The organism is Mycobacterium sp. IS-1590, assembly GCF_001500025.1.
Classification (GTDB): Bacteria; Actinomycetota; Actinomycetes; order Mycobacteriales; family Mycobacteriaceae; genus Mycobacterium.
Genome location: NZ_LQIW01000023.1, coordinates 1 through 114,563 on the forward strand (window position 1 = coordinate 1; position 114,563 = coordinate 114,563).

At 67.7% G+C, this 114,563-nt stretch carries 107 protein-coding genes, 5 tRNA genes and 1 other RNA gene (1 of these 113 running past the window's edge); 61 read left to right on the forward strand and 52 right to left on the reverse strand.

Going from position 1 to position 114,563, the window contains the following annotated elements:
• Positions 1–183: 183 nt before the first annotated feature.
• Positions 184–951: a CPBP family intramembrane glutamic endopeptidase gene (locus AU197_RS14705; RefSeq protein ID WP_064403448.1), complete on the reverse strand. Its 768-nt coding sequence runs from the start codon at positions 949–951 to the stop codon at positions 184–186.
• A gap of 19 nt (positions 952–970) precedes the next feature.
• On the reverse strand, positions 971–1,765 hold the full coding sequence (locus AU197_RS14710) for a DUF2470 domain-containing protein (protein ID WP_064403449.1): 795 nt from the start codon (positions 1,763–1,765) through the stop codon (positions 971–973).
• A 111-nt stretch (positions 1,766–1,876) separates the two neighbouring features.
• Between AU197_RS14710 and pheA the strand changes: the two genes are divergently transcribed.
• Entirely contained in the window at positions 1,877–2,803 is a 927-nt protein-coding gene (gene pheA / locus AU197_RS14715; RefSeq protein WP_064403450.1) for a prephenate dehydratase, read from the forward strand.
• Positions 2,800–3,486 (forward strand): histidine phosphatase family protein, encoded by a 687-nt coding sequence (locus AU197_RS14720; protein WP_064403451.1) that lies wholly within the window; start codon positions 2,800–2,802, stop codon positions 3,484–3,486. The genes pheA and AU197_RS14720 overlap by 4 nt, the downstream gene beginning before the upstream one ends.
• Here AU197_RS14720 and AU197_RS14725 read toward each other — a convergent pair.
• Genes AU197_RS14725 through AU197_RS14735 form a run of 3 tightly spaced genes read right to left on the reverse strand, consistent with a single transcriptional unit; the run spans position 3,466 to position 5,508 of the window.
• Positions 3,466–3,657 carry a hypothetical protein gene (locus tag AU197_RS14725; protein WP_064403452.1) on the reverse strand — a complete coding sequence of 64 codons (192 nt, stop codon included), beginning with the start codon at positions 3,655–3,657 and terminating at the stop codon, positions 3,466–3,468. The genes AU197_RS14720 and AU197_RS14725 overlap by 21 nt on opposite strands.
• A 59-nt stretch (positions 3,658–3,716) precedes the next feature.
• Positions 3,717–4,055 carry a metallopeptidase family protein gene (locus AU197_RS14730; protein ID WP_156434429.1) on the reverse strand — a complete coding sequence of 113 codons (339 nt, stop codon included), beginning with the start codon at positions 4,053–4,055 and terminating at the stop codon, positions 3,717–3,719.
• Between the two features lie 16 nt (positions 4,056–4,071).
• Positions 4,072–5,508 (reverse strand): septum formation family protein, encoded by a 1,437-nt coding sequence (locus AU197_RS14735; protein WP_064403454.1) that lies wholly within the window; start codon positions 5,506–5,508, stop codon positions 4,072–4,074.
• A 93-nt stretch (positions 5,509–5,601) separates the two neighbouring features.
• On the opposite strand from AU197_RS14735, the gene serS reads away from it, so the two are divergent.
• Positions 5,602–6,861: a serine--tRNA ligase gene (gene serS / locus AU197_RS14740; protein ID WP_064403455.1), complete on the forward strand. Its 1,260-nt coding sequence runs from the start codon at positions 5,602–5,604 to the stop codon at positions 6,859–6,861.
• 22 nt (positions 6,862–6,883) lie between these two features.
• Here the strand turns inward: serS and AU197_RS14745 are convergent, their stop codons facing one another.
• Together AU197_RS14745 and AU197_RS14750 are read right to left on the reverse strand one after the other, a co-directional pair.
• Positions 6,884–7,216, reverse strand: coding sequence for a hypothetical protein (locus AU197_RS14745; RefSeq protein ID WP_064403456.1), 333 nt, complete (start codon positions 7,214–7,216; stop codon positions 6,884–6,886).
• Positions 7,213–8,763 carry an MBL fold metallo-hydrolase gene (locus AU197_RS14750; protein WP_064403457.1) on the reverse strand — a complete coding sequence of 517 codons (1,551 nt, stop codon included), beginning with the start codon at positions 8,761–8,763 and terminating at the stop codon, positions 7,213–7,215. Before AU197_RS14750 ends, AU197_RS14745 begins: the two co-directional genes overlap by 4 nt.
• 127 nt (positions 8,764–8,890) lie before the next feature.
• Here AU197_RS14750 and AU197_RS14755 point away from each other — a divergent pair, with 127 nt between their 5' ends.
• The 3 genes from AU197_RS14755 to AU197_RS14765 are packed head-to-tail and all read left to right on the forward strand — an operon-like array spanning position 8,891 to position 11,240.
• The gene (locus AU197_RS14755) at positions 8,891–9,667 is read left to right on the forward strand and encodes a lysophospholipid acyltransferase family protein (protein WP_064403458.1); all 777 of its coding nucleotides are present in this window, start codon (positions 8,891–8,893) and stop codon (positions 9,665–9,667) included.
• A 5-nt stretch (positions 9,668–9,672) separates the two neighbouring features.
• A complete protein-coding gene (locus AU197_RS14760; RefSeq protein ID WP_064403459.1) occupies positions 9,673–10,428 on the forward strand; it encodes a lysophospholipid acyltransferase family protein in 756 nt (251 codons plus the stop codon).
• Entirely contained in the window at positions 10,425–11,240 is an 816-nt protein-coding gene (locus AU197_RS14765) for a Cof-type HAD-IIB family hydrolase (RefSeq protein WP_064403460.1), read from the forward strand. The genes AU197_RS14760 and AU197_RS14765 overlap by 4 nt, the downstream gene beginning before the upstream one ends.
• A 3-nt stretch (positions 11,241–11,243) precedes the next feature.
• Here AU197_RS14765 and AU197_RS14770 read toward each other — a convergent pair whose 3' ends face one another.
• Entirely contained in the window at positions 11,244–12,803 is a 1,560-nt protein-coding gene (locus AU197_RS14770; RefSeq protein ID WP_502687886.1) for an N-acetylmuramoyl-L-alanine amidase, read from the reverse strand.
• Positions 12,804–12,995: 192 nt separating this feature from the next.
• Positions 12,996–13,895: a hypothetical protein gene (locus tag AU197_RS14775; RefSeq protein WP_064403462.1), complete on the reverse strand. Its 900-nt coding sequence runs from the start codon at positions 13,893–13,895 to the stop codon at positions 12,996–12,998.
• Between the two features lie 220 nt (positions 13,896–14,115).
• On the opposite strand from AU197_RS14775, the gene glf reads away from it, so the two are divergent.
• From glf to AU197_RS14840, 13 genes are all read left to right on the forward strand, one after another.
• Complete coding sequence (gene glf, locus AU197_RS14780; RefSeq protein ID WP_064403463.1) at positions 14,116–15,360, forward strand: UDP-galactopyranose mutase; 1,245 nt, start codon at positions 14,116–14,118, stop codon at positions 15,358–15,360.
• Positions 15,357–17,294 carry a glycosyltransferase gene (locus tag AU197_RS14785; RefSeq protein ID WP_064403464.1) on the forward strand — a complete coding sequence of 646 codons (1,938 nt, stop codon included), beginning with the start codon at positions 15,357–15,359 and terminating at the stop codon, positions 17,292–17,294. The genes glf and AU197_RS14785 overlap by 4 nt, the downstream gene beginning before the upstream one ends.
• Positions 17,287–17,859, forward strand: a complete 573-nt coding sequence (locus AU197_RS14790) for a phosphatase PAP2 family protein (protein WP_082696686.1) — start codon at positions 17,287–17,289, stop codon at positions 17,857–17,859. The genes AU197_RS14785 and AU197_RS14790 overlap by 8 nt, the downstream gene beginning before the upstream one ends.
• A 38-nt stretch (positions 17,860–17,897) precedes the next feature.
• Positions 17,898–18,830: a decaprenyl-phosphate phosphoribosyltransferase gene (locus AU197_RS14795; RefSeq protein ID WP_064403465.1), complete on the forward strand. Its 933-nt coding sequence runs from the start codon at positions 17,898–17,900 to the stop codon at positions 18,828–18,830.
• Positions 18,808–20,883 carry a terminal beta-(1->2)-arabinofuranosyltransferase gene (gene aftB, locus AU197_RS14800; protein WP_064403466.1) on the forward strand — a complete coding sequence of 692 codons (2,076 nt, stop codon included), beginning with the start codon at positions 18,808–18,810 and terminating at the stop codon, positions 20,881–20,883. Before AU197_RS14795 ends, aftB begins: the two co-directional genes overlap by 23 nt.
• A gap of 69 nt (positions 20,884–20,952) precedes the next feature.
• Positions 20,953–21,951, forward strand: coding sequence for an alpha/beta hydrolase (locus tag AU197_RS14805; RefSeq protein WP_064403467.1), 999 nt, complete (start codon positions 20,953–20,955; stop codon positions 21,949–21,951).
• Between the two features lie 120 nt (positions 21,952–22,071).
• Complete coding sequence (locus AU197_RS14810; RefSeq protein WP_064403468.1) at positions 22,072–23,121, forward strand: esterase family protein; 1,050 nt, start codon at positions 22,072–22,074, stop codon at positions 23,119–23,121.
• Positions 23,122–23,344: 223 nt separating this feature from the next.
• Positions 23,345–24,232, forward strand: coding sequence for an alpha/beta hydrolase-fold protein (locus AU197_RS14815; protein WP_064403791.1), 888 nt, complete (start codon positions 23,345–23,347; stop codon positions 24,230–24,232).
• 69 nt (positions 24,233–24,301) lie between these two features.
• The gene (locus AU197_RS14820; RefSeq protein ID WP_231744934.1) at positions 24,302–24,745 is read left to right on the forward strand and encodes a DUF732 domain-containing protein; all 444 of its coding nucleotides are present in this window, start codon (positions 24,302–24,304) and stop codon (positions 24,743–24,745) included.
• Between the two features lie 18 nt (positions 24,746–24,763).
• Positions 24,764–25,768, forward strand: a complete 1,005-nt coding sequence (gene culp6 / locus AU197_RS14825; RefSeq protein ID WP_064403470.1) for a carboxylesterase Culp6 — start codon at positions 24,764–24,766, stop codon at positions 25,766–25,768.
• Between the two features lie 169 nt (positions 25,769–25,937).
• Positions 25,938–27,827: a long-chain-fatty-acid--AMP ligase FadD32 gene (gene fadD32 / locus AU197_RS14830; RefSeq protein ID WP_064403471.1), complete on the forward strand. Its 1,890-nt coding sequence runs from the start codon at positions 25,938–25,940 to the stop codon at positions 27,825–27,827.
• 49 nt (positions 27,828–27,876) lie between these two features.
• A complete protein-coding gene (gene pks13 / locus AU197_RS14835) occupies positions 27,877–33,306 on the forward strand; it encodes a polyketide synthase Pks13 (RefSeq protein ID WP_197415565.1) in 5,430 nt (1,809 codons plus the stop codon).
• A gap of 17 nt (positions 33,307–33,323) precedes the next feature.
• The gene (locus AU197_RS14840; RefSeq protein WP_156434446.1) at positions 33,324–34,874 is read left to right on the forward strand and encodes an acyl-CoA carboxylase subunit beta; all 1,551 of its coding nucleotides are present in this window, start codon (positions 33,324–33,326) and stop codon (positions 34,872–34,874) included.
• 92 nt (positions 34,875–34,966) lie between these two features.
• Here AU197_RS14840 and AU197_RS14845 read toward each other — a convergent pair whose 3' ends face one another.
• From AU197_RS14845 to AU197_RS14870, 6 genes are all read right to left on the reverse strand, one after another.
• A complete protein-coding gene (locus tag AU197_RS14845) occupies positions 34,967–35,719 on the reverse strand; it encodes a dihydrofolate reductase family protein (RefSeq protein WP_064403474.1) in 753 nt (250 codons plus the stop codon).
• A complete protein-coding gene (locus AU197_RS14850; protein ID WP_197415548.1) occupies positions 35,716–37,182 on the reverse strand; it encodes a DHA2 family efflux MFS transporter permease subunit in 1,467 nt (488 codons plus the stop codon). The genes AU197_RS14845 and AU197_RS14850 overlap by 4 nt, the downstream gene beginning before the upstream one ends.
• A 5-nt stretch (positions 37,183–37,187) precedes the next feature.
• Positions 37,188–37,811 (reverse strand): GTP cyclohydrolase I FolE, encoded by a 624-nt coding sequence (gene folE / locus AU197_RS14855; RefSeq protein ID WP_064403793.1) that lies wholly within the window; start codon positions 37,809–37,811, stop codon positions 37,188–37,190.
• 119 nt (positions 37,812–37,930) lie between these two features.
• On the reverse strand, positions 37,931–38,839 hold the full coding sequence (locus AU197_RS14860) for an MBL fold metallo-hydrolase (protein WP_064403475.1): 909 nt from the start codon (positions 38,837–38,839) through the stop codon (positions 37,931–37,933).
• Between the two features lie 113 nt (positions 38,840–38,952).
• Positions 38,953–42,162 carry an arabinosyltransferase domain-containing protein gene (locus AU197_RS14865; protein ID WP_064403476.1) on the reverse strand — a complete coding sequence of 1,070 codons (3,210 nt, stop codon included), beginning with the start codon at positions 42,160–42,162 and terminating at the stop codon, positions 38,953–38,955.
• A complete protein-coding gene (locus AU197_RS14870; RefSeq protein WP_064403477.1) occupies positions 42,159–45,419 on the reverse strand; it encodes an arabinosyltransferase domain-containing protein in 3,261 nt (1,086 codons plus the stop codon). The genes AU197_RS14865 and AU197_RS14870 overlap by 4 nt, the downstream gene beginning before the upstream one ends.
• A 107-nt stretch (positions 45,420–45,526) precedes the next feature.
• Between AU197_RS14870 and AU197_RS14875 the strand changes: the two genes are divergently transcribed.
• The 3 genes from AU197_RS14875 to AU197_RS14885 all read left to right on the forward strand — a co-directional run bounded on the left by AU197_RS14875 (position 45,527) and on the right by AU197_RS14885 (position 48,310).
• Positions 45,527–45,883: a PadR family transcriptional regulator gene (locus AU197_RS14875; RefSeq protein WP_064403478.1), complete on the forward strand. Its 357-nt coding sequence runs from the start codon at positions 45,527–45,529 to the stop codon at positions 45,881–45,883.
• Positions 45,883–47,238: a permease prefix domain 1-containing protein gene (locus tag AU197_RS14880; RefSeq protein WP_064403794.1), complete on the forward strand. Its 1,356-nt coding sequence runs from the start codon at positions 45,883–45,885 to the stop codon at positions 47,236–47,238. Before AU197_RS14875 ends, AU197_RS14880 begins: the two co-directional genes overlap by 1 nt.
• 109 nt (positions 47,239–47,347) lie before the next feature.
• On the forward strand, positions 47,348–48,310 hold the full coding sequence (locus AU197_RS14885; protein ID WP_082696687.1) for a type IV toxin-antitoxin system AbiEi family antitoxin domain-containing protein: 963 nt from the start codon (positions 47,348–47,350) through the stop codon (positions 48,308–48,310).
• A 52-nt stretch (positions 48,311–48,362) separates the two neighbouring features.
• Here the strand turns inward: AU197_RS14885 and AU197_RS14890 are convergent, their stop codons facing one another.
• The 9 genes from AU197_RS14890 to AU197_RS14930 form a co-directional block, all read right to left on the reverse strand.
• Entirely contained in the window at positions 48,363–51,584 is a 3,222-nt protein-coding gene (locus tag AU197_RS14890; protein ID WP_064403479.1) for an arabinosyltransferase domain-containing protein, read from the reverse strand.
• A gap of 11 nt (positions 51,585–51,595) precedes the next feature.
• On the reverse strand, positions 51,596–53,467 hold the full coding sequence (locus tag AU197_RS14895; protein WP_082696688.1) for a galactan 5-O-arabinofuranosyltransferase: 1,872 nt from the start codon (positions 53,465–53,467) through the stop codon (positions 51,596–51,598).
• Positions 53,467–54,249 carry a decaprenylphospho-beta-D-erythro-pentofuranosid-2-ulose 2-reductase gene (gene dprE2, locus AU197_RS14900; RefSeq protein WP_064403480.1) on the reverse strand — a complete coding sequence of 261 codons (783 nt, stop codon included), beginning with the start codon at positions 54,247–54,249 and terminating at the stop codon, positions 53,467–53,469. The genes AU197_RS14895 and dprE2 overlap by 1 nt, the downstream gene beginning before the upstream one ends.
• A complete protein-coding gene (dprE1, locus tag AU197_RS14905) occupies positions 54,250–55,650 on the reverse strand; it encodes a decaprenylphosphoryl-beta-D-ribose oxidase (RefSeq protein ID WP_064403481.1) in 1,401 nt (466 codons plus the stop codon).
• Positions 55,651–55,785: 135 nt separating this feature from the next.
• Positions 55,786–56,181: a GtrA family protein gene (locus AU197_RS14910; protein WP_064347557.1), complete on the reverse strand. Its 396-nt coding sequence runs from the start codon at positions 56,179–56,181 to the stop codon at positions 55,786–55,788.
• 275 nt (positions 56,182–56,456) lie between these two features.
• A complete protein-coding gene (gene wzm, locus AU197_RS14915) occupies positions 56,457–57,287 on the reverse strand; it encodes a galactan export ABC transporter permease subunit Wzm/RfbD (RefSeq protein WP_064403482.1) in 831 nt (276 codons plus the stop codon).
• Positions 57,284–58,243 carry a galactofuranosyltransferase GlfT1 gene (glfT1, locus tag AU197_RS14920; RefSeq protein ID WP_064403483.1) on the reverse strand — a complete coding sequence of 320 codons (960 nt, stop codon included), beginning with the start codon at positions 58,241–58,243 and terminating at the stop codon, positions 57,284–57,286. The genes wzm and glfT1 overlap by 4 nt, the downstream gene beginning before the upstream one ends.
• Entirely contained in the window at positions 58,240–59,031 is a 792-nt protein-coding gene (wzt, locus tag AU197_RS14925) for a galactan export ABC transporter ATP-binding subunit Wzt/RfbE (protein ID WP_064403484.1), read from the reverse strand. The genes glfT1 and wzt overlap by 4 nt, the downstream gene beginning before the upstream one ends.
• A 9-nt stretch (positions 59,032–59,040) precedes the next feature.
• Positions 59,041–59,544: a bacterial proteasome activator family protein gene (locus AU197_RS14930; RefSeq protein WP_064403485.1), complete on the reverse strand. Its 504-nt coding sequence runs from the start codon at positions 59,542–59,544 to the stop codon at positions 59,041–59,043.
• A gap of 415 nt (positions 59,545–59,959) precedes the next feature.
• Here AU197_RS14930 and AU197_RS14935 point away from each other — a divergent pair, with 415 nt between their 5' ends.
• On the forward strand, positions 59,960–61,156 hold the full coding sequence (locus AU197_RS14935) for a cysteine desulfurase-like protein (RefSeq protein ID WP_064403486.1): 1,197 nt from the start codon (positions 59,960–59,962) through the stop codon (positions 61,154–61,156).
• Between the two features lie 8 nt (positions 61,157–61,164).
• On the opposite strand, the gene AU197_RS14940 is transcribed toward AU197_RS14935, so the two are convergent.
• Positions 61,165–62,139: an NAD(P)H-quinone oxidoreductase gene (locus AU197_RS14940; protein ID WP_064403487.1), complete on the reverse strand. Its 975-nt coding sequence runs from the start codon at positions 62,137–62,139 to the stop codon at positions 61,165–61,167.
• 78 nt (positions 62,140–62,217) lie between these two features.
• Here AU197_RS14940 and AU197_RS14945 point away from each other — a divergent pair, with 78 nt between their 5' ends.
• A complete protein-coding gene (locus tag AU197_RS14945) occupies positions 62,218–62,730 on the forward strand; it encodes a MarR family winged helix-turn-helix transcriptional regulator (RefSeq protein WP_064403488.1) in 513 nt (170 codons plus the stop codon).
• A 48-nt stretch (positions 62,731–62,778) separates the two neighbouring features.
• Positions 62,779–62,865, forward strand: a tRNA-Ser gene (locus AU197_RS14950).
• Between the two features lies 1 nt (position 62,866).
• Here the strand turns inward: AU197_RS14950 and pdxR are convergent.
• Complete coding sequence (gene pdxR / locus AU197_RS14955; protein ID WP_064403489.1) at positions 62,867–64,258, reverse strand: MocR-like pyridoxine biosynthesis transcription factor PdxR; 1,392 nt, start codon at positions 64,256–64,258, stop codon at positions 62,867–62,869.
• A 49-nt stretch (positions 64,259–64,307) separates the two neighbouring features.
• Here pdxR and AU197_RS14960 point away from each other — a divergent pair, with 49 nt between their 5' ends.
• On the forward strand, positions 64,308–64,718 hold the full coding sequence (locus AU197_RS14960; protein ID WP_064403490.1) for a hypothetical protein: 411 nt from the start codon (positions 64,308–64,310) through the stop codon (positions 64,716–64,718).
• Positions 64,718–65,629 (forward strand): NAD-dependent epimerase/dehydratase family protein, encoded by a 912-nt coding sequence (locus AU197_RS14965; RefSeq protein ID WP_064403491.1) that lies wholly within the window; start codon positions 64,718–64,720, stop codon positions 65,627–65,629. Before AU197_RS14960 ends, AU197_RS14965 begins: the two co-directional genes overlap by 1 nt.
• Positions 65,630–65,641: 12 nt before the next feature.
• Here the strand turns inward: AU197_RS14965 and AU197_RS14970 are convergent, their stop codons facing one another.
• The 4 genes from AU197_RS14970 to AU197_RS14985 all read right to left on the reverse strand — a co-directional run bounded on the left by AU197_RS14970 (position 65,642) and on the right by AU197_RS14985 (position 68,693).
• On the reverse strand, positions 65,642–66,145 hold the full coding sequence (locus AU197_RS14970; RefSeq protein WP_064403492.1) for an isoprenylcysteine carboxyl methyltransferase family protein: 504 nt from the start codon (positions 66,143–66,145) through the stop codon (positions 65,642–65,644).
• 10 nt (positions 66,146–66,155) lie between these two features.
• A complete protein-coding gene (locus tag AU197_RS14975) occupies positions 66,156–67,256 on the reverse strand; it encodes a type III polyketide synthase (RefSeq protein ID WP_197415549.1) in 1,101 nt (366 codons plus the stop codon).
• 152 nt (positions 67,257–67,408) lie between these two features.
• Complete coding sequence (locus AU197_RS14980; protein ID WP_064403493.1) at positions 67,409–68,224, reverse strand: crotonase/enoyl-CoA hydratase family protein; 816 nt, start codon at positions 68,222–68,224, stop codon at positions 67,409–67,411.
• A gap of 31 nt (positions 68,225–68,255) precedes the next feature.
• Entirely contained in the window at positions 68,256–68,693 is a 438-nt protein-coding gene (locus AU197_RS14985; protein ID WP_064403494.1) for a hypothetical protein, read from the reverse strand.
• Positions 68,694–68,734: 41 nt separating this feature from the next.
• On the opposite strand from AU197_RS14985, the gene AU197_RS14990 reads away from it, so the two are divergent.
• Positions 68,735–69,313 carry a TIGR03086 family metal-binding protein gene (locus AU197_RS14990; protein ID WP_064403495.1) on the forward strand — a complete coding sequence of 193 codons (579 nt, stop codon included), beginning with the start codon at positions 68,735–68,737 and terminating at the stop codon, positions 69,311–69,313.
• 170 nt (positions 69,314–69,483) lie between these two features.
• On the opposite strand, the gene AU197_RS14995 is transcribed toward AU197_RS14990, so the two are convergent.
• Both AU197_RS14995 and hisC read right to left on the reverse strand, forming a co-directional pair.
• Positions 69,484–69,945 carry a DUF4334 domain-containing protein gene (locus AU197_RS14995; protein ID WP_064403496.1) on the reverse strand — a complete coding sequence of 154 codons (462 nt, stop codon included), beginning with the start codon at positions 69,943–69,945 and terminating at the stop codon, positions 69,484–69,486.
• A complete protein-coding gene (gene hisC, locus AU197_RS15000) occupies positions 69,942–70,997 on the reverse strand; it encodes a histidinol-phosphate transaminase (RefSeq protein ID WP_064403497.1) in 1,056 nt (351 codons plus the stop codon). The genes AU197_RS14995 and hisC overlap by 4 nt, the downstream gene beginning before the upstream one ends.
• A gap of 83 nt (positions 70,998–71,080) precedes the next feature.
• On the opposite strand from hisC, the gene AU197_RS15005 reads away from it, so the two are divergent.
• From AU197_RS15005 to AU197_RS15020, 4 genes are all read left to right on the forward strand, one after another.
• Positions 71,081–71,172 (forward strand) — tRNA-Ser (locus AU197_RS15005).
• A 45-nt stretch (positions 71,173–71,217) separates the two neighbouring features.
• Positions 71,218–71,290 (forward strand) — tRNA-Arg (locus AU197_RS15010).
• A 105-nt stretch (positions 71,291–71,395) separates the two neighbouring features.
• Positions 71,396–71,899, forward strand: a complete 504-nt coding sequence (locus AU197_RS15015; RefSeq protein WP_064403498.1) for a metallophosphoesterase family protein — start codon at positions 71,396–71,398, stop codon at positions 71,897–71,899.
• On the forward strand, positions 71,892–72,305 hold the full coding sequence (locus AU197_RS15020; protein ID WP_064403499.1) for an MmcQ/YjbR family DNA-binding protein: 414 nt from the start codon (positions 71,892–71,894) through the stop codon (positions 72,303–72,305). Before AU197_RS15015 ends, AU197_RS15020 begins: the two co-directional genes overlap by 8 nt.
• A gap of 8 nt (positions 72,306–72,313) precedes the next feature.
• Here the strand turns inward: AU197_RS15020 and AU197_RS15025 are convergent, their stop codons facing one another.
• Positions 72,314–72,862 (reverse strand): cupin domain-containing protein, encoded by a 549-nt coding sequence (locus tag AU197_RS15025; protein WP_064403500.1) that lies wholly within the window; start codon positions 72,860–72,862, stop codon positions 72,314–72,316.
• A 51-nt stretch (positions 72,863–72,913) separates the two neighbouring features.
• Here AU197_RS15025 and AU197_RS15030 point away from each other — a divergent pair, with 51 nt between their 5' ends.
• A complete protein-coding gene (locus tag AU197_RS15030; protein WP_064403501.1) occupies positions 72,914–74,791 on the forward strand; it encodes an alkyl/aryl-sulfatase in 1,878 nt (625 codons plus the stop codon).
• A 58-nt stretch (positions 74,792–74,849) separates the two neighbouring features.
• On the opposite strand, the gene AU197_RS15035 is transcribed toward AU197_RS15030, so the two are convergent.
• A complete protein-coding gene (locus AU197_RS15035; protein ID WP_064403798.1) occupies positions 74,850–75,623 on the reverse strand; it encodes an SDR family NAD(P)-dependent oxidoreductase in 774 nt (257 codons plus the stop codon).
• A gap of 17 nt (positions 75,624–75,640) precedes the next feature.
• On the opposite strand from AU197_RS15035, the gene AU197_RS15040 reads away from it, so the two are divergent.
• Both AU197_RS15040 and AU197_RS15045 read left to right on the forward strand, forming a co-directional pair.
• A complete protein-coding gene (locus AU197_RS15040; protein ID WP_064403502.1) occupies positions 75,641–76,243 on the forward strand; it encodes a histidine phosphatase family protein in 603 nt (200 codons plus the stop codon).
• A gap of 10 nt (positions 76,244–76,253) precedes the next feature.
• Positions 76,254–77,279, forward strand: a complete 1,026-nt coding sequence (locus tag AU197_RS15045) for a phosphotransferase family protein (RefSeq protein WP_064403503.1) — start codon at positions 76,254–76,256, stop codon at positions 77,277–77,279.
• Between the two features lie 5 nt (positions 77,280–77,284).
• Here AU197_RS15045 and AU197_RS15050 read toward each other — a convergent pair whose 3' ends face one another.
• A complete protein-coding gene (locus tag AU197_RS15050) occupies positions 77,285–77,674 on the reverse strand; it encodes a LapA family protein (protein ID WP_064403504.1) in 390 nt (129 codons plus the stop codon).
• 178 nt (positions 77,675–77,852) lie between these two features.
• On the opposite strand from AU197_RS15050, the gene AU197_RS15055 reads away from it, so the two are divergent.
• The 5 genes from AU197_RS15055 to AU197_RS15075 are packed head-to-tail and all read left to right on the forward strand — an operon-like array spanning position 77,853 to position 81,943.
• A complete protein-coding gene (locus tag AU197_RS15055) occupies positions 77,853–78,743 on the forward strand; it encodes an ABC transporter substrate-binding protein (protein ID WP_502687887.1) in 891 nt (296 codons plus the stop codon).
• A gap of 10 nt (positions 78,744–78,753) precedes the next feature.
• Entirely contained in the window at positions 78,754–79,863 is a 1,110-nt protein-coding gene (locus AU197_RS15060) for an ABC transporter ATP-binding protein (protein ID WP_064403506.1), read from the forward strand.
• Positions 79,864–79,866: 3 nt separating this feature from the next.
• Entirely contained in the window at positions 79,867–80,541 is a 675-nt protein-coding gene (locus AU197_RS15065; protein WP_064403507.1) for an ABC transporter permease, read from the forward strand.
• A gap of 8 nt (positions 80,542–80,549) precedes the next feature.
• Positions 80,550–81,350, forward strand: a complete 801-nt coding sequence (locus AU197_RS15070; protein ID WP_064403799.1) for an ABC transporter permease — start codon at positions 80,550–80,552, stop codon at positions 81,348–81,350.
• 2 nt (positions 81,351–81,352) lie between these two features.
• Entirely contained in the window at positions 81,353–81,943 is a 591-nt protein-coding gene (locus AU197_RS15075; RefSeq protein ID WP_064403508.1) for a putative glycolipid-binding domain-containing protein, read from the forward strand.
• Here AU197_RS15075 and AU197_RS15080 read toward each other — a convergent pair.
• Positions 81,906–82,865, reverse strand: a complete 960-nt coding sequence (locus AU197_RS15080; RefSeq protein ID WP_082696690.1) for a prephenate dehydrogenase — start codon at positions 82,863–82,865, stop codon at positions 81,906–81,908. The genes AU197_RS15075 and AU197_RS15080 overlap by 38 nt on opposite strands.
• A 149-nt stretch (positions 82,866–83,014) precedes the next feature.
• Here AU197_RS15080 and AU197_RS15085 point away from each other — a divergent pair, with 149 nt between their 5' ends.
• The 6 genes from AU197_RS15085 to AU197_RS15110 all read left to right on the forward strand — a co-directional run bounded on the left by AU197_RS15085 (position 83,015) and on the right by AU197_RS15110 (position 87,517).
• The gene (locus AU197_RS15085) at positions 83,015–83,536 is read left to right on the forward strand and encodes a tRNA adenosine deaminase-associated protein (protein ID WP_064403509.1); all 522 of its coding nucleotides are present in this window, start codon (positions 83,015–83,017) and stop codon (positions 83,534–83,536) included.
• Complete coding sequence (locus AU197_RS15090) at positions 83,533–83,988, forward strand: nucleoside deaminase (RefSeq protein ID WP_064403510.1); 456 nt, start codon at positions 83,533–83,535, stop codon at positions 83,986–83,988. Before AU197_RS15085 ends, AU197_RS15090 begins: the two co-directional genes overlap by 4 nt.
• A gap of 137 nt (positions 83,989–84,125) precedes the next feature.
• Positions 84,126–84,216, forward strand: a tRNA-Ser gene (locus AU197_RS15095).
• 84 nt (positions 84,217–84,300) lie between these two features.
• Positions 84,301–85,512, forward strand: a complete 1,212-nt coding sequence (locus AU197_RS15100; protein ID WP_156434430.1) for a PP2C family protein-serine/threonine phosphatase — start codon at positions 84,301–84,303, stop codon at positions 85,510–85,512.
• A complete protein-coding gene (locus AU197_RS15105; protein ID WP_064403511.1) occupies positions 85,509–87,080 on the forward strand; it encodes a sensor histidine kinase in 1,572 nt (523 codons plus the stop codon). The genes AU197_RS15100 and AU197_RS15105 overlap by 4 nt, the downstream gene beginning before the upstream one ends.
• Entirely contained in the window at positions 87,077–87,517 is a 441-nt protein-coding gene (locus tag AU197_RS15110; RefSeq protein WP_064394836.1) for a response regulator, read from the forward strand. Before AU197_RS15105 ends, AU197_RS15110 begins: the two co-directional genes overlap by 4 nt.
• On the opposite strand, the gene AU197_RS15115 is transcribed toward AU197_RS15110, so the two are convergent.
• Together AU197_RS15115 and AU197_RS15120 are read right to left on the reverse strand one after the other, a co-directional pair.
• The gene (locus tag AU197_RS15115) at positions 87,490–87,939 is read right to left on the reverse strand and encodes an ATP-binding protein (protein WP_064403512.1); all 450 of its coding nucleotides are present in this window, start codon (positions 87,937–87,939) and stop codon (positions 87,490–87,492) included. The two genes, AU197_RS15110 and AU197_RS15115, sit on opposite strands and share 28 nt — an antisense overlap.
• A 193-nt stretch (positions 87,940–88,132) precedes the next feature.
• Positions 88,133–88,504 carry a hypothetical protein gene (locus AU197_RS15120; RefSeq protein ID WP_064403513.1) on the reverse strand — a complete coding sequence of 124 codons (372 nt, stop codon included), beginning with the start codon at positions 88,502–88,504 and terminating at the stop codon, positions 88,133–88,135.
• 57 nt (positions 88,505–88,561) lie between these two features.
• On the opposite strand from AU197_RS15120, the gene AU197_RS15125 reads away from it, so the two are divergent.
• Positions 88,562–88,900, forward strand: coding sequence for a DUF732 domain-containing protein (locus AU197_RS15125; protein WP_064403514.1), 339 nt, complete (start codon positions 88,562–88,564; stop codon positions 88,898–88,900).
• A gap of 54 nt (positions 88,901–88,954) precedes the next feature.
• On the opposite strand, the gene AU197_RS15130 is transcribed toward AU197_RS15125, so the two are convergent.
• The gene (locus tag AU197_RS15130; RefSeq protein WP_064403515.1) at positions 88,955–89,419 is read right to left on the reverse strand and encodes a lipoprotein LpqH; all 465 of its coding nucleotides are present in this window, start codon (positions 89,417–89,419) and stop codon (positions 88,955–88,957) included.
• Between the two features lie 118 nt (positions 89,420–89,537).
• The gene (locus tag AU197_RS15135) at positions 89,538–89,987 is read right to left on the reverse strand and encodes a lipoprotein LpqH (protein WP_064403516.1); all 450 of its coding nucleotides are present in this window, start codon (positions 89,985–89,987) and stop codon (positions 89,538–89,540) included.
• Positions 89,988–90,004: 17 nt separating this feature from the next.
• Here AU197_RS15135 and tgt point away from each other — a divergent pair, with 17 nt between their 5' ends.
• Both tgt and AU197_RS15145 read left to right on the forward strand, forming a co-directional pair.
• Entirely contained in the window at positions 90,005–91,279 is a 1,275-nt protein-coding gene (gene tgt, locus AU197_RS15140; RefSeq protein WP_231744935.1) for a tRNA guanosine(34) transglycosylase Tgt, read from the forward strand.
• A gap of 69 nt (positions 91,280–91,348) precedes the next feature.
• Positions 91,349–92,554: a saccharopine dehydrogenase family protein gene (locus AU197_RS15145; RefSeq protein WP_064403518.1), complete on the forward strand. Its 1,206-nt coding sequence runs from the start codon at positions 91,349–91,351 to the stop codon at positions 92,552–92,554.
• 183 nt (positions 92,555–92,737) lie between these two features.
• Here AU197_RS15145 and gluQRS read toward each other — a convergent pair whose 3' ends face one another.
• A complete protein-coding gene (gene gluQRS / locus AU197_RS15150) occupies positions 92,738–93,607 on the reverse strand; it encodes a tRNA glutamyl-Q(34) synthetase GluQRS (RefSeq protein WP_064403519.1) in 870 nt (289 codons plus the stop codon).
• A gap of 204 nt (positions 93,608–93,811) precedes the next feature.
• Here gluQRS and AU197_RS15155 point away from each other — a divergent pair, with 204 nt between their 5' ends.
• Entirely contained in the window at positions 93,812–95,200 is a 1,389-nt protein-coding gene (locus AU197_RS15155; RefSeq protein ID WP_064403520.1) for an MFS transporter, read from the forward strand.
• Between the two features lies 1 nt (position 95,201).
• On the opposite strand, the gene AU197_RS15160 is transcribed toward AU197_RS15155, so the two are convergent.
• A complete protein-coding gene (locus tag AU197_RS15160) occupies positions 95,202–96,482 on the reverse strand; it encodes an aspartate aminotransferase family protein (protein ID WP_064403521.1) in 1,281 nt (426 codons plus the stop codon).
• Positions 96,483–96,539: 57 nt separating this feature from the next.
• Between AU197_RS15160 and AU197_RS15165 the strand changes: the two genes are divergently transcribed.
• Entirely contained in the window at positions 96,540–98,000 is a 1,461-nt protein-coding gene (locus AU197_RS15165) for an NAD-dependent succinate-semialdehyde dehydrogenase (RefSeq protein WP_231744937.1), read from the forward strand.
• Positions 98,001–98,003: 3 nt separating this feature from the next.
• On the opposite strand, the gene AU197_RS15170 is transcribed toward AU197_RS15165, so the two are convergent.
• Genes AU197_RS15170 through AU197_RS15180 form a run of 3 tightly spaced genes read right to left on the reverse strand, consistent with a single transcriptional unit; the run spans position 98,004 to position 100,190 of the window.
• Positions 98,004–98,663 carry a GntR family transcriptional regulator gene (locus AU197_RS15170; RefSeq protein ID WP_064403523.1) on the reverse strand — a complete coding sequence of 220 codons (660 nt, stop codon included), beginning with the start codon at positions 98,661–98,663 and terminating at the stop codon, positions 98,004–98,006.
• On the reverse strand, positions 98,660–99,397 hold the full coding sequence (locus AU197_RS15175) for a maleate cis-trans isomerase family protein (RefSeq protein WP_197415550.1): 738 nt from the start codon (positions 99,395–99,397) through the stop codon (positions 98,660–98,662). The genes AU197_RS15170 and AU197_RS15175 overlap by 4 nt, the downstream gene beginning before the upstream one ends.
• 55 nt (positions 99,398–99,452) lie before the next feature.
• Positions 99,453–100,190, reverse strand: coding sequence for a maleate cis-trans isomerase family protein (locus tag AU197_RS15180; protein WP_197415551.1), 738 nt, complete (start codon positions 100,188–100,190; stop codon positions 99,453–99,455).
• Between the two features lie 98 nt (positions 100,191–100,288).
• Between AU197_RS15180 and AU197_RS15185 the strand changes: the two genes are divergently transcribed.
• Genes AU197_RS15185 through AU197_RS15195 form a run of 3 tightly spaced genes read left to right on the forward strand, consistent with a single transcriptional unit; the run spans position 100,289 to position 103,208 of the window.
• Positions 100,289–101,305 (forward strand): D-2-hydroxyacid dehydrogenase, encoded by a 1,017-nt coding sequence (locus tag AU197_RS15185; protein WP_064403804.1) that lies wholly within the window; start codon positions 100,289–100,291, stop codon positions 101,303–101,305.
• Entirely contained in the window at positions 101,302–102,705 is a 1,404-nt protein-coding gene (locus tag AU197_RS15190; RefSeq protein WP_064403524.1) for an amidase, read from the forward strand. Before AU197_RS15185 ends, AU197_RS15190 begins: the two co-directional genes overlap by 4 nt.
• Positions 102,702–103,208, forward strand: coding sequence for a DUF3830 family protein (locus tag AU197_RS15195; RefSeq protein ID WP_064403525.1), 507 nt, complete (start codon positions 102,702–102,704; stop codon positions 103,206–103,208). Before AU197_RS15190 ends, AU197_RS15195 begins: the two co-directional genes overlap by 4 nt.
• 12 nt (positions 103,209–103,220) lie before the next feature.
• Here the strand turns inward: AU197_RS15195 and AU197_RS15200 are convergent, their stop codons facing one another.
• Together AU197_RS15200 and AU197_RS15205 are read right to left on the reverse strand one after the other, a co-directional pair.
• A complete protein-coding gene (locus tag AU197_RS15200; protein WP_064403526.1) occupies positions 103,221–103,646 on the reverse strand; it encodes a hypothetical protein in 426 nt (141 codons plus the stop codon).
• 58 nt (positions 103,647–103,704) lie between these two features.
• The gene (locus tag AU197_RS15205; protein WP_064403527.1) at positions 103,705–104,769 is read right to left on the reverse strand and encodes an ATP-dependent DNA ligase; all 1,065 of its coding nucleotides are present in this window, start codon (positions 104,767–104,769) and stop codon (positions 103,705–103,707) included.
• A 105-nt stretch (positions 104,770–104,874) separates the two neighbouring features.
• Between AU197_RS15205 and AU197_RS15210 the strand changes: the two genes are divergently transcribed.
• The 4 genes from AU197_RS15210 (at position 104,875) to AU197_RS15225 (ending at position 108,302) form a co-directional block, all read left to right on the forward strand.
• The gene (locus AU197_RS15210) at positions 104,875–105,927 is read left to right on the forward strand and encodes an ATP-dependent DNA ligase (protein WP_064403528.1); all 1,053 of its coding nucleotides are present in this window, start codon (positions 104,875–104,877) and stop codon (positions 105,925–105,927) included.
• A gap of 1 nt (position 105,928) precedes the next feature.
• Positions 105,929–106,978: a non-homologous end-joining DNA ligase gene (gene ligD / locus AU197_RS15215; RefSeq protein ID WP_064403529.1), complete on the forward strand. Its 1,050-nt coding sequence runs from the start codon at positions 105,929–105,931 to the stop codon at positions 106,976–106,978.
• Positions 106,979–107,019: 41 nt separating this feature from the next.
• A complete protein-coding gene (locus tag AU197_RS15220) occupies positions 107,020–107,784 on the forward strand; it encodes a superoxide dismutase family protein (RefSeq protein WP_197415552.1) in 765 nt (254 codons plus the stop codon).
• 62 nt (positions 107,785–107,846) lie between these two features.
• A complete protein-coding gene (locus AU197_RS15225; RefSeq protein WP_064403530.1) occupies positions 107,847–108,302 on the forward strand; it encodes a hypothetical protein in 456 nt (151 codons plus the stop codon).
• A 4-nt stretch (positions 108,303–108,306) separates the two neighbouring features.
• On the opposite strand, the gene AU197_RS15230 is transcribed toward AU197_RS15225, so the two are convergent.
• Positions 108,307–109,374: an NAD(P)H-dependent amine dehydrogenase family protein gene (locus tag AU197_RS15230; protein ID WP_064403806.1), complete on the reverse strand. Its 1,068-nt coding sequence runs from the start codon at positions 109,372–109,374 to the stop codon at positions 108,307–108,309.
• Positions 109,375–109,462: 88 nt separating this feature from the next.
• Between AU197_RS15230 and AU197_RS15235 the strand changes: the two genes are divergently transcribed.
• Complete coding sequence (locus AU197_RS15235; RefSeq protein WP_064403531.1) at positions 109,463–110,119, forward strand: TetR/AcrR family transcriptional regulator; 657 nt, start codon at positions 109,463–109,465, stop codon at positions 110,117–110,119.
• On the opposite strand, the gene AU197_RS15240 is transcribed toward AU197_RS15235, so the two are convergent.
• The 3 genes from AU197_RS15240 to AU197_RS15250 all read right to left on the reverse strand — a co-directional run bounded on the left by AU197_RS15240 (position 110,116) and on the right by AU197_RS15250 (position 112,148).
• Complete coding sequence (locus AU197_RS15240) at positions 110,116–111,132, reverse strand: S1C family serine protease (RefSeq protein WP_064403532.1); 1,017 nt, start codon at positions 111,130–111,132, stop codon at positions 110,116–110,118. The two genes, AU197_RS15235 and AU197_RS15240, sit on opposite strands and share 4 nt — an antisense overlap.
• Positions 111,133–111,161: 29 nt before the next feature.
• Positions 111,162–111,977, reverse strand: coding sequence for a lipid uptake coordinator LucA (lucA, locus tag AU197_RS15245; RefSeq protein ID WP_064403533.1), 816 nt, complete (start codon positions 111,975–111,977; stop codon positions 111,162–111,164).
• A gap of 85 nt (positions 111,978–112,062) precedes the next feature.
• Positions 112,063–112,148: transfer RNA gene (locus AU197_RS15250), tRNA-Ser, on the reverse strand.
• 135 nt (positions 112,149–112,283) lie between these two features.
• On the opposite strand from AU197_RS15250, the gene ffs reads away from it, so the two are divergent.
• An RNA gene (gene ffs, locus AU197_RS26035) (signal recognition particle sRNA small type) lies at positions 112,284–112,378 on the forward strand.
• A 20-nt stretch (positions 112,379–112,398) separates the two neighbouring features.
• On the forward strand, positions 112,399–113,679 hold the full coding sequence (locus AU197_RS15255; protein ID WP_064403534.1) for an aspartate aminotransferase type Ic: 1,281 nt from the start codon (positions 112,399–112,401) through the stop codon (positions 113,677–113,679).
• A gap of 61 nt (positions 113,680–113,740) precedes the next feature.
• Here the strand turns inward: AU197_RS15255 and AU197_RS15260 are convergent, their stop codons facing one another.
• Positions 113,741–114,563, reverse strand: partial view of a type IV toxin-antitoxin system AbiEi family antitoxin gene (locus tag AU197_RS15260; RefSeq protein WP_064403535.1) — the 3' portion only. The gene runs 47 nt beyond the window's last position; only the last 823 of its 870 coding nucleotides appear in the window; its start codon lies off the right edge, out of view — the gene reads right to left on this strand; its stop codon occupies positions 113,741–113,743.

A 114,563-nucleotide genomic window follows, 5' to 3' on the forward strand; every position in this document is an offset into this window, starting at 1 on the left:
GGGATGCGGGGCGGAGGCGCGTAGGGCCGGCCCATCGGTGGGTTCGGTGGGGGTGGCCGATAGTTGGGATCGCGGCGGATCACCTGTGACGGCTCCCGGCGCGGCCGCGGCGGCGGCTCGAACCCGCGGGGCGGTTGCCGGTTGTCGGTCACCTAGAGAAATCTACGTCGCCGACCCGCATGTTCAGCGCAACCAGCCCAGGTGGCCGGCGGCCAGGGCATAACCGACGAAGGCCACGGCGTCGATCAGCGCGTGCGCGACGATCAGCGGCCACAGCCGGCCGGTCCGCAGGTAGACATAACCGAACACCACGCCCATCGCCAGGTTCCCCAGCCCCGCGCCGAAACCCTGATAGAGGTGGTAGAGCGCGCGCAGAACGCTGGTGACGACCACGGCGGCCGCCGGGCTCACGCGTAGCTGGCGCAGCCTGGTGATCAGGTAGCCGACGACGAGCACCTCCTCGGCCCAGCCGTTCGCCAGCGCCGTCAACAGCAGCACCGGTATCCGCCACCAGGTGTCGTACAGTTCGGCAGGCTCGACGTCGGCGTTCATGCCGAGGAGTCGGGCGACCTGATACAGCGCGAGGCCGGGCAGCCCGATGAGCGCGGCAAGGCCGAGCCCGCCGAGCAGGTCGGTCCGCCAGCGGGGTCGGCCCAACCCGATCGATTTGAGGGCGATTCCGCTGCGCCACAACAGGTATACGCCCAGCGCACCCCATGCGGAGAGCTGGAAGACCCAGACGAGGTTGAGGCCGAGGTCGATGAGGTCGAAAGGGGAGCGGCGCGGATTGAGCGCGACGACCTGACCGGAGAGGCCGAGCAGCACCGACTCGATCAGGTTCAGCAGCGCGCTGTAGGCCGACAGGCCGAACGTCACCGCAAGGACGACGACGATCTCGATGCGAAGAGCCCGGCGCGCGGGATCGGTGAGCTCGTCGGGGGCGCCGGTCACCGGAGCTACGGTAGTGCCGTCACAGCTTCCGTGCGCGCAGCCCGTTGAGGAACGGGCAGCCCATCAGCACCCGGATCGCCTGGCTCAACCCGGTGACGTCGTCGACCGGGCGGGTGAACGGCAGCCGCACATCGTGGTCGCCGTCGTCGGTCTCCACCCGCAGCTGTACGCCGTACCGGTCCAGGCCGAGGGGCCGCACACGGCCCCGGCGCAATGACATCGGAAGCCGGCTGGCCAGCCGCTCGACGACGTCGCGGTGTGCGGACTCCATGTGCTGCAGCCAGCAGGACTCCATGGCGCAGAACGGGTCCGGACGCGCGTCCAGCAGCGTGCTGACGCTGACCGATTCGGCGCCCGTGGAATCGGCGACGACAACGGAGTCGATCTCCAGCCGTAGCAGCGTGTGGCCCTTGCCGCCGTCGCCGACCGAGTTCACCTCGAGCAGCGCGGGATTGGGGTCTTCCGAGGCGATCAGGTCGAGCAGGGCCGACACCTCGGCGGCGGGTACGTCGTGCAGGCGTCCCTGGATCCACACCAGCGAGCGCACCGGCTCGCGTAGCGGCAGGGGCGCGTAATCCGTCATCTCCAGCACGGCCTGAACCCCGCCGGCACCCGCACTGACGGCCTTGGCCGCCACCGCGCTGTCGGCCGGAACGGTGATCGCGAACGAGCCGTCGTCGAGCAGGTGATGGACGGGGGTCTCGGTGGGTGCCCCGTTCTCGCCGCCCTCGACCGCGAGCATCGCGCCGCCCGCCTTGGCGCAAGCGCTGCGGATCCGCTCGGCCGTCGTCGGTGCCGTGGTCGTGGTCGCCATGCCGCCTCCTCTGAGATAAGGTGAGCCTAACTTAACTAAGCGATGGCGGATCCCGCAAGGCTTTCGTGCAGCGGAACGGCATTACCGCACTGACCCGATAGTGTTGAACCCGTGCCGCGCATCGCTTATCTCGGTCCCGAGGGGACCTTCACCGAAGCGGCGTTGCTCAAAATGTCGAGCGCCGGCATGCTGCCCGGCGGGCCGAGCGCCCAGGAGGTGACGCCGGTCGCGTGCGACAGCACCACCGGCGCGCTGAGCGCCGTGCGCGACGCCGATGCCGACTACGCCTGCGTGCCGATCGAGAACTCGATCGAGGGTTCGGTGCTGCCCACCCTCGACGGTCTGGCCGGCGGCACACCGCTGCAGATCTTCGCCGAGCTCACGCTCGACGTCTCGTTCACGATCGCGGTCCGCGAGAACACGGCGGCCGAAGACGTGAGAACCGTCGCCGCTTTTCCCGTCGCCGCCGCGCAGGTGCGGCGCTGGCTGACCGAGCATCTGCCGTCGGCGCGCGTGGTGCCCGCCAACTCCAACGCGGCCGCGGCCGCCGATGTCGCCGCCGGCCGCGCCGACGCGGGCGTGAGCACCGCACTGGCCACCAAGCGCTACGGGCTGGCGGCGCTGGCGTCCGACATCGTCGACGAACCCAACGCCCGCACCCGGTTCGTGCTCGTCGGAGCGCCCGCTCCCCCCCCAGCGCGCACGGGCGCCGACCGGACGTCGGTGGTGCTGCGACTGGACAACGTCCCCGGCGCGCTGGTGTCGGCGCTGACCGAACTCGCCGTCCGCGACATCGACCTGACCCGGATCGAATCACGCCCCACCCGAACGGGTTTGGGCACCTACATCTTCTTCCTCGACTGCGTCGGCCACATCGACGACGATGCGGTGGCCGAGGCACTCAAGGCACTGCACCGTCGTTGTTCGGATATGCGCTTCCTCGGATCCTGGCCGACCGGAGCGGCCGCAGGCGCGGCTCCGCCCGGACTTGACGAGGCCTCCCGCTGGTTGGGGCGACTCAAGGAGGGACAGCGGTGAGCGGGCGTCTGGTGCTGGTGCGCCACGGACAGTCGCTGGCCAACGTCCACCGTCGCCTCGACACCCGCCCGCCCGGTGCGGAACTCACCGACCTCGGCCGCGATCAGGCGCGCTCGTTCGCCAGGGGGCTGCCAGCCGCGCCCGCGATCCTGGCGCATTCGGTGGCCCACCGGGCCCGCCAGACCGCCGAGGAGATCGCCGGTTCGTTGCGGTTGCCGCCGGTGGAACTCGACGGGGTGCACGAGGTTCAGGTGGGCGACCTGGAGGATCGCAACGACGACGAGGCGATCGCGACGTTCGAATCCATCTACCAGAAGTGGCACGACGGCGATCTCGACGTGGCGATGCCCAACGGCGAGACCGGACACGACGTGTTGGACCGCTACGTGCCCACCATCACCCAGCTGCGGATGCGCCATCTCGACGACGACACCTGGCACGGCGACATCGTGGTGGTCAGCCACGGCGCGGCGATCCGGCTGGTGTCCTCGGTGCTGGCCGGTGTCGAGAGGAGTTTCGCGCTCGACCACCATCTGGGCAACACGGAGGCCGTCGTGCTGGCACCGATCACCGACGGCAGGTGGAGTTGCCTGCAGTGGGGATCGATGACGCCGCCGTTCTACCCCGAGCCCGACGTCCGGCCGGTCGAGGACGCCCTGCGCTCAGCCGACCCGATGGGCTGACACCACGACCGCGCACGCGCAGCCGATCGCCTCGCAGTCGATCACGAACGCGTGCGCGACTTCCGGGGTGACGCAATCGGGCTCGGTGCATTCCGCTCGATACGCGGCGTGGTGGATGACGGTGCCGTGGCAGTGCTCGAGGCCCGCCACGCATTCTCGGCACTCGGTCATGGCCCCTTGATAGCACTCACGGGCGACAAAGCGCAGTTGCCGCGCGGTGCTCGGGCCCGCTAACCCCATCCGAGTTGGTGGAGGCGCTCGTCGTCGATGCCGAAATGATGGGCGACCTCGTGGATCACGGTGATCGCCACCTCGTCGACGACGTCCTGTTCGCTGTCACAGTGCTCCAGCAGCGCGTCGCGGTAGATCGTGATGGTGTCGGGTAGCGAACCGGCGTACCACGAATCGCGTTCGGTCAGAGCGACGCCCTGGTACAGGCCGAGCAGGTCGGGTTCCTCGTCGTTGCGCGCCTCCACCAGGACCACGACGTTGTCCAGCGCGTCGGCGAGCTTCGGCGGTATCAGATCGAGCGCCTCGGAGACCAGTTCGTCGAACCGTTGGGGGCTCATCTGTACGACCACGCGGCTACGGTCCCGGCGGCGCGGGCGCGGGTGCCGGCGGTGGGGCCGGCGCGGGAGGCGGCGGAAGCGGCGCGGGCGGTGGCGGCGGCGGAAGCGGCGCACCAGGCGGCGGCGGCAGCGGTTCACCCGGCGGCGGTGGGGCGCCCGGAGCCGGCGGGGGCGCGCCGTTGAGGAAAGTGTTGCCGGGGGCGGGCTCGGTCGGTGGGCCGCCCTGATGGACATCGGGCGACTGCTGACCGTGCGTCGACTGTTGGGCGCTGTCGTCGCTCGAACTGCTGCTGCTGCTGTCACTGCTGTTGGAGGACTGGCCGCTGGTGGACTGAGAGGTGTTGACGGGCTCGTTGTCGGTGATCGGGATCGGCGGGAAGTTCAACCGCTCTTCGGGAATGTCCGGGGGCGGCACCGGCGGCTGACCGTTGATCAGCAGCGGGCCCTTGGCGCTGTTGAGCAGGGTCGACCAGCCTCCGTTGCCCAGCGTGGCGCCGATGCTGCAGGACACCTGACGACTGCCTGCCGCCCAGCTCGGCAGTGAAATGGTGCTGTAGATCAGCGTCAGCGTGGTGCTGCGCAGCTCGATGGGCGCCAGGTAGGCATCCGTCATCCGGGTGCACGCGTCCTTGATGAAGCCGTCCTGCTCCTGCTCGGGCGGCAGCCCGCCGGGGAACCTCTCGGCGAGGTTCACCGCGCCGGTGACCTCCATCGCGTGCGGCGCCGCGCAGTCGACCGGGATGTCGGTGGGCTGGTTGGTCGTGGGGTCGATGCCCAAGCAGGTGCCCGCCGGCCACACCTTGGACTGGTCGACCTCGGCGACCTTCCCGGAGAAGGGCAGTTGCTGGTTGTTCGGCCCGGGCAGCTGCAGCCCGCACAGCATGCGGCGCTCGCCGGATTGGCGCCAGGCCTTGTCCCCGGACCACAGCATGCTCACGGTGAAGCGGCTGTTCGGGTCGAATCGCGGACCCAGGTAGTTCTTCACGGCCGTGGAGCACTGCTCCTGGCTGATCTGCTGAATACGCGCGCTCGACGGCGGCGCGGCGTCCGGACCGTATTCGCTGCCGGGGAAGGTCCGCATGTCCACCGATTCGGCGACCTCGAACCGGTGCTCCTGGCTGCAGTCGACGATCTCGGCGGCGTCGGGTGTGCGGTCGGGCCAGTTGAGGCAGTCGCCGGCCTTGGCGTGTTCGAATGTCGCATTACCCCGCGGGCCGAGGGAGATCGTGCTCGCGGTGAGCCCGCTGGCGCCTTCGGTCTGCGGAAGGGCGGTGACGAGGCCCGCGATCAGCAAACCGCCCAGGGCCGTCAGCACCAGCGCTCGGCGCGTCGGCGTGGCGTGCAGACTGGTCCACCACGCCACCCGCTCCGACGCCTGTGTGTCGTCTTGCTGCGGGTCGGCGGGGTCGTGCGCCTCGAACGGGCGACCGGGTGCCTCCAACATCTGCTCCATTGTGACAGGCGTGTCAGGTGCTGTGACAAGTGATGCAGTTGTAAAGTTACGCGGTTGTGCTGGCCTGGGGGATCGACCAGTAGGGTTGCGCCCGTGATCGACCTCAAGTTGCTGCGCGAAAACCCGGATGCGGTCCGTGCTTCGCAACGCGCCCGCGGCGAAGATCCGAGCCTCGTCGACGCGTTGCTGTCCTCCGACGCCGCCCGCCGGGCCGCGGTATCGGCGGCCGACAATCTGCGTGCCGAGCAGAAGGCCGCGAGCAAGAAGGTGGGCAAGGCCTCACCCGAGGAACGCCCGGCCCTGCTGGAGGCGGCCAAGGCGCTCGCCGAGAAGGTCAAGGCCGCCGAGGCCGCGCAGGCCGACGCCGCGCGGGCGTTCACCGCGGCTCACATGGCGCTGTCGAACGTGATCATCGACGGGGTGCCCGCGGGCGGCGAGGACGACTTCGCCGTGCTCGACACGGTCGGTGAGCCACCGCGCATCGACGAGCCCAAGGACCACGTCGAACTCGGTGAGTCGCTGGGCCTGATCGACCTCGAGCGCGGCGCCAAGGTGTCCGGCGCCCGCTTCTACTTCCTCACCGGGGCCGGCGCGCTGCTGCAGCTGGGCCTGCTGCAGCTGGCCGTCAAACTCGCCACCCAGAACGGGTTCACGCTGATGATCCCGCCGGTGCTGGTGCGTCCGGAGATCATGGCCGGCACCGGCTTCCTCGGCGCGCACAGCGAGGAGGTCTACCGGATCGAGTCCGACGACCTGTACCTGGTCGGCACCTCCGAGGTGCCGCTGGCCGGATACCACGCCGACGAGATCCTCGACCTGTCCGGCGGCCCGCTGCGCTATGCGGGCTGGTCGTCGTGCTTCCGGCGCGAAGCGGGCAGCCACGGCAAGGACACCCGCGGCATCATCCGCGTGCACCAGTTCGACAAGGTCGAGGGCTTCATCTACTGCAAGCCCGAGGACGCCGAATCAGAACACGAACGCCTACTGGGCTGGCAGCGCCAGATGCTCGCCGACATCGAGGTGCCGTACCGCGTGATCGACATCGCCGCGGGCGATCTCGGGTCGTCTGCGGCGCGCAAATTCGATTGTGAGGCTTGGGTTCCCACGCAGCAGACCTACCGGGAGCTGACCTCGACGTCGAACTGCACGACGTTTCAAGCGCGCCGGTTGGCGGTGCGGTACCGCGATGAGAACGGGCGCCCGCAGACCGCGGCGACGCTGAACGGAACCTTCGCGACGACGCGGTGGCTGGTGGCGATCCTGGAGAACCATCAACAGCCCGACGGCAGCGTCCGGATCCCGCAAGCCTTGACGCCGTATGTCGGAACCGATGTCCTGACGCCGGTCAAGTAGGACGGCTGCGCCGCGACCGCAGTTAAGACTGCAGCAGTTCGTCGAGGACCTCGATGAGCTGGTCGGGGTGCGCTGGGGTGAAGGCCGGTCGCCACCGGTTGCCGTCGACGTCGAGGGTGACGAGCGTGTCTTTCAGCGGCCTGCGCACATCCAGCGGCAGCCAGCGGCGCAGATCCGAACTACCCCAGAACCGGTAGCGGTGCACCCAGTCCAGGGGTGATGCGGTATAGCCGCGGATCGACCGCAGCGGAATGATTTTCGACGTGCCCGAGGGGAAGTGGTACCGGCGCAGCGTGACCGCCTCCCGGTCGACCTGGATCATGCCGTCGTCGTAGAGCTGTTGCGGAACAGTCACTTTCGCTCGCTCCGTAACTCGTGGCCCTTGGTGGTCAGGCACCGGCCGTTCTGCAGATTCCACTGCCATCCGTGCAGGTTGCAGGTCAGCGTCGAACCCTCCACGACGCCGAACTTCGACAGGTCGGCCTTCAGGTGCGGACACCGACGCTGGATCTCCCAGCCGTCCAGGGTGATCGATGCCGAATCGTCGTGTGCCTCGGCGAACCAGCCGTCGGCGTAGGCGATCCGCTCGTCGGTGAGGCATTTGAAGAACGTGTACAGGTACTCGTTGTACCCGCCGACCCGCCACGCCCGGAACCGGGTGGACAGGAAGATGGTGTTGACCCAGTCCGGTTCGTTGTCACGCAGCACGGTGCGCACCAACTCCGGTGGAATCGCGAAGCCATAACGGAACTTCTCGGCTGAAACCGGTTCGCGCACAGCGCGCTTCGGGAAGTCGAGGACCACCGTTTCGGGACCGAGCCGCAACTCGACCGGGTAACCGATACCGTCGCAGATCTGATCGCTCTGGATCATGATCGGCTCGAACGCCGTGCGCAGCGGCTCCAACAACGACTCGCCCGCCGCGTCGGCCCAGCTCGCCTTCTCCGCGGCGAGCACCGGCGCCATCCGCTCTGCGTAGTCGGCGATGTAGTCGGCCTTGCCGGTGGTGAAGATCGACTCCACCTCGTCGTCGGGCAGCGGGTGGTTCAGCGAATCCAGTTGTGAGCCGGTGAAAGTGGCCGTCGACCCGGGAATCAGCAACAGCCCGCCGTCGTGGCCGTGCGTGCGCATCTGATCCAGGAACACCATCTGGTCGGGGAAGATGTTGGCCGGGTCGTCGTGGTCGTCGTTGAGGTCGCGCAACTCCGGGTCGAGGAAGCACGGCGGGCCGGCGGACGGGATGACCCAGGTGGCACCGACCTGAGCGATGTACTGGCGGCAGCGGTCCATCTGGCGCTGGCGCTTCTGGATGCCGAACGCCTCCTTGGCGCGTGCGGGCATGTCGTAGACCATCGGGTACCAGATGGCGCCGGAGTACTGCAGCATGTGCACGTCGACATGGCCGAAGTCGGCGTGCACCACATCGAGGTCGACCGGGCGTGCGTCGTTCATGTTGAACGCCACCGTCTCCCCGTCGTCCACGACGAGACCGGAGTCACCGATCGGGCCGTCGGCGGGGGCGCGCAGCGCGATGATCATCACACCGAGATCGCCCTTGGGGCCGGACACCGTCTGGCGGACCGAGTCCGTCGTCTCGAAGAACCGGTGAAAGCCCAGCTTCTCCAGTTCGCGGCGCAGATCAGGGACCGGATAGTCCGGCAGCAGCACGACGGCGTCCTTGTTGACGTGCTCGCGCAGCAGCTTGGGGTCGAAGTGGTCGCGGTGCAGGTGCGAGACGTACAGGTAATCGCAGTCGCCGAGCGCGTCCCAGTCCAGGGCGCTGTTGTCGGGGAACGGGAACCACGAGGCGAAGTACGCGGGATTCAACCACGGGTCACACAGGATGCTCCCGGCCGCTGTTTCGATGCGGAAACCCGCGTGGCCGATGCTGGTGACCTGCACAAATGCCCTTCCTGCGAATGTGGCTGCCTGCCGCGAGTCTAGCCCGCCCCGGCCCGTACCCGTCCTACGCGTGGCGGGCACCCCGGACGGGTTCGGCGGGCACGGCCACGCGACTAGGCTGCCGGGTGTGGAACCGGTATACGGCACCGTCATTGCGCTGGCGCGGCTGATCTGGCGCGTGCAGGGGCTCAAGTTCACCGTCACCGGTGTGGAGAACCTGCCGAAGACCGGCGGCGCGGTCATCGCCATCAATCACACGAGCTATTTCGACTTCACCTTCGCGGGGCTGCCCGCCTATCGGCAGGGCCTCGGGCGCAAGGTGCGGTTCATGGCGAAGAAAGAGGTCTTCGACCACAAGATCGGCGGCCCGCTCATGCGCAGCCTGCGCCACATCGAGGTGGACCGCGACAGCGGCGCCGACTCGTTCGCCCAGGCGTGCCAGAGGCTCAAGGAGGGTGAGCTGGTCGGCGTCTACCCCGAGGCGACGATCAGCCGCAGCTTCGAGATCAAGGAGTTCAAGTCCGGCGCGGCCCGCATGGCCATCGCCGCCGACGTGCCGATCGTCCCGCACATCGTCTGGGGTGCCCAGCGGATCTGGACCAAGGGCCATCCCAAGAAGATGTGGCGGCCCAAGGTGCCGATCACAGTTGCCGTCGGGGAACCGATCCCCCCGACGCTGCCCGCTCCGGAGTTGACCGCGCTGCTGCACTCGCGCATGCAACACCTGCTGGAGCAGGTGCAGGACCAGTACGGCGAGCATCCGGCCGGCGCGTTCTGGGTGCCGCACCGGTTGGGCGGTGGCGCGCCGACGCTCGCCGAGGCCAACCGGATGGATGCGGAGGAGGCGGCCGAGAAGGCCGCCCGACGCGCCCAGCGTCCCGACCCCAGCGGAGCGACCGGGTAGCCGCCATGGAGCCGGTCTTCTACACGCTCGAGGTTCTGGTCAAGTCGGCGGTCAGGATCAATGGCTACAAGATCAGCTACCGGGGCCTGGAGAACATCCCCGCCGACGGCGGTGCGGTGATCGCGATCAACCACACGAGTTACGTCGACTGGCTGCCCGCCGCGCTCGCGGTGCATTACCGCAAGCGGCGCCTGCGGTTCATGATCAAAGAAGAGATGCAGGACGTGAAGGTCGTCAACTTCCTGATCCGTCACACCGGCACGATCCCGGTGGACCGCCGTGCCGGGGCGGGGGCCTACGCCGTCGCGGTGGACCGTCTGCGCGCCGGTGAGCTCGTCGGCGTCTATCCGGAGGCCACCATCAGCCGAAGCTTCGAGCTCAAGGACTTCAAGACCGGTGCGGCCCGCATGGCCCGCGACGCCGACGTGCCGATCGTCCCGCTCATCGTGTGGGGCGCGCAGCGGCTGTGGACCAAGGACCATCCCCGCCGTCTGCGCCGCAACAGGATTCCGATCACGGTGCAGCTGGGTAACCCCGTACCGGCCAACGAGACGATGGAGCAGACGTTGCAGGATCTACGTTCGGCGATGACCGAACTGTTGCACGAGGCGCAGCGCGACTATCCGCACCCGGAAGGGGCGCACTGGGTGCCGCGCCGACTCGGGGGTTCCGCACCCACCCTTGACGAGGCGAAGGCGCTCGACGAGGCCGAACTGGCCGAGCGCGCCCGCAAGCGTGCCCTGCGCGAAGCCAAGAGATGAGCACGCCCCTGCTGATCGCCTCCGACGTCGACGGGACGTTGCTCGACGACGACGAGAAGGTCTCCGCGCGCACCAGGGCCGCCGTCACCGCCGCGGTGGAGTCGGGCACGGAGTTCGTGATCGCCACGGGACGGCCGCCGCGATGGGTGCAACCGGTCGTCGACGCGTTGGGCTTCGCCCCGATGGCGGTGTGCGCCAACGGTGCGGTGCTCTACGACCCCGCGAACGACCGCATCGTGTCCGCGCGCACGCTGAGCACCGACGATCTCGCCGAGCTCGCCGAGATCGCGACGCAGGCAATCCCGGGGGCGGGTCTTGCCGTCGAGCGGGTTGGCAACAGCGCCCACGACGCCGCGACCCCGCAATTCGTCAGCTCGCCCGGCTACGAACACGCGTGGCTCAATCCGGACAACACCGAGGTGTCATTCGAGGACCTGCTCAGCGCGCCGGCGATCAAACTGCTCATTCGTAAGGCGGGCGCGCGCAGCTCTGACATGGCGGCCACGCTCACCGATCACATCGGCCACGTTGCCGACATCACGTACTCGACCAACAACGGCCTGATCGAGGTCATGCCGGTCGGCATCAGCAAGGCCACCGGGGTCGCCGAAGTGGCTGACCCGCTGGGCATCAGCGCCGACGCGATCGTCACCTTCGGCGACATGCCCAACGACGTACCGATGCTGCGCTGGGCCGGCCTGGGGGTCGCCATGGGACACGGCCATCCGGCGGCGCTGGCCGCGGCCGACGAGGTCACCTCGACCAACAACGACGACGGTGTCGCGCGAGTGCTCGAGCGTTGGTGGGCCTAGGCCTCAGGTGCTGATCGGCGGGGTGAAGCGCTCGAGTTGCACGGGTGCGGTGTCGAAGTCGGGCTTCGGCAGTTCCACCGGAACTCCGTCGAAAACGCGTGTTACCGTGCCCTTCTCGCGGTCGAAGTTGAGCGTGCCGTGCTGGAAGTTCTGCACGATCCACAGTGGCTCCTGAATTTCGCCACTCGTGGGCAGGCCGAGTGCGCCGCGTTCGAAACCCAGTGCGCCCCAAGCCTTGTAGATCTCGCCGGTGACTGGCTCGGCGCCGCTCTCCGGAGACCAGTAGATCGCACCACGTTCGAACGTGACGTACCGGGCGCCGTTCTCGCCGGAGGCCTCCAGCGACGTGGGTCTGCCCAGCAGGCTCTTCATCCCGCCCATGGCTTCCCACTTCGCGAATATCGCTCCACCGCGCAGTGATTCGGACAGGTCGTCGGGCCCCGGCGGTTGGTTGAAGCGTGCGGCGATGTCGCGGATGTGGTCCATCAGCGCGTACGCCGCGTTACCGGGGCACTCGGTGGCGCCGACGTCGCGGTGGGTGAAGATCGCGGGCAGCAGCGGTGTCGCTCCGGTCGGGAACTTCGAGAACGACCCGCCGCCCGACGCCATCACCACGGTGCCGCGGGGGTCTACGTGGTCCAGGCCGAGTCGCCATCCCAGCAGCCGGGCTGTGGTGCGCAGTTGAATCGGCGTCGGGGGCACCACCTCGAAGTTGCCCATCATCGCCACACCCCAGGTGTCGCGGTTGAAGCCTCCCGTGTGCGCGCCCTCGACAGGTCGGGTGATACCGCCGGCGCGTCCCTCGAAGACCTGTCCGAACTTGTCGACCAGTGCGTTGTAGGCGATGTCGCACCAGCCCAGCGTGCGGGTGTGGTACTCGTAAATCGAGCGGATGATGCCCGCCGAGTCCTCCGGGGCGTACTCGTTGCTTCCCGCGGTGTGGTGCACCACACCCGCTCGGACTCCGAAGTCGAGCCGGGGCGGCCCGCACCGCATCGATTCGTCTGCGCCCCACTGCGCGCGGTTGATGATGTTGGGCGGAACCCCGGGTGCGCTCACGGCCGACGGGGGAGGCAACGTGTCGACCGGCGGCGCCTGCGGCGGGCTGATCAGCACCGCGTTGAGGTTCTGTCCGAAGGAATGCTCGGTGTTCGCCGGGACGTAACCCAGCTCGGGGGCGGGCTCCTGCCGAACCTCCGGGGTCCTGGGCGCGTCGGGCGGACGGGTCACCGCGATCTGCACCGTCGTGGTGCGGCCCACGAACACGGGCTCGGTGCCGACCGGTCCGGCGACCGGAACGTCCGGGCCGAGACCTTCGAGGGGTTCGGCGTCGTACCAGGGCCCCCAACTGCCGTCGGCCTTCTTGGCGCGTACCCGTGCCGTCGTGCCGGTGAAGTCCTGTGCGGTCAGCGCCACCATCGAGAACGGCGTGTCCTGGTGGATCTCGCGGATCGTCTCCCCGCCGCCGAGCCCGGTCAGCGGTTGCTGCGCCAATTGCGGTGCGTCGTTGACCGCTGCGTCGTCACCGTCGCCGGGCAAGCCGAACAGCGCCATCGGCAACATCACGACGGTCGCCGCGAGCGCGGTGAACAGCAGCGATGGCGTGGGACGGCGAGTCGGCACGGACTGATGTTACGTATGTGTCAGGTGATGCTAGTGGTGCGACACGGTTCGGAGTCGAACTAATCGACGGCCCAACCTGCACCGGCACCGCAGAGCCGAAGCGGCTTCTGCGGTGCCGTCTGGTGACAGGTCTCAGGCGCCGGGCGCGGGAGCCGGCACGGGGGCCGGAACCGGGGGCACCGCCGGTGCGCCGGGCGGCTTGGCCGCCGACATGATCGCCGGCATCACCATGCCTTTGAGCAGGTCGATCGCCTGACCGGCGCCGAGTTGATCGGCCATGCTGGACAGCTCGCCGATGATGCCGCCGCTGCCGGTGGTGCCGGTGGCCGCGGGCATCGTCGCCAGCGAGGGATCGCCGAGGATCGGATAGGTGCCTGCGGCCGGATCCAGCCCGATCGGCGCCGCGATCGGCACCTCGCTCGGGGCGGGCAACCCGGTGGCCGACGAGATCGGCGTGGCGCCGAGCGCGGGATCGGTCAGCGCCGGTGGCGTCGACAGCCCGGGTGTGGTCAGTCCCGGCGTGGTCAGCGCGGCGTCACCGGTCGGACTGGTCAGCCCCGGGCTGGTCAGCGCGGGGTTGGTCAGCGCCGGATCGGTCAGCGAGGGCGCGGTCGCGGTGACACCGGGGACCGTCGCGCTCGGAGCGGTCAGGCTCGGAGCCGTCAGGCCGGGCGTGCTCAGGCCGGGCGCCGTCAAGCTGGGCGACGTCAGCTCGGGCGTGGTCAGCGCAGGCGTGGTCAGCCCCGGAGACGTCAGCGTCGTGGGCGAGCTCGATCCCGTTCCGGTCAGGATGCCCGTGGGCATCGGCGGAAGGTTGATGCCGAACTGCGAGAGGCCCTGGGTCAAGGCGGACATCAGCTCGTTCGGAAGATCCGTGATCGTCGCCGCCTGGACGAATTCGCGGTGCTGGGGGGCCGGCTCGGTGGCCTCCGACAGCTCGGTCACGGCGACTACTGCAGCGGGACTCGCGACTGCCAAGGCCAGGACTGCGCTCGTGGCTGTCGACAGCCTGCGTCGACGTCGGTTCGGCACGGAAGTCTCCTCAATACATGGGCTACGACTATTAGTGGTCGGCTGGGCGGTCAGGTGAACAGCCCAGGTCGTGCACTGTCGGTGGTCGGAACCGACGTGATCGACGGTACTGGTGTGACTATTGAGGCGAAAGTGACGATATGTAATCGTGAGCCGATCGCAATATTCGGCTCCTGTCGGATTCGGGCGCCGCGGTCGCGGTCGGATACCCTTGCTGCCGATGACCACGCCTGTTTCCCCGGTCGCTCCGCTCCTGCCCTCCGGAGCCCGCTTTGACCTCTTTGTCGTCGGCTCCGGATTCTTCGGCCTGACGATTGCCGAGCGCGTGGCAACCCAGCTGGACAAGCGGGTGCTCGTCATCGAGCGCCGCCCGCACATCGGCGGTAACGCCTACTCCGAACCCGAGCCGCAGACCGGGATCGAGGTGCACAAGTACGGCGCGCACCTGTTCCACACCTCCAACAAGCGGGTCTGGGACTACGTACGTCAGTTCACCGAGTTCACCGGATATCAGCACCGGGTGTACGCCATGCACGGCGGGCAGGCCTATCAGTTCCCGATGGGACTGGGCCTGGTGTCGCAGTTCTTCGGCAAGTACTTCACGCCCGACGAGGCGCGACAACTGATCAGGGAGCAAGCCGCCGAGATCAAGACCGAGGACGCGCAGAACCTCGAGGAGAAGGCCATCTCGCTGATCGGGCGCCCGCTCTACGAGGCGTTCGTCAAGGGCTATACGGCCAAACAGTGGCAGACCGACCCCAAAGATCTGCCCGCCGCCAACATCACCCGGCTGCCGGTGCGCTACACGTTCGACAACCGCTACTTCAACGACACCTACGAGGGGTTGCCGGTCGACGGCTACACCAAGTGGTTGCAGAACATGGCCGTCGACGACCGCATCGAGGTCCGGTTGGACACGGACTGGTTCGACGTCCGTGACGAACTGCGCGCCGACAACCCCGATGCGCCGGTCGTCTACACCGGGCCCCTCGACCGGTACTTCGACTATGTCGAAGGACGGTTGGGGTGGCGCACCCTCGACTTCGAGATGGAAGTCCTCGACACCGGGGACTTCCAGGGCACACCGGTGATGAACTACAACGACCTCGACGTGCCCTACACCCGGATCCACGAGTTCCGGCACTTCCACCCCGAGCGCACCTACCCGACCGACAAGACGGTCATCATGCGCGAGTTCTCCCGGTTCGCCGACAACGACGACGAGCCCTACTATCCGATCAACACCGAAGCCGACCGCGCGTTGCTGGCCGCTTACCGGGCCCGGGCCAAGGCCGAAACCGCTTCTGCGAAGGTGTTGTTCGGCGGCAGGCTGGGGACCTACCAGTACCTGGACATGCACATGGCCATCGCCAGCGCGCTGAGCATGTACGACAACACGCTCGCACCGCACCTGCGTGACGGTGCGCCACTGACCGAACCGGGCCCAGAAAGCAGTAGCGCATGAGCGAGATTCCCTCCGGCGCACTGGAATCCGCGGAATCGAAAGCGGTCAGCCTGCTGGCCCGCGTGATTCTGCCGCGTCCAGGCGAACCCCACGACGTCCGCAAGCTCTACATCGAGGAAGCCGAGACCAACGCCAAGCGCGCGCACGCGCCTTCGCGCACCGAACTCGAGATCGGCACCGAATCGCAGGTCTCGTTCGCCACCTATTTCAACGCGTTTCCGGCCAGCTACTGGCGGCGTTGGTCGATCCTGCAGTCGGTCGTACTGCGGGTCGAGCTGACCGGTAGCGCGCGCGTCGACGTCTACCGGTCCAAGGCCACCGGTGCGCGGATCACCGTCGGTGGTGCCCCGATCGTCAGCGAGGGCGACGGTGGACCCGCCCATGTCGAGTTCGAAGTCGATCTGGGCCCATTCGAGGACGGCGGCTGGATCTGGTTCGACATCGCCACCGACGCGGCCTCGACGTTGCACCACGCCGGCTGGTATGCGCCGGTGCCCGCACCGGGCCGGGCCAACATCGCCGTCGGCATACCGACCTTCAACCGCCCTGCCGACTGCGTCAACGCGCTGGCTGCGCTGACATCGGATCCGTTGGTGGACGAGGTGATCGGTGCCGTCATCGTCTCCGATCAGGGCAACAACAAGGCCAAGGACCATCCGAATTTCGAGGAGGCGGCGGCCGCCCTCGGTAACCGGTTGACCATCCACAACCAGCCCAACCTCGGCGGCTCCGGCGGCTACAGCCGGGTGATGTACGAGGCGCTGAAGAACACCGACTGCGAACAGATCCTGTTCATGGACGACGACATCCGCGTCGAGCCCGACTCGATCCTGCGGGCGTTGGCGATGAACCGGTTCGCCAAGACGCCGACACTGGTCGGCGGCCAGATGCTCAACCTGCAGGAGCCCTCGCACCTGCACGTCATGGGCGAGATGGTCGACTCTGAGAACTTCATGTGGACCAACGCCGTCAACACCGAGTACGACCACAACTTCGCCAAAGACGCTCTGGCGGACGAGGATTCATCGCGCAGCAAGCTGCTGCACCGCCGCATCGACGTCGACTACAACGGCTGGTGGATGTGCATGATCCCGCGCCAGGTCGCCGAGGAGCTCGGCCAGCCGCTGCCGCTGTTCATCAAGTGGGACGACGCCGACTACGGCCTGCGCGCCGGTGAGCACGGCTATCCGACCGTCACACTTCCCGGCGCCGCGATCTGGCACATGGCCTGGAGCGACAAAGACGATGCGATCGACTGGCAGGCGTATTTCCACCTGCGCAACCGGCTGGTCGTGGCCGCGCTGCACTGGGACGGCAACGTCAGCGGGCTGATCGCCAGCCATCTGAAGGCAACACTCAAACACCTTCTGTGCCTTGAGTACTCGACCGTCGCGATCCAGAACAAGGCGATGGACGATTTTCTGGCCGGGCCGGAGCACCTGTTCTCGATCCTGGAGTCGGCGCTGCCCGACGTGCGCAAGATGCGCCAGGAGTATCCCGACGCGGTGGTGTTGCCGAGCGCAGCCGAGCTTCCGACGCCGTCGGACAAGCGCTGGCGCAAGAAGGTACGGATCCCCACCAATCCGCTGGCCATCTCGACGCGGTTGTCGCGTGGGGTGATTCACCAGCTGCGGCCGCACGACCCCGAGCATCATCGCCGTCCGCAAATCAACGTCGCCACCCAGGACGCCCGGTGGTTCTCGCTGTGCCGGGTGGACGGCGTGACGGTGACGACCGCCGACGGCCGTGGGGTCGTGTACCGCCAGCGCGACCGCGAGAAGATGTTCGAACTGCTGCGCGAATCGCTCAAGCGCCAGGCCCGTCTCGCGCGCAAGTTCAATCGGATGCGCAAGGTGTATCGCGAGGCGTTGCCGACGCTGACCAGCAAGCAGAAGTGGGAGACGGTCCTTCTGGAGTCGTCTGCACATGGATGAGAGCTCCCTCCTGCGCCCGGCGGGCGAGGACCAGGCGCTTCGCCCGCGAGAGCAGCGGGGCGAGGAGGCCGCGCTGGTCGCGGTGCAGTCCGCGCTCGGTGAGCGCCCCGCGGTCCTGTCGGCCGCCCGCGCGCTGTCCCATTTCGGCGAGCACAGTCTCGGTTGGTTGGCAATCGCGGTGTTGGGGGCGCTCTTTCAGGCCGACCGTCGGCGTGACTGGCTGGCCGTGGGCGCGGGTGCGTTCGCCGCACACGCCGCCGCGGTGCTGATCAAGCGGGTGGTCCGCCGCGAACGGCCGAACCATCCCGCGATCTCGGTCAATGTGGGCACGCCGAGCCGGCTGAGCTTCCCTTCCGCGCACGCGACATCGACCACGGCGGCGTCGGTGCTGATGGCCAGGGTCACCGGGTTGCCGCTGCCGGCGCTTCTGGTGCCGCCGATGGCGTTGTCGCGGTTGGTGCTGGGCGTGCACTACCCCAGCGACGTCCTCACCGGCGTCGCGGTCGGGGCTGTCGTCGCGAAGGCCGTCGGCACGGTGGCCGACCGCGCCGAAGGGAACGCATGAGCATCTCAAGTGACAGCAGCGCAGAGAGCGTACGGCCGATGAGCGAAAAACGAGCACCGGGTGAGCAACCGGCAACCCAGAAGGGTCCGCCGCGCAATGTCGCGACGGGTCTGATCAAGGCGATTCGGCCGCGGCAGTGGGTGAAGAACCTGCTCGTGCTGGCCGCGCCGATCGCCTCCCTCGGCGGGGACGTCGAATACGACTACGGCGGCGTCGCGGTCAACATCCTCATCGCGTTCGTGACGTTCTCGTTGGCGGCCTCGTCGATCTATCTGGTCAACGATGCCCGCGACGTGGAGGCCGACCGCCAGCATCCCACGAAGCGGTTCCGGCCGATCGCGGCTGGTGTGGTCCCGGAATGGTTGGCCTACACCGCATCTGTGGTGTTGGCGGCTGCCGCGCTCGGCATTTCGGTGCTCGCCTCGCTGAACCTGACGGTGGTCATCGCGGTGTACATCGCGATGCAGTTGGCGTACTGCTTCGGCCTCAAGCACCAGGCGGTGCTCGACATCTGCATCGTGTCGTCGGCGTACCTGATCCGGGCCATCGCCGGCGGCGCAGCCGCGGGTATTCCGCTGTCGCAATGGTTCCTGCTCGTGATGACGTTCGGCTCGCTGTTCATGGTGGCCGGCAAGCGGTATGCCGAGCTGCAGCTCGCCGAACGCACCGGCGCCAAGATCCGTAAGTCTCTCGAGAGCTACACGGCGTCGTATCTGCGCTTCGTGTGGACGTTGTCGGCCACGGCGATGGTGCTCTGTTACGGCCTGTGGGCGTTCGAACGCGACGGCTCCACCGCATCGTGGTATGCGGTCACGATCATTCCGATCACCATCGCAATCCTTCGGTACGCGGTCGACGTCGACGGCGGATTGGCCGGGGAGCCCGAGGAGATCGCGCTCAAAGACCGGGTTCTGCAGCTGTTGCTGCTGGCGTGGATCGGGACCATCGGTGCCGCCGTCTTCCTCAGCTGAGACCCTCCGCCCGCCGGTCCCGGGCGGATGGGTCGGTGAGATCGAACGCAGCCTCGCCCGCTGGCCCGCGTTCCGCTACGACAACACGGTCCGGATCAGCCTGTGGCTCAGCGTGCTGGTGGTCGTGGTGCTGTTCGGCTGGGGCGCATGGCAGCGCCGCTGGATCGCCGACGACGGCCTGATCGTGCTGCGCACCGTCCGAAACCTGTTGGCAGGCAACGGTCCGGTGTTCAACGCCGGTGAGCGCGTCGAGGCCAACACCTCCACGGTGTGGACCTACCTGGTGTACCTCGGCGCGCTGGTGGGCGGCTCCGTGCGGCTGGAGTACGTCGTGCTGGTCCTGGCGCTGGCCCTCAGCCTTGCGGGTGTGGCGTTGGTGATGCTGGGCACCGGACGGTTGTACGCACCGAGCCTGCAAGGCAGGCGCGCGCTGATGCTGCCTGCGGGCGTGCTGGTCTACATCGCGCTCCCGCCGGCGCGCGACTTCGCCACCTCCGGTCTCGAAAACGGGTTGGTGCTGGCGTATCTGGGCCTGCTGTGGTGGATGATGGTGTGCTGGTCGCAGCAGCCGCGTGGCCACCGCTCGGCTGCGGCCCCCGCCCTGCGCGCAGGCGCACCGACAATCCGCAGGCAACCGCTCGGAACCCTGGCGTCGCGCCCGGCCAGTCGAACCTTCGACATTGCACTGGCTTTCGTTGCGGGCCTGAGCGTGCTGGTCCGGCCCGAGCTCGCGTTGATCGGCGGGTTCGCCCTGGTGATGATGCTGATCGCGGCACGCGACTGGCGCCGGCGCGCGGTGATCATCGTCGCGGGCGGTCTGCTTCCGGTGGCCTACCAGATCTTCCGGATGGGCTACTACGGCCTGGTGGTTCCGGGTACTGCGGTGGCCAAGGACGCGAGCGGGGCCAAATGGTCGCAGGGCTTCGTCTACCTGGCGAACTTCAATCAGCCCTACCTGCTGTGGGCGCCGGCGATCCTGCTCGCCGGGCTCGCCGCGGTGGTCTGGGTCATCCGCGGCCGTCCCCGACCGAACCGCGGCGCGATCGCTCCGGGCTCCGGACGCCTGGCGCGAATGGTGCAGAGCCCGGCCGCGGTGGTGATCTTCTTTCTCGTCAGCGGCCTGCTGCAGGCCATCTACTGGATCCGCCAGGGCGGGGACTTCATGCACGGCAGGGTGCTTCTCACACCGCTGTTCGTCATGCTGGCGCCGATAGCGGTGATCCCCGTCGTACTTCCCGACGAGACCAGGATGGCGCGTGGTGCGGGCTACCTGTTCGTCGGCGCCACCAGCGTGCTGTGGCTGGCGGTCGCGGGATGGGCGCTGTGGGCGGCTAATTCGCCGGGAATGGGTCGAGACGCCACCCGCGTCACGTACTCCGGCATCGTGGACGAGCGGCGGTTCTATTCCCAGGCCACCGGCCATGCGCACCCGCTGACCGCCGCGGACTACCTCGACTATCCGCGGATGCGCGCGGTGCTCGAGGCGTTGGAGAACACGCCCGACGGTGCGCTGTTGCTGCCGTCGGGCAACTACGACCAGTGGGACGTGGTGCCGGCGCTGCCGCCCCCGCCGGATGCGCCCGAGGACTACCGGGGCCCGCACACGGTCTTCTTCACCAACCTCGGCATGCTGGGCATGAACGTCGGACTCGACGTCCGGGTCATCGACCAGATCGGGCTCGCCAATCCGTTGGCCGCCCACACCGAGCGCCTCGAGGACGGCCGAATCGGCCACGACAAGAACCTGTTCCCCGACTGGGCGATCGCCGAAGGGCCCTTTCTCAAAGAGCCCCCGTTCATCCCGGGTTACATCGACGAGGACTGGATCAGACAGGCCGAGGCGGCGCTGGAGTGTCCGGAGACCGACGCGATGCTGAACTCGGTGCGCGGCCCGATGAGCCTGCGTCGATTCCTGTCGAACTTCGTGCACGCCTACGAGTTCACGCAGTACCGGATCGACCGCGTGCCGCTCTACGAGCTCGCTCGCTGCGGGTTGCCCGTGCCCGAACCGGTATCCGAGCCGTATACGGGGATGCCCGCCACCGGTCCGTAACGCCGCGACCCCTGCGGGCCGATAGACAGACGCGAACTGCTCTTTTCGCGGCGCCCGATACACGAACGGATGGACCGACCTGTGCGAACCTGGCTTCGCCGCGCGCTGGCGACGGCAGCCGCGGCCGTGGCGCTGCCGAGCGGAGCCGCCGCGGTTTTCCCGGCGCCCCCGGCAGGTGCGTTCTCCAGGGAGGGACTTCCCGTCGAGTACCTCGACGTCTACTCCGCGGCGATGGGCCGCATCGTGCGCGTCCAATTCCAGCCTGCCGGAACGGGTTCGGGCGAGCAGAAGGCGGTGTACCTCCTCGACGGAATGCGGGCCCGCGACGACTACAACGGCTGGGACATCGAAACCGCGGCGTTCGAGTGGTTTTTCGAATCCGGGGTGGCCACCGTGATGCCGGTGGGCGGAGAGGCCAGCTTCTACGCCGACTGGTACTCGCCGTCGAGTTTCAACCGCCAGCCCTACACCTATAAGTGGGAAACCTTCCTCACCGACGAACTTCCCGCCTGGCTGGCCGCCAACAAGCACGTCTCCACCACCGGCAACGCGGTCGTAGGGGTGTCGACGTCGGGCAGTGCGGCGCTGATCCTGTCGGCCCACCATCAACATCAGTTCGCTTATGTGGCGTCGCTTTCGGGGTTCCTGAACCCGTCGGAGCCCACGATGCGGCAGGCGATCCGGGTCGCCATGCTCGACGCCGGGGGTTACAACATCGACAGCATGTGGGGTGCGCCGTGGGATGCGGCATGGAAACGCCACGACCCGATCCAGCAGGCCGGCCGGTTGGCTGCCAGCAACACTCGCCTGTGGATTCACTGTGCGCCAGCAAGATCCGCACCCCCGGACGCGGGTACCGACCCGAACAGGGCCTTCGACGCCGACAGCCTGGAATCGATGGCGGCGAAGAGCAACAAAGACTTCCAGACGGCCTACCTGACGGCCGGAGGAAACAACGCCACGTTCGAATTCCCTGCCCAGGGATATCACGCGTGGCAGGACTGGGGTGCGCAACTGCAAGCCCTGAAACCAGACCTGGTCACCACACTCCTCGGCGGAGCGGCGTGACCAGGGTGGACATCTCTCGAATGGGAAGATCACGCCGACGTGTGGTTGACTGCACGGGTTACGCGGCTTGCCCCAGGGGCGGTTCCGCGTGCGGCATACAACAGATGGGATAGATGAAGCATGAAGTTCGTTGGCAAGATCCGGGGTGCCTGGATCCGCCGGCTCGCAGGCGCGGCGATGGCCGCTGCCGTGCTGCCCGGCTTGATCAGCGCCATCGGAGGCTCGGCCACCGCGGGGGCTTTCTCTCGTCCGGGTCTGCCGGTCGAGTACCTCATGGTTCCGTCCGCAGGGATGGGCCGCGACATCAAGGTTCAGTTCCAGAACGGCGGCCCGAACGCGCCGGGCGTGTATCTGCTCGACGGTCTTCGTGCACGCGATGACTTCAACGGCTGGGACATCGAGACCGCGGCGTTCGAGTGGTACCTGGACTCCGGCCTCGCGGTGATCATGCCCGTCGGTGGCCAGTCCAGCTTCTACAGCGACTGGTACGCACCGGCCTGCGGCAAGGCAGGTTGCCAGACCTACAAGTGGGAGACGTTCCTGACGCAGGAACTGCCCGCGTACCTCGCGGCCAACAAGGGCGTGAACCCGAACCGCAATGCCGCAGTCGGGCTGTCCATGGCCGGATCGGCCGCGATGACGCTGGCGATCTACTACCCGCAGCAGTTCCAGTACGCCGCTTCGCTGTCGGGCTTCTTGAACCTCTCCGAGGGCTGGTGGCCGATGCTGGTCGGTCTGTCGATGGGTGACGCCGGCGGCTACGAGTCCGAGGACATGTGGGGCCCGTCGAGCGATCCCGCGTGGAAGCGCAACGACCCGATGGTCAACATCGACAAGCTGGTCGCCAACGGCACCCGCATCTGGGTGTTCTGCGGTAACGGCAAGCCGGCCGAGATCAACGGTCGCGTCGCCGGTGACAACTTCAACGCGAAGTTCCTGGAGAGCTTCACGCTGCGCACGAACGAGACGTTCCAGGAGCAGTACCTGGCCGCCGGCGGTAAGAACGGCGTGTTCAACTTCCCGCAGGGCGGCACGCACGACTGGCCGTACTGGGGTCAGCAGCTCCAGCAGATGAAGCCGGACATCCAGCGCGTGCTGGGCGCCACGCCGCAGCCGTCGACCCCGATCGCGACCGAGGCCTCGGTCACGACGACGGACGCCGGTAACTGACTGGTACGGCAATAGGTTCATAGTCGACGGCGGCGATCCTGCGGGGTCGCCGCCGTTGACCTTTTTCGCTCCTCGCGTCCGCGGCGGCCTTTTTCGCTCCTCGCGTCCGCGGCGGCCTTTTTCGCTCCTCGCGTCCGCGGGGCCTTTTCCGACCACGTCCGCGCCGGTGTGTGATTGACTACCTCGCGCGGGGACAGCAGACCAATGTGAGGTGGGCGAGCCGATGCAGGCGATCTTCCGGGCGATCTTGACAGTGGCGCTGGCCGCCGGGTTGTGGAGCGTGGGTACGGCCGTCGCGCCGAAGGCCGAGGCGCAAGTCGAGATGCTGATGGTGCCGTCGGCGGCGATGGGACGTGACATTCCCGTCGCCTTCCAGGGCGGTGGCCCGCACGCGGTTGTGCTGCTCGACGCGTTCAACGCCGCACCCGACGTCAGCAACTGGGTCACCGCGGGCAACGCGATGAACACCCTCGCGGGTAAGGGCATCTCGGTGGCCGCACCCGCGGGCGGCGCGTGGAGCATGTACACGAACTGGGAGGCCGACGGCAGCCGCCAATGGGAGACGTTCCTCGCCGACGAGTTGCCGAACTGGTTGGCCGCCAACAAGGGCCTGGCGCCGTCGGGACACGGCATCGTGGGTGCGGCGCAGGGCGGCTACGGCGCGATGGCGATGGCCACCTTCCACCCGGACCGCTACCGCTTCGCGGGCTCCCTGTCCGGCTTCCTGACCCCGGAGCGCACCGGCGTGGACGGTGCCATCACCGCCGGGCTCGCGCAGTTCGGCGGCGTCGAGACCCGGAACATGTGGGGACTGCCACAGCTGGGCCGGTGGAAGTGGCATTCGCCCAACGTCCATGTCCAGTTGCTGGCCGACAACAACACCCGGCTGTGGGTCTGGAGTGGTCCGGTCGGGGGGTGCACCGATCCCGCCGCGATGATCGGCTACTGCGACATCGCGTCGGGCACCAATCGAGAGTTCTACCAGCACTACCGCTCGGTCGGCGGCAAGAACGGTCACTTCGATTTCCCGACCAGCGGCAACCACGACTGGGGTTCCTGGAGCGGTCAGCTCGCGGCCATGAGCGGCGAATTGGCGGCGACGATCGCTTAGCCGACGACCCACCCTTCAGAACCGGGGCCGCACCTCGGCAGCCGGTACCTTGGAGGAGTGCAACGCTCGGTGCGGACGACTGCGGCAGGTTCGCTGCTGATCGCTTCGGCGACGGCGTTGCTGACCGGGTGTTCGGGCCCCGAGGTCATGGCGGCCATGGGTTTGCCGACGTCGGAGACCGCGCCTGCGCACGGCGGGCCCGCCGAGACCACGGCCCCGCCGTCGGCCACCGGGCACTCCAACACGCTCGTGCTGACCGATCGGCAGCGGGGCTATCTCGACGCTCTCACCGCGGCCGGGGTGAAGCCGTCCAGCGACCTGCTGGCTCTGCGCGTCGGGTCCTACGTGTGCCAGGCCCGTGCCGCCAAGCACGACGACCAGAAGGTCTGGGATTCGATCTATCCGCTGGTGCGCGGCGATGCGATGGATCACATCTCCGGTAGGGCGCCGACCGTCAACGTCGACGCGGCGACCGCCGATTACATTCGCATCGCAACCGACCGACTCTGCTAGCAGGAGCCCAACCGATACATGGCCACTACCAACCGGCGGAAACGCCACCGTATCCTCGCGCTCGTCGCGGCCGGCGCGATGGCGCTCGTGGTAATTCTGCTCATCATCATCGTCGTCGTGATCCTGCGAAAGCCCGAGGGTCCGAGCGGCGTTCCGCCGACGGCGGTGCCTCCGACCGGGATCAGCCCGACCAAGAAGCCGCGGCCGGAGTTCCAGGACGCGAGTTGCCCAGATGTGCAGATGATCTCGGTTCCGGGTACCTGGGAGTCCTCACCGAAACTCGACCCGTTCAACCCCACTCAGTTCCCGATCGCGCTGCTGCTGGGCGTCACCAACCCGATCCGCGGGCAGTTCGCGAACGACCGGCTCGAGGTGTTCACCGTCCCGTACACGGCGCAGTTCCACAACCCGTTCTCGCAGGACGGCCAGATGACCTACAACGACAGCCGCGCCGAGGGCTTCAACGCGACCGTCAAGGCCATGACGGAGATGAACGAGCGTTGCCCGCTGACCAGTTACGTGATCGTCGGGTTCTCCCAGGGCGCCGTCATCGCCGGGGACATCGCCAGCGATATCGGCAACGGGCGCGGCCCCGTCGACGAGGACCTGGTGCTGGGTGTGACGTTGATCGCCGACGGCCGCAGGCAGACCGGTGTCGGCGTCGACGTCGGCCCCAATCCGCCGGGTCAGGGCGCAGAGATCACGCTGCGCGATGTGCCGATGCTCGACGGTATGGGCCTGGCCATGACGGGTCCCCGGCCCGGAGGGTTCGGCATGCTCAACGATCGCGTCCACGAGATCTGCGCTCCCGGCGACCTGATCTGCTCGGCGCCGCCGGAGGCGTTCAACATCATGAACCTCCCCAAGACCATCGACATCCTGCTCGGAGGTGCGGGACAACCGATTCACGCGATGTATGCCACCACGCAGTTCTGGAATCTCGACGGGCTGTCAGCCACCCAGTGGACGCAGCGCTGGGCGCAGGAATTGATCGATAACGCCCCGCAGCCGAAACATGGCTGACCTGTGACCAGACCTGATTTGGACGGCGACAACACGTCACCTAACATTAAGAAAAAACTAAGAGCAGTAAGCGAATAGCCGACCGGTACGATTTTCCGGGGCTTGGGGCCGGCTTGAGAATTGATTGCAATCGGCATCGAGAAGCGTGTGCCGCTGACAGGAGAGTGCGATGGGGTTCCATAACCCGTTCATCAAGGACGGACTGATCAAGTTTCCCGACAACGGGAGCCTGGTCAAACACGTCGAACGATGGGCGAAGGTGCGTGGAGACAAGCTCGCCTACCGCTTCCTGGACTTCTCCACCGAGCGCGACGGAGTCGCCCGCGACCTGCACTGGGCCGACTTCGGGGCCCGCAACCGCGCGGTCGGTGCTCGACTGCAACAGGTCACCCAGCCCGGTGACCGCGTCGCGATCCTGTGCCCGCAGAATCTCGACTACCTCGTCGCGTTCTTCGGCACGCTGTACTCGGGCCGCATCGCGGTGCCGCTGTTCGACCCGAACGAACCGGGGCACGTGGGTCGCCTGCACGCCGTGCTCGACGACTGCCATCCGTCGGCGATCCTGACCACCACCGACGCCGCCGAGGGTGTGCGCAAGTTCTTCCGCACCCGCCCGGCCAACCAGCGTCCGCGCGTCATCGCCGTCGACGCGGTGCCCAACGAGGTCGGCGCCACCTGGGAACCCGTCGACGTCGACGAGCACACCATCGCATACCTGCAGTACACCTCGGGCTCCACGCGGATCCCGACCGGTGTGCAGATCACCCACCTGAACCTGGCCACCAACGTGGTGCAGGTGATCGAGGCGCTGGAAGGCGAAGAGGGCGACCGCGGCGTCTCCTGGCTGCCGTTCTTCCACGACATGGGCCTGATCACGGTGTTGCTGTCGCCGATGCTCGGCCACTACATAACGTTCATGACCCCGGCAGCCTTCGTGCGCCGCCCCGGCCGCTGGATCCGCGAACTCGCCCGCAAAGAAGGCGACACCGGCGGAACCATCTCGGTGGCCCCGAACTTCGCGTTCGACCATGCCGCGGCCCGCGGCGTGCCCAAGGACGGCGAGCCGCCACTGGACCTGTCCAACGTCAAGTGCATCCTCAACGGCAGTGAGCCGATCTCGGCGGCCACCGTGCGGCGGTTCAACGAGGCCTTCGGCCCGTTCGGTTTTCTGCCCAAGGCGATCAAGCCCTCCTACGGTCTGGCCGAGGCCACGCTGTTCGTGTCCACCACGCCGATGGAGGCCGAGCCGACGATCACCCTGGTCGACCGCGACGAGCTCAACAACCACCGCTTCGTTCCCGTGGCCGAGGATTCGCCCAAGGCCGTGCCGCAGGCCGGCGCCGGCAAGATCGGCATCGCCGAATGGGCGGTCATCGTCGACAACGACACCGCCACCGAGCTGCCCGACGGACAGATCGGCGAGGTCTGGATCAGCGGTCAGAACATGGGCACGGGGTACTGGGGCAAGCCCGAGGAGACCATCGCGACGTTCCAGAACATCCTCAAGTCGCGGACCAACCCGTCGCACGCCGAAGGTGCCACCGACGACGCGACCTGGGTGCGCACCGGCGACCTCGGCGCCTACTACGACGGTGAGCTCTACATCACCGGACGCGTCAAGGATCTGGTGATCATCGACGGGCGCAACCACTACCCGCAGGACCTGGAGTACTCCGCGCAGGAGGCCACCAAGGCGCTGCGCACCGGGTTCGTCGCGGCGTTCTCGGTGCCCGCCAACCAGTTGCCCGACGAGGTGTTCGAGAACGCCCACTCCGGACTCAAGCGCGATCCCGACGACACCTCCGAACAACTGGTGATCGTCGGCGAGCGCGCGCCCGGCGCCCACAAGCTCGACATGGGCCCCATCGCCGACGACATCCGCGCGGCGATCGCCGTGCGCCACGGTGTCACCGTGCGCGACGTGCTGCTGACCCCCGCCGGCGCGATCCCACGCACCTCGAGCGGCAAGATCGGCCGCCGCGCGTGCCGCTCGGCCTACCTGGACGGCAGTCTGCGCAGCGGGAAGATCGCCAACGCGTTCCCCGACGAGACGGACTAAGACTCTCCCGAATATGGCTGATACACAAGACGACTCGCAGCAACCCGACATGCCGTCCGGCGACGACATCCAGCTCGCGCCCGAGAAGCCGCTCACTGCGCCACGCACGGACATGACGGTCAACGAGATGCGCGAGTGGCTGCGCAATTGGATCGGCAACGCCACCGGCCAGTCACCCGACTCCATCAGCGAGAGCGCGCCGATGGTCGAACTCGGGCTGTCGTCGCGCGACGCCGTCGCGATGGCCAGCGACATCGAGGACCTGACCGGCGTCACCTTGACCGCCACCGTGGCCTTCCGCCACCCCACCATCGAATCACTGGCGACGGTGATCATCGAGGGCGAGCCCGAACCCGAGGACGCCGGCGGCGACGACGAGGACTGGACGCGCACCCGCGACGTCGAGGACATCGCGATTGTGGGCCTGGCCACCCGCTTCCCCGGCGACATGAACACCCCCGACGAGACGTGGCAGGCGCTCATCGAGGGCCGCGACGCGATCAGCGATCTGCCCGAGGGCCGCTGGGAGGAGTTCCTCGGCGAGCCCCGCATCGCCGAGCGCGTGGCCAAGGCCCGCACCCGCGGCGGTTACCTCTCCGACATCAAGGGGTTCGACGCCGAGTTCTTCGCGCTGTCGAAGATGGAGGCCGACAACATCGATCCGCAGCAGCGGATGGCGCTCGAATTGACCTGGGAAGCACTGGAAAACGCGCGCATCCCCGCGTCGAGCCTGCGCGGCGGCAACGTCGGTGTCTACATCGGCAGCTCGCTGAATGACTACAGCTTCCTGGCGATGTCGGACCCGTCGATCGCGCACCCGTACGCGATCACCGGCACGGCGAGTTCGATCATCGCCAACCGGGTTTCGTACTTCTACGACTTCCGCGGCCCATCGGTGGCCGTCGACACCGCCTGCTCGAGTTCGCTGGTCGCCGCGCACCAGGGTGTGCAGGCGCTGCGATCGGGTGAGGCCGACGTCGCCGTGGTGGGTGGCGTCAACGCGTTGATCACCCCGTTGGTGACGGTCGGCTTCGACGAGGTCGGTGGGGTCCTCGCGCCGGACGGCCGCATCAAGTCGTTCTCGCAGGACGCCGACGGTTACGCCCGTTCCGAAGGCGGCGGCATGCTCGTGCTCAAGCGGGTTTCGGATGCCCGCCGCGACGGTGACGAGATCCTCGCCGTGATCGCGGGCAGCGCGGTCAACCACGACGGCCGGTCCAACGGTCTGCTCGCGCCGAACCCGGATGCGCAGGCCGAGGTGCTGCGCAAGGCGTACAAGGACGCCGGCATCAATCCGCGCCTCGTCGATTACATCGAGGCGCACGGCACCGGCACCATCCTCGGCGACCCGATCGAGGCCGACGCGCTCGGCCGCGTCGTCGGCAGGGGTCGGGCGGCCGACAAGCCCGCGCTGCTGGGCGCGATCAAATCCAATGTGGGACACCTGGAATCGGCGGCCGGCGCGGCGAGCCTGGCGAAGATGACGCTGGCCCTGCGCAACGACAAGATCCCGCCGTCGATCAACTACACCGGCCCCAACCCCTACATCGACTTCGACGGCGTGCACCTCAAGGTCGCCGACACCGTCACTGACTGGCCGCGCTACAGCGGCTATGCGATCACCGGCGTCTCGGGGTTCGGTTTCGGCGGCGCCAACGCCCACCTCGTGCTGCGCGAGGTGCTGCCGTCCGACCTCGTCGAACCCGAACCGGAGCCCGAGCCCGAAGCCGCGCAAGACAAGTCGTCTGACGCCAACGCCGTTTACATCGGCGGGGTGCGGATGGACGAGTACGGCGAGTTCGTCGACCATGACGATGACGATGACGACGACGACGCTCTGGACCGGCCCGCGCACGCGCAGCACGACGAGCCCGAACTGCCTGGCCTGACCGACAAGGCGCTGCAGCTGCTCGAGGCCGCGCGCGAGGAACTGGAGGCCGGTGAGCAGCCGGCACCGGTTGTGCCGCTGGCGGTTTCAGGCTTCCTCACGTCACGAAAGAGGGCCACGGCCACCGAGCTGGCCGATTGGATCGACAGCCCGGAGGGGCGCGCATCGTCGCTGGAGTCGATCGGTCGCGCGCTGTCGCGGCGCAACCACGGACGTTCGCGCGCTGTGGTGCTGGCCCACGATCACGACGAGGCCATCAAGGGCCTGCGCGCGGTGGCCGAGGGCAAGCAGCACCCGAGCGTGTTCAGCGCCGACGGCCCGGTGACGAACGGGCCGGTGTGGGTGCTCGCGGGTTTCGGTGCGCAGCACCGCAAGATGGGCAAGAACCTGTATCTGCGCAACGAGGTGTTCGCAGAGTGGATCAACAAGGTCGACGCCCTCATCCAGGATGAGCGGGGCTACTCGATCCTCGAGCTGATTCTCGATGACGCAGTCGACTACACCAACGAGACCTGCGAGTACCCCATCGAGGTCGTCCAGACGGTGATCTTCGCCCTGCAGATCGCGCTCGGCGAGCTGCTCAAGCACCACGGCGCCAAACCCGCTGCGGTGGTGGGCCAGTCGCTCGGCGAGGCTGCCGCCGCGTACTTCGCGGGCGGCCTGTCTCTTGAGGACGCCACTCGGGCCATCTGTTCGCGTGCTCACCTCATGGGTGAGGGCGAGGCCATGCTGTTCGGCGAATGGATCCGGTTGATGGCGCTCGTCGAGTACTCGGCCGACGAGATCGACACGGTTTTCGCCGATTTCAAGGATCTCGAGGTGTGTGTGTACGCCGCGCCGACGCAGACCGTCATCGGCGGCCCGCCCGATCAGGTCGACGCGATCATCGAGCGCTGCGAGCAAGAGGGCAAGTTCGCCCGCAAGATGCAGACCAAGGGCGCCAGCCACACCTCGCAGATGGACCCGCTGCTCGGCGAGCTGGCTGCCGAACTCGTCGGCATCGAACCGCATCCCACCAAGATCGGTTACTTCTCGACGGTGCACGAGGGCCGCTACATCCGACCCGGTGAGACCATCCACGACGTCGACTACTGGAAGAAGGGGCTGCGGCACAGCGTCTACTTCACCCACGGCATCGGCAACGCCGTCGACAACGGCCACACGACCTTCCTGGAGTTGGCGCCCAATCCCGTGGCGCTCATGCAGGTGGGGCTGACGACGGCGGCGAAAGGCCTGCACGACGCCCAACTGATCGCGACGCTGGCGCGCAAGCAGGACGAGGTCGACTCGATGATCGCGGCGATGGCCCAGCTGTTCGTGCACGGTCACGATCTGGACTTCCGCACGCTGTTCCCCCGCCGCTCCAAGGGGTTGGCCGGAGCGCTGGATTTCGCGAACATCCCGCCGACTCGTTTCAAGCGCAAACCGCACTGGCTCGATGCGCGGTTCACCGGCGACAGCTCGGTGATGATGCCGGGCAACCACGTCGCCACCCCGGACGGCAGGCACGTCTGGGAGTACGCGCCCAAGGGCGAGCCCGATCTGGCCGGCTTGGTGAAAGCCGCTGCGACGCAGGTCATTCCGGACGCCAAGCTGGTCGCCTCCGAACAGCGCGCGGTGCCCGGCGAGGGGGCACGGCTGGTGACGACGCTGACCCGCCATCCCGGTGGCGCCAGCGTGCAGGTGCACGCGCGCATCGACGAGTCCTTCACGCTGGTGTACGACGCCGTGGTGAGCCGCACCGGCACCGCGGCAGCGCTGCCGGTGGCGGTGGCGACCGGAGCGGCCGTCGCCGAACAGGTTTCGGCGACGCCTGCGGATGAGCCGGAGGAAGACGCGGCGGAGATCCTGCAGGACAACCTGACTGCCGGCGCGGGCCTGGCCGCGGGGTTCGCGAAGTGGTCACCGGACTCCGGTGAGTCGATCCGCGACCGCCTCGGCGCGATCGTCGGTGGGGCAATGGGTTATGAGCCCGAGGACCTGCCGTGGGAGGTGCCGCTGATCGAGCTCGGCCTGGACTCGTTGATGGCCGTGCGGATCAAGAACCGCGTCGAGTACGACTTCGACCTGCCGCCGATCCAGCTGACGGCGGTGCGTGACGCCAACCTCTATGCGGTCGAGAAGCTGATCCAGTACGCGATCGAGCACCGCGACGAGGTCGACCAGCTCGCCGAGCACCAGAAGACCAAGACCGCCGAGGAGATCGCGGCCGAACAGGCCGAGTTGATGGGCGGTGCGACCACCGTCGCCGAACTCGAGCAGGTGCTGGCCGAGAAGACCGGCATCGCCTCCGAGGTGACCAGTGCCGGTACCGCAACGGAATCCGACATTCCGGCGCCGCCGACCGACCCGTCTGGTCCGGCTGCCGACATACCACCGCCGCCGACGGACCCGAGCGGCCCGGCGGTCCCGGCGCCGCAGACGGATCCGAGCGGACCCTCACAGTCGACGGTGGCCGCCGCCAGCAAGATCCTCACCCAGGAGGCGGTCACCGAGGCGCTGGGCTCCGACGTGCCGCCGCGCGACGCCGCGGAACGCGTCACGTTCGCGACATGGGCGATCGTCACCGGCAAGTCGCCGGGCGGCATCTTCAACGACCTGCCCGATGTCGATGACGCGACCGCGACCAAGATCGCTGAGCGGCTGACCGAGCGGGTCGACGAGGGCACGATCACCGCCGCCGACGTCCGCTCCGCGAAGACCATCGAGGAGCTGTCCACGACTGTCCGCGATTACCTCGAGGGCGGCAAGGTCGACGGCTTCGTGCGGACGCTGCGCGCCCCGTCGGAGGGCTCGAACCGGATCCCGGTGTTCGTGTTCCACGCCGCGGGCGGCTCGACGGTGGTCTACGAGCCGCTGCTCAAGCGGTTGCCCGCCGACACGCCGATGTACGGTATCGAGCGCGTCGAGGGCTCCATCGAGGAGCGCGCCCGCGAGTACGTGCCGAAACTGTTGGAGCTCAACGGTGATCGCCCGTTCATGCTGGCCGGCTGGTCGCTGGGCGGTGTGCTCGCCTACGCGTGCGCGATCGGGCTCAAGCAGGCCGGTGCCGACGTGCGGTTCGTCGGTCTGATCGACGCGGTCCGTCCGAGTGAGGAGATCCCCCAGACGAAGGAGGAGACCCGCGCCCGCTGGGATCGTTACGCCCGTTTCGCCGAGCGCACGTTCAACGTCGAGATCCCGGAGATCCCCTACGAGGAACTCGAGGCGCTCGACGACGAGGGGCAGGTGAAATACGTGCTGGACGTGGTGAGCCAGAGCGGGGTGCAGATCCCCGGTGGCATCATCGAGCACCAGCGCACGTCGTACCTGGATCAGCGGGCCATCGACACCGCCGAGATCAAGCCGTACGACGGCAAGGTCACGCTCTACATGGCCGACCGCTACCACGACGACGCGATCTACTTCGAACCGCGCTACGCCACCCGCAAGCCCGACGGCGGTTGGGGCGAGTTCGTCTCGGAGCTGGAGGTCGTCCCGATCGGGGGCGAGCACATCCAGGTGATCGACGAGCCGTACATTGCGAAGGTCGGAGCTCACATGAGTGAGGCGATCAGCCAGATCGAGTCTGAGGAGAAGCCGTCGAAGTGACCACTGAAGCTACTCCCATCCGAACCAAGACCACCGCAGAGCTGCTCGCCGAACTCCGCGAGAAGCTGGAGCAGGCCAAGGAGCCCGGTGGAGAGAAGGCGGTCGCCAAGCGGGAGAGGAAGGGCATCCCGAGCGCCCGCGCGCGAATCCACGCCCTGGTCGATCCGGGCAGCTTTCTGGAGATCGGCGCGCTGGCGAAGACGCCCGGCGATCCGAACGCGTTGTTCGGCGACGGGGTGGTGACCGGTCACGCCCGGATCAACGGCAGGCCGGTCGGCGTGTTCAGCCACGACCAGACGGTGTTCCAGGGGTCGGTCGGCGAGATCTTCGGCCGCAAGGTGGCCAAGCTGATGGAGTGGGTGGCCATGGTCGGCTGCCCGATCATCGGCATCAACGACTCGGCCGGCGCGCGAATCCAGGACGCCGTGACGTCGCTGGCGTGGTACGCCGAGCTCGGCCGCCGCCACGAGCTGCTGCGCGGGCTGGTCCCCGAGATCTCGATCATCCTCGGCAAATGTGCTGGGGGAGCGGTGTATTCACCGATTCAGACCGATCTGGTGGTGGCCGTCCGCGACCAGGGCTACATGTTCGTCACTGGACCGGACGTCATCAAGGACGTCACCGGCGAGGACGTCTCGCTCGACGAACTCGGCGGCGCCGATGCCCAGGCCCGCTACGGCAACATCCACCAGGTGGTGGAGAGCGAAGCCGCGGCGTTCCAGTACGTGCGCGACTACCTGGAGTTCCTGCCCGCCAACACGTTCGACGACCCGCCGATCGTCAACCCGGGTCTGGAGCCCGAGCTCACACCGCACGACTACGAGCTCGACTCGATCGTGCCGGACAGCGACAACATGGCCTACGACATGCACGAGATCCTGCTGCGGATCTTCGATGACGGCGACGTGTTCGATGTGGCCGAGCAGCAGGGTCCGGCGATCATCACCGCGTTCGCGCGGGTCGACGGCCGCCCGGTCGGAGTAGTCGCCAACCAGCCGATGCATTTGTCCGGGTCGATCGACAACGAGGCCTCCGACAAGGCGGCCCGGTTCATCCGGTTCTGCGACTCCTACAATCTGCCTTTGGTTTTCGTCGTCGATACGCCGGGCTTCATGCCGGGCGTCCAGCAGGAGAAGGGCGGCATCATCAAGCGCGGTGGCCGCTTTCTGAACGCCGTGGTCGAGGCCGACGTACCGAAGGTGACCATCACCATCCGCAAGTCCTACGGCGGCGCGTATGCGGTGATGGGGTCCAAGCAGCTGTCGGCGGATCTGAACTTCGCGTGGCCGACCGCGCGCATCGCGGTGATCGGCGCCGAGGGCGCGGCGCAGCTGTTGGTGAAGCGGTTCCCGGATCCGACGGCGCCGGAGGTGCAGAAGATCCGCGCCGACTTCATCGAGGGGTACAACCTCAACATGGCCACGCCGTGGATCGCCGCCGAGCGCGGCTTCATCGACGCGGTGATCCAGCCGCACGAGACGCGGCTGCTACTGCGCAAATCGCTGAACCTGTTGCGGGACAAGCAGATCACCCGCGTGCAGCGCAAGCACGGCCTGACCCCGATCTAGTCCCCCTCTGTTGCGCGAGCGTGCGTGTCTGCACACGACACGCCGCGAGATTTCGACGTTTTGCGCACGTTCGTCGCCGCGCGAGCGTGCGCTCAGCGCCGAACCCATCGGACGATGACGGTGCCGTCGTCGCCGAGCAGTACGTCGCTGCGCCGCATGCGGAGCTCGACATGCGCCGGTGTGGCGGCGATCCGGCGCGCAGGACCCGCCACCATCATCGGGCTGGTGGTGAGGCACAACTCGTCGATCTCGTCGTCTGCGATCAGGCGGGAGAACAGCGTCGGCCCGCCCTCCACCAGCACCCGGTGCAGACCCAGATCGCCAAGGGCGCGACGTATTGCGGCAGAGTCGATTGGCCCCTCCGCCATCTCGCACACGATCGCCCCGGACGCTTCCAGCGCTCGCCGCGCTGAACTCGGGGCACTCGCAGAGACCAACACGATGGGCGGAACCGTCGCCGTAAGCAGATGAGGCGGGATCACGCCTCGACTGGAGACGACGACCAACCGCAATACCGACGCCAGCCCGTGGGCGAGCCGCCACCCCAGCGAGTCCGCATCGACACGGAGATCGGCATACGGTTTGGACGCCGCGGTGGTCGCACCCACCAGGATCACGTCGGCGACTTCACGCAACCGGGCGAAGACCCGTCGGTCGGTCGGCGTACCCAGCTTGCGGCCGGCGCCGTCGAGCGTCACGGCGCCGTCGATGCTGGCGATGAAATTCGCCCGGAGCCTCGGAGCGGTCGGGGTTTCGGGGTAGGCGAGCAGGTCGCGCAGCGCGTCATCGGTGAGCGTCTCCACCTCGTGCAGAGTTGACGGTGGCCTCGCGGCGACAGCGGTCATGGCGCAGTGCTCACATTTCTCTCGGAGTGGCTCACGGTCTGGACGGCTCGCGGGGAAAGGCCAGTGAAAAAGAACGCGGCGATCGCCCCGATCCCCGCCGCCGTCGCGGGCAACAGCATCGAGTGCGACATCGCCTCGATGGCGGCGGTTGCGGACATCGCCGGCTCCGGTTCTGCAGCATCATGGGACTCGATGTCGGCCACGGCTGCCAACAATGCGGCGATGCTCGCGCTGCCGAGCGCGGCCCCGACCTGTCGAATCGTGTTGAAGACGGCCGAGCCCGCGCCGGCCAGATCGTCGGGCAGCGTCCTGGATGCGATGACAGCCAACGGTTCCCACGTGAGCGCACCCGCGGCACCGATGAGCGTGAGCGGCAACGTCATTCGCCAGATCGGTGCCGACTGGCTCATCTCCAGCGCGAGCCAGATCAACGCGACGGCCGTCAGCGTGAAGCCGGGACACACGATGGACCGTGGCGCGACGCGGTCGACGAGCCTTCCGACGATCGGGGCCACGACACCGGTCGCGACCGCCATCGGCGCCGTCACGAGGCCCGCGTGTGTTGCCGACATACCGCGCACGTCTTGCAGATAGAACATCAGCGGAACGGCGAACGCGACGATCGTGAAACTGATCAGCGCGATGCCGAGATTCGACAGGGCGAAGTCGCGGTGGCGGAACAGGTCTAAGGGAACCAACGGCTCTGAACGCTGAATCGCCTGCCACACCACGAAAACCGCCAGGCATGCGCATCCGCCGGCGATCGCGACCCACGTCGTCGGCCCCCACTCGTGATGACGGCCCTCCTGCAGGGCGAAGACGATCAGGCAGATACCGGTCCCGGACAGCAGCACGCCGAGCGCGTCGAGTCGATGCGGTCGCGCGGGCAGGGCGGGAATCAGTCGAAGCGCCAGCACAAGTCCCGCGGCGCCGATCGGAATGTTGACAAGGAAGATCCACCGCCAGCCCAACGTGTCCACCAGCAGTCCGCCGGCCACCGGACCGATCAGGAGGCCGACGGCCGCTGTCGCACCCCAGAGGCTCATGGGAACGCCCCGGTGATGGGGCGGGAAGATGCGGGTGACCGCGGACAGCGTCTGTGGTGTCATCAGCGCCGCGCCAATGCCCTGGGCGGCCCGCCCGGCGATCAGCATCCCGATCGACTCGGACACCCCGCACCACAGCGACGCCAGCGTGAACGCCGTAAGGCCGGCGACGTACAAGCTCTTCGGGCCGAAGCGGTCGCCGAGGCGGCCACCCACGGGCAGCAGGGCCGCGAACACCAGCAGGTAGGCGCTGGTCACCCAGATGACGGCGTGGTAGTGCGCTGCGAAGTCCTCTTTGATGACCGGATTGGCGACGGCGACGATCGTGGAGTCGACGACGATCAGCAGAAAGCCGATCATCATGGCCCACACCGCGCGCAACGACGGCCTTTCGGTCGGCGCGTTCGGCGTGGGCACCGCGATCACCTTCGTAAGAGGAGATGCAGCGCCTCCGCCCGGGACGCCGGATCGGTCTGGAACTGCCCGCGCACCGCGGACGTCGTCGTGACAGCGCCCGGCTTTCGCACACCGCGCATCGCCATACACAGGTGCTCAGCCTCGATGACGACAATTACGCCACGAGGATGCAATTTGTTCATGACCGCCTCGGCTATTTGCCCGGTCAGCCGTTCCTGCACCTGTGGGCGCCTGGCATACAGGTCGACCAGACGCGCTATTTTCGACAGGCCGGTGACGCGGCCGTCCTCGCCGGGCAGGTAGCCGACATGGGCGACTCCGTGGAAAGAAACCAGGTGATGTTCACATGTGGAGTACATCGGAATTTGCTTGATCAGCACGAGTTCACCGTGGTGCTCATCAAACATCGTCGTGAGAACGTCGTCAGGATCGGCGTACAGACCTGCAAAAGTCTCTTGATATGCCCGCGCGACCCGTGCAGGAGTGTCGCGCAGCCCGTCGCGGTGGGGATCTTCACCAATGGCGACGAGCAGATCGAAAATGGCGGCTTCGACCGCCTCCTGATCGAATACGCGGGCCTGCGGTAGTTGACCGTTTCCGGTATGCGGCGCTTCGGGAGTCTGCAACATGAATGCCTCCTCGCCGCATGCAGAAAGCGCCACAATGTAATTTGCTGCCGAAGTCTTTCGGGCAGCTTCAAATTACTACTAGCAGAGGCTTTACCTCGTCGTCAGTTGATTTGTGAAATTCAGATCGACGGAAACGGGAGCCAGTCGTCGAACATGAATGCGTCACCGCGGGCGACGACGGTGGCGCCGCCGTGACCGGGATAGTGCGCGGGCACCACCGCGGCGCGCCGCCGCGACGCCTCGGTGAGGATGCGCTTGCGTGTTGTCGCGGCCTTCGTGAAGTCCTCGTCCCAGGCGCAGGGATCCTCCGGTCGGAGAACCTGGATGGGACAATGCGTCAGATCGCCGACGAACACCGCGGGCCGGCCGGCGTCGAGCCACACCACCGACGAACCCGGGGTGTGACCCGGCGCGGGGCGCAGCCACAGCGACTCGCTGAGCTGATGGTCACCCGACCACAGTTCCGTCTGTTCCTGCACCGGGGAAACACTGTCCTCGAACACGGTTCGGACGTGTCGCTGAACGGATTCCTCGTCCTCTGTGCGCGGCGTCGTCGACTGCGCGGGGCCATCGGGCCCGAAATGACGGTAGTCGGCTTCGGATACGAGATAGCGCGCGTTGGGAAACGTCGGGACCCAGGACCCGTTGTCTCGCACGGTGTTCCAGCCGACGTGGTCGAAGTGCAGGTGCGTGTTGACGACCACGTCCACGTCGGCGGGGTCGAATCCCGCGGCGGACAACGCGGAAAGGAACTCGGTCTGCAGGTCGGAGAGCACAGCCATCTGCGGCCGGCTCTTGCCGTTGCCCGCGCCGGTGTCGATCAGCACCGTCAGGCCGTCGACCTCGATCACCCAGATCTGCATGATGATGCGCCATCCGGCGTCGGTCCAGTAGGTCGGCGAGAGCTCGTCGGCATGCTGGTCCCAGACCTCCGCGGGGGTGTGCGGAAAAATCGCCCTCGGCAAGGTGTCGACCTGCCATTCCACCGCGCGTGTGAGTGTCGCGCCGCCCCACCGGATCCGGTCCACGGCCTCCAGGCTAGAGGACCGGTCTGCAGTGGGGCACGCTCGCGGCTCTGCGAATGTGCGCGATGCGTTGCAGATCTGTGGCGTGTCGTGTGCAGACTCGCACGCTCGCGCCCTTACGGCTTGATGCGGATGTGGCCCGGGCTGTACAGACCGCTGCGGGTGGCAGTGCCGAAGTCCAGCGTCGCCGGCGTCGCGCCTTGCGCCTCAGGGGTCATCTCGAACCGGCGCAGCGAGCCCCAGTCCCGGCCCCAGTCCTCCGACAGGTACGTCGCCATCACGTGCGCGCGCATCAGCAGATCCGTGATCCCCAGCAGGCCGCCGTTGAGGCCGTCCTGCCACGTATCGGTGTCCTTGCGCTTGGCGTTGTAGTCCGGAGTGATGCGGAATTTCGGAATCTCGGTGACGCCGTTGGCGTGCAGCATCGGCTGCTGGCACGGGAACGCCAGGCCGACGGCCCAGTCCATCAACACCGGCTGCTCGGAGCCCACGTACTCCTGTACCGACCGAAGTTCGGGCACCCGGGGTGGAGTCACCGCGAGCCAGTCGCCCGGCGTGAGCGAGAGATCTTCGGCGACAACGCGAACGGCGACGGCGTCAGCGGGGATGTCGGCGCGGGGGAAGCGCAGGTTACGCCACGACGGGATCGGGCCTAGGTCGTAGGGCACCATCCGGCCGGCGGGTACCAGGGCGCCGTCGGGAGCCCGGCGCGCGTACTCCAATTCGACCGTCTCGCCCTCGGTGCGCCCGTTGAACACGCTGTCGCCGGTGATGGTTCCGGCGGCGGTGACGACGACGAGCGGGTGCGCGTCGTCGGGGGCGGGCAGTTCGTACCAGGCCGACGCCAGCCGGCTCTGCTGCTGGGGTCCCTCGACGTAGGTGCCCGCCAACGGAACCCGGCTCGGGTCGAGGCCGTACGGCAGCGGCACCGTGGACCCGTTGACCCCGGGCCGCCTCAGCTCGGTCGGCTGGTCCCAGTCGTAGTCGGTGCCGGGCATCGGCAGGTTCATCCGGATAGCCTCGGCGACAATCTTTTCCGGCACGCCGTCGGCGGTGAACCCGACGGGCCGGTCTCCGCCCAGCGGACCCAACGGTCCGTACTGCCCGGGCAGGGCGGTCAGGAAGCCTTCGTTGGCGTCGGGTTCGACGAGTACGTCGTCGGCCAGGCCGCAGCCGCCGGCGAAGGCGCGCAGGTTGGCCCACGCATTCGAGTAGGTGGGGTACTGGCGAACCGCGCCCACGAGCATCGAACCGACGAACACCACCACCATGAAGCCCGCGACAACCGGGATCGGCGCCGCGGTCAGCGCCCGGGCGATGCGGCCCTCTCCGCGGGTCCGCGACGAGAAGTGCAGCCAGGCCGCCCATATCGCGGCGATCGCGAACAGCGCGAAGAAGATCGTGCTGACGGTGACGCCACCGATTGCGGGTTCGTCGTTGTTGAAGGGGACGCCGTAACTGGAGACGTACCACCAGCCGTTGGTGGTCGCGAAACACAGTGCGAGCACGAACAACACGGCGGCCAGGAAGGCCATCCGGTTGCGTGACCACCTCAGCACCGCAGGCGAGACCAGCACGGTCGCCAGCGCTGCCATCGCGGCGCCGACCGCGGCGAACAGACCGAAGTGGTGCACCCACTTGGTGGGGGTGAACATCAGGAAGAACACCGTGCCCAGGATGATGCCGATCAGCCGCCACGCGGGACCCCGTGCCACACCGGGCACGCGTCCGCGCCGCAACAGGATGAACATCGATGCGAACAGCGACAGCGCGGTGATCAGGAACCCGAAGCGACGCGACAGCGATCCGTCGACCGTCGGCAGGATCAGGTAGTAGTAACGCAGGTTCTCGGTGTACCACTCCTGGTTCGGGCCGATAGCGGTGCGAATCCTGGTGGCCTCCAACACGGTTGCGATGGTCTGGTCGAAGAACACGACCGTCAGGATCACCGTTCCCGCGGCCAGCAGCGGCAACACCAGCGGCCAGACGCCCACCACCTGGCGTCGACGCACCAGGATGCGCAGCAGCGGTCGGCCGCCTGCCAGCAGCGCGGCGACCGCGATCAGGCCCGTCGGCTGGATGCCGAGCGTGAACGCCGCCGTGATGATCGCGAACGCCGCGGGGGTGAGCCGTCCGGAGGTGATGGCCCGCTCGATCAGCACATAGGTGATGAGCGCGCCGGTGGCGATCTGGCCCTCGGGGCGCAGACCGTTGTTGAACGGCATCCACGCCGCCAGCAGCACCAGACCCGCCGCCCACAGCGCCGGTTTGCTCGCGGCGACGGCCGGGCCCAGCCGCGGCAGCACCTCGCGAGAAAGCAACAGCCAGCACACGATTCCGCACACCAGGTCCGGCAGCCGCATCCAGATGCTGGCGTCGCTGACGCTGGTCATCATCGCCAGCAGGTTGTAGTACCAGCCGAACGGGTCTTCGGGGCTGCCGAACCATCGGAAGTAGTTCGACATGTACCCCGCATGTCCGGCCACCCGGGCCATCCCCAGGATGTAGCCGTCGTCGGAGGAGTTGGCCCCGATCACGTGCCAGAGGGCGAAGCCGCCGACCACCACCACGTCGGTGGGGGTGAACGTGCGCCACCGCTGCGGGATCAGCCGCCGCATCCGCCTGCCGTCCATGCGGTCCAGGCGCCACAGCGCGAGCAGAGCGATCGCCGTCGACACGATGGCCAGCACCATCGCCGTCAGCTTCAACGGCGTTGGCTCGGTGGTGAACCGGGTGTCGATCTCGGCCGACAGGCTCAACCCCGGCGGCGCGGGGCCGGTCAGATCGGTGAACACGCCGACGATCGCCGGGCGCAGGTTCGGGTCCGGGAAACCGGTGTACTGCGGTGAGCCGTCGGCTTTCGTCAGCCCGACGAAGGTCGCGAACGTGCCCTCCTCGGAGGAGGTGATCTCGATGCGTGAACATCCCGGGGTGTCGCCGGTGCCGACCACCCGGGCCCGGGGGACGCTGGCCACCACCACGTTTCGGTCGGTGATGTCGACGCGTTGTGTGTTGACCGTGACGAACAGGCTCTGCAGCGCGGCCTGCTTACCGTCCTTGGGCGCGGTGCCCAGCACCATTCCGCCGCGCGGCGGCATCGTGCGGATCACCTCGCACGGCACCGTCACCGTCATCCGCACCGGCGTCTGCGTGATCAACGGCGCGGTGACGCTGTTCACCTGACCCTGCTGCGGCCAGTTCAGCGTCGCCGTGGTCTGTTCCACCGGCAGCAGGGGCGTCGCCACCGAGAGCACAAAGCCGATCAGCCCCGCGATCGCCGCCACCCAGCGGGCAATCCGCACGTCCGAAGTCAACGGCCGCGTCATGGCAACGCCCTGATGGGTCCGTTACGGCTCCAACCGAACACGCGCACCGCTCCTTGTTCGACGACGGCGTCGGGGGCCTCGGATTCGGGCACCACCCGCAGGTAGCGCTCGATCGAACCCCAGTCGCGGTACCAGTCGTCGCGCAGGTAGGTGGGCACGGTCGCGGTGCGCAACAGCGCCTGGATGAACAGGAACGGACCGCCGTCCTCGGCCGACTGCCACTGGTTCGAGGACACGACCACCTGCTTGAGGTTCGGAAGGATGCGGTATTGCGGCAGTTCGGCGATGCCGAGATGTTCGGAGAACGGGTGCTGGCAGGGGAAGTTCGCGGCCGTTGCGATGTCCATCAGCACCGGCGTCTGCGAGCCGAGGAACTCCTGCGCCGTCACCAGCACCGGCACCCGCGGCGGGGTGAACGCGAACCACTGGTCGGTGGACAGGTTGGGGTCATCGGCGACGATGCGCGCGACATTGGCCTCCGGCGGCGCCGACGTGAGCGGGAAACGCAAGTTGCGCCAGGCCTTTTGGGGGCCGGGTCCGATGTCGATCGGCTGCACCTCGGTCAGCGGCGCATAGCTGCCGTCGGGGCGGTGCACACCCCACTGCAGCTTCAGCGACTGCCCGTAATTGAACGAGCCGTCCTCTTCGTAGAACCAGATCGCTCCCGCGGCCGCGACGGTGACCAGCGGCCGGTCCGGGGTGCGTGGTGGCAGTTGGTACCACGCCGACGTCACCTTGGCCGCGACGGTATTTTCGTCGTAGCTGCCCATCACCGGCGTTCGTTCCGGGTCGAGTCCGAACGGCAGGAACACGTTCGAACCGTTCACGCCGACGGGTCCGTAGCCGCCGCCGGTGCCCGCGGCGAAGCCGATGCCGATGTTCGGTTCGTTCGGCGATCCGTCGGAGTTGACCGTGCCCGGGTTGGCGGTGATCGGCTCTGGCGGTTCGAGGGTGTCGCTGACGCCGTTGGGGTTGAAGCCGACGGGGTCCTCCCCGCCGAGCGGGCCGTACTCTCCGAAGCGCTGTCCCGGAACCGGTTGCAGCAGACCGGCATTCGTGTCCGGCTCGACGAGCACATCGTCGGCCATCGCGCAGCTGGTGTCCGAGAGACCGGACTTCAATGCCGAGAAGTTGGCCTTGGCTGTGGTGTAGACGGGGTAGCGCTGCACGGCGCCTTTGGCCATCGAGCCGACCTCGAGCACCACCATGATCGTCGCCACCACCAGCAGCGGGGTCGAGGCGAGCACGCGGTTGCGCTTGGTGTTGGCGACCTCCGTGTGCCCGGCGTAGTCGATGCGGAAGTGCAGCCACCCGGCGAGCAGTCCGGTGATGATCGCCAGCGCAAGGAAGATCCCTGTCACCGGGATGCCGGCGATCACGGGCTGCTTGTCGAACCACGGCACACCGTAATTGCCGACGTAGAACCAGCCGTTGATACCCGATGTGGCCCAGGCCAATACGAACAACAGCGCGGTGACGTAGAGCGCGAGGTTGCGGCGGCTGTGCAGCCCGACGCGGCTGAACGCGAACGCAGTCACCGCGCCGAGCGCACCCGCCAGGCCGGCGAAGGCGCCGAACTGCACCGCCCACTTGGTGGGCGTGAACGTCAGCAGCAGAAGGCCGATCGCCGTCGACCCGATCAGCCGCCACACCGGACCGCGCGCCATGCCGGGGACACCGCCGCGCCGCAGCAGCACCGCGAGCATCCCGAACAGGCAGAGCAACAGCACCAGAACCGCGAAGCGTCGGGTCAGCGACGAATCGACGCTGTCCTCGACGGTCAGGAAGTAGTAGCGCAGGAACTCCTGGTACCACGCGATGGTCGGGCCGACGACGTACTTGATGCGGGCCGACTCGGCGACCGTGGCCAGAGTCTGGTCGCGGAACACCACCACGAAGATCAGGGCGAGCGCACTCAGCAGCGCGGCCAGCGGCGCCAGCACACCGTCGACCGGACGGCGCGCGCGAATGGTGCGGACGATTGCGCGGGCCCCGACCAGCAGGGGCGCGATCGCAATCAGCCCCTGCGGCGCCAGCGTCACGCTGAACACCGCGACGACGACGGCCAGCGCGGCCGGCCACGTCCGCCGGGTGGCGACGGCGTTTTCCACCAGCACCCACACGGCGACGGTTCCGAATGCGATGAGCGGTTCGGGTCGAAGGCCGTTGTTGAACGGCAGCCACGCCGCCAGGAACACGGCCCCGCCCGTCCACACCGTCACCCGGTTGGCGGCGAGTCGACGGCCCAGGCGGGGCAGGATGCAGCGGCTGACGATCAACCACGCGCCGATCGCCGCCAGCGTCGCGGGCACCCGCATCCACACGCTCGCGGTGCTGACCGAGGCGAACGCCGCGAGCAGGGACTGGTACCAGTCGAACGGGGCCTCCGTGGCGCCGAAGAAGCGGTAGTAGTTGGCGGTGTAGCCGGCGTCGGCCGAGACCCGGGCGATGGTGAGGTTGTAGCCGTCGTCCGACGACAGCGCGCCGATGACGTGCCACAGCAGCAAGGTGCCCACGACGGCGAGGTCGGCCACCCAGTGCCAGAAGCCCACCCGCCAGAACCGCCGCCAGGCGCGCGCCACCCGGCGTCCGCTGTGGCGGTCCAACACCGCCAACGCGACGATCGACGCGATCACACACAAGACCCCCAGCACCATCACGGCGAGCTTGAGCGCGGTGGGCGAGGTGATGAACCGGGTGTCGACGTCGACGCGCGCCGACAGCCCCTCCTGTGGCGCGACCTCCATATCCGTGAAGACGCCCGCAACCTGCGGCTTCTCCTCGGCAGGCAGGGTCCCCGCGGCCCCGGGGAGCCCGATGAAGTCGGCGCCGGCCTCGCCGGGGTTGGCCCAGATGTGCAGCGTGCTGCAGGCGCCGCCCTCCACGGCCGGGCGCGGTGCGACGGCGGCGACCGAGTCGCGGAACGCCACGACGACGACGTCTTCGGTGGCGCGCACGAACAGCCCGTTGCGGCTGGCATCGATTCCGCCCGGTGGGACTGTCGACAACACCAGGCCACCGTCTGGGGGCAGCGTGGCGACGGCCCGGCAGGGGATCGAGATGTCGAGGGCCTGCGGCGCGCCGGAGACCAGCGGGGCGGTGATGTCGCTGACGAAACCGTCGGGACCGGTGCCCTGCGGCCACAGGATGGTTGCAGTGGTCTGTTTGACCGGCAGCAGCGGGACCAGCCCGCACAGCAGTACACCGGCGATGCCTGCGACGACGGCGATCAGTCGCGCGATTCGATGAGCAGGCACGAGCGTCGATGGTAGGCGACGAAATACTCGGAGTCGGTGACGCCAGGCCAATATACCTAGAACTGCTAGGGTGTGACCTAGCAGTTCTAGGTATAGGAGCCGCAGGCGTGCACATCGAGAAAGATCTGGTGGCTGCCTCCGCCACACCTCTCGTCCTCGGGATTCTGGCAGACGGCGAGTCGTACGGTTACGCGCTCATCAAGCGGGTCAACGAGTTGTCGGGCGGCCGGATGCAGTGGACCGACGGCATGCTCTATCCGCTTCTGCACCGGCTGGAACGACTGGGCTACGTCTCGGCGCACTGGCGGGTCTCCGAGGGCGGCCGCCGACGTAAGCATTACGCGATCACCGCCGCCGGCCGGCAGACGCTCGCCGAACGGCACCGGCAGTGGACCGTCGTCGCCGAGGCTTTGGAACGTGTCTGGAAGAGCATGCCTACCGATGCAGCTCCGGGGTGGGCGTGATGCAGGCCGACAGTGAGCTGGAATCCCAGATCGCCCATTGGCGTGGCTACGTACAGCGACACCGAGCCATCGCCGCGGCCGATGTCGACGAGATGGAGGATCACCTCCGCGAGCAGATCGCCGATCTGTCGCGCGCCGGGCTCTCCGGAGATGAGTCGTTCCTGGTCGCGGTCAAGCGGATGGGCAACGTCGACGCGATCTCGCGGGAGTTCGCCCGCGAGCACTCCGACCGGTTGTGGAAGCAGCTGGTGCTCGTGTCAGAGGAGACGGTCGAGGCCCGGCCTCATCGGGAACTGCTCGTCGTGCTCACGCTGGGGCTCGGTGCGGGCATTGCGGTCAGGTTGGGCTTCGCGTGGCTCGGCGACGACCTCACCTTCGTGCGAAACGCGGGGTTCTTCGTATTCCCGTTCCTGGTGGGCTATTTCGCCTGGAAGCGACGACTGCACTTGCGGCAGTGGGCGCTGCTCATGGTGCCCGCCGCCGTGGTGGCCCTCGTGCTGAACACCTACCCTTTCGGCGACGACTTCTGGGACCACCGCGACACCGAGGTGCTGGCAGCGATCCATACGCCGATCGTGCTGTGGCTGCTCGTCGGCCTCGCCTACGTCGGCGCGCGGTGGCGCTCCCATTCGCGCCGAATGGATTTCATCCGCTTCACCGGAGAATTCGTCGTCTACTTCACGCTGCTGATGATGGGCGTCGGGGTGCTAATGATGTTGACCGCGGGCGCCTTCGACGCCATCGACGTGGACCTGGAGGACTTCGTCAGCCTGTGGGCGCTGCCCATCATCGTGCCGACGGCGATCATCGTCGCGGCGCGGCTGGTCGAAGCCAAGCAGAACGTCATCGAGAACATCGCGCCGGTCCTGACGCGGGTGTTCACACCGCTGACGATCATCATGCTGCTCGCGTTGCTGGTGGCGTTCTCGTCGGCCGGCAGCGTCATCGGTGTGGATCGCAACCTGCTGATCCTGATGGACCTCATCCTCGTTCTGGTGCTCGGTCTGCTGCTGTATGCGATCTCCGCCCGCGACCCGCTGGCTCCGCCTGCCGTGTTCGACTGGCTGCAACTGGTTCTCGTGCTCAGCGCGCTGGCCGTCGACATCCTGATGCTCGCCGCGATGCTCATCCGCATCGCCGAGTTCGGCTACAGCCCGAACAAGGTCGCCGCGCTCGGGCTGAACCTGGTGCTGCTGGTCAACCTGGTCTGGTCGGCTTGGCTCGTGCTCGGCTTCCTGCGGCGACGACGGCCGTTCGGCGACGTTGAACGCTGGCAGACCCGCTACCTCCCGGTCTACGGCGCGTGGGCCGCGCTTGTGGTGGTCGCGATGCCGCCGCTCTTCGGGTTCATCTAACGGGTTGATTCCACGCACCACGTGCGTGCGATCCACCGGGTAAGCGGTTATCCACAGCCGGGCCGGCATCAGCTGGTCGTGGTTCGGCGGCGGGTACACGCTTATCCGTGTGACGCGCTGGCATCTCGGGCACGTCGCGGCCACCACGGCGTCGCAGGACGGATTGCTCGCGCGTCGCCAAGTACTGGCCGCGGGTGGCACCGACTTCGATATCGCCCGACTGGTGCGCCGTCGCGAATTGATACCGCTTGCGCGCGGTGTCTACGTCAATCACAGTGGCCGCCTCACCCTGACGCAGCGGCACTGGGCCGCGGTGCTGGCGTTCTGGCCGGCGGCGCTGTCTCACGCCTCGGCACTGCCCGATCCGCCGCTGACTGTCGTACACATCGCGATCGACTCGTCGCGCAATCTGCGGACGCTGCCGAGCATCGTGCTGCACCGGACGCCCGACTTCGCACACCGTGCCGACCTCTTTCGCAATCCTCCGGCGATTCGAGTGGAGCACGCGCTGATCGACGTAATCGGCGCCGAACTCCGAGAGGAGGACGTCGCGGCGGCGTTCGCAGCGTTGGCGCGAGTGTGTGCAACGTGGCGCACCACCCCGCAGCGGATACTGCAGACGTTGGAAACTCGCCGGCGTGTCCCGGGGCGGCGCACCTTGGAGACGATGCTCACCGACCTTCGCGACGGCGCGTGTTCGGTGCTGGAGCGCGGTTACCTGCTTCGGGTCGAACGAGCGCACGGGTTGCCCGAAGGAAAGCGGCAGACTCGTAGCACCGCGACCGGCCGGGCCACCTACCAGGATGTGCGCTACGGGCGCCAAGGGGTCGTCGTCGAGCTCGACGGCCGCGCCTTCCACGATTCGCCGCGCGACCGCGACCGCGATGCGCTGCGTGATCTCGCGGAGCTGAGCCGGTCGGATCTGGTCACCATTCGGCTCACCTACGGATTGGTCTTCGGCGATACATGCCGCACCGCGCAGCTGATCGGCGGCGTGCTCAAGCGTCGCGGCTGGACGGGTCGCGTGCGCGCGTGCCCGGCATGCGGTCCCGCGGTCGCACTAACGGGTTGATCGCATGCACCAGGTGCGTGCGATCAACCAGCTAAGGGCAATCGGCAACAGATCACGACAACCGCAGCGGCGCCGGGCTCCACAACCCGCTGCGCGTCGCCGTGCCGAGGTCGAGACGGGCCTCCGCGGCGTTCGGGTACCACGGCGTGAGCTGCTGCAGCGAGCCCCAGTCCCGGAACCAGTCGTCCTGCAGATACGTCGGCACCGTCGTGGCCCGCACCAGCAGTTCGGTGATGCCGAGCGGCCCGCCACCGAGGTAGTCCATCACCGGCGAGTTCGCCTCGGCCCCGAACCGGTCGGGCAGGATCCGCCACTTGGGCACCTCGACGACGCCGTTCTGGTGGCCGAACGGCCGCTGGCACGGGAATGCCAACCCGACCAGCCAGTCGAGCAGCACCGGGTCGGACGATCCGACGACATCCTGCAGCGTGCGCAACTCCGGGATCCGGGGTGGCGTCACCGCGATCCAGTGCTGGGGGTCGAGGTCGTCGTCGGAGGCCACCAATCGAATCTGAGTGGCGTCGCGCGGTATCGCGGCCAGGGGCGCCCGCAGGTTGCGCCACGCGGGGGAGGCGCCGACGTCGGCGAACCCGATCGCACCACCCGGCTCGTCGGCGGCGGCCTGCTCGTCGGTCGCCCACTGCACCGTGACCTCACCCGCGTCGAACCGGCCGGCCGCCGAGACGACCAGCAGCGGGCCGGCGTCGTCACGGTCCGGCAGCCGGTACCACGCCGAGCGCAGCTGCGCGGGCTGCTGGGTGCCGGCACGCCAGCTGCCCATCACGGGGGTGGTGGCCGGATCGAGTTTGTAGGGCAGCCGGGCCCGTGAACCGTTGACACCGGCGGCGGCGGTCGTGCCGCCCTCGGTCCCACCGTTGCCCGCCTGGTCGTCTTCGCTGTCGGTGTCGGCGAAGTTGGTGGAGGTGCCCTGTCCGCTCATGGTCTCGTCGGCGGAGACGTCGCTGGGAATCCCGTTGGGGTTGAACCCCTGTGCGGTGCCGGCGCCGAGCGCCTCACCGACGGGCGTGTCGATCGGCGTCAGCATGCCGACGTTGGGATCCTCCTCGACGAGCACGTCCTGGGCCATCCCGCACGTCTTCCCGGTCACGGCTTCGAGGTTGGACCGGCCCACACTCCACGCCGGGTACTGGTCGATCATGGCGAGCGTCAGCGAGAGCACCTCGAAGACCACCAGCAGCCAGGTGGCGATGGCCAACGGCGCCTGCAGTATTCGTTGCCAGCGCCGCTGCGGGCCCGGCGGCGACGAGTCACGCCCGGAGAAGTGGAACCACGCCGCGGCGAGCAACGCCAGCACGGACAGCCCGAGCAGGATCGTCGAGAAGCCGAACTTCCACTCCGGCATGGCGTTCGACCACGGCACACCGAAGTTCGACACGTACCACCAGCCGTTGACGGTGGCGAACGACAGCGCCATCGCGAACAGAACCGCGGCGCCGAATACCGAGCGGTTGCGGCGCGAGCGCATCGCCGCGGCGGTCACGGCGACCGCGGCCAGTGCGCCCAGCGAGCCGGCCAGCCCGGCGAACACACCGAAGTGGTGGGTCCACTTGGTCGGCGTGAACATCATGGCCAAAAACGAGATGACCGTGATGCCGATGATGCGGCGGCTGGGTCCCAACGCGGTGCCGGGAATCTTGTACTTGCGCAACGCCATCGCGACTGCAACGGCGAGTGCGATCAACAGCATGAGCACCGCGAACCGGCGCGCCACCGAACCGTCGGGGCTCAGCGTGAACAGCCGCTCGTAGCGGATGTGCTCGTCGAACCAGCTCAGGCTCGGCCCGACCGCGGACTTGAAGGCGCTGGCCTGCAGTTCGGAGGCCAGCGTCTGGTCCCGGAAGATCAGGATGATCGTCACGGTGGCCGCGGCCAGGATCGGCGCCAGCAGCGCCAGGTAGCCGAAGCGTGAGACATGCGCGGCGACAATGGTTTTCAGGGGTCCGACGGCTACCAGCAGCGCGCCGACGGCGGCGATGCCGGTCGGACCGGAGAACAACGTGAGCGCACCGATGATGATCGCGATCGCCACGGGCAGCAGCCTGCTGGTGGCCACCCCCCGCTCGACCGAGCACCAGGTCAGAAGGATGCCGAGCGCGATGATCGGTTCGGGCCGCAGCCCGTTGTTCAGCGGCAGCCAGAACGCCAGGAACAGGCCCGCTGCCGTCCACGCCGCCGCCGGTGTCTGCTTCACCGCGTGGCCCAGGCGCGGGATCACCTCACGGCTGATGACCCACCAGCACGCCAGTGCCATCACCAACGTCGGCAGCCGCATCCACACGCTGTTCGTGCTGACGTGCGCCCACAACGCCAGCAGGTCGTAGTACCAGCCGAACGGCGCCTCCGGCGTGCCGAACCACCGGTAGTAGTTCGCCATGTAGCCGGCGTGCTCGGAGACCCGCGCCATCGTCAGGATGTAGCCGTCGTCGGCGGTGTTGGCGCCGACGAAGTGCCACCACACCAGCACCGCGGTGACGACGCCGTCGAGCGGTCGCAGTGTCCACCACCGCGGGGGCAGGAACCGTCTGACGCGGCGACCATCGGCGGTGTCGAGAAGATGCAGCGCGACCAACGCGATGACGGTCATCGCCACCCCGATGATCATCGCCAGCGTCTTGAGCAAGGTGGGCGATGTGCTGTAGCGGGTGTCGAGCGTCGCGGAGAACTCCAGGCCCGGTGGCGCGGGACCGCTGAGGTCGGTGAAGACGCCGACGATCTGGGGGCGGAAGTCGTAGCCGCCGCGCTCGCCGCGCAGCGGTTCGCCGGGATCCTCGCTGGGAATCCGTCCCGGGCCCTGGACGAGACCGACGAACTCGCCGGTCACCTTGTCGGCGTGTGCGGTGAAGGTCAGCCGTTGGCACTGCGGGCTGAGCACCTGGGCCAGCGGCGCGCTGACCACCGGGGTGTTGCGCACGATCACCAGCAGGTCGTCGTTGACCCGCTCGATGAGAAGGCCGCGGTCGATGGCCTTGGGCGCCTGTTTGGGCACGGTCGACAACAGCACCGTGCGGCCCCCGGCCAGCCCGGCCGCCGCTCGACACGGCACCGAGATCTCCAGGTCGGTGGCGACGTAACCGATGAGCGGGGCGTCCACGCTCTGCAGAACGCCGTTCTGCGGCCACTTCAGTTGCGCGGTGGTCTGCGTGACCGGCATCAACGGCGTCGCGACGGCCAGAAGTGCCCCGAGCAACCCCGCAACGATGGCTATCAGCCGCACCGTCCGATGGTTCGCCCCGACCCCGGCTTCACCGACCACGGCGTTCGATCCTAATTGGGCTTGCGGATCGCCAGCACGAACGGGCCGATGCTGGAGACCTCGAAGCGGGGGTCGTCGAACAATGTCTCGTCCAGGGAGACGTGGTAGCGGCGCACATTGGGCTGGTTCGGGTAGACGTCGGAGGCCAGCCGCAACGTGTAGGTGTCGTCAGCGCCGCGGCGCATCAAGAACACGGTCGGCGGCTCCCACGGCAGCGAGTCGAGCGCCTCGATGAACTTATCAGCGTCGGTCAGCGTCGCCCAGCCCTCGATGGCGTCGGCGCGCTTGTCGAACTGGGCGAGGGGGTTCGCGTAATGCGAGGTCAACCCCTGGAAGCCGTAGTAGGGGTAGTAGGACAGGAAGCTGTAGTCGGCGGTCAGCACGACGGTCTCGTCGCGGGGACGGCCGGTCACCTCGGTGATCTTGGCGTCGATCTCGCGGTAGTAGCGTTCGGCGCCGGGCGGTCGCCGGTCCGCGCGCTGACCGTATCCATCGGTGTCGGTGTAGGCGACGACGATGTCGGAGCGCAGCACGTCGGGGATGTCCTGGCTGTAGGTCAGCGCGCCGATCGCGCCCAGCGTCGTGGCCGCCGCGACGACGCGTCGCGCGTTCTCGGGTCGCACCCGCGCCGCGACCGCACGCGTGACCTCGATGAAGCCGAAGGCGCCGGCCGCCGTCAACAGCACGGTCAACGTCGGGTTCAGCCGGAACGACAACAGCGTGGTGCCCGCCAGCGTGGTCAGCATCGACAGCAGCGACCAGGCGTAGACGGCGAGCACGGCGATCGCCAGAGCGCCGGCCCGGGTGGAGGTGCGCGCACGCCAGACCAGCCACAGCGTGCCGAGCATGCACAGCGCCCCGAGCAGCGTGAAGTGCAGCATCGGGAACTCCAGCTGCGCGCCGTCGGTCGGCAGATAGTGCTGCGCGGTTCCCGAGTCGGCGGGCTCACCCCTGGCGGCGGCCAGCAGGTACGGCGCCCAGCCGATCAGCGCGATGGCACCCGAGATGACCGCGATGACCACCAGACGCACCAGCGGGTCGATCCGTTTGCGCGCGACGGCCAGCAGCACGCCCATGATCGCCAACGTGAATGCGGCGTAGGCGAACAGCAGCGTGTACGACAGCGCCGCGACGCCGAGGAAGAGTCCGGTGCCGATGACGGCGGGCCAGCCGCCGTTACGCGTGGCCCCGCGCAGACCCGACCAGGCCAGAACGAACACAGGTGGCAGCAGCACACAGATGATCGCGGCGTAGGGCTCGGCCGGGGAGTACGCGAGCGTGGCCGCTGCGGTGGCGACGGTGACGACGAGCGCGTACTCGAAGCGAATCACGGCCGCCCACAACACGAACGCCACCGCGATCGCGACGGTGATCGACGTGATCGCCCACGGTTTGAACATCTCCCACGCGGGAGTCCCGGTCAGCGCCGCCAGACGGCCGCCGATCCAGAACCAGCCCGGCGGATAGAACGGCGGTAGACCCATGTAGGTCATATCGCGCAGTGCGGCGCTGTCGGCCAGCCGAGTGAGGTACTCGGTGCGGAACTGCTGATCGACCGAGATGCCGTACAGGTAGAGCCGGGTCGCGCCGAGGGGCATCGCGAGCGTCACCACCGAGAAGGCGGACAGGAACAGCACCGCCCCGGCCCTCGCGAGCAGCCGGCGACCGCGCCGCCAGATCCATCCGCTGCCCAACAGCCCGGCCAGACAGGCGAACTGGCCCACCGTGGTCAGCGCGTGCAGCTGATTCGACGAGTTGTACGCGGGCCACTCCACCCGCGCGATCGCGGCCAGTGAAACGACCGCGACGACGATCGCCACCGCGGCGGCCGCCACCATCTGGCCGGCGACCTTGATCGGCAGGGCCCGTGCGCCGCGTGGCATCAGATGGGTAGCTTGCGGAAGATCGGCCGCGGGATGTGGCGCAACACCATCATCACGTACCGGAACGCTCCCGGCGCCCATACCAGTTCCTTGCCTTTGGCGGCGGCCGTGACGGCCAGTTCGGCGACGTCTTCCTTGTCGACGGTGAACGGCGCCTCCTTTGCGCCGGTGGCCTTCCAGTGCTCGATGGTGGTCGTGGTGCGCACCTGGCCGGGACGGATCACCAGCACCCGAACTCCGTGCTCGCGCAACGCCTCTCCCAGTCCGAGGTAGAAGCCGTCGAGGCCGGCCTTGGTCGACCCGTAGACGAAGTTGGACCGGCGCACCCGTTCACCGGCCGCCGAGCTCATCGCGATGATCTGCCCGAAGCCCTGGGTCCGCATCTTCTCGCCGATCAACACGCCGACCGAAACCGCTGCGGTGTAGTTGATCTGGGCGACCTGCACGGCCTTGGACTGGTCCTGCCACAACTCCTCGGCGTTACCGAGGAGCCCGAAGGCCACGATCGCGACATCTACGTCACCGTCGCTCCAGGCCTCGTCGATCACGGCGCGGTGACCGGCGGTGTCGCTGCCGTCGAAGTCGATCCACTCGACGGACTTGGCCCCCGCGGCCGTCATTGCGGCGATCGCTTCGTCCTTGCGGGGGTGGTTCGGCAAGTCGGCCAGGATGATGCGGGCGTGCGCGTTGCGCAGGTAGCGCGCGCAGATCGCCAGCCCGATCTCCGACGTCCCGCCGAGCAACAGGATGGTCTGGGGGTTACCTACGGCATCAAGAACCATCTACAACAGCTCCAAGCGTCGTGCCATGTCGGATGCGAAGACGCCGTTCGGGTCAGCCTTGCGGCGCACGGCGATCCACTCGTCGATCCGCGGATACATCTTGTGGAACCGCTCGGCGCTGACCCGGGAGTCCTTCGCGGTGTAGACCCGGCCGCCGAACTCCATGACCCGCTCGTCGAGTTCGTTGAGGAATTCGTTGATCCCGGGCTTGTTCGGGAAATCCATCGCCACGTTCCATCCCGCCATCGGGAAGCTCAGCGGCGCGCGGTTGCCCGGTCCGAACAGTTTGAACACGTTCAGCGCCGAGTAATGCCCGCGGGTCTGGATCCAGCGGATGATGGCCTTGAACTCCTCGAGCGCATCGGGCGGCACAAGGAACTGGTGTTGCGCGAAACCCGCTGGGCCGTAGGCGTTGTTCCACCCGCTGACCAGATCCAGCATGTGATAGAACTGCGACAGGTTCATGATCTTGCCGGTGTAAGTGCCGCCGAGCCGGTAGTACACCTCGCCGATCGCCATGAACGAGAGCTTGTTCATGGCGCTGACGGGAAAGATGTTTGGTACTGAAAGCAGTTGCGGCGCATCGAATTTCAGTGGGTTTTTAGCCAGCTTCGGGGGCAGCTGATCGAGCGTCGCGAGGCTGCCACGGCTGATCGCTGCCCGTCCGAGTTTCGGCGGTGGGCTGATCAGGTCGAACCACGCGCTGGAGTAGGTGTAGCGGTCTTCGCTGCCGTCGAGGTGCACGGCGACGGTCTCATCCAGGTCGCTGGTGGACACGCCGTCGGCGATGAAGTAGGCGGTTTCAGTGCGTGTCATCGCGATTCGTGCGCGCACCACGATCCCGGTGAGGCCGTTACCGCCGACCGTCGCCCAGAACAGTTCGGCGTCCGGCCCGTCAGGTGTGAGGGTGTGAACCTCGCCGTCGGCCGTCAGCAGGTCCATCGACAGCACGTGATTGCCGAAGCTTCCTGCGCTGTGGTGGTTCTTGCCGTGGATGTCGGAGGCGATCGCCCCGCCGACGGTGACCTGCCTGGTGCCCGGCAGCACGGGCACCCACAGCCCGAACGGCAACGCGGCCTTCATCAGCTGGTCGAGGCTGACGCCCGCGTCGACGTCGGCCACCGCCGTCTCGGCGCTGATCGAGTGGATTTTGTGCAGCGCGGTCATGTCCACGACCAGGCCACCGCCGTTGCACGCCTGGTCGCCGTAGGAGCGGCCCAGCCCGCGGGCGAGGACGCCGCGGTGCAGGAACGACGGGCTCGATGCACCGCGGTCGGCGGTCTCGCGGACCGCTCGGGCGATCACGTCGACGTCCGGCGTGGTCAGCACCTGCGCGACCGATGGTGCCGTGCGGCCGAAGCCGCTCAGGGCACGCGAGGTCGTCGGCAGGTTCTCGGACATCGTGACGAGGGTACCGTGCGCTCACCGGCGCCTCGTCCAGCCGAACACAGGTCCCACGGTCGCGCCCAGTGTGGGGATGTGTCACGCAACGTGGCCGGCCGCGTGACACAAGCCCACGCTCGCCACACGACCGCGTCAGCGCAGCCGGAAGATGACCGCGCGCTGGACGACGAAGTTGATCACCGTCGCCGTGCCCTGGGCGATGACGAACGCGACCGGCACCCGCCACGGCTTGTCGTCCCACGCCATGTACAGCACGTAGTTGATGCCGACCTGCGCGGCGTAGGTCACCGCGTAGAGCACACACACCGCGATGAACCGCGCGGTGCTCGGCGGCGCCTGAAAGGTCCACCGGCGGTTGATCAGATACGCCGTTGTGGTGCCCGCGATGAAGCTCAGCGTCTTGGCCACGTTGACGTGCAGACCGGCGGCGAGCATGGCGACGTACAGACCGAAGTCGACGATCGCCGAGAAACCACCGGTGACGATGAACCGCCAGATCTGGGTGCCCAGGCTCAGGGTGGGCTGCATCGGGGGCTCGGCCACCCGGGCAGCTTACGTGGACGCGAACCCATCGACACCCGGCGCGCGGGTTGACAAGCCTCCGGCCGCGGTCGCCGCCTCGCTAGATTCCAGGTGTGCAGACCCGCTCCGGTGCGCAGATCACTGTCGACGGTGGCGTCGTCTACAAGTTGCACCGGCCGGGCACCGACCCGCGCGCGTTGACGGTCCGGCTGGGCATCGCCGCCCGGTCCGACTGCCTGCTCTCACCGCTGTCGGTGGTTCCCGAGTTCCGGCGCGCTCGGCTACACCCAGTAGGCGACGCGGGCGCGGTACTGCCGCATCGCGAACGCCGCGAAGATCCAGCCGACCACGGTCAGCACGAGCACCACCACCCAGTGGCGCAACTCCTGGTCGGCACCCAGCAGCGGGGCGCGCACGATGTCGAGGTAGTGCAGCAGTGGATTGAGTTCGACGATCTTGGTGTACTGCTCGGCGCCCTGCTGTCGCAGCGTGGACTCGTTCCAGATGATCGGGGTCATGAAGAACAACAGCTGCACCAGGCTGACCAGCAGCGGGCTGATGTCGCGGTAGCGGGTGGCCAAAATGCCGAAACACAACGCCACCCAGATGCAGTTGAGCACGATCAGACCCAGCGCAGGGATGACCGCCAGGTCGGTCCACTTCCACGGCTTGGGATAGATGATCGCGATGATCACGAAGATGATCATGTTGTGGGCGAACAGGATCATCTGTCGCCACACCAGCCGGTAGACGTGCACCGAAAGCGGAGTCGGCAACTGTTTGATCAGACCCTCGTTGGCGACGAAGACGTCGGCGCCCTCGAGGATCGCCGCGTTGATCAGGTTCCACACGATCAGCCCGAGGGTGACGTACGGAAGATGTTCGGACAGCTCGAGTTTGAACAGCTTCGAGTAGAGCAGGCCCATGGCGACCGCGGTCGCGCCGGTGGCGATCGTGATCCAGAACGGCCCGAGAACCGACCGGCGGTAGCGCTGCTTGATGTCCTGCCAGCCGAGGTGCAACCACAGCTCGTGCTTGCCGAAACCGGCGACCAGGTCGCCCCAGGCCCGGCTCATGGTCTTCGATTGCGCGGCGGCGTCGGTGAACGTCACTGCTGAAGCCTCCCGAACCTCTCCTTGCGGCCCATGCGCCGCAACCGGATCCACTCCATCAGCCCGGCGGGGTCGCGGCGGGACACCAGGAAGAACCAACCGAAGCGCGCCCACTCCTGCAACTGCAGTCGGCGCAGGCCGGGCTGGGACAACAGGTAGCCGCGGTTGCGATAGGTATAGAAACGTTTGGTGGCGCTGTCCGGAAACTGCGTGTGCATCCGGCCGCCGAGGATCGGTTTGAACTCGTCACCGCCCTGGGGGTGCAGGTACACCGCGTCCAGACAGGTGCCGAACGGTAACCCGGAGCGGACCAGCCTGCGGTGTAGTTCGGTCTCGTCACCGCGCACGAACAGGCGCAGATCGGGCACGCCGGTCACCTCCAACGTCGTCGCGGCGAAAAGCGCGCCGTTGAACAGTGAAGCGATGCCCGGCAACAGTCCCCCGCAAGCGGGAGGCGCCCCCACCTCACCGGATTCGGAGCGTAGCTCGTCGACACGGCGACGCCACACCAGCCCGCGACGCAGAGGAAACGCGAGCCTTCCGGGGTCGTCCATGTCACAGACCATCGGCGACACCTCGGCCAGTCCGTGGCGGGCGGCGCATTCGATGAGCGTGCCCAGCACCTGCGAGTCGGCGGGGCGGCCGTCGTCGTCGGCCAACCACACCCAGTCCGCGCCCAGCGCCAGCGCGTGCAGCATGCCCAGCGCGAAACCGCCTGCGCCACCGAGGTTTCGGCGCGATCCGAGATAGGTGGTGGGGATGGGTTGGCCGGCCACCAGCTCGGCGACCCGCGGGTCATCGTCGTTGTCGACGACGATCAGGTGGTCGGGCGCGCGGGTCTGGGCCGACACCGACTCCAGCGACTTCGCCAACTCGTCGGGACGACGGTGGGTGACCACGACCGCGCATATGACGGGGCCGGTTGGCTCCTCGGGCAAGCCCTCGTCGGCGGTCATCCCTGGCGCGTCTCGTCGAGCACTTCGCGGACATGGCGGGCGGCGTCCTCGCCCTCATAGGCACGCACGACGTCCTCGATGCCGCCGGTCATCTTGATCGTGCCGTGGTCGATCCACATCGCGGTGTTGCACAGGCGGGCCAGGAACTCGTTGGAGTGGCTGGCGAACACGAGGATGCCGGAGCGCGCCACGAGTTCGGACAACCGGGTCTGCGCCTTTTTCAAAAACTCCGCGTCCACCGCGCCGATGCCCTCGTCGAGCAGCAGGATCTCGGGGTCGATGCTGGTCACCACGCCCATGGCGAGACGCACGCGCATGCCGGTGGAATAGGTGCGCAACGGCATCGACAGATAGTCGCCGAGCTCGGTGAACTCGGCGATCTCGTCGATCTTGGCCAGCATCTGCTTGCGCGTCTGCCCCAGGAACAGGCCGCGGATGATGATGTTCTCGAAGCCGGAGATCTCCGGGTCCATCCCGACGCCGAGGTCGAACACCGGCGCCACCCGGCCGGTCACGGTCGCGACCCCCCTGGTGGGCTCGTAGATTCCCGACAGCAGGCGCAGCAGCGTCGACTTGCCCGCGCCGTTGTGCCCCACCAGACCCACCCGGTCGCCGAGTTCCAGCGACATGGTGATGTCCCGCAGCGCCTCGATGACCACGACGTTGGATTCGTTGCGGCCGATCGCGCCGCCGGCCTTACCGAGGAACGCCTTCTTCAGCGAGCGTGACTTCGCATCGAAGATCGGGAACTCCACCCACGCGTTGCGGGTCTCAATGTGTGGGACCAACGCATGCCCCTACAGGTATTGCCCGGTCCCCGGATGCGACGGACCGCCGCGCACCGCGACCCCGGGCGGCAGCGCACCCTGGCCCCGCATCTGCTCCAGCTGCTGACGGGCCGCCATCTGCTGGGCGAACAGCGCGGTCTGGATGCCGTGAAACAGGCCCTCGAGCCAGCCCACCAGCTGGGCCTGCGCGATGCGTAGCTCCGCGTCCGAGGGCACGGCCTCTTCGGTGAACGGCAGCGTGAGCCGCTCGAGCTCGTCACGCAACTCGGGGGCCAGGCCGTCCTCGAGTTCGGTGATGCTCGTGCGGTGGATCTCGCGAAGCCGGTTACGGCTGGCCTCGTCGAGCGGCGCCGCGCGCACCTCCTCGAGGAGCTGCTTGATCATGGTGCCGATCCGCATGACCTTCGCCGGCTGCTCGACGAGGTCGGTCAGCGACTTGCCGTCCTTTTCCTCGTCGCTCCCGGCTCCGCTGTCGTCGCTGCTGATGATCTCGATGTTGTCGTCGTCGGTCATACTCCCTGCGTTCCCTCTAATCTTCACGCCATTCGTCGCGCAAGCCTCGCGATCCCGCCCGCGACCGCGAACCATCTAGCGACACTAGTCCGTCGCGCGAGAGGCGGTCGCCACGCCGGGCACGGACGAAGGTCGAGCCATGACCGCAAACCGGTCCGGCCACGACCTTCGACGGTCGAGCAAACGACTGAGTCTCAGCCACCAGCGTGAACATACACGCTCGTTAACCGCGTACAGCTTTGCGGCTGTGCCGCGGGAGTGACCAGCAACGACAACGGGTTTAGCCCTCCGAACGCCAAGGTCACTGGACTAGTATGGCTGCCCAGCAGACCCAGTCCGACATGGCGGGTCGGGCCGAGTATCGGCCAGAATCGTGTGGGTTCGCGAACTCACGGACGCTCGAAGGTGGGCTGGCATGGCATACGACGTCGCCCGGGTGCGCGGTTTGCACCCCTCTCTGGGCGACGGATGGGTGCGCTTCGACGCCCAGCACGGCATGTTGTTGCCCGACACCGTCGGTCGAGCGGTGTCCACGGCGTTCCGCGGGTCGATGCCCACCCCCGTCGGTCCCCACCCGTCGGCCCAGCGCAGCGCCGCGGTGCTGGAAGCTGCGCGGCTGGCCGTGGCCGACCTCGTCAACGCCGATCCCCGCGGTGTCGTCCTGGGCGCCGACCGCGCAATCCTGTTGACCTCGCTGGCGGATGCGTCGTCGTCACGTGTCGGTCTGGGCTATGAGGTGGTGGTCACCCGTCTCGATGACGAGGCGAACATCGCCCCGTGGCTTCGTGCCGCCAATCGCTATGGGGCCAAGGTGAAGTGGGCCGAGGTCGACATCGAAACCGGCGAACTACCCAGCTGGCAGTGGGAGAGCCTGGTCACCAAGCCGACCCGCTTGGTCGCAATCACTTCTGCCTCATCGACTCTGGGTACCGTGACCGATCTGCGCGCGGTGACGAAGCTGGCACACGATCAGGGTGCGCTCGTGGTCGTCGATCACTCCGCGGCTGCGCCCTACCAGTTGATCGACATCGACGAGATCGAAGCCGACGTGGTGGCGGTCAACGCATTGGCGTGGGGTGGTCCGCCCATCGGGGCCTTGGTCTTTCGCGATCCGACGCTCATCGGCTCCTTCGGTTCGGTATCGCTGGATCCGCATGCGACCGGAGCGGCGCGACTCGAAGTCGGCGCGCACCAGTTCGGTCTGCTGGCCGGCGTGGTGGCCAGCATCGAGTACCTGGCCTCCCTGGACGAGAACGCGCGCGGTACCCGCCGGGAACGCCTCGCGATCTCGATGCACTCCGCGAACGCCTATATGAGTCGGCTGTTCGACTATCTGCTGATCTCGCTGCGATCGCTGTCGACGGTGATGGTCATCGGTCAGCCCGAATCGCGAATCCCCGTGCTCAGTTTCGCGGTCAACGACGTGCCCGCCGAGCGGGTGGTTCAGCGACTGGCCGACAACGGCATCCTGGCGATCTCGAACGCGAGTTCGCGCGTGCTGGACGTGATCGGCGTCAATGACGTCGGTGGTGCGGTGACGGTGGGACTCGCGCACTACACCACCACCGCCGAGGTGGACCAGCTGGTACGCGCACTCGCCTCGCTGGGCTGACGGCTGCGTTAATCCGCAACGCGCAGAAGCACTTTGCCCGACACCTCGCCCGACTGCAGCAGCTCGTGCGCCGCGCCGGCTTCCTGTACCGGATACTCGGCTCCGATGATCGGCCCCACCTGGCCCCGCTCGATCATCGGCCACACGTTGGCGACGACCTCGGCGACGACCTCGCTCTTGCTTCCCCGGCCGCTGACCGGGCGCGCGCGCAGAGCGGTGGCGATGACGCCCGCGCGCTTTCCGAGCAGCTTGCCGATGTTGAGTTCGGCCTTCACCCCGCCCTGCATCCCGATGATCACCAGCCGGCCGTCGTTGGCCAGCGCGTCGATGTTGCGGTCGAGGTAGGCCGCGCCCATGATGTCGAGGATCACGTCGGCGCCGCCTTCGGCCCTGACACGTTCGACGAAGTCCTCGTCGCGGTAGTTGATCGTCACCTCGGCTCCGAGTTCGGCGCACAGGTCCAGCTTGTGGGCCGACCCGGCGGTCACCGCCACGCGGCATCCCAGCGCGCGGGCCACCTGGACGGCGTGGGTGCCGATGCCGCTGGCACCGCCGTGTAGGAGAACGAGCTGCCCCGCAGTCAACCCGGCGGTCATCACCAGGTTCGACCACACCGTGCACGCCACCTCGGGCAGCCCGGCGGCCTCGTGCAGCGACACCGAGCCGGGGACCGCCATCACCTGCCCGGCCGGTACGGCGACGTACTCGGCGTAACCGCCGCCCGCCAGCAACGCGCAAACCTGTTGTCCGACCTTCCAATCGGAGGCCTTGTCGCCGACCGCCTCGACCGTTCCGGAGACTTCCAGTCCGAGGATTTCGCTGGCCCCGGGCGGCGGTGGGTATTTGCCCACGGCCTGCAACAGGTCGGCTCTATTGATGCCGGCAGAGGCGACCTTGATCAGAATTTCGTCCTCGTTCGGCGCGATATCGGGAACCTCTTGCCAGGTCAAACGGCCTTCCGGGCCGGCCATGATTGCATGCATTCGAATAACGCTACTAGCCTGCGACAACAGTCTCGCGAATAAGTCGCCAGCAATGTCACGGCCGTTTACTATGGCCGAATGGAGGGGATAATTGCGGGTCGTACCGCGGGGGATATGCCGGGGCTGGACATTGCGGAGCAGCGGTCCTGGCAAAACTTTTTGGATGCTGCGCTCCGGCTGTATGCGACGTTGAATCGGTCGCTGGTGGACAAGCATCATCTGACGCTCAACGACGTCAGGCTGCTCGACATGCTGGACAAATCACCGACGGGATCGGCCCGCATGGGCGACCTCGCCGAGGGTTTGATGTCGTTGCCGAGCCGGGTCACCCGGCAGATCCGTCGCCTGGAGATGCAGGGCCTGGTGCGACGCGGGGCCAGTCCCGACGACGGCCGCGGCGTACTCGCCAGCATCACCGACGAAGGGCGGACCGCGGTGCGCGATGCGATGATCACCTACGGCGAGAGCGTGCGCGCGCACTTTCTCGACCGGCTGTCGCGGCCCCAGGTCGCGGCGATGGGTGAGAACTGCAGGCGGATCAGCGTCGGGCTCAAGAACGGGTCGATGAACGCCAAGTTGGGCCGGGTCTGAGGGGATTCCCCGTCGCGACGGGTTGAGCCGCCCCGTACTCTTGTCGGCGGTGGCGTGGCAGAGCGGCCTAATGCACTCGCCTTGAAAGCGAGAGACGGCTAACACCGTCCGGGGGTTCAAATCCCTCCGCCACCGCTCACGAGATGCGGTGTGCGATGCGCGCCAACACCCGCACGCCCGAATCCATCTGGGACTCAGTGAGGTTGGCGTAGCCGAGCAGCAGGCCCGGTGGCGCCGATCCCGGGTCGGCGAAGCACGGTGCGAGCGGCTCGACCCGTACCCGTTGCTCGGCGGCGCCCCGCACCAGGTCCTCGACCGGGAATCCGTCGGGGAAGCGCACGGTCAGGTGAACGCCCGCGGCGGCGCCGAGCACGGTTGCCTGCGGCAGGTGCCGGGCCAGCGCACTCAGCAGCGCGTTGCGGCGGGTCAGGTACCGGCGGCGCATCTGGCGCAGGTGCCGGTCGTATCCGCCCGATCTCAGCAGCTGCGCGAACGCCAGCTGGTCCATCACCGAACTCCCGGTATCGGCAAGCCCTTTGGCCAGTTTGACCGCGCCGACGAGATGCGCGGGCAGCACCATCCAGCCGATGCGAAGGCCGGGCGCCAGGGTCTTGCTGGTCGAGCCGACGTAGACGACGCGGTCGGGCGCGATTCCCTGCAACGCGCCGACGGGCGCACGGTCGTAGCGGTATTCGGCGTCGTAGTCGTCCTCGATCACCAGGTGGTCGGCTCTAGCCCAGTCCATCAGATCGGTGCGTCGCGCGGCCGACAGGACGACCCCGGTCGGCGACTGGTGCGCGGGGGTGGCGAGCACCGCGTCGGCGCCGCTGGTTGCCAATGCGCCGACATCGAGCCCGTCCTCGTCGACCGGAACCGGAACGGGTTCGATCCCATTGTCACGCAACACCATCCGGTGCAACCAGAATCCGGGATCCTCCATGGCCAGCGAGGAGACCGGCAGTGACCGGGCGAGCAATGCGATGGCCTGTGTCGCTCCCGAGCACAGCACGATGTGTCGCGGTTCGGCGAGCACACCGCGGACGCGTCGCAGGTAGTCGGCCACCGCGAGGCGCGTCGTGAACAGCCCCTGGGGCGCCACGTACCCGAACGCATCCGGACCGGTCTCGGCCAGGCCCTGGCGCAAGGCCCGCAGCCAGGCGTCGCGGGGGAAGCTCCGCAGATCCGGCGACCCCGGCAGGAAGTCGACGTCGTAGCCAGCGGTCGGCCCGGCCTCGCCGCGGGAGGGCCGGTCGACGGCATCGACCGTGGCGACCACCGTGCCCGACCCGTGCCTGCTGAGCAGGAACCCTTCGGCGACGAGTTGGCTGTAGGCATCGACCACGAGCCGACGGGAGACTCCCAGGTCGGCGGCGAGCAGGCGGCTCGACGGCAGGCGGGTGCCCGGTGTGAGGCGACCCGACCTGATGGCTGTCCGCAGTCCGTCGGCCAGTTGGCGATGCAGCGGATCGGTGGCCTCGCGGTCGAGTTCCAGCAGTAGCTCCGGACCGGAAGTGGTACCCGATTTCACTGTCAAAGTGGTGCCTATCTTGAGGCCAGTGGCGAATTAGCGTGACCGTATGACATCGACACCGACGCGCACAAGGACCGGCTTCGTCGAGGTGACCCTCCTCGTGTTCGGGCTCTACGCGTTGTCTGTGGGGCTGTTCATGATGTTCGCCCCGGGCACGTTCTTCGACACGCTGGGCAACTTCGGTGCGCGCAATGACCACTTCATCTTCGACGTGGCCACGTTCGAAGTGCCGCAGGGACTCATGCTGCTCGCCGCGGTGCGGTGGCCGCGATGGCGCACTCCGGCACTGGCATTTGCGACGCTGCACTGGGCGCTGCATTCGCTCAGCCACATCATCGACCCCCACCACGGTGCCGGCGATTGGATCGGTTGGCTGGAGGCGGGCGGCCTGGTATTCACCACCGCGATACTGGCGATCGCGTTGCGCGCCAGCGTCATCGCCGACAGGAGGCCATGATGCGAGTACTTGTTGCCGGCGCGACCAGCGTGCCCGGCCTCCCATTGCTACGGGAACTCGACGCCCGCGGCCACGAGGTCATCGGAGTGACGCGGTCACCGAACAAGACCGGCGCGATCACGGCCGCGGGTGCCAAACCCGTGGTCGCCGACGTGTTCGACACCGACGACATCGACAAGACCGTCGCCGATATCGGCCCTGAGGTGGTCGTTTCGCTGTTGACCACGCTTCCGAAGCGGGGACCGATGCGGGTCACAGACTTCGAGCCCGCGAGGAAGCTCTGGGGTATGGGTGCACCGAATCTGCTGGCCGCCGCACAACGTGCCGGTGTGCGGCGCGTCGTCGCCGAATCCGTCATGTTCGCCTACGGCTATCCGACCACCGGCCTGGCGCTGATGGACGAGAGCGACCCCTACCCCGGCCCGGCTCCGGCTGGTGGGAATGCCATGCTGGCGGCGCTGCGCGGGATGGAGCAGAAAGTCCTGGCGTCGGGTGAACACAGCGACACCGAGGGAATCGTGTTGCGCTACGGCGCTTTCTACGGATCCGGTGTGCCGCACGACGAGCTGTTCGCGCGGCTGGCGAGATGGCGGGTGGCGCTGGACATGGGTGGCGGCGGCATCGTGTCGTGGGTCCACATCGACGACGTGGCGAAGGCGACCGCGGCCGCGCTCGACCGCGGCCGAGGCGGCCAGATCTACAACATCGTCGACGACCGACCGCAGTCTTTCAACGACTACATCCGGGAGCTGGGCGACAAGCTCGGACGGCCTCGGCAGCTACGCATTCCGCGTACGGTGCTCAAGCTCGCCGCGCCCTACGGCGTCACCGCATTCGGCGACACCTGGCTGCCGCTGTCCAACGCCAAGGCCAAGTCCGAACTCGGTTGGACGCCGCGTCCCCGGATCTGAGGGTCTGACTCTTCACGCGTACCCGAGCGCCGCGTTCTCGGCCCGGATGCGGACGTTGAGCACCAGGGCATTGGCCGCGGTGAAGACGACCGCGGTCAGCCACGCCGAATGGACCAGAGGCAGCGCTGTCACTTCGACCACCACCGCGGTGTAGTTCGGATGGTGCAGCCACCGATACGGGCCGTGGTGCACGAGAGGCGCTCCCGGGATCACGATGAGCCGGGGGTTCCACCGTTTACCCAACACCGCGACACACCACCACCGCAGCGCGGTGCTCGCGCACACGACGGCCACCATCGGCCATCCGAGCAGGGGGATGAAAGGTCTGTGCAGGACCGCCACCTCGGCGATGCACGACGCCAGCAGCAGCGTGTGCATGCCGACCATCACGGGATAGTGGCCCCGTCCGAATTCCCTGCCGCCGTTGGCAAGAGACCACCGCGTGTTGCGCCGCGACACCGCCAGCTCGACCAGTCGTTCCAGCCCGATCGCGACGATGAACAAGTAGTACGCCATTGTCGGGTCCTCACCACTTCAGCAGGAGCAGCTCGAAGCTGAAGCCGGGGCCCATCGCCAGCAACACACCGAACGACCCGGGGGCGGGCGGCGAGGCGAGCGTGCGGTGCAGCACATCGAGCACCGATGCGGACGAGAAATTACCGTTCTCCCGCAACGAGTTTCGGCTGTGCACATTCGCCTCCGGCGGCAGACCGATCGCGTTGTCGATCGCATCGATCACCTTGGGGCCGCCGGGATGACAGATCCACGCGGTGATGTCTGCCACCGTGAGTCCGTGATCACCGAGAAAACCGGTGACCTCTTCCTCGAGGTAGTTCGCCGCCATGTGGGGGACCTCACGGGACATGACCAGCCCGAAGCCATCCGATGTGACGTTCCATCCCATGACGTCGACCGTGTCCGGGAACAGTCGGCTCCTGGTCGCGAGCACCGCGGGCGCGTGCGCGATCGTCGGAGGAACCCGGTCGGCTCCGGAGACCACAACCGCCGCCGCGCCGTCACCGAACAGGCAGGCGCCGATCAGGGCGGGTATCGATGTGTCGTCGCGCTGCAACGTGAGTGAGCACAGTTCGACGGAAAGCAGGACGGCCACGTCGGAGGGGAATCCCCTCAGATAGTCGTGCACGCGCGACATCCCGGCTGCGCCCGCGACACATCCCAGCCCGAACAACGGAATTCGTTTGACGTCCGGCCGCAGCCCGATTCGGGATGCCACCCGAGCGTCGATGGTGGGCACGGCGACACCGGTGCTCGACACGAACACGATGGCGTCGACTTCACCCGGGGCGACGTGTGCCGCCTCGAGCGCGGACCGCACGGCCCGTTCCCCGAGATCGGCGGCCACCTCGATGTAGGCGTTGTTCGCCTCGGTGAAACCCGACAACTTCGGATAGCGCGACAGCGGAAGCGAGAGACTGCGACTCTGCACCCCACTCGTCTGTGCGAAGCGGGTGAACTCGGGCCCGCCGACGCTGGTGAGCATCGATGCGACATCGCTTTGTTCGTAGCGATTCGAGGTGAACGCCACCGCGGTGCCCCCGATTCGGGGCGCACTGATTCGTTGGATCGCGCCACGATCGAGCGACGCGAAATCGGTTGTATTTGCCATGTAGTGCAGAACGCGACTGCAGTGAGAAATGGTGCCCGAGGTGACGCATCGCACAGCAATTTCGCCGAAATCCCTTGTGTGAGAAGGGATTCAGTACTACTGATTACTGGCAGTGAGCCGGGAACCCGGTGGGAATGTGCTGGGAATCAACGTCATTCGCCGGTGAACTTCGGCGGCCGCTTCTCGAACATCGCGGTCACCGCCTCGCCCAGATCCTTCGACGGCAGGAACGCCGAATTCCAGGCGGCGACATAGCGCAAACTCTCCGACACCCGGGCGATGCGCTGCTGATCGAGCACATCCTTGATGCCGTGCACCGTCAACGGCGGGTTGGCGGCGATCTCGGCGGCCGTGGCGTGCGCCGCCGCAAGCGAGGCGTCGGCGTCGTCGTACACGTCGTTGACCAGACCGATTTTCTCGGCGCGGGCGGCATCGATGTCCTTGCCGGTCAGCGTCAGTTCGCGCAGGTGCCCGTCGGACAGGATCAGCGGGAGCCGCGCCAGCGAGCCCACGTCGGCGACGATGGCCAGCTTCACCTCGCGGACGGAGAACTTCGCGTCGGCGCTGGCGTACCGGATGTCCACGGCGCTGATCAGGTCCACGCCCCCGCCGATGCACCAGCCGTGCACCGAGGCGACGGTGGGGGTGCGGCAATCGGCGACGGCGTTGATCGCGCCCTGCATCTTCGTCAGGGTGGTGTGGAACCCGAGGCGGCCCTTGGCGCCGGCATCCCGGCCGGGCAGGCTGGCGCCCATCGCGGCCAGGTCGAGTCCGTAGCTGAAGTTCCTGCCCGAACCGGTCAGAACGATGGCTCGCACCTCCGGGTCGGCGTCGAGCGTGCCGAACACCTCGGGCAGCTCGGCCCAGAACGCCGGGCCCATGGCGTTGCCCTTGCCGGGGCCGATCAACGTCACCCGCGCGACGTGATCGGAGACGTCAACAGTGACCGATTCGTAGGTCTCGCCCATGGCCCCACACGCTAGTCGGCGACGACACCCGTCACGGCGGCGGCTTGCCCAGCAGCACCTCGTTAACGGTGGCGCTGGGCAGGAACTGGCAGGCGGCGTCGACCAGCATCTGGCCGATCCCCTCGCCGTCGGGGCCGAGCGGGTTGCCCTCCTGGTTAAGGATCTCGCGGATCACGGCCACCTGGGTCGCCTCGTCGAGCCCGTTGTACTCGTCGCATTTCATTGACAGCGCGTTCGGCGGCGCCGGGACCACCGGGACGTCGGTGTTGCGCGTCGGCAGCGGAATGTCGGGTAGTCCGATGTCGGGCAGCCCCGGGATCGACGGTGATGTCGGCCGCGTCGGCGAGGTGGTCAACGGTGGCCCGGGTTCGGTCGTCATCGCGACGGATCCCTCGGTGGTGCGCGAGCATCCCGCCGCGACACCGGCGAAGACCAGCACCGCCGCCGCCACTCGCACGTGCGTCCTCATCCCGGCAACGATAACGCCCCACCGCGACGTAGCGTGGCGTCATGCCCGATGACTTGCGTGCAGGACCCGAATCACCGCCGACCGATGAACTGCGAGCGGCGGAGAAATCGTTCGCCGTGCTGCAGCACGTGCTGCACGGCATCGCCGCCGACGATCTGCACAAGCAGACACCGTGCCGGGAGTTCGACGTGGCTGCGCTGACCGACCACCTGCTGAACTCGATCACCACGCTCGGCGCCATGGCGGGTGCGCAGTTCGGTGAGCGCGACCGCGGCGCGCCGATCGAGCAGCAGGTGGTGTTCGCCGCGCGGGCAGCGCTGGACGCCTGGCAGCGTCGCGGGCTGGACGGCACCGTGGAGTTCGGCGGCAACGAGGTGCCGGCCCGGGTGATGGTCGGCATCCTCTCGCTCGAGTTCCTGGTGCACGCGTGGGATTACGCCGCGGCGGTGGGACGCGAGGTCAACGCCCCGGAGCCGTTGTCCGACTACGTGCTGGGCCTGGCGCGCAAGATCATCACGCCGGAAGGGCGCGTCAACGCCGGCTTCGACGACCCGATCGACGTCGCCGCCGACGCCGATGCGCTGACGCGGTTGCTCGCCTACACCGGCCGGCGGGCCTAGCCGTTTCGCCGAGACGTACGCCAGCCGGCAGCAGGCCTAGCCGCTCCGCCGAGACGTACGCCAGCCGGCCTAGCCGTTCCGCCGAGACGGCCGGCTAGCCGTTTCGCGAAACGTACGCCAGGGCTGTGGATCCGCCGCCCCCACGACCCTGGTGTTCATCTCGCGAGCGTTCAAACCCGCTCGAGGTAGAAGTACAGGTGCCGGGTGCCGTCGAGCGCGCCCTTGCCGTTCATGATGCCGACGACGGCGTTCTCGTCGACGACCTTGAAGTGGTCGTGCACCGGCGCGCCGTCGTAGACCATCGAGGCCGTCACCTCCCCGCGGAACTCCTCCATCCAAAGGCTGGCCTCGCCCTTCATCGCCTCGGTGTTGGAGAACTTGTTGCCGTCGGAGTCCAGGCACACCAGGGGCTTGGCGTCGGTCGCGGAGTGAAACGTCTTGCCGAACCAGTTGAGACGTTCCATGAACCCGTTGGCCTTGTGACCGGTGTGGAACTCGCCGCCCTTCCACTCGCCGATCATGAAGTCGATGGTGGCGGGCGTCAGCGTCGCCCAGAACTCGTCGAGTTCGGCGTCGGAGATGGTGTCGGTGCGCGCCACCAACTCGTCGAAGGTCTCGCGTGCGTCGCTCATGGCTGTCCTATCCATCGGCGGGCGAAGTCGAGGAACGCATCGTTCTCGTGGGTCGCGGCGACGGTGACGCGTACTCCGTCGTCGCCGTAGGGCCGCACGATGATGCGGTTGTCGGCCGACGCCTCGGCGAACTGTTGGGCCCGCCCTGGCAAGGGGAGCCAGACGAAGTTGGCCTGCGAGTCGGGCACGGTGTAGCCGGCTGCGCGCAGTTCCGCGGTGACGCGGGCTCGTTCGGCGACGACCGTGTCGGTGCGCTCGAGCAGTTCGTCGGCGGCGTCCAGCGACGCGATCGCCGCGGCCTGCGACACGCTGGTCGCGGTGAACGGCACGTACACCTTGCCAAGCGCGGTGATGAGATCCGGGTCGCCCACCGCGTAGCCGACCCGCAGACCCGCCAGCCCGTAGGCCTTCGAAAACGTCCGCAGCACAACGAGGTTGGGATGTGCACGGACCAGACCCAGGCTGTCGGGAACCATCGGCTCGCGAATGTACTCGACGTAGGCCTCGTCGAGTGCGATCGCGATGTGCGGCGGCACGGCGGCGACGAAGCGGGCGAGCGCATCTGGTGCGACCACCGTGCCCGTGGGGTTGTTCGGATTGCACACGAAGATCAGCCGGGTGCGATCGGTGATCGCGGCCAGCATCGCGTCGAGGTCGTGCGTGTGGTCGGTCAGCGGCACCGGCACGGGTGTGGCCCCCGCCGTTCGCACCTGCAGCGGGTAGATCTCGAAGCTGCGCCAGCCGAACAGCACCTCGTCGCCGACGGTCGAGGTGATCTGGATCAACTGCTGACACAGGCTGACTGAGCCGCAGCCCACGGAGATGTGCTCGGGGGCGAAGTTGACGTGCTTGGCGAGCCGCTCGCGGAGCTCGACGTAGCCGTTGTCCGGGTAGCGGTTGATGTTGCCGACGGCGTCCTCGATTGCCGCGCGCACGCTCGGCAGCGGGGGATGCACCGTCTCGTTGCTGGCGATCTTGATGGCGCCGGGAACCGTCCTGCCGGGGGTGTAGGCGGGCAGATCGGCCAGTTCGGGACGCAGCCGGACGGTCACCGCACCAGTTTATGGGTCGGCCGAATGCGCTTTGCCTCGCCCGGTGGCCCATGTGTACGCTGTCGGATCGGCGGTAATCGTCGGGAGGCGTGCCAGAGCGGCCGAATGGGGCTCACTGCTAATGAGTTGTCGCCCTCAAAGGCGACCGGAGGTTCAAATCCTCTCGCCTCCGCCACGGCTGACCCGTCAGCCGGACAACTGAACACTGAAGATCGACCATGCGCCCGTAGCTCAACGGATAGAGCATCTGACTACGGATCAGAAGGTTGGGAGTTCGAGTCTCTCCGGGCGCGCTCAGACTGTGCTGCCGAGTCTGAAGTTGTGTTCGACCTCCGGGCCGGATGTGACGCATAACCTCAGTTTCGGCGGCGCCGTCGGCCGCCACTAGATTGGCAGGCATGCGGCTGTTGTTGATCGCCGATACTCACGTTCCCAAGCGCGCCAAGGACCTGCCCTCGCGGGTGTGGGATGAAGTGACGAAGGCAGACGTGGTGGTGCACGCCGGTGACTGGGTGGAGCCGTCGCTGCTCGACGCGCTCGAGGCCCGTGCCAAGCGACTGGTCGCGTGCTGGGGCAACAACGACGGCGCCGAACTGCGCCGCCGGCTGCCCGAGCGGGCCGATGTCACGCTCGCGGGGCTGCGTTTCACCGTCGTCCACGAGACCGGTGCGGCGACCGGCCGCGAGGCACGCATGGCCAAGGCCTATCCCGACACCGACGTGCTGATATTCGGTCACAGCCACATCCCATGGGATACGACGACGAAAACCGGTCTGCGGCTTCTGAACCCGGGTTCGCCAACCGACCGGCGGCGCCAGCCCCATTGCACCTACATGACGGCCACCGTGCGCAATGGCACGCTGTCCAACGTCATCCTGCACGCCCTGGACCGTCGTGCGTGACCGACCGGCGCGGGTCGCCGACGTCCACGAGATCGCCGCGTCGATGCCGCACGTCAAGCGCATCGAGGGGCCCAAGGGCAACCCGATCTACCAGGTCGGGGGCAAGTCGTTCGTGTTCTTCCGCACCCCGCAACCCGACGCCGAAGATCCCGAGACCGGCGAACGCTACGCCGACGTGATCATGATCTGGGTGGAGTCGGAGATGGACAAGCTCGCGCTCGTCCAGGATCGCGGCTCACCGTTCTTCACGACCGACCGATTCGAGGGCCACCCCTCGGTTCTGGTGCGCGCCAGCAGGTTACGCGAGATCGGGAAGGTCGAGCTGACCGAACTGATCCAGGACGCCTGGCTCTCGCGCGCTTCGAAACGCCGCGCCGATCGGTGGCTGGCCGAGCACCAGGGCTGACCGCGCGGCTATTTCGGCGGGACGTTCGCGTGCTCGGCGCCGCAGATGAACACGGCCATGCGAGCCGGCGTGTCGCCCGGGTTCTTCCAGCGATGCCGCGTGCCGTTCTGCACGACGGTGTCGCCAGGTTGCAGGGTCACTTCGGCTCCGTCGTCGAGTTCGAGAACGACAGTGCCCTCCAGCACCACCTCGAAATCGACGGTGTCGGTGGTGTGCATACCGGGGTCCGTGTAGTCCATGTAGCCGAGCATCCCCGGCAGCTTCTCCTCCATCTCGGCCATCGCCTCGTCGATGTCGAGCGACTCCGGAGCCTCGACACCGTGCGACGGTGGCAACGTCAGCATCGCGAACCGGAAACCCCCGACCGGCGGAAAGTAGTTGTGCCACTGAGGCATCGAACCGTCGTCGGGGAAGCGGCACGTCTGGTCGCTGCCCCACAGCAGATGGTTCTCGAAGCCCGGCATCAACATCGTCTGGATCGGCGCGACGCTCTCGTCGCTGGCGAAGACGGACTTGCCGGACGAATCGTGACCGGTCACCACTCGGCGTACTTGCATGGGGTCAGTGAACCAGCCCCGCGGCGACGGTGGGATGAATATCGTGTCGCCATGCAGCAGAAACCCCCCACCGCTGTCATCGAGGCCGCACACCGCGAGCACCTGACGTCGTTGCCGTTCGACGACACCGAGGACTTCGACAACGCCGACCGCGGCTTCATCGCGGCACTGGACCCCTGTGTGATCAAGGCGGCCGACGGGCGGGTGGTCTGGGACAACGACAGCTACGCCTTCCTCGGTGCGGACGCCCCGCCGTCGGTGCATCCCAGCCTGTGGCGCCAGAGCCGGCTGTGCGCCAAGCAGGGACTGTACGAAGTGGTCGAGGGCATCTACCAGGTGCGCGGATTCGATCTGTCGAACATCACCTTCGTCGAGGGCGACACCGGTGTGATCGTCATCGACCCGTTGATCTCCACGGAGACCGCCGCGGCGGCGCTGGCGCTCTACCGCGAACACCGGGGCGATCGAGCCGTCACAGCGGTCATCTACACCCACAGCCACGTCGACCATTTCGGCGGTGTCCTGGGCGTCACCTCCCAGACCGATGTCGACGCCGGCCGGGTGGCGATCATCGCGCCCGAGCACTTCACCCAACACGCCGTGCAGGAGAACGTCTACGCGGGCACCGCGATGAGCCGCCGTGCCAGCTACATGTACGGCGCACTGCTGGCGCGCGGACCGCAGGGGCAGGTCGGATGCGGGCTGGGTCAGGTGACGTCGACGGGCGAAGTGGCGCTGATCGTCCCGACGATCGACATCCGCGAGACCGGCGAGTCCCACACCGTCGACGGGATCGAGATCGAGTTCCAGATGGCGCCGGGCACCGAGGCGCCCGCCGAAATGCACTTCTACTTCTCGAAATACCGCGCTCTGTGCATGGCCGAGAACGCCACCCACAACCTGCACAACCTGCTGACACTGCGCGGCGCACTGGTGCGCGACCCCCACGGATGGGCCGGCTATCTGACCGAGGCGATCGACACTTTCGCCGACCGTGCCGATGTCGTGTTCGCATCCCACCACTGGCCGACCTGGGGACGGGACCGCATCGTCGAGTATCTGTCGCTGCAACGGGACCTGTACGCGTACCTGCACGACCAGACGCTGCGTCGGCTGAATCAGGGCTTCACCGGTATCGAGATCGCCGAGGATTTCACGCTTCCTCCCGCGCTACAGAAGGCCTGGCACGCGCACGGCTACTACGGTTCGGTGAGCCACAACGTCAAGGCGGTCTATCAGCGCTACATGGGCTGGTTCGACGGCAATCCGGGGCGGCTGTGGGCGCATCCGCCGGAAGCCGCCGGCCCACGCTACGTCGAGGCGATGGGCGGATTGGACCGGGTGGTCGAGATCGCGCGAACCGCCTTCGATCAAGGTGACTACCGTTGGGCGGCAACCCTTCTCGATCACGCTATCTTCACCGACGAGCACCACGACGCCGCTCGCGAACTCTACGCCGACACCCTCGAACAGCTCGCCTACGGCGCCGAGAACGCGGTGTGGCGCAACTTCTTTCTCTCCGGAGCGACCGAACTCCGCGACGGCAACTTCGGCACCCCCACCCAGTCCGCGTCGACGTCGATGGTGGCGCAGCTGGCCCCCGAGCAGATCTTCGATGCGCTCGCGATCAGCGTGAACGGCCCGCGGGCATGGGATCTCGACATCGCCGTCGACGTCACTTTCGGTGACACCGACACCAATTACCGGTTGACGCTGCGCAACGGCGTGCTGGTGCACCGCAAGGTGGTCGCCGATGAGGCGTCTGCCCAGGCGACTGTCAAAGTGGCCACCAAGCTGCGCCTGGTCGCGCTCGCCGCGGGCGACGACAGCTCACCGGGCCTGGACATCTCCGGCGACGCCGGCGCGCTGCAGTCGCTGGTCGGCGCGCTGGACCGCCCGGATCCGGCGTTCAACATCGTCACGCCTTAGCGATTTCGGTGTCCAAACAGTCGCTCACCGACGGTTGCGACACCGAAATCGCGGAAAATCAGGGCATGCCGCCGTCGACGCGGATGATCGATCCCGATGTGTAGCTCGACGCGTCCGACATCAAATACAGTGCGGCGCCGATAATCTCCGGCGGCTCTCCAAGCCGTTGCAGCGCGAAGTGCGCCGCGCCCTTCTGCGTCGCGGGAATGTCCCAGGCCTTGCTGATGTCGGTGAGGAACGGACCCGGCATCAGCGTGTTGACCCGCACCGTCGGGCCGTAGGCCAGCGCCAACCCCTCGGTCAGCGCGTTGAGTCCCGCCTTTGCCGCCGAGTAAGGGAGCTGCTCGGGGCGGGGTCGGCGCGAACCGCTCGAGCTCACGTTGATGATCGAGCCGCCGCCGTCGGCCACCATGCGCTCACCGACCAGTGCCGACAACCGGAACGGGCCCTTCAGGTTCAAGTTGATCACCGAATCGAACAGCTTCTCGGTGACGGAGGGCAGCGACTCGTACAGCGGCGACATCCCCGCGTTGTTGATCAGCACGTCGACCTTGCCGAACCGCTCGTAGGCGGCGTCGACCAGTCCGTCGAGCTCATCCCACCGCCCCACATGTACCTGGTAGGGCAACGCGGCGCGGCCGGTCGCGGCGGTGATCTCCTCGGCGGTCGCCACACAGGAGTCATACTTGCGGCTGGCGATCACGACGTCCGCGCCGCAGCGCGCGGCGGCCATCGCCATCTCCTTGCCCAGCCCGCGGCTACCGCCGGTGACCAGCACGACACGGTCGGAAAGATCGAACAACTCGGCTGCGAAATCGCTCTCTGAACCCATGGCCATATGGTGGCACGGTGCAGTTGCTCATCATTCGACACGCTCTGCCCCTGCGCAGCGAACCAGGGCAGGGCTCCGATCCCGACCTCTCCGAAGAGGGCATCGAACAGGCCAAACGGCTTCCCGACGCGCTGGCGCGGTTCCCCATCTCACGGTTGGTCAGCAGCCCCCAGAAGCGCGCGATCCAGACCGCCGAGCCGGTCGCCGAGGCGCTCGGCCTGTCGATCGACATCGACGACCGGCTCGCCGAATACGACCGCGACCTCTCGCACTACACGCCCGTCGAGGAGATCTCCGAAGAGGACATGCGCAGGCTCGCCAACGGTGAGCTGCCCAGCGGTGTCGACCAGTCGGCGTTCATCGCCCGGGTCAAGGCCGGGGTCGACGATATCGTCAGGGCCGCCGAGCGTGAGGACACCGTGGCGTTGTTCAGCCACGGCGGCGTGATCAACGCCGTGGTCCACGACGTCATGGGCACCGAGCGGCTGCTGTGCGTGCAGGTCGACTACGCCGGTATCACCCGGTTGTTGTGGTCGTCGTCGCGCGAGGCGTTCTTCGTGGCGGGCGTCAACTCCACCGAGCACGTATGGGACCTGCTGCCCAGAAATCAGCAGTGGTAGACATTTGCGAGTGACCGTTTCACCCGAGGGGCTCGACCTCGACGCCCTTGACCGTCATCTGCGTTCGGAGGGCATCGCCCGCTCCGGTGACCTGCGGGCGGAGTTGATCTCGGGCGGACGATCGAACCTGACCTTCCTCGTCTGCGACGACCACTCGAAGTGGGTGCTGCGCAGGCCCCCGCTGCACGGTTTGACGCCGTCGGCGCACGACATGGCCCGCGAGTACAAGGTGATCTCGGCGCTGCAGGACACCGTCGTGCCCGTCCCGCGCGCGGTGACCATGCGCAACGACGACTCGGTGCTCGGCGCACCGTTCCAGATGGTCGCGTACGTCGAGGGGCGCGTGATCCGCCACGCATCCGAGCTCGAGGCCCTCGGCGACAAGGCCGACATCGACGCCTGTGTCGACGCGTTGATCAAGGTGCTCGCCGACCTGCACGCCCTGGACCCCGAGGAGGTCGGCCTCGGCGACTTCGGCAAGCCCACCGGATACCTCGAGCGCCAGGTGAAGCGCTGGGGCGGCCAATGGGAGTTGGTGCGCCGTGACGGGGACGAACGCGACGACGACGTCAAGCGGCTGCACACCGCACTCGGAGAGGCGATCCCGCCGCAGAGCCGCAGCGCGATCGTGCACGGTGATTACCGCATCGACAACACGATGCTCGACGCCGATGACGGAACCAAGGTGCTGGCGGTGCTGGACTGGGAGATGTCCACCCTGGGCGATCCCGTCAGCGATGCCGCGCTGATGTGCGTGTACCGACACCCGATGTTCAACCTGGTGCATGCCGATGCCGCGTGGGCGTCGCCGCTGATACCGCCGGCAGACCAACTCGCGCAACGGTATTCGGTGGCCTCGGGTCAGCCGCTGGACCACTGGGAGTTCTACATGGGGCTGGCGTACTTCAAGCTCGCCATCATCGCGGCGGGCATCGCCTACCGCGGGCGGGTGGGCGGTGCGCCGTCGGACTTCGTCACCATGGTCGACGATGCGGTCGCCCCGTTGATCGACGCCGGACTCTCCTCGCTGGGCTAGCGGAACTACCGGAGCGCGGCCTTGTAGTTCTTCTTGGCGGCGCGACGCAGTTGGACCATGCGTGCTGCCCCCGCCAGCGCCGTGATCAGGCCGCCGCACACCGCGGCGAACAGAATCGCCACACCCCGCGGCATGAACCAGTTCCAACCGAGGAAGGCGAACTCGGTCGACTCGGTGTTCTGCGCGATGAATATCAGCAGCAGGATGAGGATGAGGAACCCCGTGATGACCGCCGACCAGAGCGCGGCCGCGCGGGTGAAGTGGACCTTCTTGACCGACGGCGGCGTGTGATCGGCGATCTCGCCGTCCGTCGGCGGAACCGGCGGCCCAGGGTTGGGAGGACCGTAGGGTTCCGGATCGTTTCGCGCTGACGCCCCATACGGATCGGTGCTCATGGCTCCAAGTTTGCCCTTTCGCGTCCCGGACAAACGGCATTTGACGTGGCCCGTCCAATCCTCGGCGGGACAAACCGCGCGTAGCTGCGGCGATGTCGATACTGTCGAATTCATGACCTCGATGCCGCGACGCCGGCACCTGCCGTTCGTCGCGGTGGTGATGGTTCTCGCGTTCCTGATGAGCACGGCCTGCGGCAGCTCGAACCCGCTCGGCGGCGGGGAGATCTCCGGTGACCTGAAGACGATCGCGGTGGGCTCCGCGGACTTCACGGAATCCAAGATCATCGCCGAGATCTACGCCCAGGCGCTGGAGGCCAACGGCTTCACCGTGCGCCGCCAGTTCGGGATCGGCAGCCGTGAGACATACATCCCCGCCGTGCAGGACCACTCGATCGACCTCATCCCCGAGTACACGGGCAACCTGCTGCAGTACTTCGACGAGGACACCACCGCCACCACCCCCGACGCTGTCCTGCTCGCACTGCTCAAGGTGTTGCCCGGGGATCTGTCGATCCTGTATCCCTCTCCGGCGGAGGACAAAGACACCCTCGCGGTGACCGAGGCGACCGCGCAGCGATGGAACCTGAAGACGATCGGCGACCTCGCCAAGCACTCGCCGGAGGTGAAAGTCGGTGCGCCATCGGAATTTCAGACGCGGGTCACCGGCCTGGTAGGTCTCAAGGAACGGTACGGCCTCGACGTCGCGCCGGCGAACTTCGTGGCCATCAGCGACGGCGGCGGCCCGGCGACAGTGCAGGCGCTCAACAGCGGGGCGATCACCGCCGCCAACATCTTCAGCACGTCACCGGCGATCGAGCAGAGCAGGCTCGTCGTGCTCGATGATCCCGAGAACGTGTTCCTCGCCGCCAATGTCGTGCCGCTGGTCGCGTCGCAGAAGATGTCGAACGAACTCAAGACCGTGCTCGACGCGGTCAGTGCGAGGCTGACCACCGAGGCGTTGATCGAACTCAACACCTCGGTCGAGGGAAACCGCGGCGTCGATCCCGACGAAGCGGCGCAGAAGTGGATCGCGGACAACGGATTCGACAAGCCGGTGCAGACGCGATGAGCGGACACTCATGATCAACTTCTCCAATGTCACCAAGCGGTATCCGGACGGCACCGTCGCGGTCGACGACCTCACCCTCGAGGTGCCCGAGGCGACGCTGACCGTCTTCGTCGGCCCCTCGGGCTGCGGCAAGACGACGTCCATGCGGATGATCAACCGGATGATCGAGCCCACTTCGGGCACCCTGACCGTCGATGGACGCGATGTCACCAAGGTGGATGCGGTCAAACTGAGGCTCGGCATCGGTTACGTGATCCAGAGCGCGGGGCTCATGCCGCACCTGCGGGTGGTCGACAATGTCGCCACCGTCCCGGTGCTGCGGGGCGAATCCCGGCGCAGCGCACGGCGATCCGCGCTGGAGGTGATGGAACGTGTGGGCCTGGACGTCAAGTTGGCCGACCGCTATCCGGCGCAACTGTCCGGCGGCCAACAGCAGCGTGTCGGTGTGGCGCGCGCGCTGGCGGGTGACCCGCCGATCATGTTGATGGACGAGCCGTTCAGCGCCGTCGATCCCGTCGTGCGTGAAGACCTGCAGGCCGAGATCGCCCGCCTGCAAAGCGAACTGCGCAAGACCATCGTCTTCGTCACCCACGACATCGACGAGGCGGTCAAGCTCGGCGATCGCGTCGCGGTGTTCGGCCGCGGCGGGGTGCTGCAGCAGTACGGCGAACCTGCGTTCGTTCTGTCCAATCCCGCCAACGAGGAGGTGGCGGCGTTCGTCGGCGCCGATCGTGGATACCGCGGCCTGCAGTTCTTCCACGCGTCGGGACTTCCGCTGCACGACATCGGTCACGTCGACGAGGCCGAAGTCGAAGCGCTGGAGTTGGGCTCCGGCGACTGGAAACTGGTCACCAAGGACGACCGGAAACCGTATGCGTGGATCAACGCCGACGGTGTGGCCCTGCGCCGCACCGGAAAGTCGCTCTACGACAGCACCATCGGCGGTGGTTCCCTGTTCCGGCCGGACGGGACGCTGCGCAATGCGCTCGACGCCGCGCTGTCCTCGCCGAGCGGACTGGGGGTCGCCGTGGACGACGACGGACGGCTGATCGGCGGGGTCCGGGCCGACGACGTGCTGGCCGAACTCGACAAGCAGCGCCGGGTCCCGGAGCTGGGCTAGCCGATGCGGTATCTGCTCACGCACCTCGACGACCTCTGGGCGCTGACCGTCATCCATCTGCGCCTGTCGCTGGTTCCGATCGTGCTCGGACTCGTCATCGCCGTTCCGGTGGGCGCGGCGATCCAGCGCACCACCGCGGTGCGGCGTTTGACGACGATCACCGCCAGCATCGTGTTCACCATCCCGTCGCTGGCGTTGTTCGTGATCCTGCCGCTGATCATCCCCACGCGAATCCTCGACGAAGCCAACGTGATCGTGGCGCTGACGCTCTACACCGTCGCCCTGCTGGTGCGCGCGGTGCCCGAGGCGCTGGACGCGGTGTCGCCGACAGTCCTCGACGCCGCGACCGCGGTCGGATACCCACCGCTGACCCGGATGGTGAAAGTGGAACTGCCGCTGGCTGTTCCGGTCCTGATCGCCAGCCTGCGCGTGGTCGCCGTCACCAACATCTCGATGGTCTCGGTCGGATCGGTGATCGGCATCGGCGGGCTGGGCACCTGGTTCACCGAGGGCTACCAGGCCAACAAGAGCGACCAGATCATCGCCGGCATCATCGCGATCTTCGTGCTCGCGATCGTCATCGACACCCTCATCATGCTCATCGGTAAGGCGCTCACACCGTGGACGCGAGCGACCCGCGGGGTGTCGGTGTGGCGCAGGCTCAAGGCGGCGTCGTGACGGGGCCGATGGGGTTCCTCCAGGAGGCGCTGTCCTACCTGATGACCGCGGTCAACTGGGGAGGGCCCGCGGGGCTGCTCGCCCGGACCTTCGAACACCTCGAGTACACGGTGGTCGCGCTGTTCTTCTCGGCGCTCATCGCGATTCCGGTCGGGATGCTCATCGGCCACACCGGGCGCGGAACGTTCCTCGTCGTCACCGGGGTCAACGCACTGCGCGCGCTGCCCACGCTCGGTGTGCTTCTGCTCGGCGTGCTGCTGTGGGGGCTCGGGCTGGTACCGCCGACCGTCGCGCTCATGCTGCTGGGCATTCCGCCGCTGCTGGCGGGCACCTATGCCGGCATCGCCAACGTGGACCGCACGGTCGTCGACGCCGCCCGCTCGATGGGCATGACCGAACGACGCATCCTGCTGCGGGTGGAGACGCCGATCGCGACGCCGTTGATCCTGGGCGGGCTGCGGACGGCCACGTTGCAGATCGTGGCCACCGCGACCGTCGCCGCGTACGCCAGCCTCGGCGGGCTGGGCCGCTATCTGATCGACGGCATCAAGGTGCGCCAGTTCCATCTGGCGTTGGTCGGCGCGCTGATGGTGACGGCGCTGGCGTTGCTGCTCGACGCCGCGCTCGCGTTCGCGGTGTGGGCCTCGGTGCCGGGAACCGGGCGGCTGCGCGGTCGGCGACGCATGCCCCAACCGTTCCTCGGTGACGAAGTCGCTCTCGAATCCCGTCCCCCCGCAACAGCACAGCGCGCCCGAAAAAGCAACGGCGGAGCACGTTACGAACGAGGGGACCCTTCGCCTACGGTATAGGGGTGAGTGAAGCAGGCGGCTCCGAGAAGACATGGCCGGCGATCCTGACGTGGCGGGCGCACGACGTCCCGCGGATGGAATCGGTCCGGGTGCATGTGTCGGGCAACCGCATCAAGGCCTACGGCAGGATCGTGGCCGCCGCGACGCCGTCTCACCCGGCGTTCTCCGCTTCCTATGACTTGGTGACCGACGAGGCCGGCGGCACCAAACGGCTGTCCATGACCGTCACACTGGCCGAGCGGGAACGGCAACTGTCGATCGCCCGCGACGAAGAGAACATGTGGCTGGTCCAGCAGCACACCGGAGAGTCACGCCGCGCCGCGTACGACGGCGCGCTGGACGTCGACGTCATCTTCAGCCCGTTCTTCAACGCCCTGCCGATTCGGCGTACCGGGCTGTACCGACGGACCGACTCGATCAGCTGTCCGGTCGTGTACGTGCGACTGCCGGACCTGTCGGTCGAGACGGCGGTGATCAGCTACAGCAGCGCCGAGGACGGCATCAAGCTGCATTCGCCGGTCGCAGACACCACGATCAGCGTCGACTCCGACGGGTTCATCCTCGACTACCCAGGACTGGCAGAGCGGATCTGATCACCCCGCCGGCGCGGCCCGCCGCCGCCAGTTCCTCGCGCCACTGTTCTTCGCCGACGACGATCGTGACGATCTCGGGCCTGCCGAAGTTGTCATAGCGAATGCGGGCGGCGTGCCCCGATTCGACGAGTTCGGTCAGCGGTTTGTGCGCGGCGAGCGCATCGCGGGCATTGGTGAGCAGTTCGAGCGTGTGATCCAGCACGGGCAGCAGTTCGTCGGCGTTGGCTTCGCACATCGCGCGCACCAGATCCGGCGCGGTGGCGGCCACCCGGGTGCCGTCGCGAAACGACCCGGCCGCCAGCGCGAACGCCAACGGCACCTCACCGGCAGTGGCGGCGAGCGCCTCGGCCAGCAGGTGGGGCAGATGAGAGATCGTCGCGGCGGCCGCATCGTGTTCGTCCGAGCGGGCGGGGACGACGACCGCGCCGCAGTCCAGCGCCAGATCCATGACCAGCGTCCAGACCTGCGGGTCGACGTGGTCGTCGACGCTGATGACCCACGGCGCGCCGACGAACAATCGAGCATTGCCCGCCGCCCAGCCCGAGTGTGCGGTGCCCGCCATCGGGTGGCCGCCGACGAATCGCTGCAGCAGTTCGTATGTCTGAACTTCTTGCAGCACAGCAGTTTTCACGCTTGTCACATCGGTCAGCGGGCAGTCCGGGGCCGTCTCGCGGATGTGGCCGAGCATCTGACCCAGGGCGGGCACCGGTACCGCCAGCACGATCAGCGCATTGTCGGCCGCCGCCCGCTTCAGCACCGCGTCGAGATCCTCGGTGGCCTCGAACCCGTCGGCGGTCGCGGCCTGGACGCCTTCCATCGACCGGTTGTAGCCGAACACCTCGCGCCGGGCGGCCGCGGCGGCGCGCATGACCGAGCCGCCGATCAGCCCGAGGCCGAGCACGCAAACCGGTGTGTTGGTCACCGGTCAAGGTTGGCACATCTCGTGCCGTCCACCGACGTCAGGTTGGGCGGCGAAAATCTGAAAAAAGGCGGTGAGGGACATGGAGAAGGGCGGTGAGGACATGCGAAGGACATGGAAAAGGGCAAGGTCGGCGACTACCGTAGGCCGACATGGGAGCACAGCGTGCACAAGCGCGGGAGCAGTCCACGGACACTCCCGACGGCTTCGGCGTTGCTGTCGTCCGTGAGGACGGCAAGTGGCGATGCGCTCCCATGCGCAAGGCGGCGCTGACCAGCCTCGCCGACGCCGAACGGGAGCTACGCGAAATCCGCAGCGCGGGAGCGGTGTTCGGGCTGCTGGATATCGACGACGAGTTCTTCGTGATCGTGCGCCCCGCCCCCTCCGGGGCACGGCTGTTCCTGTCGGACGCCACGGCCGCACTGGATTACGACATCGCCGCCGAGGCGTTGGAGATGCTCGACGCCGACATCGAGCCCGAGGAACTCGAGGAGGCCGAACCGTTCGAGGAGGGCGATCTGGGCCTGCTCTCCGACATCGGGTTGCCCGAGGCCGTGCTCGGCGTCATTCTCGACGAATCCGACCTCTACGCCGACGAACAGCTCGGCCGGATCGCCCGCGAGATGGGCTTCGCCGACGAGTTGTCGGCCGTACTCGACCGTATGGGTCGGTGACCCCCGACGACGAAACGCTGATCCGCGCCGCGCTCGAGGCCGCTGCGGCCGCGGGGCCCCGGGACGTGCCGATCGGCGCCGTCGTCGTCGCGGCCGACGGCACCGAGCTGGCCCGCGCGGCCAACGCGCGCGAAACGCTCGGCGACCCCACCGCCCACGCCGAGATCCTCGCGATCCGGGCCGCCGCCACTGTGCTCGGCGACGGCTGGCGGTTGGAGGGGACCACGCTGGCGGTCACCGTCGAACCCTGCACCATGTGTGCGGGTGCGCTGGTGATGGCGCGCGTCGCGCGGGTGGTGTTCGGCGCCTGGGAACCCAAGACCGGGGCGGTCGGATCGCTGTGGGATGTGGTGCGCGACCGGCGGCTGACGCACCGCCCGCAGGTGCGCGGCGGTGTGCTGGCCGACGTGTGCGCGGCGCCGCTGGAAGCGTTCTTCTCCCGCCAGCGCTGACGTTTGTTCCTTCGCGAGACGTACAACCGGGTCGCGGTCGACCTGAGTTCACGACCCTGGTGTAACTCTCGCGAACAGAAGGCGCTCGCCCCGCAGCGATTGGAGTAGACAGGTGCCCGCCCGGTAAGCTGCCACACGGTGGCGTGTCCGAGCGGCCTAAGGAGCACGCCTCGAAAGCGTGTGACGGGTAACCCCCGTCCGAGGGTTCAAATCCCTCCGCCACCGCCACAACGATTCAGGCACTATTGTCAGGATCTGTCACTGAAGCAGAGGTCGAGGCGACCGCGGTGACCAAACCGAGAGAATTGGTATATGCGCGCGCTTCATGACCAGGACCCCTGGGCCTCGACCGGAGGTGCCGCCGCGCTGCGCCCGTTTTCGGTGCTGCTCATCGAGGACGACCGCGGCGACGCCATCCTGGTCGAGGAGTTGATCGCCGACGCCGACGCGAAGATCAACGTCATCTGGGCGGCATCCATGGAGGACGCCGAACAGCATCTGGAGGTCTCCCGCCCCGACTGCGTGCTGCTCGATCTGAACCTCCCCGACGCCGACGGCATCAAGGCCCTCGACCGCGTCGCCCGGCGCGACATCACCATGCCCATCGTCGTGCTGACCGGCCTCAACGACGAGCACTTCGGCATCTCCGCCGTCGCCGCCGGCGCCCAGGACTACCTCGTCAAGGGCCGCGTCGAGCCCGAGACCCTGCGCCGCGCGCTGCTCTACGCCGTGGAACGCAAACGCGCCGAGCTGACGTCGGTGGAGCTGCACGCCAGCGAGCTGCGGGCCATGGAGAACGCCCGCCTCGAGCGTGGCCTGCTGCCGTCGCCGCTGCTGCTGGAACAACCCGGGGTGGACATCGTCGCCGAGTACCGGCCCAGCCGGCAGCATGCGCTGCTCGGCGGCGACTTCTACGACTTCGTGCAGACACCCGACCGCACCGTGCACGTCATGGTCGGCGACGTGGCCGGGCACGGACCCGACGAGGCCGCACTCGGCGTGGCGCTGCGGATCGGCTGGCGCGCGCTGACGTTCGCCGGGCTGCGCGGCAACGAACGCATGCGCCAGCTGGAACGGATCCTGAGCACCGAACGCCCGGGATCGAGCATCTTCGCCACCGTGTGCAGCGTCGCGATGTCCACGGACAACCTCAGCTACAACGTCGTGTCCGCCGGCCATCCCGGCATGCTGCTGCACGGGGAGAACACCGTGGAGTGGCTGGAACCGCGGGTCGGCCCGGCGCTGGGCCTGTACGGACACGAGTGGCCACTGAACCTTTTCGAGTTGCCCCCGGGCTACGGGCTGGTGTTGCTGACCGACGGACTTTTCGAGGGTCGCTCGGGTCGCGGAACCGAACGCCTCGGCGAGGCCGGTCTCCTGGAAGTGGCGCGGGGCTACGCGCACCTGCCCGGCCGCGAGTTCGTCACCGCCCTGATCGACGACGTCGAGCGCCGCGCGCAGTCGGTGGGCGGTATCAGCGACGACATCGCCGTGGTGCGGGTGGAGCGGACGATCACCGGATGAGGGGTCGCCTCACCGTCCAGGGCTGGCAGAACCTCGTGCTGTCCCTGATGGGCGTGGTGGTCATCGGCGGCGCGATCGTCGGTGCGTTGCTGTTGAACCGGACCGACGAGGTCTCGCGCGAGCTGAACCTCGGCATCCAACCGGCCCGGGTTGCGGCCTACCAGCTGCAGGCGGCCCTTCGCGACCAGGAGACGGCCGTCCGCGGTTATGCGATCGCCGCCGATCTGCAGTTCCTCGACCCCTACTTCGAAGGACAGGAGGTCGAAAACGACGCGGTGCGGCGGATCCGCGACGGAATCGGCCACCGACAGGAGCTCATCGGCGACCTGGAGGCGATCGAAAAGGCCGCGGCGCAGTGGCGCTCGACGTACGCGGACCCGCTGATCGCGTCGGTGACGCCCGGCGCGCCGAAGGTTCTGGACCCCACCACCGCCGAGCGGGGCAAGGAGGGGTTCGACGCGTTGCGCGTGCTCTTCGACGACCAGAACCGCGACCTGGCACAGGCGCGTCAGGACGCCGTCGACGAGCTCGCCTCGGTGCAGACCTGGCGGGACACGCTGTTGATCACGATCGTCGTGGCGTTCTTCATCGCGGGCATCGTGCTCGCGGTGTTGGTGCGCAAGGCCGTCACCCGGCCACTCGAGCAGCTCGCCGCCTCGTGCCGCAGGATCACCGAGGGCAACTTCGACGAGAAGATCTCGGCGCGGGGTCCGCGCGACATCCAGGCGATCGCGTCGGATGTGGAGGACATGCGGCAGCGCATCGTCGACGAGTTGGCGGCGTCGCGATCGGCCAGGGAGCAGCTCGGCGAGCAGGCACTGGAGCTGCAGCGGTCGAACGCCGAACTCGAACAGTTCGCGTACGTGGCATCACACGACCTGCAGGAGCCGCTGCGCAAGGTGGCATCGTTCTGTCAGCTGATCGAAAAGCGCTACGGCGACAAGCTCGACGAGCGCGGTGTCGAATACATCCGCTTCGCCGTCGACGGCGCCAAGCGTATGCAGGTGCTGATCAACGATCTGCTCACGTTCTCCCGCGTCGGCAGGCTCAGCTCGACCGAGGCAGACGTCGACCTCGATGCCGTGCTGGCCGATGCGATCGACAACGTGGCCACCTCCATCGAGGAGTCCGGTGCCGAGGTGGTCCGCACCGGAGAGCCGCTGCCCACCGTCAAGGGCGATCCGACGCTGCTGACGATGCTGTGGCAGAACCTGATCGGCAATGCGGTGAAGTTCCGCCGACCCGACGCCACGCCGCGAATCGTCATCGACTGCGCGGTCGGTGAGGGCGCCCGCGAGGGCGCGTGGCTTTTCACGGTCACCGACAACGGGATCGGCATTCCCGAGGAGTTCGCCGAGAAGGTCTTCGTGATCTTCCAGCGGCTGCACGGCCGCGAGGTCTACACCGGAACGGGTATCGGCCTGGCACTGTGCAAGAAGATCGTCGAGCACCACGGCGGTAACATCTGGATCGACACCGGCCACACCGAGGGCACCAGGTTCCGCTTCACAATCCCCTGCGTCGTCGACGACCCCGTCACGGCGGAAATGGAAGGATCAACCGCATGACATTGGACGGCCGGGCGATCGACGTACTGCTCGTCGAGGATGACCCGGGTGACGAACTGATCACCCGAGAAGCGTTCGAGCACAACAAAATCAAGAACACCCTGCACGTCGCGCACGACGGTGAGGAAGGACTCGACTTCCTGTACCGCCGCGGCAAGTACGCCGACGCGCCGCGGCCCGACCTGATCCTGCTCGACCTGAACCTGCCGAAGTACGACGGCAGGCAGTTGCTCGAACAGATCAAATCCGACGCCGAACTCAGCCACATCCCCGTGGTGGTGCTCACGACGTCCTCGGCCGAGGAAGACATCCTGCGCAGCTACAAGTTGCACGCCAACGCGTATGTCACCAAGCCGGTGGATCTCGATCAGTTCATGAACGCGGTCCGGCAGATCGACGAGTTCTTCGTTCAGGTGGTTCGGCTACCCAATTCCTGATCGCCGCGTCCGGGGTTCAACACGTCGAAGTCGATGCGAACGGTCGTGCCCGACGTCGTTTGCCTGACCTCCACGCCGTCGCCCAGTGCGCGGATGATCGGCAGGCCCCGCCCGCGGGTCGTCGGTTCCGTGCTCGGGGTTCGCCACTCGCCGTGGTCGGACACGCAGACCACGATCCGCCCGTGGTCGAGGGTCGCTTCGACCACCATCACACCGTCGGCCGCATTCCGGTAGGCGTGTTCGACGCAGTTGGTTGCTGCCTCGTTGACCGCGAGCACGATGTCGGCGCCGACGGTATCGGGCACGCCGATCGGTTCCATCCACCCGAGAAGTCTGCGGCGAACCAGTGCGAGTCGATCCGCGGTGGCCGGTACCTCGATTCTCAGCGGATCCGCCGGCCGCAGACGCACATCGATCACCACGCGAGTGGTTGTACCCCGCTTGCCCCGATTCCTCACGTATGCCACACATACGCTTTGGTCTCAACACAATAGCGAGGCGCAGATCACACCCGCGGGCCGTTGCTGGGGCCGTTGGAGGACCTCGCCGCAGTCGGCACGCGGCCCGAAATCGATGACGACGCCGAAGCTTTGGCCCCGTCGCTCGCCAACGGTCTCAGCCGTAGAAGATCACCTGGTAGTCGGGGGTCCATGCGCCGTCGCGGCAGCTCAGCGGAATCCCGTCGGGGGTCTGGGCAACTCCGGTGGCGTCGCCGCACGGTAGGCGGTTGGTGCGGATGCCGACCAGCGGCGGCGAGGAAACCCAGGTGCTGCGCGAGTTGCACGCCAACGTGTTGCCCGAGGCGTCGATGCCGAAGTTGTAGCGGGTGTTCTGCACGCAGTGCGTGCCCTCCACCGCGGTCCGGTCGACGTACGGAACACAGTCGGCGCCGTCGCAGTAGCCGGGGGACGCCGGTGCATTCGCGGCGGTCATCAAAGGTGCGGCGACGAATCCGCACGCGAGCGCAGCTGCAGCCATGAGCCTCATAGCTGGCTAGCCTAAGTGCCCCGCATCGACGGTGGACACGGAATAGGCTCTTAAGCCATGAAGCCGGTGATGGTCACCCTGGTCGCCGCCGCGGGTGCGGCTGCGATGATCTGCGCGCCGACGGCCAACGCCGACGCGGTCGCGTATCTGGTCAACGTGCACGTGCGACCGGGGTACAACTTCCCCAACGCCGACGCCGCCCTCGGCTACGGCAGGACGATCTGCGACCGGGTGGCGGGCAAGATGAGCTACGGCCAGCTGGTGGACCAGGTGACCGCCGATTTCCGCACGACCGACAAGTACCAGGGCGCATACCTGATCAACCAGGCGGTGAACGAACTCTGCCCAGCGCAGATCTGGCAGCTGCGCCAGTCGGCCGCCGGCTACACCGGATGAAAAACGGCGGCGCCCCTGTCGGGACGCCGCCTTCTCTCGCGCTCGATGACCTGCCTACGGGCAGGTGACCTCGATCTCGAACGGCTTGTTGACCGGCTGCAACGGGTTGGCCATGTCGACACCCGTCGCGGTGCCGCTGATCTTGTACGTCTTGCCGTCCTTCTCGGCCTTGGCCTCGCCCTGGCCTGCGCCGCTCTGGTAGCCGAGCGTCACGCCGTTGACGTTGCCCAGGCCGACGGACTGCACCGTCGGTTCGTCACCGGAGCTGACGACGGCGCCGATGCCGGTGGTGGCGTCGCCGATCGCGATGTTGGTGTTCCCGCCCATGTCACTGCACACGACAGTGCCCTGAACGGCCTGATCCTGACCGTCGATCGTGACGGTGGTCTTACCCTCCGCCGACGCGGCCGTCGAGGTCTCACCCGAAGTTTCGGACTTCTTCTCACCCGAGGAGCAGCCGGACAGACCGGCGATGACGATCGCCGCGCCGCCGACGGCGACCAGGAAACCACGCTTCACCCTGTTCTCCTTTGTGTGTGTGACCCGTCAAGATCGGATCATCAGAAAGCAGTATGGTTCGCGCGAAACCCGCCAACAGCGTTTCGGGCAAAAATTGATCGTCCGCCGCAATGCCTGCTCAGCAGGACACCCGGATGCTGAAGGTGCCGGAAGCGCGGAAGCTGGGGTTGTCGGTGTTGAAGCCGTCGGCGGCTCCCGAGATGTCGTAGGTCCGGCCCGTCATGGAAATCTCGGCGTCCTCGGGCGCGGTGCCGACCCCGGCGGTGTAGCTGCCGGTGAACCCGCCGATGTCGTTGATGTTGACCGACTCGACGGCCAAGTCTTCCTGGTTCGAGACCATCGCGGTGACCCCCGACGCCTGATCGCCAGTGGTGATCGTGGTGAGGTACCCCGTCGTATCGCACTGCACCGCGTCGGTGGTGCCCGCGTCGTTGCCGTTGACCGTGATCTGCGCCGTGCCCGCGACCAGTTCGCCCTTGGGCGGCGCGTAATCCGGGGAACTCGAGCATGCGGCCGACGCCAGCACGACCGCGGTGGCACAACACGTCGGCACCCACCAATTTCTCACAGTGCAGAATCTACGGCGTGGCCGTGCCGAAATCTTCCGCTCCGAAAGAGTCGTCGGCCCCGTTTTTCAGCGTGACGGCCGAACTACCCGGGCGGGCCGGTCGCACCGGCATCATCCGCACCCCGCACGGTGAGATCCACACCCCGGCGTTCATTCCCGTCGGCACCCAGGCGACCGTCAAAGCGGTGTTGCCGGAGACCATGAAAGAGCTTGGCGCGCAAGCTGTTCTGGCGAACGCCTATCACCTGTACCTGCAGCCGGGCCCGGACATCGTCGACGAGGCCGGGGGTTTGTCGGTCTTCATGAACTGGCCGGGCCCGACGTTCACCGACAGCGGCGGCTTCCAGGTGTTGTCGCTGGGCGCGGGCTTTCGCAAAGTGCTGGCGATGGACGCCGAACGCACCCAGGCCGACGACATCATCGCCGAAGGCAAGGAGCGACTGGCCAACGTCGACGACGACGGGGTGACGTTCCGATCGCACCTGGACGGGTCCACGCACCGATTCACCCCTGAGGTGTCGATCCGGATCCAGCATCAGCTCGGTGCGGACATCATCTTCGCGTTCGACGAGTTGACCACGCTGGTCAACACCCGCGGATACCAGGAGCGGTCGGTTCAGCGCACGCACGACTGGGCGGTGCGCTGCCTGGTCGAGCACCAGCGGCAGCAAGCCGCGAGGCCGGATAAACCGCCACAGGCATTGTTCGGGGTGGTGCAGGGCGCCCAGTACGAGGATCTGCGCAGGCAGGCCACCCGCGGGCTGGTCACGATCGGCGCCCAAGCCGGGTCCGCCGAGGGCCTCGATTTCGACGGCTACGGCATCGGCGGGGCCCTGGAGAAGCAGAATCTGGCCACCATCGTCGGATGGGTGGTCGACGAACTGCCGGTCGACAAGCCCCGCCACCTGCTGGGGATCAGCGAGCCCGACGATCTGTTCGACGCGATCGCCGCGGGTGCCGACACGTTCGACTGCGTATCCCCGTCGCGGGTCGCCCGCAACGCCGCGGTGTACTCGACGACCGGCCGCTTCAACATCACCAACGCTAGATTCCGTCGGGACTTCAGCCCGATCGACGCCGAGTGCGACTGCTACACCTGCGCCCACTACACCCGGGCCTACATTCACCACCTGTTCAAGGCCAAGGAGATCCTCTCGGCGACGCTGTGCACCATCCACAACGAGCGGTTCGTGGTGCGGCTGGTGGACCGGATCCGCGCGGCCATCGACACCGGCGACTTCGACGAGCTGCGCGCCGACGTACTGGGCCGGTACTACTCAACCAGTACCTGACCGCCGGTTTCGCTGCGCAAAACATCGCTCAGCGATCGTTTTCGCCCCGGATCCCGTACTTTCTAGGCCATGCGAATTCTGCTGATCGGCGCCGGTGGTGTGGGCGCGGCCTTCTGCTCGATCGCGGCGCGGCGCGACTTCTTCGACGCGCTCGTCGTCGCCGACTACGACGAGCACCGCGCCCGGCGGGCCGCCGACGCGGTGGAGGATGCGCGGTTCGTCGCCGCGCGGGTGGACGCCACCTCCGCCGACGCGGTCGCCGACCTCGTCCGCGCACACGGGATCACCCATGTGATGAACGCCGTCGACCCACGCTTCGTGATGCCGATCTTCGACGGCGCGTTGGCCGGCGATGCCGACTACCTCGACATGGCGATGAGCCTGTCGCGGCGCCATCCCGAGCAGCCGTACGCGCTCACCGGGATCAAGCTCGGCGACCAGCAGTTCGCCGCCGAGCAGCGCTGGCGCGACGCGGGTCGGCTCGCCCTTGTCGGCATCGGCGTCGAGCCCGGGCTGTCGGATGTGTTCGCGCGCTACGCCGCCGACCACCTGTTCGCCGAGATCGACGAGCTCGGCACCCGGGACGGGTCGAACCTGACCGTCGACGGTTACGACTTCGCCCCGTCGTTCTCGATCTGGACCACCATCGAGGAATGCCTCAACCCGCCGGTGGTCTGGGAGGCTGATCGGGGCTGGTTCACCACCGAACCCTTCAGCGAGCCAGAGGTTTTCGACTTCCCCGACGGCATCGGACCCGTCGAGTGCGTGAACGTCGAGCACGAGGAGGTGCTGTTGATGCCGCGCTGGGTCAAGTGCAAACGCGCGACGTTCAAGTACGGGCTCGGCGAGGAGTTCATCGGCGTGCTCAAGACACTGCACAAGCTCGGGCTCGACCGCACCGAGAAGGTGAACGTCGGAGGCGTGGAGGTCAGCCCCCGCGACGTGGTGGCGGCCTGCCTGCCCGACCCCGCCACGCTCGGGCCGAAGATGCGCGGAAAGACATGCGCCGGTCTGTGGGTGACGGGGACCGGCAAGGACGGCAACCCGCGGTCGACCTACCTGTACCACGTCGTCGACAACGAATGGTCGATGGCTGAATACGGGCATCAATGCGTGGTCTGGCAGACGGCGATCAATCCGGTTGTCGCCCTTGAGCTTCTGGCCGATGGCACCTGGAGTGGCAGCGGTGTGCTCGGCCCCGAGGCCTTCGACGCGGTGCCGTGTCTGGACCTGTTGACGGCCTACGGCTCGCCGTGGGACCACAAAAACCTCTAGCGCGAACGTGGGTTACCCGCACGCGTCCGGGCCGGTAAGCGTGTGTCGATCCCACACTCGGCGCGGGGGTTTCCGGCGGCCCGGTCGATTGGCCGCGGCGCGGTGGGTTGGCGGCGGCGCGGTGGGTTGGCGGCGGCGCGGTGGGTTGGCGGCGGCCGCACACAGGTAGTGACTCGCCGAGCGTCAATCGGGCCGGTAGATCCACGGGGTGCGCGGAAGCGCGGCCGGATCGAACTCGGCGAGCATGCCCTCGACGTCGCGAGCCTGCCAGCCCAACGATTCGCTGATCTGGGCGAGCGCCCGCGCGACGCCGATCTCGGCCAGTGTCACGGCCCCGTCGCGTTTGGCCAACCGTGCGCCGTCTTCGTTGAGTACCAGTGCGACGTGGGCGTACACGGGCTCGGGATGACCCAGCATCCGCGCCAGATACGCCTGTCGCGGCGAGGAGGCCAGTAGGTCGTCCCCGCGCACCACCTGGTCGACGCCCTGGGTCGCGTCGTCGACAACGACCGCGAGGTTGTAGGCGGGCACCCCGTCGCCGCGGCGCACGACGAAGTCGTCGACGATGCCGGTGTAGTCGCCGTGCAGTACGTCGTGCACGGTGTGCACGATCGCGTCGGTGCGCAGACGCAGCGCGGGCGGACGGCCCGTCTCAGCCCGCCGCGTTGCGCGCTCGGTGTCGGTGAGGTCGCGGCACGTGCCCGGGTAGGCCCCTTGCGGCGCATGCGGCGCACGTGGGGCCTGCGCGATATCCTTTCGGCTGCAATAACATTCGTAGAGAAGACCACGTCCGTCCAACTCTGCGATCGCGACGTCGTAGCGCTCGGGGTGTTCGGACTGCCACTCGACGACGTCCCACGTCAATCCGATCGCGGCCAGGTCGGCCAGTTGGCGACGGCCGATATCGGCGAAGGTGCGGTCGTCGAGGTCGTCGACGCGCATGAGGAACCGCCGGCCGGTGGAGCGGGCGAACAACCAGGCCAGAACGGCGGTGCGGAGGTTTCCGATGTGCAGGTCCGCCGAGGGGCTCGGGGCGAACCTGCCGGCGGTCATGCTCGCAATCTAACCGCCCGCCCTCCGGCGTCGCGGTGTGTCCACCCCCGGATTCCTTTACACCGATCACCTTTCGTGCAATGTGGGTATCCCCCGACGTGCGCTGGTAGTTTGCCTATGCACCGAGAAACACGGCCCCATCGCCGGCGCTCGCCGTGCAGGCGTCCCAAGGGTCGTGCCCGACGGACGCTAGGAGGCCGCAACGTGGATCCCCACGGTTCCACCCGCCCGCAGCACGAAACTCAGAAGGACTCACCCTCGCCGGGTGATGTGAAGAAGGCGATCGCGGCCTCGGCCGTCGGCAACTACACCGAATGGTTCGACTACGGGCTCTACGCCTATGGGGTCTCCTACATCTCGACGGCCATCTTCCCGGGCGACGGGGCGACCGCGACGTTGTTGGCTCTGATGACCTTCGCCGTTTCCTTCCTGGTCCGCCCCCTGGGCGGGTTCGTATGGGGACCACTGGGCGACCGCCTCGGGCGGCGCCGCATCCTGGCCATCACGATCCTGGTGATGGCCGGTGCGACGCTGTGCGTGGGACTTGTGCCGAGCTACGACACGATCGGGATCTGGGCGCCCGTGCTGATGGTGCTCCTGCGGATGATCCAAGGCTTCTCGACGGGCGGAGAGTACGGCGGCGCCGCCACCTTCATGGCCGAGTACGCCCCCACCCGCCGTCGCGGAGTGCTGGGCAGCTTCCTGGAGTTCGGCACCCTGGCCGGTTTCTCGACGGGAGCCCTGTTGATGCTCGGGTTCTCGCTGATCCTGTCCGACGACCAGATGGACGTGTGGGGTTGGCGGATGCCCTTCCTCATCGCTGCGCCCCTCGGTCTGATCGGCCTCTATCTGCGCAGTCGACTCGACGAGACGCCGGTCTTCAAAGAGCTCGAGAGAGAAGGGGAGCAGGAGAAGAACATCTGGGCCGAGTTCAAGGATCTGATCGTTCGATACAGGGGACCGATCCTGCGACTGGGCGGTCTGGTCGTCGCCCTCAACGTCGTCAACTACACGCTGCTCACCTACATGCCCACCTATCTCGAGCAGTCGATCGGCCTGTCCACCGATATGTCGTTGATCGTGCCGATCATCGGGATGCTGTCGATGATGATCTTCCTGCCGTTCGCGGGCCTGGCGTCGGATCGGTTCGGCCGCAAGCCGGTCTGGTGGATCTCGTTGATCGGGTTGTTCGTCGCGGGAATTCCGATGTTCATGCTGATGTCGACCGGGGCGATCGGCGCCGTCATCGGCTACGCCGTGTTGGGGCTGCTCTACGTCCCGCAGTTGGCGACCATCTCGGCGACGTTCCCGGCGATGTTCCCGACGCAGGTGCGCTACGCCGGGTTCGCGATCGCCTACAACGTTTCGACAGCACTGTTCGGCGGCACGGCCCCGGCGGTCAACGACTGGTTGATCGGCGCGACGGGCGACAACCTCGTGCCCGCGTACTACATGATGGGTGCCTGCATCGTCGGCGCAATCGCCCTGGCAAGGCTCCCCGAGACGGCCCGGTGCCCCATCAACGGCACCGAGATACCCGGCACCCCGGCAGCGCCGCCGCAGCTGGATTACGAACTGGAGACCAGTCGCTGAGTCACAAGACGGCGTTCACCGCGTCGGACCAGACGCCCGCCGCCTCGTCGATCTGCTCGGCGGTCACGACGAGCGCGGGAATGAACCTGACGACCTGCCCCCAGGCGCCGCAGGTCAGCAGCAGCAGGCCGCGCCGGGCAGCCTCCTGCTGTACGGCAAGGGCCGTCGCTCCGTCGGGTCTGCCCGCGGCGTCGCGGAATTCGGTGCCGAGCATCAAACCGAGACCGCGCACGTCGGCGATCGCGTCGAACTTGTCGCCAACGGTCTGCAACGCCTCGCGCAACTGCGCCCCGCGTGCGGCGGCGTTGTCGACCAGCCGCTCGTCGGCGATCACGTCGAGGGTGGCCACGGCAGCCGCGCACGCCACCGCGTTGGCGCCGTATGTACCGCCCTGCGAACCCGGCCACGCCCTCTCCATCAGCGCCGCAGGCGCGGCGATACCCGACAGCGGGAAGCCCGACGCGAGGCCCTTGGCGGTGATCAAGATGTCGGCGCGCACACCCGAATCGCCGAAGAAGTGTTGACTGCCCCAGAACCGGCCGGTTCGGCCGAAGCCGGTCTGCACCTCGTCGACGACCAGCAGGATGCCGTGGGCGTCGGCGCGCTCGCGCAACCCGGCGAAGAACCGCTCATTGGCGGGCACATAACCGCCTTCGCCGAGGACGGGTTCGACGAAGAACGCGGCGGTGTCGGCGGGTGCGCTGATGGTCTGCAGGAGGTAGTCCAGCTGCGCCAGGGCGAAGTCGGTGGCCTGCTCGACCGGCCAGCCGAAGTGGCCCGGGTCCGGGAACGGCGCGACGTGCACCCCCGCCATCAACGGGGCGAAGCCCGAGCGGAACTTGGTGCCGGAGGTCGTCATCGACGCCGCTGCGACGGTGCGGCCGTGGAAGCCACCGTGGAAGACGATGACGTTGGGGCGCCCGGTGGCTTGTCGGGACAGTCGCAGGGCCGCCTCCACCGCTTCGCTTCCGGAGTTGGCGAAGAACAACCGGTCGAGCCCGGACGGCAGCACCTCTCCCATCCGTTCCACCAGGGTGAGCAGCGGCCGGTGCATGACGGTCGTGTACTGGCCGTGGATCAGCGTGGCGACCTGGCGCTGCGCCGCCTCCACCACCCGCGGATGACAGTGCCCGGTGCTGGTCACCCCGATGCCCGCGGTGAAGTCGAGATAGGGACGGTCCTGCTCGTCGTAGAGCAGCACCCCTTCGCCACGGGCGGCCACGACACCGGTCGCCTGTCGAAGGATCGAGGAGAGCTGCGGGGCTTCGGACGCCGAATTCATGCCATGATCGTCAGCGGTGCTCTGTAGATTGTCAACAATCCGACCAAGGGAGGCGTGGTGGATCGCGAACGGCACGTGATCGAGGCGGTGGACAAGCGGCTGTTCGTCGACGGAAAGTGGATCGACGCGAGCGAGGGACGCACCTTCGACGTCATCGACCCGGCGACAGGGCAGACGCTGTGCGCGGTCGCCGACGCCACGCCGGCCGACGCGCGTGCCGCCCTCGACGCGGCGGTCGCGGCCCAGCGCGAGTTCGCGGCGACACCGCCGCGGGCCCGAGCCGACATGTTGATGGCGGCCTTCGAGTTGCTGCACGCCCGTGTCGACGACCTTGCTCTGTTGATGACGCTGGAGATGGGCAAGCCACTTGCCGAGGCGCGAGGCGAAATCGCCTACGCCGCAGAGTTTTTCCGCCATTTTGCCGAGGAGGCCACCCGGATCGACGGCGGCTATCAGACCGCGCCCGCCGGCGGTGCCCGCTTCCTGATCACCCGCCAGCCCGTCGGGCCCTGTCTGCTGATCACCCCGTGGAACTTTCCGATGGCGATGGGCACCCGCAAGCTGGGACCGGCGATCGCCGCCGGGTGCACCAGCGTGATCAAACCGGCACACCAGACCCCGCTGACGATGTTGGCGCTCATGGGAATCCTCGACGAAGCGGGTGTGCCCGCCGGCGCCGTCAACTGCATCACCGCGATGGACGCCAACGCGGTGACAGAACCCCTGATCCGCTCGGGACTGGCGCGCAAACTGTCGTTCACCGGGTCGACCCGCGTGGGCCGCATCCTGCTCGAGCAGTGCGCGGAAAAGGTGTTGCGGACCTCGATGGAACTCGGCGGCAACGCCCCGTTCATCGTGTTCGCCGACGCCGATCTGGACGAGGCGGTCGACGGGGCGATGGCGGCCAAGATGCGCAACATGGGAGAGGCGTGCACGGCGGCGAACCGAATCTTCGTGCACGCCTCGGTGATCGACGAGTTCGGACGCCGGTTGGCCGAGCGGATGGGTGCGTTGAGCGTGGGTCGGGGCACCGAGGACGGGGTCAACGTCGGTCCGTTGGTCGACGACGCCGCACTGCACAAGGTGCAGGCGCTGGTCGACGACGCGGTCGGTCGCGGCGCGCGCGTGTTGACGGGCGGTGCGGCCGTTCCCGGCGACGGCTACTTCTACTCGCCGACCGTGCTGACCGGTGTGCCACGCGATGCGAGGATGGCGGGCGAGGAGATCTTCGGCCCGGTCGCACCGCTGACCCCGTTCGAGACCGAGGACGACGTCGTCGCCGCGGCCAACGACACCGAATACGGCTTGGTGGCTTACGTTTTCACCAACGACCTGCGGCGGGCGCTGCGGGTCGCCGAGGCCTTGGAGACCGGCATGGTGGGGTTGAACCAGGGCATCGTGTCCAACCCCGCGGCACCGTTCGGCGGCGTCAAACAATCCGGGCTCGGCCGCGAAGGCGGTTCGGTGGGCATCGACGAGTTCCTGGAAACCAAGTACGTCGGCATCGCCCTGGTGTGAGACTCAGGCGCCGCGCGACACCCGCTCGACCAGCCGGTCGACCGCGTCCTCCATATGAGCGATCAGCAGCTTGTCCGACAGTTGCACATCACCGGCCCGGATCGCGCTGGCCAACGCGTGATGTTCGACGACCCTGTCGTTGGGGTTGTCGTAGGTGTCGGCCAGCGCGTGCACACACATCCGCGTCTCCACGAGATACGTCTGGTGCATCCGCGACAGCCGCTCACTGCCCGCCAGCTCGACAAGGCGCTCGTGGAACCGGATGTCGGCCTCGCTGCCCTCCTCGACGTCGGCGGCCGCGGCCATCTCCTCGACGATCGCCAGCAGCTCGTCGCCCGCAGACGCGTAGTCGCCCTGCAGGATCCGGCGGGTGGCGGCGCGTTCGATGGCCTCGCGCGCGAGGTACATGTCGGAGGCCACCTCGGGCGTCATGTCGATGACGAACACCCCGCGGTTGCGGATGGCGATCAGCAGACCCTCCTGGGTCAGCCGCTGCATGCCTTCCCGCAGTGGGCCGCGGCTGACGCCGAGTTTGCGGGCCAGGTCGGCCTCGATCAGCTGCGTGCCGGGGGCGAGCTCCCCGTGTGCGATCGCCTGCCGAAGCTTGTCGGCGACGATGCTCGGCGTGGACTCCTGTTCCACCGGCGCGAGGAACTCGGTCATCGCGACTCCCCGGCCGAGGCGGACACCCCGAACAGCCGGCCCAATCCCGCGATCACGGGCGTCGCCCCGGCCAGCTGCAGGCCTTTCCACACCGTCACCTGGTTGGCGGTCAGCACCGGCTTGCCGACCGCGGCTTCGAGACGGTCGATGATCGCCAGCGTGTGCATCGCAGTGTCGGGAACCAAGACCGCTTCCGCGTCCGGGTGATCGGCCGCGGTGACCATTTGCTCCACCCGCTGCGGCTCCAGCGTGCCGACTTCTGCGGCGGTGATGATGCCGTGGCTTCCCATCGCCACCACCTCGACGCCGTCGGCGGCCAGGAAGCGTACGAAGTGCTCGGCGACGTCATGCGGGTACGAGGCGGCGACCGCCACGCGCCGGAGGCCGAGGTGGCGCAGCGCGTCGACGAACGCGATCGAGGTCGACGACGCCGGAACACCGGCAGCCGCAGCGACTTTCGCGGCCTGTTCGCGCGCACCCTCGGGACCGAACACGAAGCTGCCCGACGTGCACGCCCACATCACCGCCTGCGGGCGCGCCTGGGCGAGTTGGCGCACCCCGTCGGCCAGGCGTTCGTCACCCCCGAGATCGAGCAGCGCGTCGACCCGGTGCGCATCCTCACCGACCGAGGTGATGACCACGGGCAGGTGCAGGTTCCCGTCGACCCGGCCCTCGAGCGCGGGGAAGTCGTCCTCGGCGCTGTGCCCCGGATAGAGCAGTCCTACGGTCGCCATGGCGGCCCCTTCGAAATCGGCAGATTGTCGACAATGCTAACCGGCACGTCGGCGGCTACGTCTCGAACAGGCGCTGTCCCGGCCCCACCGCTTTGCGCCCGGCCACGCGCAGCGCCGCCCACATCGTCACCTGGTTGGCCGAGACCACCGGCTTCTGCAACTCGGCCTCGAGTTCGGCGATCAGGTCGTAGGTCGGCAGGTTCGTGCAGCTGATGACGATGGCCTCGGCGTCCGCGACGTCGGTGGCGCGCACCAAGTCGGCGGTTCGCGAATACGGCACCGACCAGATCTGCGAGGTCAGGCCCAGCCCCGAGGTCGCAACGACTTCGATACCGGCCTCCATGAGGTAGCTCGTCAGGCCGATCGTCAGGTCCGACGTGTATGGGGTGACGGTCGCGACGCGTCCGACGCCGAGGTGTCGTAGCGCCTCGAGCATCGAGCCGCTGGTGGTCACCGCCGACGGCGCGCCGGCCGCCCGCATCGCTGCGACCAGGGCGGCTTCCCCGGCCATCCCCTTGACGAAGCTGCCCGCGGTGCACGCGTACGCGGTGACGATCGGGGAGACGGCCAGCACGTTCGCTGCGCCGGCGATCACGTGTTCGGGGTCGGATATGTGCACCGCCATGTCGACGGTCACCGGCAAGGGGGCGTATCTGAGCCGGGTCACGTACAGGCTGACGTCGTCGGGCACCCAACGCCAGAGCTCCCGGTCGAGCGCGAAGTCGTACGGTGTCACGACGCCTATGCCTACCTGCTGCAACGGTGGGGGCGGCACCAGTTCCCCGATCCTCATTTGCACAGTGTGAGGCCATCCGACCAAACCAGCAACAGATTGTTGACAATCCTACGGCATGTCCCTAGCCTCGGGGCGTGCCAGGCCCCCGCGAGAGCGTGCAGATCGGGCTGTCGTCGCAGGTCAACGGTGGTTACGCTCGACCGGTCGTCGCCGTCCTGTGCAAGCAGCCCACCGACCGTCCACCCGGCCTCCACGAGCTCGACATCGAGTTGCGCTACTGCACCGCCGATGACCTCGCCGACGCCGTTCGCGGGGCCCGCGCGCTGCTGCTGTGGGACTTCTTCTCGACCGCGGTGCGCGACGTGTGGCACGAGGCCGGCGAGCTGGAGTGGATCCACGTCACCGCGGCGGGCGTCGACACGCTGCTGGACCCGGAGTTTCCAGAACTCCGCGACTCCGACGTGGTGGTGACCAACGCCCGCGGCGTGTTCGACCGCCCGATCGCCGAGTACGTGCTGGGCGCGGTGCTCGCCCACGCCAAGGACAGTCGCACCAGCTTCGCCCTGCAACGCGAGCATCGGTGGCAACACCGCGAGACTCGGGCCATCGCGCAAGCCCGTGCGCTCGTCGTCGGCACCGGCGGCATCGGCCGGGAGATCGCGCGCCTGCTGCGGGCCGCGGGCATGCAGGTGCGCGGGGGGGGTCGGGTGGCCAGGACCGACGACCCCGACTTCGGCGACGTGATAGCCAGTGAGGACCTGGCCGATGAGGTCGGATGGTGTGATCACCTGGTGCTGGCCGCGCCGCTGACGAACTCGACACGCGGCCTGGTGGACGCCTCGGTGTTGAGCTCGATGAAGCCCGACGCGCATCTGGTCAACATCGGGCGTGGTCCGCTGGTGGACGAGTCGGCGTTGCTATCGGCATTGTGTGACAACAGGATTGGCGGTGCGACCCTGGACGTCTTCGACACCGAACCGCTGCCGCCGGATCATCGGCTGTGGGACGCTCCCAACGTGACGATCACCGCACACATGGCCGGTGACGTGGTGGGTTGGCGGGAAGCCCTGGCCGAGCAGTTCGCGGACAACGCGCGGCGGTGGCTGGCCGGCGAGCCGTTGGTGAACGTGGTGGACAAGAAACTCGGCTACGTGCCGGGGGACTCGCGATGATCGCGACGGCCGCCGAACTGGTCGAGGGCTACCGCGCCAGGACCATCTCTCCGGTCGAGGCCACCCAGGAGGCGCTGGCCGCAATCGACGCCTACAACGGCACGGTCAACGCCTTCGTGCTCGTCGACCCCGAGGGCGCGCTGGCCGCCGCGCGCGCTTCGGAGGCGCGCTGGCACGCCGGGCAGCCGCTCGGGCCCGGCGACGGCGTGCCGACGTCGATCAAGGACGCGTTGTGGACGAGGGGATGGCCGACGCTGCGGGGCAGCTGGCTCATCGACGAGCCCGGGCCGTGGGACGAAGACGCGCCCTGTACGGCGCGGCTTCGCGAGACCGGGGCCGTACTGCTCGGCAAGACCACGACACCGGAGTACTCCTGGAAAGGCGTCACCGACTCACCGCGCTTCGGTGTCACCGGCAATCCGTGGGACCCCACCAAGACGGCGGGCGGTTCGAGCGGCGGCAGTGCGGCGGCGGTGGGGCTGGGCATGGGCGTGTGGTCGGTCGGCACCGACGCGGGCGGATCGGTTCGCATCCCGGCCGGATTCACCGGAACCGTCGCGCTCAAGCCGACCTATGGCCTGATACCGCACTATCCGCCGAGCCCGTTCGGCACGCTGGCCCACCCGGGCCCGATGACGAGAACCGTCCTCGACACCGCCGCGCTGATGGACGTGATCACCGGTTTCGACGCCCGGGATTGGTCGGCGATGCCGACGCCCCGGGAGTCGTTCCTCGCCGGACTCGACGACGGCATCGCGGGCCTGCGGGTGGCGTTCTCACCGAGACTGGGCTACGTGCGCAACGATCCGGAGATCGACGCCGCCGTGCGGGCCGCGGTGACGGTGCTGTCCGATGCGGGTGCCATCGTCGAGGAGGTCGACCCCGGGTTCGCCGATCCGATCGAGGCCTTCCACGTCCTGTGGTTCGCAGGCGCGGCAAAGGTTTTGGAGGCCTACGGCAAAGCGGTCGACGACCGGGTCGACGCGGGGTTGCGCCGGATAGCCGCGGTGGGCGCGTCGTTCTCCGCGTCGGACTACCTCGACGCGACGGCCGTGCGCATGCAGCTGGGGCAGGTGATGGGCCGGTTCCACGAAACCTACGACGTGCTGGTTACGCCGACGCTTCCGTTACCGGCGTTCAGCGTCGGCCGCGACGTGCCCGATGGCTGGCGCTCTCACTACTGGGCGAGCTGGACGCCATACACCTACCCGTTCAACATGACTCAGCAGCCCGCGTTGAGCGTGCCGTGCGGATTCACCGCGGCCGGCTTGCCGATCGGGTTGCAGATCGTGGGCCCCCGGCACGCGGATGCCTTGGTGCTGCGGGTGGGCCGCGCCCACGAAATGGCCACCGAATGGCACAGGCGCACACCGGCGTTGACGACACAAGGAGTTCGATGAGCAGGCTGATCACCGTGTCCCTCGACAAGCGCGGCGTCAGCTGCGTGGCCCGCATGCTCGACGATGCGGCGCCTCGCACCTGCGCGGCGGTGTGGGACGCGCTGCCGCTGTCCTCGCAGGTATTCCACGGCAAATACGCCCGCAACGAGATCTACACGCTGCTACCGGAATTCGCGGCGACGGACCCCGGTAAAGAGAACACCACGGTGACGCCCATCCCCGGTGACCTGTGCTGGTTCTCCTTCGACTCCGATCAGCTGGGCAACCCCGCCTACGGCTACGAGAACACCACCGGCACCGGCACCACCGGCGCGATCGTCGACCTCGCGCTGTTCTACGGTCGCAACAACCTGCTCATCAACGGCGATCAGGGCTGGGTCCCGGGCAACGTGTTCGGCACCATCATCGAAGGGCTCGAGGAGATGGCCGAGGCCTGCCAGGACCTGTGGATGGGCGGTGTGCGCGGCGAAACCCTGAGTTTCCAACGCATGACGCAGGATTGAGGAGCGGCCCGGCTACAGCGGCTGAAGACTCACCGGTTGGTCTGTCTGACCGGGGTTGGGATCGTTGCACGTTCCGGCTTTCCAGGTGTAGCGAAGGTTGCCCGCCAGAGTCGCCGGGTCGAACTCGTACGTCACGTCGGCGGGCCCGGTGCTGCCGTCGGCACACGGGCGCCCATTGAAGACGTCGTGGCGCTCGACGGTCCACGGGCCGTCACCCTCTCTGCTGATCTGCGCGATCATCCCGGTCGAACTCGAAATCGTTCCGCCGCAGTAACCTTCGGCGTTGCACTGCGTGGTGATCGACCACGTGTTCGTGGCTGCACCGTTGATCAGCCGGTACTCGCCTTCGAGTCGACCTTGGGCCCATGCGGGCCCCGCCGTCCCGATGGCGGCACCGATCAGCATCACCGCCGCTGCCGTCGCGCGTGTGGTCGCCATTCGGTCAGCATCACACGTCCGGCGTTCGGGCATCACCGAGTTGACGAAAGTTCTCCGATCAGCCCAGCCCGGGAACGATGTCGCCCAGCTTGAAGGTGACCGGCTGCTCGAGTTGGTCGTACGTGCACGACCGGGGGTCGCGGTCGGGGCGCCAGCGATTGAACTGCGCGGTGTGGCGGAACCGTTCGCCCTCCATGTGGTCGTAGCGCACCTCGACCACCCGCTCGGGGCGCAACGGTACGAACGACAGGTCCTTGCCGGCGTTCCAGCGCGATCCCTCGTTGCGGCGTGGGGTCCGCTCGCCGACCATGTGCGCCGCCCAGTTCCACGGATGGTTGTCGAATGTGGTTACCAGCGGCTGTAATTCGGTGAAGAGCTCGCGACGGCGGACCATCGGGAAGGCGCCGATGACGCCGACGGAGGCCAGGGTGCCGTCCTCTTTGTACAGCCCGAGAAGCAGCGACCCGATCGCGTCCGCGCCGGACTTGTGCACGCGGTAGCCGGCGACGACGCAGTCCGCGGTCCGTTGATGCTTGATCTTGAACATCACGCGCTTGTCCGGTTGGTAGGTCAGGTCGAGGGGTTTGGCGATGATGCCGTCGAGTCCGGCGCCCTCGAACTCGTCGAACCAGCGCTGCGCCGTCGCGAGGTCCGGCGTCACCGGGGTGACGTGATATTTCGGACCGGCACCGGCGAAGGCGTCCACGAGGGCGGCACGCCGTTCGCTGAAAGGCCTTCCGGTGTAATCGATGTCGTCGAGCGCGAGCAGGTCGAATGCGATAAAGGAGGCCGGCGTCTTTTCGGCCAGCATCCGAACCCGCGATTCGGCCGGATGGATGCGTTGCTGGAGCGCTTCGAAGTCGAGCCCGTGACCTGCCGTGACGATGATCTCGCCGTCGATGACGCAGCGCGCCGGTAGCTCTTGTCGGGCGGCGTCGACGAGTTCGGGGAAGTAGCGGGTCATCGGCCGCTCGTTGCGGCTGCCGAGTTCGACCTCGTCACCGTCGCGGAAGCAGATCGACCGGAAGCCGTCCCACTTCGGCTCGTACGAGGCGTCCGGCGGGATCGACACCACCGATTTGGCCAGCATCGGCGACACCGGCGGCATCACTGGCAGCTGCATGGGGCCATTGTCGCAGGCCATCACCCGGCGATGACATTGCCGAGCGCGGACGGTCTGCACAGGTATGGAGGCAATCCGGCGGTCTGAAATGGCGTGGACGCAATAATGGGCCGGGTGGACCTTCCCGTACTGCCGCCGCTCGAACCGATGCTGGCCAAGGCCCAGGCCAAGGTCCCGCCCGACGCGGGTGTGTGGTCGTACGAGCCGAAGTGGGACGGCTTCCGTGCCCTGGTCTTCCGCGACGGAGACAAAGTCGTGCTGCTCTCGCGCAGCGGTAAGGATCTAGGCCGGTATTTCCCCGACGTCGTCGAGGCAGTGCGCGACGAGTTGGCACCGCGGTGTGTGCTGGACGGCGAGATCGTCGTCCCCCGCGAGTTCGGCGGTCGCACCCGACTGGACTGGGAGTCCCTGAGCCAGCGCATCCACCCCGCGGCCAGCCGCATCACGATGCTGGCGGAGCAGACCCCCGCGCACTTCATCGGCTTCGACGCGCTCGCGTCCGGCGACACCTCGCTGATGAAGCAACCTTTTCGCGTGCGCCGAGAGGCGCTTCTGGACGCCGTGAACGAGAAGCAGTGGTGCCACGTCACCCGAACCACCGAGGATCCCGAGCTCGCGGTGCAGTGGCTGGAGGAGTTCGAAGGCGCCGGACTCGACGGCGTGATCGCCAAACGGCTGGACGGCCCGTATCTGCCCGGCAAGCGCGAGATGGTCAAGGTCAAGCACGCCCGCGACGCCGATTGCGTGGCGATGGGTTATCGCATCCACAAGAGCGGGGAGGGCATCGGTTCGATCCTGCTCGGCCTGTACCGCGATGACGGAGAGCTGCAGATGGTCGGCGGGGCAGCATCTTTCACCACCAAGGATCGGCTCAAGTTGTTGGCTGAGCTGGAACCGCTGCGCGAAGGCGACGAGATGCGCGAGGGCGACCCCAGCCGCTGGAACTCCGCGGCCGACAAGCGGTGGGTTCCCATTCGGCCGGAGAAGGTCTGCGAGGTCGCCTACGACCAGATGGAGGGCAACGGCGGCGCCGCCCAACGCTTCCGCCACGCAGTGAAGTTTCGGCGGTGGCGCCCCGACCGAGATCCGAAGAGCTGTACCTTCGACCAGCTCGACGTCCCGCTCACCTACGACCTCTACGACGTTCTGGAGTCCTGAGATGCCAAAAGCTGCAGAGGAAGTCGATGTCGACGGTACGAAGGTGCGGCTGACCAACCGCGACAAGGTGTACTTCCCGAAGCTGGGCCGCAACGGCACGAAGGGCAAACTCTTCGACTACTACCGCTCCGTCGCCGAACCGATGGTGGCGCTCCTGCGCGACCGCCCGGTGCACCTGCAGCGGTTCCCCGACGGCATCGACGGCGAGGAGATCTATCAGAAGCGGGTCCCGCAGAAGCATCCCGACTACCTCGAAACCTGCACCGTCACCTTCCCATCCGGCCGCACCGCCGACGCACTGAAGGTCACCCACCCGTCGGCGATCGCATGGGCTGCCCAGATGGGCACGATCACCCTGCACCCGTGGCAGGTGAGATGCCCCGACACCGAACATCCCGACGAACTGCGCATCGACCTCGACCCCCAGCCGGGAACGGGCTTCGCCGACGCCAGCTCGGTCGCGGTCGACGTGCTCAAACCGCTGCTCGACGAATTGGGCCTGATCGGGTATCCGAAGACGTCGGGCGGACGTGGCGTGCACGTCTTCCTCCGGATCAAGACCGACTGGGACTTCATCGACGTGCGACGCGCGGGCATCGCACTGGCCCGCGAGGTCGAACGCCGCGCGCCCGACGCGGTGACCACCTCATGGTGGAAGGAGGAAAGAGGCGCGCGCATCTTCATCGACTACAACCAGAATGCGAGGGACCGGACCTTCGCTTCCGCGTACTCGGCGCGCAAGACCCCCATAGCCACCGTCTCCACGCCGTTGACCTGGGATGAGCTTCGCACCGCCGACCCCGACGACTACACGATTACGTCCGTGCCCGATTTCCTTGCGGGACGGCCCGATCCGTGGGCCGACATCGACCGCAAGCCGCAGTCGATCAAGAAGCTGCTGGACATGGTCAAGGCCGACGAGGAGCGGGGGCTGGGCGATCTGCCGTATCCGCCGAGCTATCCGAAGATGCCTGGGGAACCCCCGCGCGTGCAACCGAGCAAGAAGGTGGCCGCGAACTGGGACGAGGACGGCAACCCGGTCAACAACTGAGTGCGCGTTTGTGTGGCGCGTCACACGGGTACGGGGAGTTCATGATCAAACAAGTCAGTGTTGCCTTGGGTGTGCTCGCGGTCGCGGTCGGCTGTTCCAATCAAGCGTCCGACGATTCGGCCACCACCACGACGACCACGGGTTCGCCCAGTGCCCAGGGCATGACCACCCAGATCAATACGGCTGACGGCAGGCACGTCGCCGATGCCACCATCGACTTCTCCGACGGGTACGCCACGGTGACCGTCGAGACCGTCGAGGACGGCATCCTGTCGCCCGGCTTCCACGACATGCACATTCACCAGATCGGAGTCTGCGAGGCCGGCGACGGATTCGCCTCCGCGGGCGAGCACTTCCAGGCGCCCGGGCACACCGGTATGCCCGCCAGTGGCGATCTGCCGCCCCTGCTGGTGCGGTCGAACGGCGCGGGCAAGCTGGTCGCGACCAGCGACGCCTTCACCGAGGAGCAGCTCACGACCCCGCAGGGTTCGTCGATCGTCCTGCACGAGAGCGCGACCATGGAGGACCCGGCCGCTCCCGAACAACCGCGGATCGCGTGCGGTGTCATCAGCCCGGGCGCCGCGGGGACGACCTCCGTCGAGACGTCCACGTCGACCACCGTCGTCACCACGTCCGCGGTCCCGCCGGTTTCCCCGACCACCGTCACGGAGACACCGGCCACGACCACCCCGGCACCCGAGTCGCCGGCCACCACGACGCCGCCGACCGAGACGAACACCGTCACCGTGACCGAGTCGCCCTCGCCGACGGCCACCACCACGGTGGCCCCGCCGCCGGGCGGCTGACACGACTCGCTCAGCGCGTCGAAATGCCGCCGATCGCGCGGTGAACCGGGTCTGCTGTTGGCATGCGCGTTTCGAAGACCGTTCGTAGATGGCTGGCGGGCCTGGCGCTGTTCGCCCTCGTGGGCAGTGGTGTCGGAGTGGCGGCCGTGATGGTCATCGGGTCGGTCAAGGACGCCAAGCAGACACAGGCCGCGTCCGCGCAGCGTGCGACGCAGGCCCCGCCGCCGAAGGTCCCCACGGCGTTCGAGTTCACGATCAACGTCGTGGTCACCGACCAGCACTGCGCACCCGAAGCGCCCGGATGTTTCTACAAGTACTCGATCGAGCCGAAATACATTGGCATGCATCCGCTCCCGAAGACCCCGTTCACCGTCTTCTACGAGGTGCTCGGCGGTAACGCACCGCAGAAGGGCGAGTTCACCGTGGAGAACGGCCAGGCGCAGATTCTGCAGGACGTCGTCCTGGAAGGACCGCCGTCGGCCCAACTCAAGGCGAACGTCCTGCAGGTGACCGGCTGAGCCGTTACCGCTGTGGCCCGACGCCGCGCGCCTGCGGGAGCGGCAGGTCGTTGTAGGTGGCGATGCCGGGAGGCGCCGCCACGACTGCGGGAATCGCGTGGATCGGGGGCATGGCGGTCATGATGTGGCCGAGCACGAAGAAGTCCTCGATCGACTTGGCGTTCTCGATCATGTCCGGCGGCGGCAGGAAACCGACCTGCATGTTCACCGTCGGCCGACCGTCGATCGTGATCTTCCAGCCTTCGGCGTCCATCTGCCAGTCGGGGTCGAGCGTGGTGCCCTTCTTCCACCGGACGCTGATCTCGACCACCGTCTTGCCGTCGACGATGCCCTGCCAGCTGGCGAACACGCCGGCGACGTGGCCGGCCGGGATCGTCCACGACGCCATCACCAGATCCTCTGTGGTCTGGGCGTATTCGGGCACGCACTTGATCTCGTCGAGCTCGACGCCGATCGAATCAGCGACCAGGCGGACCGCCTCGGCGAACACCGCGGTGCCCTGTGAGGCCATCGGCTGCAGGCTCGGATCGTCGATCGCGGTGCCGAACCCGACGGGTCGCTCGGTGTCGGGGGAGTCGTAGAGGGTGGTGTCGGCGGATTCGGCGATGGTGATCTTGTCGACGCGGTCGCAGCCCGTGGCGGCCACGATCGCGAGCAGTTCGGCGAAGCCGGGGCTGATCCCGGACCCGAACAGCGTCGACCCGCCGCGCTTGCACGCCTCTTCGAGCTTGACCCGGTCGTCGCCGAGGTTATGTCCGGTGATGAAGGACGCCGAGGACACCACGTTGACGCCGGCCTCGAGGATGCGCACCAGCTCGTCGACGTTGATCCACATCGGGTTGTAGACCACGGCGTCCGGCTTCAGCGCCAGCAGGGCGTCGACGTCGTCGGTGGCCTTCACACCGAGGGGTGCGATGCCGACGAGCTCACCGGCGTCCCGGCCCACCTTCTCTTGCGACCAGGCGTAGAGGCCGACGAGTTCGTAGTTCGGATTGTTTGCGATCGCCTCGACGGAGCTCTTGCCGACGTTGCCGGTGGTCCACTGCACGACGCGATAGGGAGTGTTTGGCACCCGCACAGCATAGGAAAGGCCCGCGTTTGGCGGGGCGGTTTTTACCGCGCGGCGAAAAATAATTCCGAGAGGCCCTACGCTGATCGTGATGAGCGGCCGAACCAGGGGTCGCCCGCCCCGGATCAGCCGCGACCAGATCGTCGCAGCGGCCAGGGACGTGGCGAGCGCGGACCTGACCATGCAGGCGGTCGCCGACGCGCTCGGGGTCACCCGCAAGGCGCTGCACTACTACGTCGGCGACCGGGAGGGCCTGCTGACGCTGGTGGTGACCGACCTGTTCGAACGCGAACTCACCAGCGTGGAGTTGCCCGACGGCGACGACTGGCGGGCCGTCCTGCGGGCCTACACGGTCGCGTTCCGCAACGGGCTGACCCACGTCGGCGCCGCCACCGACTTCACCCGACTACGAGGTCTCGGCGCGGCCGCCGCGTTGGCGCTCGCCGACCGAGTGCTCGACGCACTGCTGGCCGCCGGCTTTGCACCGGACACCGCCCGCTACGGGTTGACCGCGGCCTCGAACATCGCGCAGTCGGCCGCGCACAGCAGCGCCGCGCAGACGCCGTCGGGAATGCACCGGCACCGAGCCGAAACGTCGGCGGCCCTGGAGTGGGAACCCGAGGACACCTATCCGGCGCTGCGCGCCGTGCTCGCCTCGGCCGAATCCCAGCGCCACGACGCCGAGCACCAGTTCGACTTCGAGCTCAGCGTGTTGATCGCCGGCCTGGAACGGCTCCTGGGCCGTTAGAGCGGCGTCAGGGTGGCCTTGGCGGTCCGTTCCAGCCCGCCGCGGTCCACCCACGTCAGGTCGACCACGTCACCGGGATAGTGGCGGTCCAGCACGGAGGTCAGCGTCGTCGCCGAATCCAGCGGGGTGCCGTCGAGCACGACGAGCACGTCGCCGGGAGCCAGTCCCGCCCGGTCGGCCGGCCCGCCGCGCAGCACGTCGGCGATCTGCACACCGGGGCCGCGTTGCGCCGAGCGCACCCCGACACCGAGCAGCACCGGAGGACCGATGTGCACATCGGCCGACGCCATGCGGGACCGGATCTGGTTGGCGATCGGCATCGCGTCGTTGATCGGGATCGCGAAGCCTTCACCACCCGGGCCGAAGCGGAAATTCACCGACGCCGCGGTGGTGATGCCCACGACCTGACCGGCGCCGTTGACCACCGGGCCGCCGGAATCACCCGCGACCACCGGAGCTGCGAACTCGATGAGACCGGCGAGTTCGTCCTTGCTGCCGGTCAGCGAGTCCTCGGCGTTCACCGTCCGGCCGAACGCGGTGATCGTGCCGACCTCGCGCGTCAACGGTCCGTTCGTCCCGTTGGCGTTGCCGAGCGCGACGACCGGTTCACCGGGCGCCAACAGCGCCGAATCACCGATCGGTGCGACCGGCAGGTTGGTCCCGCCGATCAGCTGCAGCACCGCGATGTCGCGCTTGCGGTTGTAGCCGACCAGCTCAGCCGGGTAGGACCGGCCTCCGACGCTCGCGGTGATCCGATCTGCGCCGGATACCACGTGGAAGTTGGTCAGGACCTGGCCGTTGGGGTCGATCACGAATCCGGCACCGTTTCCGTACGCGCCCTGATAGTCGATCTCGGTGTCGATCCGGACCACGGCAGGTTCGACCTGAGTGGCGGCCGCGACGGGGTCGCCGGGGGCCGCTGCAGCCGGAGACACCGGCGCCACCACGGCCAACGCCATGGCCAATGCGATCAGCAGCGTCGTGAAGGGACGCCGAAGGGGGAATTTGCCCATAGGCCCATATTGCCCGATGACGGGTCCGATTAATCGTCCAGCGCGACGCCGCCACGCAAGCGCCGGCGGCGGCGACGTGCCGGTTCGGGTCTGCGATTACGCAGTTTGCCGTCGCCGGATTCCGGTTCTTCGGCGGCCTCGGCTGCAGATTCCTCGGGACCGGACCCGGGTTCGTCGGCGTCCGCCTCGACCTCGGCTTCTTCTTCGGTGGCCTCGGCGTCCTCGTCCGTCTGACCTTCATCGTCCGTCTGACCTTCATCTGGGTCGCCGGACTCGTCGACCGTTGTGGCGTCCGTGGACTCGTCGGCAACCTCGGCGGTGCTTTCGGCCTGCTCCTCGGTCTCTTCCTCGGATTTCGCGCCTTTCCGGCGACCGCGGCGCTGTTTGGGCTCCTTGACCTTCACCGGCTTCGGAGGCGGCGGCGGCATCTCGGCGATCGAAGCCAGGTAGAAGGCGAAAACGCCGAGCAGCGCGATCGCTGCGGCGGCGCCGTAGACGCCGAACAGCCACCTGCCCGCGGTGTCGAGCGACAGCCAGATCTCGCTGACGGCCGCGCCGACGATCAGCACCCCGGCCAGCACATGCAGCCCGATCGACACGGTCCGCAGCCTCAGCGCCATCTGGGGCGTTCCGAACTCCGGTCGTCGAGTCCGCAGCAGGGTGAACACCACCGGTAGTGCGGCCAGCCCGATCAACGCACCGCACACGATGCGCATCACGGTGCCCAAGGTGTGCGGAATGTCACCGGAGAGCTCATAGGAGCGCGGCAGGACGAAGAAGAAGTACAGAACACCGGCCACGACGCTGAACAACGCGTGCCAGGTCACCGCGACAGTGCGGCTCATCTTCCTCCTAGACGATTGTTTGGCCCCGAGGTGCGACCGGGCCTGGCCGTCTAACGGGCCGACAGGCCGCACCCCGGGCCGAGTGCGGAGGATGCGGGATTTGAACCCGCGAGGGCTATTAACCCAACCCGCGTTCCAGGCGAGCGCCATAGGCCACTAGGCGAATCCTCCGCGGGCCATGGTAGCCGACCCCGGGCCGGAGCCGATCCGGATACAGGGCCTGCGCCCCGGTCGTCCCCTCGCCCTTCCGGCTGGGAGGTGCCCCCGGCGCATTCCGTCCGCCGAAGCCCCGGGTATTAGACTCGCCGTGGACCCCGCGCGGCGTCCATCCTGTGAACTCCCCCAGGGCCGGAAGGCAGCAAGGGTCAATGGGCTCTGGCGGGTGCGCGGGGTCCCCTCATTTCCAGTCGAAAGGCGTTCGGTGTCATTTCTGTCGCTCGGCCGGGACGAACTCGCCGCAGAACACGAGCAGCAGAAGCGTGATTACGCCGAACTGCAGGCCAAAGGACTCAAACTCGACCTGACCCGGGGCAAGCCGTCCGCCGCACAGCTGGACCTGTCCAACAAGCTGCTCGAACTGCCGGGGTCCGGCGACTTCCGTGACGGCGACGGCACCGACGTCCGCAACTACGGTGGCGTGCACGGGCTGCCCGAACTGCGCGCGATCTTCGGCGAGCTGCTCGGCATCCCGGTGCAGAACCTGATCGCAGGCAACAACGCCAGCCTCGAGCTGATGCACGACGTCGTGGTGTTCTCGATGCTGCACGGCGGCCCGGACTCGCCGCGGCCGTGGGCGCAGGAGCCCACGATCAAGTTCTTGTGCCCGGCCCCCGGCTACGACCGGCACTTCGCGATCACCGAGAGCCTCGGCATCGAGATGATCACCGTGCCGATGCTCGAGGACGGTCCCGACGTCGACCTCATCGAGGAGCTCGTGGCAACCGATCCCGCGATCAAGGGGATGTGGTGCGTGCCGGTGTACTCGAACCCCACCGGGGTCACCTTCTCCTGGGAGACGGTTCGCCGGTTGGTTCAGATGCGAACGGCGGCAAACGATTTCCGGTTGATGTGGGACAACGCCTACGCGGTGCACACGTTGACCCACGACTTCGTCCGCAACGTCGACGTGCTCGGGTTGGCCGAGGCCGCGGGCAACGGGAACCGGCCGCTGGTGTTCGCGTCGACCTCGAAGATCACGTTCGCCGGCGCCGGGGTCAGCTTCCTGGGCGCCTCGCTGGGCAACATCACCTGGTACCTGCAGCACGCGGGCAAGAAGTCGATCGGCCCGGACAAGGTCAACCAGCTGCGCCATCTGCGGTTCTTCCGCGACGCCGACGGCGTGCGTCTGCAGATGCAGCGTCACCAGCAACTGCTGGCTCCGAAGTTCGCCGCGGTGTTGGAGATCCTCTCCGACCGGCTGGGCGCGTCGAAGATCGCGTCGTGGACCGAACCCAAGGGCGGATACTTCGTCAGCCTCGACGTCCTGCCGGGCACGGCCAAGCGCACCGTGGCGCTGGCCAAAGACGCGGGCATCGCGGTGACCGAGGCCGGTGCGACCTTCCCGTATCGAAAAGACCCGGAAGACAAGAACATCCGCATCGCGCCGACGATGCCGCCGGAGCCCGAGCTGCGGGTGGCGATCGACGGCCTGGCCACCTGCGCACTGCTCTCGGCGACCGAGTCGTTGCTTAAGGGCTCTTAGTCGGCTTCCGGTTCCCGTTTGTGAATCTGACGACGGTTTTCGCGGAAAAGCGTCGTCAGATTCACAATCGAAGCCCGCGAGCGCGCAACGCGCTCTCGACCCTCGCCACATAGGTGGCGCGCCGGTAGCGCAGCAGGTCTCTGCTAACCCGGATGATCACCCAGTCGAGTTCGGTCAACGCGAACTGCTTGTCGATGTCGCGCTGCCTCACGCTTGGATCGGTCCAGTGTTGTGGGCCGTCATATTCGATTCCGACCTTGACGGCCTCATACGCCATGTCGAGCCGGGCGAGGAACTGCCTGTACTCGTCGAATACGCGAACCTGCGTCTGCGGCGCCGGAAGCCCCGCGTCGATCAACGCCAGCCGGGCCACCGTCTCCTGCGGGGATTCCGCACCGGCGTCCATCAGCGGGAGCACGCGCCTGAGCCGAGGAATGCCGCGGGCGCCCGCATGCGCGGCGATCACCGCCTCCACGTCGACGTGTTTGAGCCCGGTGGCGTTGGCCAGAGCGTCGAGACGCTGCACCGCGACGGTCCGGTCCTTGAGATGGCGACCGAGGTCGAACGCCGTGCGTGCCGGCGTCGTCACACGCATCGCGGTCATGGTCAGGAGTTCGTTCGGTAGTACGCGTTCTGTCCGGACGACGAGTTTGGTTGGTGCCCTGCGGTTGTCGTGGATGAGTTCAGCGGGCTCCGACCCGTCGATGTACTTGGTGCCCAGTACCGCCGCCGCCGACAGGCCCGCGACGATTCCGCGCCGCTTCGACCACAGCCATGCCGCCTGCGCGCGATCGCGCGCCGATGCCGCGGCGTCACGTGGGACGTAGACACCCGGATACATCGGGGCGTACAGGCGGCGCATCGCGCGCTCGGAGATCGCGCCG

What these genes read in the sequence shown, in the direction of transcription:
- AU197_RS14710 (WP_064403449.1), bottom strand. Translation starts at nt 1,765, where the DNA reads ATGGCGACCACGACCACGGCACCGACGACGGCCGAGCGGATCCGCAGC.
- AU197_RS14725 (WP_064403452.1), bottom strand. Translation starts at nt 3,657, where the DNA reads ATGACCGAGTGCCGAGAATGCGTGGCGGGCCTCGAGCACTGCCACGGC.
- AU197_RS14730 (WP_156434429.1), bottom strand. Translation starts at nt 4,055, where the DNA reads ATGAGCCCCCAACGGTTCGACGAACTGGTCTCCGAGGCGCTCGATCTG.
- AU197_RS14735 (WP_064403454.1), bottom strand. Translation starts at nt 5,508, where the DNA reads ATGGAGCAGATGTTGGAGGCACCCGGTCGCCCGTTCGAGGCGCACGAC.
- AU197_RS14760 (WP_064403459.1), top strand. Translation starts at nt 9,673, where the DNA reads ATGGAGCCGGTCTTCTACACGCTCGAGGTTCTGGTCAAGTCGGCGGTC.
- AU197_RS14765 (WP_064403460.1), top strand. Translation starts at nt 10,425, where the DNA reads ATGAGCACGCCCCTGCTGATCGCCTCCGACGTCGACGGGACGTTGCTC.
- AU197_RS14770 (WP_502687886.1), bottom strand. Translation starts at nt 12,803, where the DNA reads ATGTTGCCGATGGCGCTGTTCGGCTTGCCCGGCGACGGTGACGACGCA.
- glf (WP_064403463.1), top strand. Translation starts at nt 14,116, where the DNA reads ATGACCACGCCTGTTTCCCCGGTCGCTCCGCTCCTGCCCTCCGGAGCC.
- AU197_RS14785 (WP_064403464.1), top strand. Translation starts at nt 15,357, where the DNA reads ATGAGCGAGATTCCCTCCGGCGCACTGGAATCCGCGGAATCGAAAGCG.
- AU197_RS14790 (WP_082696686.1), top strand. Translation starts at nt 17,287, where the DNA reads ATGGATGAGAGCTCCCTCCTGCGCCCGGCGGGCGAGGACCAGGCGCTT.
- AU197_RS14795 (WP_064403465.1), top strand. Translation starts at nt 17,898, where the DNA reads ATGAGCGAAAAACGAGCACCGGGTGAGCAACCGGCAACCCAGAAGGGT.
- AU197_RS14805 (WP_064403467.1), top strand. Translation starts at nt 20,953, where the DNA reads ATGGACCGACCTGTGCGAACCTGGCTTCGCCGCGCGCTGGCGACGGCA.
- AU197_RS14810 (WP_064403468.1), top strand. Translation starts at nt 22,072, where the DNA reads ATGAAGTTCGTTGGCAAGATCCGGGGTGCCTGGATCCGCCGGCTCGCA.
- AU197_RS14815 (WP_064403791.1), top strand. Translation starts at nt 23,345, where the DNA reads ATGCAGGCGATCTTCCGGGCGATCTTGACAGTGGCGCTGGCCGCCGGG.
- culp6 (WP_064403470.1), top strand. Translation starts at nt 24,764, where the DNA reads ATGGCCACTACCAACCGGCGGAAACGCCACCGTATCCTCGCGCTCGTC.
- fadD32 (WP_064403471.1), top strand. Translation starts at nt 25,938, where the DNA reads ATGGGGTTCCATAACCCGTTCATCAAGGACGGACTGATCAAGTTTCCC.
- pks13 (WP_197415565.1), top strand. Translation starts at nt 27,877, where the DNA reads ATGCCGTCCGGCGACGACATCCAGCTCGCGCCCGAGAAGCCGCTCACT.
- AU197_RS14845 (WP_064403474.1), bottom strand. Translation starts at nt 35,719, where the DNA reads ATGACCGCTGTCGCCGCGAGGCCACCGTCAACTCTGCACGAGGTGGAG.
- folE (WP_064403793.1), bottom strand. Translation starts at nt 37,811, where the DNA reads ATGTTGCAGACTCCCGAAGCGCCGCATACCGGAAACGGTCAACTACCG.
- AU197_RS14865 (WP_064403476.1), bottom strand. Translation starts at nt 42,162, where the DNA reads ATGACGCGGCCGTTGACTTCGGACGTGCGGATTGCCCGCTGGGTGGCG.
- AU197_RS14880 (WP_064403794.1), top strand. Translation starts at nt 45,883, where the DNA reads ATGCAGGCCGACAGTGAGCTGGAATCCCAGATCGCCCATTGGCGTGGC.
- AU197_RS14895 (WP_082696688.1), bottom strand. Translation starts at nt 53,467, where the DNA reads ATGCCACGCGGCGCACGGGCCCTGCCGATCAAGGTCGCCGGCCAGATG.
- dprE2 (WP_064403480.1), bottom strand. Translation starts at nt 54,249, where the DNA reads ATGGTTCTTGATGCCGTAGGTAACCCCCAGACCATCCTGTTGCTCGGC.
- dprE1 (WP_064403481.1), bottom strand. Translation starts at nt 55,650, where the DNA reads ATGTCCGAGAACCTGCCGACGACCTCGCGTGCCCTGAGCGGCTTCGGC.
- AU197_RS14910 (WP_064347557.1), bottom strand. Translation starts at nt 56,181, where the DNA reads ATGCAGCCCACCCTGAGCCTGGGCACCCAGATCTGGCGGTTCATCGTC.
- glfT1 (WP_064403483.1), bottom strand. Translation starts at nt 58,243, where the DNA reads ATGACCGCCGACGAGGGCTTGCCCGAGGAGCCAACCGGCCCCGTCATA.
- AU197_RS14930 (WP_064403485.1), bottom strand. Translation starts at nt 59,544, where the DNA reads ATGACCGACGACGACAACATCGAGATCATCAGCAGCGACGACAGCGGA.
- AU197_RS14935 (WP_064403486.1), top strand. Translation starts at nt 59,960, where the DNA reads ATGGCATACGACGTCGCCCGGGTGCGCGGTTTGCACCCCTCTCTGGGC.
- AU197_RS14940 (WP_064403487.1), bottom strand. Translation starts at nt 62,139, where the DNA reads ATGCATGCAATCATGGCCGGCCCGGAAGGCCGTTTGACCTGGCAAGAG.
- AU197_RS14945 (WP_064403488.1), top strand. Translation starts at nt 62,218, where the DNA reads ATGGAGGGGATAATTGCGGGTCGTACCGCGGGGGATATGCCGGGGCTG.
- AU197_RS14960 (WP_064403490.1), top strand. Translation starts at nt 64,308, where the DNA reads ATGACATCGACACCGACGCGCACAAGGACCGGCTTCGTCGAGGTGACC.
- AU197_RS14965 (WP_064403491.1), top strand. Translation starts at nt 64,718, where the DNA reads ATGCGAGTACTTGTTGCCGGCGCGACCAGCGTGCCCGGCCTCCCATTG.
- AU197_RS14970 (WP_064403492.1), bottom strand. Translation starts at nt 66,145, where the DNA reads ATGGCGTACTACTTGTTCATCGTCGCGATCGGGCTGGAACGACTGGTC.
- AU197_RS14975 (WP_197415549.1), bottom strand. Translation starts at nt 67,256, where the DNA reads ATGGCAAATACAACCGATTTCGCGTCGCTCGATCGTGGCGCGATCCAA.
- AU197_RS14980 (WP_064403493.1), bottom strand. Translation starts at nt 68,224, where the DNA reads ATGGGCGAGACCTACGAATCGGTCACTGTTGACGTCTCCGATCACGTC.
- AU197_RS14985 (WP_064403494.1), bottom strand. Translation starts at nt 68,693, where the DNA reads ATGAGGACGCACGTGCGAGTGGCGGCGGCGGTGCTGGTCTTCGCCGGT.
- AU197_RS14990 (WP_064403495.1), top strand. Translation starts at nt 68,735, where the DNA reads ATGCCCGATGACTTGCGTGCAGGACCCGAATCACCGCCGACCGATGAA.
- AU197_RS14995 (WP_064403496.1), bottom strand. Translation starts at nt 69,945, where the DNA reads ATGAGCGACGCACGCGAGACCTTCGACGAGTTGGTGGCGCGCACCGAC.
- AU197_RS15015 (WP_064403498.1), top strand. Translation starts at nt 71,396, where the DNA reads ATGCGGCTGTTGTTGATCGCCGATACTCACGTTCCCAAGCGCGCCAAG.
- AU197_RS15025 (WP_064403500.1), bottom strand. Translation starts at nt 72,862, where the DNA reads ATGCAAGTACGCCGAGTGGTGACCGGTCACGATTCGTCCGGCAAGTCC.
- AU197_RS15030 (WP_064403501.1), top strand. Translation starts at nt 72,914, where the DNA reads ATGCAGCAGAAACCCCCCACCGCTGTCATCGAGGCCGCACACCGCGAG.
- AU197_RS15035 (WP_064403798.1), bottom strand. Translation starts at nt 75,623, where the DNA reads ATGGGTTCAGAGAGCGATTTCGCAGCCGAGTTGTTCGATCTTTCCGAC.
- AU197_RS15050 (WP_064403504.1), bottom strand. Translation starts at nt 77,674, where the DNA reads ATGAGCACCGATCCGTATGGGGCGTCAGCGCGAAACGATCCGGAACCC.
- AU197_RS15055 (WP_502687887.1), top strand. Translation starts at nt 77,853, where the DNA reads ATGAGCACGGCCTGCGGCAGCTCGAACCCGCTCGGCGGCGGGGAGATC.
- AU197_RS15060 (WP_064403506.1), top strand. Translation starts at nt 78,754, where the DNA reads ATGATCAACTTCTCCAATGTCACCAAGCGGTATCCGGACGGCACCGTC.
- AU197_RS15065 (WP_064403507.1), top strand. Translation starts at nt 79,867, where the DNA reads ATGCGGTATCTGCTCACGCACCTCGACGACCTCTGGGCGCTGACCGTC.
- AU197_RS15070 (WP_064403799.1), top strand. Translation starts at nt 80,550, where the DNA reads ATGGGGTTCCTCCAGGAGGCGCTGTCCTACCTGATGACCGCGGTCAAC.
- AU197_RS15085 (WP_064403509.1), top strand. Translation starts at nt 83,015, where the DNA reads ATGGGAGCACAGCGTGCACAAGCGCGGGAGCAGTCCACGGACACTCCC.
- AU197_RS15100 (WP_156434430.1), top strand. Translation starts at nt 84,301, where the DNA reads ATGCGCGCGCTTCATGACCAGGACCCCTGGGCCTCGACCGGAGGTGCC.
- AU197_RS15105 (WP_064403511.1), top strand. Translation starts at nt 85,509, where the DNA reads ATGAGGGGTCGCCTCACCGTCCAGGGCTGGCAGAACCTCGTGCTGTCC.
- AU197_RS15110 (WP_064394836.1), top strand. Translation starts at nt 87,077, where the DNA reads ATGACATTGGACGGCCGGGCGATCGACGTACTGCTCGTCGAGGATGAC.
- AU197_RS15120 (WP_064403513.1), bottom strand. Translation starts at nt 88,504, where the DNA reads ATGAGGCTCATGGCTGCAGCTGCGCTCGCGTGCGGATTCGTCGCCGCA.
- AU197_RS15125 (WP_064403514.1), top strand. Translation starts at nt 88,562, where the DNA reads ATGAAGCCGGTGATGGTCACCCTGGTCGCCGCCGCGGGTGCGGCTGCG.
- AU197_RS15145 (WP_064403518.1), top strand. Translation starts at nt 91,349, where the DNA reads ATGCGAATTCTGCTGATCGGCGCCGGTGGTGTGGGCGCGGCCTTCTGC.
- gluQRS (WP_064403519.1), bottom strand. Translation starts at nt 93,607, where the DNA reads ATGACCGCCGGCAGGTTCGCCCCGAGCCCCTCGGCGGACCTGCACATC.
- AU197_RS15160 (WP_064403521.1), bottom strand. Translation starts at nt 96,482, where the DNA reads ATGAATTCGGCGTCCGAAGCCCCGCAGCTCTCCTCGATCCTTCGACAG.
- AU197_RS15170 (WP_064403523.1), bottom strand. Translation starts at nt 98,663, where the DNA reads ATGACCGAGTTCCTCGCGCCGGTGGAACAGGAGTCCACGCCGAGCATC.
- AU197_RS15175 (WP_197415550.1), bottom strand. Translation starts at nt 99,397, where the DNA reads ATGGCGACCGTAGGACTGCTCTATCCGGGGCACAGCGCCGAGGACGAC.
- AU197_RS15180 (WP_197415551.1), bottom strand. Translation starts at nt 100,190, where the DNA reads ATGAGGATCGGGGAACTGGTGCCGCCCCCACCGTTGCAGCAGGTAGGC.
- AU197_RS15190 (WP_064403524.1), top strand. Translation starts at nt 101,302, where the DNA reads ATGATCGCGACGGCCGCCGAACTGGTCGAGGGCTACCGCGCCAGGACC.
- AU197_RS15195 (WP_064403525.1), top strand. Translation starts at nt 102,702, where the DNA reads ATGAGCAGGCTGATCACCGTGTCCCTCGACAAGCGCGGCGTCAGCTGC.
- AU197_RS15200 (WP_064403526.1), bottom strand. Translation starts at nt 103,646, where the DNA reads ATGGCGACCACACGCGCGACGGCAGCGGCGGTGATGCTGATCGGTGCC.
- AU197_RS15205 (WP_064403527.1), bottom strand. Translation starts at nt 104,769, where the DNA reads ATGCAGCTGCCAGTGATGCCGCCGGTGTCGCCGATGCTGGCCAAATCG.
- AU197_RS15210 (WP_064403528.1), top strand. Translation starts at nt 104,875, where the DNA reads ATGGGCCGGGTGGACCTTCCCGTACTGCCGCCGCTCGAACCGATGCTG.
- ligD (WP_064403529.1), top strand. Translation starts at nt 105,929, where the DNA reads ATGCCAAAAGCTGCAGAGGAAGTCGATGTCGACGGTACGAAGGTGCGG.
- AU197_RS15220 (WP_197415552.1), top strand. Translation starts at nt 107,020, where the DNA reads ATGATCAAACAAGTCAGTGTTGCCTTGGGTGTGCTCGCGGTCGCGGTC.
- AU197_RS15225 (WP_064403530.1), top strand. Translation starts at nt 107,847, where the DNA reads ATGCGCGTTTCGAAGACCGTTCGTAGATGGCTGGCGGGCCTGGCGCTG.
- AU197_RS15235 (WP_064403531.1), top strand. Translation starts at nt 109,463, where the DNA reads ATGAGCGGCCGAACCAGGGGTCGCCCGCCCCGGATCAGCCGCGACCAG.
- AU197_RS15240 (WP_064403532.1), bottom strand. Translation starts at nt 111,132, where the DNA reads ATGGGCAAATTCCCCCTTCGGCGTCCCTTCACGACGCTGCTGATCGCA.
- lucA (WP_064403533.1), bottom strand. Translation starts at nt 111,977, where the DNA reads ATGAGCCGCACTGTCGCGGTGACCTGGCACGCGTTGTTCAGCGTCGTG.